Annotated in this window: 106 protein-coding genes, 1 tRNA gene and 3 pseudogenes (1 of these 110 running past the window's edge); 54 read left to right on the plus strand and 56 right to left on the minus strand. The window is 65.9% G+C overall.

All coding sequences use genetic code 11. The features are described from left to right. Nucleotides 1-2,060, minus strand: partial view of a CDC48 family AAA ATPase gene (locus HTUR_RS12705; RefSeq protein ID WP_012943723.1) — the 5' portion only. It extends 205 nt beyond the left edge of the window; 2,060 of the gene's 2,265 nt are visible here — the first part of the coding sequence; it begins with the start codon at nt 2,058-2,060; the stop codon falls past the left edge of the window. Continuing rightward, the gene (locus HTUR_RS12710) at nt 2,057-2,305 is read right to left on the minus strand and encodes a DUF7127 family protein (protein WP_012943724.1); all 249 of its coding nucleotides are present in this window, start codon (nt 2,303-2,305) and stop codon (nt 2,057-2,059) included. Before HTUR_RS12710 ends, HTUR_RS12705 begins: the two co-directional genes overlap by 4 nt. 165 nt (nt 2,306-2,470) lie before the next feature. Here HTUR_RS12710 and HTUR_RS12715 point away from each other — a divergent pair, with 165 nt between their 5' ends. Further along, complete coding sequence (locus HTUR_RS12715; RefSeq protein ID WP_012943725.1) at nt 2,471-3,262, plus strand: alpha/beta fold hydrolase; 792 nt, start codon at nt 2,471-2,473, stop codon at nt 3,260-3,262. Between the two features lie 81 nt (nt 3,263-3,343). Here the strand turns inward: HTUR_RS12715 and panB are convergent, their stop codons facing one another. Beyond that, complete coding sequence (panB, locus tag HTUR_RS12720) at nt 3,344-4,156, minus strand: 3-methyl-2-oxobutanoate hydroxymethyltransferase (protein ID WP_012943726.1); 813 nt, start codon at nt 4,154-4,156, stop codon at nt 3,344-3,346. A gap of 140 nt (nt 4,157-4,296) precedes the next feature. On the opposite strand from panB, the gene HTUR_RS12725 reads away from it, so the two are divergent. Continuing rightward, a complete protein-coding gene (locus HTUR_RS12725) occupies nt 4,297-4,530 on the plus strand; it encodes a DUF5822 domain-containing protein (protein ID WP_012943727.1) in 234 nt (77 codons plus the stop codon). 16 nt (nt 4,531-4,546) lie between these two features. Here the strand turns inward: HTUR_RS12725 and HTUR_RS12730 are convergent, their stop codons facing one another. After that, nucleotides 4,547-5,086 (minus strand): HAD family hydrolase, encoded by a 540-nt coding sequence (locus HTUR_RS12730; protein WP_049941727.1) that lies wholly within the window; start codon nt 5,084-5,086, stop codon nt 4,547-4,549. A gap of 258 nt (nt 5,087-5,344) precedes the next feature. After that, nucleotides 5,345-6,481 (minus strand): acyl-CoA dehydrogenase family protein, encoded by a 1,137-nt coding sequence (locus HTUR_RS12735; protein ID WP_012943729.1) that lies wholly within the window; start codon nt 6,479-6,481, stop codon nt 5,345-5,347. 150 nt (nt 6,482-6,631) lie between these two features. On the opposite strand from HTUR_RS12735, the gene HTUR_RS12740 reads away from it, so the two are divergent. Both HTUR_RS12740 and HTUR_RS12745 read left to right on the plus strand, forming a co-directional pair. Further along, the gene (locus HTUR_RS12740; protein ID WP_012943730.1) at nt 6,632-7,720 is read left to right on the plus strand and encodes a twin-arginine translocation signal domain-containing protein; all 1,089 of its coding nucleotides are present in this window, start codon (nt 6,632-6,634) and stop codon (nt 7,718-7,720) included. Nucleotides 7,721-8,309: 589 nt separating this feature from the next. Further along, nucleotides 8,310-9,461 carry a twin-arginine translocation signal domain-containing protein gene (locus HTUR_RS12745; RefSeq protein ID WP_012943731.1) on the plus strand — a complete coding sequence of 384 codons (1,152 nt, stop codon included), beginning with the start codon at nt 8,310-8,312 and terminating at the stop codon, nt 9,459-9,461. A 73-nt stretch (nt 9,462-9,534) separates the two neighbouring features. Here the strand turns inward: HTUR_RS12745 and HTUR_RS12750 are convergent, their stop codons facing one another. From HTUR_RS12750 to HTUR_RS12760, 3 genes are all read right to left on the minus strand, one after another. Then, complete coding sequence (locus HTUR_RS12750) at nt 9,535-10,446, minus strand: dihydrodipicolinate synthase family protein (RefSeq protein ID WP_012943732.1); 912 nt, start codon at nt 10,444-10,446, stop codon at nt 9,535-9,537. Between the two features lie 103 nt (nt 10,447-10,549). Continuing rightward, on the minus strand, nt 10,550-11,227 hold the full coding sequence (locus HTUR_RS12755) for a helix-turn-helix domain-containing protein (protein ID WP_012943733.1): 678 nt from the start codon (nt 11,225-11,227) through the stop codon (nt 10,550-10,552). A 356-nt stretch (nt 11,228-11,583) separates the two neighbouring features. Next, nucleotides 11,584-12,855 (minus strand): HAD family hydrolase, encoded by a 1,272-nt coding sequence (locus HTUR_RS12760; RefSeq protein WP_012943734.1) that lies wholly within the window; start codon nt 12,853-12,855, stop codon nt 11,584-11,586. A gap of 153 nt (nt 12,856-13,008) precedes the next feature. Here HTUR_RS12760 and HTUR_RS12765 point away from each other — a divergent pair, with 153 nt between their 5' ends. The 4 genes from HTUR_RS12765 (at nt 13,009) to HTUR_RS27405 (ending at nt 16,227) form a co-directional block, all read left to right on the plus strand. Then, nucleotides 13,009-14,106 (plus strand): glucose 1-dehydrogenase, encoded by a 1,098-nt coding sequence (locus tag HTUR_RS12765; protein WP_012943735.1) that lies wholly within the window; start codon nt 13,009-13,011, stop codon nt 14,104-14,106. Further along, the gene (gfcR, locus tag HTUR_RS12770; protein WP_012943736.1) at nt 14,103-14,753 is read left to right on the plus strand and encodes a transcriptional regulator GfcR; all 651 of its coding nucleotides are present in this window, start codon (nt 14,103-14,105) and stop codon (nt 14,751-14,753) included. Before HTUR_RS12765 ends, gfcR begins: the two co-directional genes overlap by 4 nt. 270 nt (nt 14,754-15,023) lie before the next feature. Then, nucleotides 15,024-15,323 (plus strand): hypothetical protein, encoded by a 300-nt coding sequence (locus HTUR_RS12775; RefSeq protein ID WP_012943737.1) that lies wholly within the window; start codon nt 15,024-15,026, stop codon nt 15,321-15,323. 292 nt (nt 15,324-15,615) lie between these two features. Continuing rightward, entirely contained in the window at nt 15,616-16,227 is a 612-nt protein-coding gene (locus tag HTUR_RS27405; RefSeq protein ID WP_187291455.1) for a DUF4399 domain-containing protein, read from the plus strand. Between the two features lie 86 nt (nt 16,228-16,313). Here HTUR_RS27405 and HTUR_RS12785 read toward each other — a convergent pair whose 3' ends face one another. Beyond that, nucleotides 16,314-17,276: a transcription initiation factor IIB gene (locus tag HTUR_RS12785; protein ID WP_006108914.1), complete on the minus strand. Its 963-nt coding sequence runs from the start codon at nt 17,274-17,276 to the stop codon at nt 16,314-16,316. Between the two features lie 162 nt (nt 17,277-17,438). On the opposite strand from HTUR_RS12785, the gene rnhA reads away from it, so the two are divergent. Both rnhA and HTUR_RS12795 read left to right on the plus strand, forming a co-directional pair. Then, nucleotides 17,439-18,032 (plus strand): ribonuclease HI, encoded by a 594-nt coding sequence (rnhA, locus tag HTUR_RS12790; protein WP_012943739.1) that lies wholly within the window; start codon nt 17,439-17,441, stop codon nt 18,030-18,032. A 66-nt stretch (nt 18,033-18,098) separates the two neighbouring features. Further along, on the plus strand, nt 18,099-18,737 hold the full coding sequence (locus tag HTUR_RS12795) for a DUF7108 family protein (protein ID WP_012943740.1): 639 nt from the start codon (nt 18,099-18,101) through the stop codon (nt 18,735-18,737). Nucleotides 18,738-18,776: 39 nt separating this feature from the next. On the opposite strand, the gene HTUR_RS12800 is transcribed toward HTUR_RS12795, so the two are convergent. Continuing rightward, nucleotides 18,777-19,136 carry a PadR family transcriptional regulator gene (locus tag HTUR_RS12800; protein ID WP_012943741.1) on the minus strand — a complete coding sequence of 120 codons (360 nt, stop codon included), beginning with the start codon at nt 19,134-19,136 and terminating at the stop codon, nt 18,777-18,779. Between the two features lie 204 nt (nt 19,137-19,340). Between HTUR_RS12800 and HTUR_RS12805 the strand changes: the two genes are divergently transcribed. From HTUR_RS12805 to HTUR_RS12815, 4 genes are all read left to right on the plus strand, one after another. Beyond that, complete coding sequence (locus HTUR_RS12805; RefSeq protein ID WP_008894506.1) at nt 19,341-19,871, plus strand: inorganic diphosphatase; 531 nt, start codon at nt 19,341-19,343, stop codon at nt 19,869-19,871. A gap of 172 nt (nt 19,872-20,043) precedes the next feature. Then, nucleotides 20,044-20,175 carry a hypothetical protein gene (locus tag HTUR_RS28465; protein WP_264183057.1) on the plus strand — a complete coding sequence of 44 codons (132 nt, stop codon included), beginning with the start codon at nt 20,044-20,046 and terminating at the stop codon, nt 20,173-20,175. Between the two features lie 199 nt (nt 20,176-20,374). Continuing rightward, nucleotides 20,375-21,718, plus strand: a complete 1,344-nt coding sequence (locus tag HTUR_RS12810; RefSeq protein WP_012943743.1) for an alkaline phosphatase family protein — start codon at nt 20,375-20,377, stop codon at nt 21,716-21,718. Nucleotides 21,719-21,799: 81 nt separating this feature from the next. Then, complete coding sequence (locus tag HTUR_RS12815) at nt 21,800-22,213, plus strand: DUF371 domain-containing protein (RefSeq protein ID WP_012943744.1); 414 nt, start codon at nt 21,800-21,802, stop codon at nt 22,211-22,213. Nucleotides 22,214-22,444: 231 nt separating this feature from the next. Here the strand turns inward: HTUR_RS12815 and HTUR_RS28560 are convergent, their stop codons facing one another. Further along, the gene (locus HTUR_RS28560) at nt 22,445-26,524 is read right to left on the minus strand and encodes an MEDS domain-containing protein (RefSeq protein ID WP_012943745.1); all 4,080 of its coding nucleotides are present in this window, start codon (nt 26,522-26,524) and stop codon (nt 22,445-22,447) included. A gap of 249 nt (nt 26,525-26,773) precedes the next feature. Between HTUR_RS28560 and HTUR_RS12825 the strand changes: the two genes are divergently transcribed. The 3 genes from HTUR_RS12825 (at nt 26,774) to HTUR_RS27995 (ending at nt 29,777) form a co-directional block, all read left to right on the plus strand. Beyond that, entirely contained in the window at nt 26,774-27,583 is an 810-nt protein-coding gene (locus tag HTUR_RS12825; protein WP_012943746.1) for an endonuclease III domain-containing protein, read from the plus strand. A 257-nt stretch (nt 27,584-27,840) separates the two neighbouring features. Then, the gene (locus HTUR_RS12830; RefSeq protein WP_012943747.1) at nt 27,841-29,193 is read left to right on the plus strand and encodes a DolP-mannose mannosyltransferase; all 1,353 of its coding nucleotides are present in this window, start codon (nt 27,841-27,843) and stop codon (nt 29,191-29,193) included. Nucleotides 29,194-29,438: 245 nt separating this feature from the next. Next, nucleotides 29,439-29,777 carry a hypothetical protein gene (locus tag HTUR_RS27995; protein ID WP_049941894.1) on the plus strand — a complete coding sequence of 113 codons (339 nt, stop codon included), beginning with the start codon at nt 29,439-29,441 and terminating at the stop codon, nt 29,775-29,777. A gap of 110 nt (nt 29,778-29,887) precedes the next feature. Here the strand turns inward: HTUR_RS27995 and HTUR_RS12840 are convergent, their stop codons facing one another. Beyond that, entirely contained in the window at nt 29,888-31,822 is a 1,935-nt protein-coding gene (locus HTUR_RS12840; protein WP_012943749.1) for a beta-CASP ribonuclease aCPSF1, read from the minus strand. 336 nt (nt 31,823-32,158) lie between these two features. Between HTUR_RS12840 and HTUR_RS12845 the strand changes: the two genes are divergently transcribed. Then, on the plus strand, nt 32,159-32,644 hold the full coding sequence (locus HTUR_RS12845; protein ID WP_012943750.1) for a hypothetical protein: 486 nt from the start codon (nt 32,159-32,161) through the stop codon (nt 32,642-32,644). A gap of 93 nt (nt 32,645-32,737) precedes the next feature. Here HTUR_RS12845 and HTUR_RS12850 read toward each other — a convergent pair whose 3' ends face one another. After that, on the minus strand, nt 32,738-33,364 hold the full coding sequence (locus HTUR_RS12850) for a hypothetical protein (RefSeq protein ID WP_012943751.1): 627 nt from the start codon (nt 33,362-33,364) through the stop codon (nt 32,738-32,740). A gap of 227 nt (nt 33,365-33,591) precedes the next feature. On the opposite strand from HTUR_RS12850, the gene nucS reads away from it, so the two are divergent. Next, entirely contained in the window at nt 33,592-34,347 is a 756-nt protein-coding gene (gene nucS, locus HTUR_RS12855) for an endonuclease NucS (RefSeq protein WP_012943752.1), read from the plus strand. Nucleotides 34,348-34,474: 127 nt separating this feature from the next. After that, nucleotides 34,475-34,963, plus strand: a complete 489-nt coding sequence (locus HTUR_RS12860; RefSeq protein WP_012943753.1) for a hypothetical protein — start codon at nt 34,475-34,477, stop codon at nt 34,961-34,963. Nucleotides 34,964-35,061: 98 nt separating this feature from the next. Here the strand turns inward: HTUR_RS12860 and HTUR_RS12865 are convergent, their stop codons facing one another. The 3 genes from HTUR_RS12865 to HTUR_RS12875 all read right to left on the minus strand — a co-directional run bounded on the left by HTUR_RS12865 (nt 35,062) and on the right by HTUR_RS12875 (nt 36,961). Further along, entirely contained in the window at nt 35,062-36,375 is a 1,314-nt protein-coding gene (locus tag HTUR_RS12865) for an MFS transporter (protein WP_012943754.1), read from the minus strand. Nucleotides 36,376-36,507: 132 nt separating this feature from the next. After that, nucleotides 36,508-36,774, minus strand: a complete 267-nt coding sequence (locus HTUR_RS12870; RefSeq protein WP_008894489.1) for an elongation factor 1-beta — start codon at nt 36,772-36,774, stop codon at nt 36,508-36,510. Nucleotides 36,775-36,781: 7 nt separating this feature from the next. Then, on the minus strand, nt 36,782-36,961 hold the full coding sequence (locus HTUR_RS12875; protein WP_008894488.1) for an HVO_2753 family zinc finger protein: 180 nt from the start codon (nt 36,959-36,961) through the stop codon (nt 36,782-36,784). Nucleotides 36,962-37,238: 277 nt separating this feature from the next. Here HTUR_RS12875 and nreA point away from each other — a divergent pair, with 277 nt between their 5' ends. From nreA to arcD, 3 genes are all read left to right on the plus strand, one after another. Continuing rightward, a complete protein-coding gene (nreA, locus tag HTUR_RS12880; RefSeq protein ID WP_012943755.1) occupies nt 37,239-38,540 on the plus strand; it encodes a DNA repair protein NreA in 1,302 nt (433 codons plus the stop codon). A 360-nt stretch (nt 38,541-38,900) separates the two neighbouring features. Further along, complete coding sequence (locus HTUR_RS12885; protein WP_012943756.1) at nt 38,901-39,098, plus strand: hypothetical protein; 198 nt, start codon at nt 38,901-38,903, stop codon at nt 39,096-39,098. Between the two features lie 324 nt (nt 39,099-39,422). Further along, complete coding sequence (gene arcD / locus HTUR_RS12890) at nt 39,423-40,859, plus strand: arginine/ornithine antiporter ArcD (RefSeq protein WP_012943758.1); 1,437 nt, start codon at nt 39,423-39,425, stop codon at nt 40,857-40,859. A gap of 51 nt (nt 40,860-40,910) precedes the next feature. On the opposite strand, the gene HTUR_RS12895 is transcribed toward arcD, so the two are convergent. The 4 genes from HTUR_RS12895 to HTUR_RS12910 form a co-directional block, all read right to left on the minus strand. Next, nucleotides 40,911-42,023 (minus strand): AI-2E family transporter, encoded by a 1,113-nt coding sequence (locus HTUR_RS12895; RefSeq protein WP_012943759.1) that lies wholly within the window; start codon nt 42,021-42,023, stop codon nt 40,911-40,913. A 162-nt stretch (nt 42,024-42,185) separates the two neighbouring features. Continuing rightward, the gene (locus tag HTUR_RS12900; protein ID WP_012943760.1) at nt 42,186-42,650 is read right to left on the minus strand and encodes a DUF302 domain-containing protein; all 465 of its coding nucleotides are present in this window, start codon (nt 42,648-42,650) and stop codon (nt 42,186-42,188) included. 67 nt (nt 42,651-42,717) lie between these two features. Beyond that, a complete protein-coding gene (locus tag HTUR_RS12905; protein WP_012943761.1) occupies nt 42,718-43,416 on the minus strand; it encodes a CPBP family glutamic-type intramembrane protease in 699 nt (232 codons plus the stop codon). A 6-nt stretch (nt 43,417-43,422) separates the two neighbouring features. Continuing rightward, nucleotides 43,423-43,707 (minus strand): DUF5789 family protein, encoded by a 285-nt coding sequence (locus HTUR_RS12910; RefSeq protein ID WP_012943762.1) that lies wholly within the window; start codon nt 43,705-43,707, stop codon nt 43,423-43,425. A 135-nt stretch (nt 43,708-43,842) separates the two neighbouring features. On the opposite strand from HTUR_RS12910, the gene HTUR_RS12915 reads away from it, so the two are divergent. Both HTUR_RS12915 and HTUR_RS12920 read left to right on the plus strand, forming a co-directional pair. Then, on the plus strand, nt 43,843-44,832 hold the full coding sequence (locus HTUR_RS12915; RefSeq protein WP_012943763.1) for a Yip1 family protein: 990 nt from the start codon (nt 43,843-43,845) through the stop codon (nt 44,830-44,832). Between the two features lie 78 nt (nt 44,833-44,910). Next, complete coding sequence (locus HTUR_RS12920; protein WP_012943764.1) at nt 44,911-45,759, plus strand: DUF7847 domain-containing protein; 849 nt, start codon at nt 44,911-44,913, stop codon at nt 45,757-45,759. Here HTUR_RS12920 and HTUR_RS12925 read toward each other — a convergent pair. The 3 genes from HTUR_RS12925 to HTUR_RS12935 form a co-directional block, all read right to left on the minus strand. Beyond that, entirely contained in the window at nt 45,756-46,241 is a 486-nt protein-coding gene (locus tag HTUR_RS12925) for a metal-dependent hydrolase (RefSeq protein WP_012943765.1), read from the minus strand. The two genes, HTUR_RS12920 and HTUR_RS12925, sit on opposite strands and share 4 nt — an antisense overlap. Nucleotides 46,242-46,382: 141 nt before the next feature. Beyond that, a complete protein-coding gene (locus HTUR_RS12930) occupies nt 46,383-46,901 on the minus strand; it encodes a CinA family protein (RefSeq protein ID WP_012943766.1) in 519 nt (172 codons plus the stop codon). A gap of 80 nt (nt 46,902-46,981) precedes the next feature. Continuing rightward, complete coding sequence (locus tag HTUR_RS12935) at nt 46,982-47,341, minus strand: nuclear transport factor 2 family protein (protein WP_049941730.1); 360 nt, start codon at nt 47,339-47,341, stop codon at nt 46,982-46,984. A 128-nt stretch (nt 47,342-47,469) separates the two neighbouring features. Here HTUR_RS12935 and HTUR_RS12940 point away from each other — a divergent pair, with 128 nt between their 5' ends. The 5 genes and pseudogenes from HTUR_RS12940 to HTUR_RS26720 all read left to right on the plus strand — a co-directional run. Further along, complete coding sequence (locus tag HTUR_RS12940; protein ID WP_012943768.1) at nt 47,470-48,570, plus strand: pyridoxal phosphate-dependent aminotransferase; 1,101 nt, start codon at nt 47,470-47,472, stop codon at nt 48,568-48,570. Between the two features lie 97 nt (nt 48,571-48,667). Next, complete coding sequence (locus HTUR_RS12945) at nt 48,668-50,083, plus strand: hypothetical protein (RefSeq protein WP_012943769.1); 1,416 nt, start codon at nt 48,668-48,670, stop codon at nt 50,081-50,083. A gap of 116 nt (nt 50,084-50,199) precedes the next feature. Continuing rightward, a complete protein-coding gene (locus HTUR_RS12950) occupies nt 50,200-51,447 on the plus strand; it encodes an ArsA family ATPase (RefSeq protein WP_012943770.1) in 1,248 nt (415 codons plus the stop codon). A 305-nt stretch (nt 51,448-51,752) separates the two neighbouring features. Then, nucleotides 51,753-53,033 carry an FAD-dependent oxidoreductase gene (locus HTUR_RS12955; protein ID WP_226377445.1) on the plus strand — a complete coding sequence of 427 codons (1,281 nt, stop codon included), beginning with the start codon at nt 51,753-51,755 and terminating at the stop codon, nt 53,031-53,033. Nucleotides 53,034-53,203: 170 nt separating this feature from the next. Next, nucleotides 53,204-53,302, plus strand: a pseudogene (locus HTUR_RS26720) (ribonuclease H); the annotation flags it as partial. Between the two features lie 134 nt (nt 53,303-53,436). Here the strand turns inward: HTUR_RS26720 and HTUR_RS12965 are convergent. From HTUR_RS12965 to HTUR_RS12975, 3 genes are all read right to left on the minus strand, one after another. After that, on the minus strand, nt 53,437-53,919 hold the full coding sequence (locus tag HTUR_RS12965) for a universal stress protein (RefSeq protein WP_012943772.1): 483 nt from the start codon (nt 53,917-53,919) through the stop codon (nt 53,437-53,439). A 63-nt stretch (nt 53,920-53,982) separates the two neighbouring features. After that, nucleotides 53,983-55,179, minus strand: coding sequence for an MFS transporter (locus HTUR_RS12970; RefSeq protein WP_012943773.1), 1,197 nt, complete (start codon nt 55,177-55,179; stop codon nt 53,983-53,985). A gap of 111 nt (nt 55,180-55,290) precedes the next feature. After that, entirely contained in the window at nt 55,291-55,677 is a 387-nt protein-coding gene (locus HTUR_RS12975) for a tautomerase family protein (RefSeq protein WP_012943774.1), read from the minus strand. A gap of 207 nt (nt 55,678-55,884) precedes the next feature. Here HTUR_RS12975 and HTUR_RS12980 point away from each other — a divergent pair, with 207 nt between their 5' ends. Together HTUR_RS12980 and HTUR_RS12985 are read left to right on the plus strand one after the other, a co-directional pair. Further along, on the plus strand, nt 55,885-57,708 hold the full coding sequence (locus HTUR_RS12980; RefSeq protein WP_012943775.1) for an SLC13 family permease: 1,824 nt from the start codon (nt 55,885-55,887) through the stop codon (nt 57,706-57,708). Between the two features lie 98 nt (nt 57,709-57,806). Then, nucleotides 57,807-58,082: a helix-turn-helix domain-containing protein gene (locus tag HTUR_RS12985; protein ID WP_012943776.1), complete on the plus strand. Its 276-nt coding sequence runs from the start codon at nt 57,807-57,809 to the stop codon at nt 58,080-58,082. Nucleotides 58,083-59,123: 1,041 nt separating this feature from the next. Here HTUR_RS12985 and HTUR_RS12990 read toward each other — a convergent pair. Next, the gene (locus HTUR_RS12990) at nt 59,124-60,077 is read right to left on the minus strand and encodes an SDR family oxidoreductase (RefSeq protein ID WP_012943777.1); all 954 of its coding nucleotides are present in this window, start codon (nt 60,075-60,077) and stop codon (nt 59,124-59,126) included. Nucleotides 60,078-60,281: 204 nt separating this feature from the next. Between HTUR_RS12990 and HTUR_RS12995 the strand changes: the two genes are divergently transcribed. Next, complete coding sequence (locus tag HTUR_RS12995; protein ID WP_012943778.1) at nt 60,282-61,178, plus strand: universal stress protein; 897 nt, start codon at nt 60,282-60,284, stop codon at nt 61,176-61,178. A gap of 39 nt (nt 61,179-61,217) precedes the next feature. On the opposite strand, the gene HTUR_RS13000 is transcribed toward HTUR_RS12995, so the two are convergent. Then, the gene (locus HTUR_RS13000; RefSeq protein WP_012943779.1) at nt 61,218-62,015 is read right to left on the minus strand and encodes an endonuclease V; all 798 of its coding nucleotides are present in this window, start codon (nt 62,013-62,015) and stop codon (nt 61,218-61,220) included. Between the two features lie 88 nt (nt 62,016-62,103). Continuing rightward, the gene (locus HTUR_RS13005) at nt 62,104-63,036 is read right to left on the minus strand and encodes a rhomboid family intramembrane serine protease (RefSeq protein WP_012943780.1); all 933 of its coding nucleotides are present in this window, start codon (nt 63,034-63,036) and stop codon (nt 62,104-62,106) included. A gap of 292 nt (nt 63,037-63,328) precedes the next feature. On the opposite strand from HTUR_RS13005, the gene HTUR_RS13010 reads away from it, so the two are divergent. From HTUR_RS13010 to HTUR_RS13020, 3 genes are read left to right on the plus strand one after another with little or no spacing between them, the layout of a single operon-like run. Continuing rightward, nucleotides 63,329-63,769: a DUF5788 family protein gene (locus HTUR_RS13010; RefSeq protein WP_012943781.1), complete on the plus strand. Its 441-nt coding sequence runs from the start codon at nt 63,329-63,331 to the stop codon at nt 63,767-63,769. Beyond that, nucleotides 63,770-65,521, plus strand: coding sequence for a DNA polymerase/3'-5' exonuclease PolX (gene polX / locus HTUR_RS13015; RefSeq protein ID WP_012943782.1), 1,752 nt, complete (start codon nt 63,770-63,772; stop codon nt 65,519-65,521). Nucleotides 65,522-65,557: 36 nt separating this feature from the next. Beyond that, nucleotides 65,558-66,034 carry a Mut7-C RNAse domain-containing protein gene (locus HTUR_RS13020; protein WP_012943783.1) on the plus strand — a complete coding sequence of 159 codons (477 nt, stop codon included), beginning with the start codon at nt 65,558-65,560 and terminating at the stop codon, nt 66,032-66,034. A gap of 79 nt (nt 66,035-66,113) precedes the next feature. Here HTUR_RS13020 and HTUR_RS13025 read toward each other — a convergent pair whose 3' ends face one another. The 3 genes from HTUR_RS13025 to HTUR_RS13035 form a co-directional block, all read right to left on the minus strand. Then, nucleotides 66,114-66,323, minus strand: a complete 210-nt coding sequence (locus HTUR_RS13025) for a dodecin family protein (protein ID WP_012943784.1) — start codon at nt 66,321-66,323, stop codon at nt 66,114-66,116. Nucleotides 66,324-66,419: 96 nt separating this feature from the next. Beyond that, a complete protein-coding gene (locus HTUR_RS13030; protein ID WP_012943785.1) occupies nt 66,420-67,190 on the minus strand; it encodes a PHP-associated domain-containing protein in 771 nt (256 codons plus the stop codon). Nucleotides 67,191-67,215: 25 nt separating this feature from the next. Continuing rightward, complete coding sequence (locus HTUR_RS13035; RefSeq protein WP_012943786.1) at nt 67,216-67,644, minus strand: hypothetical protein; 429 nt, start codon at nt 67,642-67,644, stop codon at nt 67,216-67,218. 121 nt (nt 67,645-67,765) lie between these two features. Here HTUR_RS13035 and HTUR_RS13040 point away from each other — a divergent pair, with 121 nt between their 5' ends. Continuing rightward, nucleotides 67,766-68,053, plus strand: coding sequence for a DUF7565 family protein (locus HTUR_RS13040; RefSeq protein ID WP_012943787.1), 288 nt, complete (start codon nt 67,766-67,768; stop codon nt 68,051-68,053). 144 nt (nt 68,054-68,197) lie between these two features. Here HTUR_RS13040 and HTUR_RS13045 read toward each other — a convergent pair whose 3' ends face one another. The 3 genes from HTUR_RS13045 to HTUR_RS13055 form a co-directional block, all read right to left on the minus strand. Then, nucleotides 68,198-69,010, minus strand: a complete 813-nt coding sequence (locus HTUR_RS13045; protein WP_012943788.1) for an alpha/beta hydrolase — start codon at nt 69,008-69,010, stop codon at nt 68,198-68,200. 451 nt (nt 69,011-69,461) lie between these two features. Beyond that, nucleotides 69,462-69,899 (minus strand): transcription elongation factor Spt5, encoded by a 438-nt coding sequence (locus HTUR_RS13050; RefSeq protein WP_012943789.1) that lies wholly within the window; start codon nt 69,897-69,899, stop codon nt 69,462-69,464. Next, entirely contained in the window at nt 69,899-70,078 is a 180-nt protein-coding gene (locus HTUR_RS13055; protein ID WP_012943790.1) for a protein translocase SEC61 complex subunit gamma, read from the minus strand. The genes HTUR_RS13050 and HTUR_RS13055 overlap by 1 nt, the downstream gene beginning before the upstream one ends. 131 nt (nt 70,079-70,209) lie before the next feature. On the opposite strand from HTUR_RS13055, the gene HTUR_RS13060 reads away from it, so the two are divergent. Further along, a complete protein-coding gene (locus tag HTUR_RS13060; protein ID WP_012943791.1) occupies nt 70,210-70,401 on the plus strand; it encodes a hypothetical protein in 192 nt (63 codons plus the stop codon). Nucleotides 70,402-70,722: 321 nt separating this feature from the next. Here the strand turns inward: HTUR_RS13060 and HTUR_RS13065 are convergent, their stop codons facing one another. The 3 genes from HTUR_RS13065 to HTUR_RS13075 all read right to left on the minus strand — a co-directional run bounded on the left by HTUR_RS13065 (nt 70,723) and on the right by HTUR_RS13075 (nt 73,840). After that, nucleotides 70,723-71,910 (minus strand): S1C family serine protease, encoded by a 1,188-nt coding sequence (locus HTUR_RS13065; RefSeq protein WP_012943792.1) that lies wholly within the window; start codon nt 71,908-71,910, stop codon nt 70,723-70,725. A 74-nt stretch (nt 71,911-71,984) separates the two neighbouring features. Then, on the minus strand, nt 71,985-72,638 hold the full coding sequence (locus HTUR_RS13070; protein ID WP_012943793.1) for a bifunctional 4-hydroxy-2-oxoglutarate aldolase/2-dehydro-3-deoxy-phosphogluconate aldolase: 654 nt from the start codon (nt 72,636-72,638) through the stop codon (nt 71,985-71,987). Between the two features lie 143 nt (nt 72,639-72,781). Then, nucleotides 72,782-73,840, minus strand: a complete 1,059-nt coding sequence (locus HTUR_RS13075; protein ID WP_012943794.1) for a TrmB family transcriptional regulator — start codon at nt 73,838-73,840, stop codon at nt 72,782-72,784. 195 nt (nt 73,841-74,035) lie between these two features. Here HTUR_RS13075 and HTUR_RS13080 point away from each other — a divergent pair, with 195 nt between their 5' ends. Continuing rightward, nucleotides 74,036-76,087: a glycoside hydrolase family 15 protein gene (locus HTUR_RS13080; RefSeq protein ID WP_012943795.1), complete on the plus strand. Its 2,052-nt coding sequence runs from the start codon at nt 74,036-74,038 to the stop codon at nt 76,085-76,087. Between the two features lie 130 nt (nt 76,088-76,217). Here HTUR_RS13080 and HTUR_RS13085 read toward each other — a convergent pair whose 3' ends face one another. Beyond that, nucleotides 76,218-77,354 (minus strand): ABC transporter ATP-binding protein, encoded by a 1,137-nt coding sequence (locus HTUR_RS13085; protein ID WP_012943796.1) that lies wholly within the window; start codon nt 77,352-77,354, stop codon nt 76,218-76,220. 300 nt (nt 77,355-77,654) lie between these two features. Here HTUR_RS13085 and HTUR_RS13090 point away from each other — a divergent pair, with 300 nt between their 5' ends. From HTUR_RS13090 to HTUR_RS13100, 3 genes are read left to right on the plus strand one after another with little or no spacing between them, the layout of a single operon-like run. Continuing rightward, nucleotides 77,655-78,851, plus strand: coding sequence for an extracellular solute-binding protein (locus HTUR_RS13090; RefSeq protein WP_049941733.1), 1,197 nt, complete (start codon nt 77,655-77,657; stop codon nt 78,849-78,851). A 22-nt stretch (nt 78,852-78,873) separates the two neighbouring features. Then, nucleotides 78,874-79,890 (plus strand): carbohydrate ABC transporter permease, encoded by a 1,017-nt coding sequence (locus HTUR_RS13095; protein WP_012943798.1) that lies wholly within the window; start codon nt 78,874-78,876, stop codon nt 79,888-79,890. Between the two features lie 4 nt (nt 79,891-79,894). Then, nucleotides 79,895-80,788: a sugar ABC transporter permease gene (locus HTUR_RS13100; protein ID WP_012943799.1), complete on the plus strand. Its 894-nt coding sequence runs from the start codon at nt 79,895-79,897 to the stop codon at nt 80,786-80,788. A 66-nt stretch (nt 80,789-80,854) separates the two neighbouring features. Here the strand turns inward: HTUR_RS13100 and HTUR_RS13105 are convergent, their stop codons facing one another. From HTUR_RS13105 to HTUR_RS13120, 4 genes are all read right to left on the minus strand, one after another. After that, entirely contained in the window at nt 80,855-82,903 is a 2,049-nt protein-coding gene (locus tag HTUR_RS13105; RefSeq protein ID WP_012943800.1) for an alpha-amylase family glycosyl hydrolase, read from the minus strand. Nucleotides 82,904-83,381: 478 nt separating this feature from the next. After that, nucleotides 83,382-84,620: a mandelate racemase/muconate lactonizing enzyme family protein gene (locus tag HTUR_RS13110; RefSeq protein ID WP_012943802.1), complete on the minus strand. Its 1,239-nt coding sequence runs from the start codon at nt 84,618-84,620 to the stop codon at nt 83,382-83,384. A gap of 150 nt (nt 84,621-84,770) precedes the next feature. Continuing rightward, nucleotides 84,771-85,628 carry an alanyl-tRNA editing protein gene (locus HTUR_RS13115; protein WP_012943803.1) on the minus strand — a complete coding sequence of 286 codons (858 nt, stop codon included), beginning with the start codon at nt 85,626-85,628 and terminating at the stop codon, nt 84,771-84,773. A gap of 82 nt (nt 85,629-85,710) precedes the next feature. After that, the gene (locus HTUR_RS13120) at nt 85,711-86,247 is read right to left on the minus strand and encodes a helix-turn-helix domain-containing protein (protein WP_049941734.1); all 537 of its coding nucleotides are present in this window, start codon (nt 86,245-86,247) and stop codon (nt 85,711-85,713) included. Between the two features lie 146 nt (nt 86,248-86,393). Here HTUR_RS13120 and HTUR_RS13125 point away from each other — a divergent pair. Continuing rightward, nucleotides 86,394-86,478: transfer RNA gene (locus HTUR_RS13125), tRNA-Leu, on the plus strand. A 255-nt stretch (nt 86,479-86,733) separates the two neighbouring features. Beyond that, nucleotides 86,734-87,297, plus strand: coding sequence for a DUF420 domain-containing protein (locus HTUR_RS13130; protein WP_012943805.1), 564 nt, complete (start codon nt 86,734-86,736; stop codon nt 87,295-87,297). Nucleotides 87,298-87,519: 222 nt separating this feature from the next. Here HTUR_RS13130 and purF read toward each other — a convergent pair whose 3' ends face one another. Continuing rightward, nucleotides 87,520-88,992: an amidophosphoribosyltransferase gene (gene purF / locus HTUR_RS13135; protein WP_012943806.1), complete on the minus strand. Its 1,473-nt coding sequence runs from the start codon at nt 88,990-88,992 to the stop codon at nt 87,520-87,522. Between the two features lie 385 nt (nt 88,993-89,377). Between purF and HTUR_RS13140 the strand changes: the two genes are divergently transcribed. Both HTUR_RS13140 and HTUR_RS13145 read left to right on the plus strand, forming a co-directional pair. Then, the gene (locus HTUR_RS13140; RefSeq protein ID WP_012943807.1) at nt 89,378-90,769 is read left to right on the plus strand and encodes an SLC13 family permease; all 1,392 of its coding nucleotides are present in this window, start codon (nt 89,378-89,380) and stop codon (nt 90,767-90,769) included. 105 nt (nt 90,770-90,874) lie between these two features. Further along, a complete protein-coding gene (locus HTUR_RS13145) occupies nt 90,875-92,662 on the plus strand; it encodes a MutS-related protein (protein WP_012943808.1) in 1,788 nt (595 codons plus the stop codon). Here the strand turns inward: HTUR_RS13145 and HTUR_RS13150 are convergent. Together HTUR_RS13150 and HTUR_RS27410 are read right to left on the minus strand one after the other, a co-directional pair. Then, entirely contained in the window at nt 92,659-93,270 is a 612-nt protein-coding gene (locus HTUR_RS13150) for a DUF6735 family protein (protein WP_012943809.1), read from the minus strand. The two genes, HTUR_RS13145 and HTUR_RS13150, sit on opposite strands and share 4 nt — an antisense overlap. Nucleotides 93,271-93,445: 175 nt before the next feature. Continuing rightward, nucleotides 93,446-93,613, minus strand: coding sequence for a hypothetical protein (locus HTUR_RS27410; protein ID WP_012943810.1), 168 nt, complete (start codon nt 93,611-93,613; stop codon nt 93,446-93,448). Between the two features lie 153 nt (nt 93,614-93,766). On the opposite strand from HTUR_RS27410, the gene HTUR_RS13155 reads away from it, so the two are divergent. After that, entirely contained in the window at nt 93,767-94,423 is a 657-nt protein-coding gene (locus HTUR_RS13155) for an HAD family hydrolase (RefSeq protein WP_012943811.1), read from the plus strand. 27 nt (nt 94,424-94,450) lie between these two features. Here the strand turns inward: HTUR_RS13155 and HTUR_RS13160 are convergent, their stop codons facing one another. The 3 genes and pseudogenes from HTUR_RS13160 to katG all read right to left on the minus strand — a co-directional run bounded on the left by HTUR_RS13160 (nt 94,451) and on the right by katG (nt 97,730). Continuing rightward, nucleotides 94,451-94,894: an SRPBCC domain-containing protein gene (locus HTUR_RS13160; protein WP_012943812.1), complete on the minus strand. Its 444-nt coding sequence runs from the start codon at nt 94,892-94,894 to the stop codon at nt 94,451-94,453. A 132-nt stretch (nt 94,895-95,026) separates the two neighbouring features. Continuing rightward, nucleotides 95,027-95,485 (minus strand): annotated as a pseudogene (locus tag HTUR_RS13165) (ferritin-like domain-containing protein); the annotation flags it as partial. A 76-nt stretch (nt 95,486-95,561) separates the two neighbouring features. Next, nucleotides 95,562-97,730, minus strand: a complete 2,169-nt coding sequence (gene katG / locus HTUR_RS13170) for a catalase/peroxidase HPI (protein ID WP_012943813.1) — start codon at nt 97,728-97,730, stop codon at nt 95,562-95,564. Nucleotides 97,731-97,968: 238 nt separating this feature from the next. Here katG and HTUR_RS13175 point away from each other — a divergent pair, with 238 nt between their 5' ends. Next, nucleotides 97,969-99,000, plus strand: a complete 1,032-nt coding sequence (locus HTUR_RS13175; protein WP_012943814.1) for an amidohydrolase family protein — start codon at nt 97,969-97,971, stop codon at nt 98,998-99,000. A gap of 132 nt (nt 99,001-99,132) precedes the next feature. Beyond that, nucleotides 99,133-99,612, plus strand: a complete 480-nt coding sequence (locus tag HTUR_RS13180; RefSeq protein WP_012943815.1) for a universal stress protein — start codon at nt 99,133-99,135, stop codon at nt 99,610-99,612. Between the two features lie 11 nt (nt 99,613-99,623). Here HTUR_RS13180 and HTUR_RS13185 read toward each other — a convergent pair whose 3' ends face one another. Then, nucleotides 99,624-100,562: a biotin--[acetyl-CoA-carboxylase] ligase gene (locus HTUR_RS13185; RefSeq protein ID WP_012943816.1), complete on the minus strand. Its 939-nt coding sequence runs from the start codon at nt 100,560-100,562 to the stop codon at nt 99,624-99,626. Nucleotides 100,563-100,704: 142 nt separating this feature from the next. Here HTUR_RS13185 and HTUR_RS27415 point away from each other — a divergent pair, with 142 nt between their 5' ends. Next, nucleotides 100,705-100,875: a hypothetical protein gene (locus HTUR_RS27415; RefSeq protein ID WP_012943817.1), complete on the plus strand. Its 171-nt coding sequence runs from the start codon at nt 100,705-100,707 to the stop codon at nt 100,873-100,875. 283 nt (nt 100,876-101,158) lie between these two features. After that, nucleotides 101,159-101,866, plus strand: coding sequence for a helix-turn-helix domain-containing protein (locus HTUR_RS13190; RefSeq protein ID WP_226377446.1), 708 nt, complete (start codon nt 101,159-101,161; stop codon nt 101,864-101,866). Between the two features lie 27 nt (nt 101,867-101,893). Here HTUR_RS13190 and HTUR_RS13195 read toward each other — a convergent pair whose 3' ends face one another. Together HTUR_RS13195 and HTUR_RS13200 are read right to left on the minus strand one after the other, a co-directional pair. Continuing rightward, nucleotides 101,894-102,889, minus strand: a complete 996-nt coding sequence (locus tag HTUR_RS13195) for a tyrosine--tRNA ligase (RefSeq protein ID WP_012943819.1) — start codon at nt 102,887-102,889, stop codon at nt 101,894-101,896. A 183-nt stretch (nt 102,890-103,072) separates the two neighbouring features. Continuing rightward, nucleotides 103,073-103,360: a HalOD1 output domain-containing protein gene (locus HTUR_RS13200; protein ID WP_012943820.1), complete on the minus strand. Its 288-nt coding sequence runs from the start codon at nt 103,358-103,360 to the stop codon at nt 103,073-103,075. 116 nt (nt 103,361-103,476) lie between these two features. Here HTUR_RS13200 and HTUR_RS13205 point away from each other — a divergent pair, with 116 nt between their 5' ends. Continuing rightward, nucleotides 103,477-104,133 carry a hypothetical protein gene (locus tag HTUR_RS13205; protein ID WP_012943821.1) on the plus strand — a complete coding sequence of 219 codons (657 nt, stop codon included), beginning with the start codon at nt 103,477-103,479 and terminating at the stop codon, nt 104,131-104,133. 7 nt (nt 104,134-104,140) lie between these two features. Here the strand turns inward: HTUR_RS13205 and HTUR_RS13210 are convergent, their stop codons facing one another. Beyond that, nucleotides 104,141-104,920 (minus strand): 4-phosphopantoate--beta-alanine ligase, encoded by a 780-nt coding sequence (locus HTUR_RS13210; protein WP_012943822.1) that lies wholly within the window; start codon nt 104,918-104,920, stop codon nt 104,141-104,143. A gap of 197 nt (nt 104,921-105,117) precedes the next feature. On the opposite strand from HTUR_RS13210, the gene HTUR_RS13215 reads away from it, so the two are divergent. After that, on the plus strand, nt 105,118-105,813 hold the full coding sequence (locus HTUR_RS13215) for a class I SAM-dependent methyltransferase (protein ID WP_012943823.1): 696 nt from the start codon (nt 105,118-105,120) through the stop codon (nt 105,811-105,813). A 716-nt stretch (nt 105,814-106,529) separates the two neighbouring features. Here the strand turns inward: HTUR_RS13215 and HTUR_RS13225 are convergent. The 3 genes and pseudogenes from HTUR_RS13225 to HTUR_RS13235 form a co-directional block, all read right to left on the minus strand. Continuing rightward, nucleotides 106,530-107,176: pseudogene (locus HTUR_RS13225) on the minus strand (helix-turn-helix domain-containing protein). A 126-nt stretch (nt 107,177-107,302) separates the two neighbouring features. After that, complete coding sequence (locus tag HTUR_RS13230; RefSeq protein ID WP_012943824.1) at nt 107,303-110,212, minus strand: DUF1508 domain-containing protein; 2,910 nt, start codon at nt 110,210-110,212, stop codon at nt 107,303-107,305. A 324-nt stretch (nt 110,213-110,536) separates the two neighbouring features. Further along, on the minus strand, nt 110,537-111,370 hold the full coding sequence (locus HTUR_RS13235) for a pantoate kinase (protein ID WP_012943825.1): 834 nt from the start codon (nt 111,368-111,370) through the stop codon (nt 110,537-110,539). A gap of 300 nt (nt 111,371-111,670) precedes the next feature. Between HTUR_RS13235 and HTUR_RS13240 the strand changes: the two genes are divergently transcribed. Beyond that, a complete protein-coding gene (locus tag HTUR_RS13240; protein ID WP_012943826.1) occupies nt 111,671-112,549 on the plus strand; it encodes an esterase/lipase family protein in 879 nt (292 codons plus the stop codon). The last annotated feature ends 342 nt before the right edge of the window (nt 112,550-112,891 follow it).

Raw genomic sequence — 112,891 nt, forward strand, 5'->3', positions numbered from 1 at the left:
TCGCGGCTGGCGGCCATCGAGGCCTCGCGCGTGACGGCTTCGATGTCGGCGCCGACGTAGCCCTCCGTCTCCGCGGCGAGCCAGTCGAGGTCGACCGAGTCGGCCAGGGGCTTGCCCCGGGTGTGGACCTCGAAGATCTTCCGACGACCCTCCTCGTCGGGGACGGGCACGTGGACGTGGCGATCCAGCCGTCCGGGACGGAGCAGGGCGTTGTCGATCAGGTCCGGCCGGTTGGTCGTGGCGATCACGACGACGTCCTCGAGTTCCTCGAGGCCGTCGAGTTCGGTCAGCAGCTGGCTGACGACGCGTTCGCCGACGCCGGAGTCGCTCTGCTGGCGGCCGCGCTGGCCCGCGATCGAGTCGATCTCGTCGAAGAAGATCACGGTCGGTGCGTTCGACCGCGCCTTCTCGAAGACCTCACGGACGCCCTTCTCGGACTCCCCGACGTACTTGTTCAGCAGTTCGGGGCCCTTGATCGAGATGAAGTTCGACTGGGCCTCGTTGGCGACGGCCTTCGCGAGCAGGGTCTTCCCCGTACCCGGCGGGCCGTACATGAGGACGCCCTTGGCGGCCTGCATGTCGAGTTCGTCGAACACCTCGGGGTAGTCCAGCGGCCACTGGACGTTCTCGCGGAGGCGCTCCTTGGTGTCTTCGAGGCCGCCGACGTCGTCCCAGGTGACGTCGGGGATCTCGACGAAGACCTCCCGCATCGCCGAGGGCTGGATGCCCTTGATCGCGTCCTTGAAGTCGTCCTCGGTGACCTCGAGGGTCTCGAGGATCTCGGCGTCGATCTCGTCCTCCTCGAGGTCGAGGTCGGGACGGATGCGACGCAGGGCGTTCATCGCGCCCTCGCGGACGAGGCTCTCTAAGTCGGCCCCGACGAAGCCGTGGGTGTTCTCGGCGTACTGGTCGAGGTCGATCGACTCCTGGAGCGGCATCCCGCGGGTGTGGACCTGCAGGATCTCCTTGCGGCCGTCCTTGTCCGGGACGCCGATCTCGATCTCGCGGTCGAAGCGACCGCCGCGGCGGAGCGCGGGATCGATGTCGTCGACGCGGTTGGTCGCCGCGATGACGGTGACGCGACCGCGTTCCTCGAGGCCGTCCATCAGGCTGAGGAGCTGGGCGACCACGCGTCGTTCGACGTCGCCGCCGGCGTCTTCGCGCTTGGCGGCGATCGAGTCGAGCTCGTCGATGAAGATGATCGCGGGGGCGTTCTCCTCGGCCTCTTCGAAGACCTCGCGGAGTTGCTCCTCGCTCTCACCGTAGTACTTCGACATGATCTCCGGACCGGAGATCGTCTCGAAGTGGGCGTCGATCTCGTTGGCGACGGCCTTGGCCATCAGGGTCTTCCCGGTGCCCGGCGGGCCGTGCAGCAAGACGCCCTTCGGCGGCTCGATGCCGAGCTGCTGGAACAGCTCGGGGTGGCGCATCGGCAGCTCGATCATCTCGCGGACCTGGTCGAGTTCGTCGTCTAAGCCGCCAATGTCCTCGTAGGTGACGTTCGGGACGCCCTCGGCGGAGGCGCCGCTACCCGAGCTGACCTGCTCGGCGGGCGTCTCGGAGATCTCGATGTTCGTCGAGTCCGTGATGACGACCGTGCCCGACGGCGAGGTGCTCGCGATCTTCAGCGGCACCGACTGGCCGGAGCTGGCCATCGGACCGAACGAGAGCGAGAACGGCACCGTCTGGCCCTCGGTGACGGCCTGTCCGCTCAGCTTATCGCGGACGAGCGGCCCGATGTCTCCGCGAATGCGGAGGTTCTGGGGCAGCGCGACCGTGACCGACTTGGCGGGGTTGACGTCGGCGGGCTCGACGCTGACGTTGTCGTCGATCCCGACGTCGGCCTCCTGGCGGAGGCGGCCGTCGATTCGGATGATCCCTCGCCCCTCGTCTTCGGGGTATCCGGGCCAGACGCGCGCGACGGCCTGGCTGTCGCCCGTGCCCTCGATTACGATGTAGTCGCCGTTCTCGAGATCGAGTTCGCGCATCGAGACGCGATCGATCGCGGCGAGTCCGCGGCCGGCGTCCTTCTGTTTCAGTGGTTTAACGGTGAGTTTCATAGATCGCCCTCCAGTTCGACAGTCAGGACCCCGTTTTTGATAAACGTGTGCGCGTCGTCTGCACCGTCCGGTAGCTCAAGGTCGTACTGCTCGTCGCCGAGGACGACGATGACCGTGTCATCGACGAGATCGACCGTCGCGTCGGCGTTCTCGGTACCGAAGTCGACGGCCAGCACCGTCTCGTCGTCGTACTCGTACCGGCGGGCTACCTGCCCCTCTTCGCGGGTGAATTGTTCGAGTGTCATCTTTCAACTAACCCAAAGTAAGCTCTAGAGGTATATATACCTTTCGCCGGTTAACCCGATGACGGCTCGGTGGTCATGTTAGAGATCACTGTTCGCGGTTCACAACGATACACTGTCGCCGACCCGCCTCGAGTCTTTATCCCTGTTCCGGTCGTTCGACTACGTATGGAGACGGTATCACACCACGGCCGAGAGACGGCCTACGAGGTCGCCGACCGCGGCGGGGACGGGCCGCCGATCTGCTTCGTTCACGGGAGCGGCGGCTCGCGCGACGTCTGGTCCGCCCAGCACCGCCTCGCCGATCGCAACCCGGTCGTCACGCTCGATCTGAGCGGCCACGGCGACTCCGACGATATCGACGCGCGCGCCGGCTACGCGGCGCTCTCGGCGTACGTCGACGACGTACTGGCCGTCCTCGAGGCGACCGACAGTCGCGTGCTGGTCGGCAACTCGCTGGGCGGCGCGGTCGCCTTGCAGCTCCTGATCGAACGCGACACCGATCTCGACGCGGCGGTGCTCGTCGGCACCGGTGCCCGACTCGGCGTCTTGGAAGACTTACTCGACTGGCTGGCGAACGACTTCGAGCGCGCCGTCGAGTTCCTCCACGGCTCGGATCGGCTCTTTCACGACCCCGAGCCGGAGGTAGACGAGGAGTCGAGAAAACAGCTCCGCGAGACCGGACAGGCCGTCACTCATCGGGACTTCCTGACCTGCCACGAGTTCGACGTGCGGGACAATCTCGGGGCGATCGACGTCCCCGCGCTGGCGGTCTACGGCGAGCACGATCAGCTGACGCCGCCGTGGTACCACGAGTACCTCGCCGAGGAGATCGACGACGCCTGGATCGCGGAACTCGAGGATGCGGCCCACCTGGCGATGGTCGAACAACCGACCGCGTTCAACGCCGCCCTCACCGAGTTTCTGGACATCGTCTACGAGCGCGACGACGCGGCGTGAGACGGCGATCGCTATCGCACGAAACGGGGGCAATGAACGCGAGCAGAGTCGAGTTCGCGATCGAAACCGAGCGACAGCCGGTCAGTAGAGGTCCTCGAGGTCGCTCTCCTCGTGGCTGTGTTCTGCGGCCGGGAACGCGCCGGACTCGACGGCGTCGACGTAGTCGTCGACGGCCGACTTCATCTCCGCGCGGACGTTTCCGAACTGCTCGGAGAAGGAGGGCGTCCACTCGCTGATGCCGACGGCGTCGTCGAACACGAGCACCTGCCCGTCGCAGTCCGGGCCGGCACCGATGCCGATGGTCGGGATCTCGAGCGCCTCGGTGATCTCGGCCGCGACGTTCGACGGCACGTGCTCGAGTACCAGCGAGAACGCGCCGGCTTCCTCGTGTTCGATCGCGAGCTCGAGCATCCGCTCGGCGGCCGCCTGATCGGTCCCCTGTCGGGGGTAGCCGCCGTACTGGTTGACGTGCTGGGGCGTCAGCCCGAGGTGAGCCATCACCGGAATCCCGAGTTGGACCATCTTCTCGGTGAGGTCGACGGTGTGGGGACCGCTCTCGAGTTTGACCGCCTGCGCGCCCTCCTCTTTGAGCATCCGACCGGCGTTCTCGATGCTCTCGCTCTCGTCGACGCCGAAGGAGAGGAAGGGCATGTCGGCGACGACCAGCGCGTCCTCGGTCGCCCGCGAGACCGCGCCGACGTGATGGGCGATTCCGTCGACGGTAACGGGAACCGTCGTCTCGTGGCCCAGCACCACGTTTCCGACGCTGTCGCCGACGAGAATGATATCGACGCCCGCGTCGTCGACGATCTCGGCCGTCGGCGCGTCGTAGGCCGTCAGCATCGTGATCGGTTCCTCGCCCGCCTGCTCCCTGACGTCCCGTACGGTTGGCATACGCACGGGTTCGTCGCCGACGATTAAATGGCTCCGTTTCCGACGCACTCGCGGCGGGTCTGGATAGCCGACGGCGGTCAGCGACCGCAACAGCGAGAAAATACGCGGTTATTAAGAGGGCCGGGCCGCCACTGTCTGCCGTGCCCGAACGTGTCGAAACGACGAATCCGGAGGGAGTCGACTACGGCTGGGTGATGCAGGTCACCTTCGTCGCCACGATCCTCATCGGCGCGCCGATCGTCGCCTTCCTCTCCGTCAACGCCGACCTGCCGTCCTGGGGCGCCCGCGCGGAGTTCGCGGTCCGCGTCGGCGCGCCGATCTGGTTCTGTACCGCTCTCGTCGTCTTCGCGTACGCGAAGCGCAACCAGGCCTAATTCCGTCGGACTCGCCTCAGAACCCTGAAGGCCCGTCACCGACGAATTCGAAGGCGACGCCCGCCCGCTCGGCGGTCAGTCGATCTCGGTCGGAATCGCCCACGAACAGCGCCCGCCCGGGCTCGACACCGAGTTCGCCGACCGCCTCGAGCAGCGGTTTCGGATCCGGTTTCCGGGTCGCGACCGTGTCCCGGCCGACCACCGCGTCGACCGCCTCGGCGAGGCCGTGTTCCTCGAGGGCGATCCGACAGGCCGCCTCGCAGTTCAGCGAACAGACCCCGACGGGGACCGTCCGTTCGAGGAGTTCGTCGGCGTGGGCCAGCCGCGGAGCCGTCTCGGCGCCCGCGCGCTCGTGAGCGGCGATCGTCGACTCAACCTCGGACTCGAGGCCGGCGTCGCTCGCGGCGTCGAGCAGGTCCCACAGCTCCCGGCTCGGCGGCTCGATATCCGCAGTCTCGTAGACCTCGAGGACGTCAGCGGCGACGGCGTCCCAGTCGACGTCGAGATCGGCGAGCGTTCCATCGAGATCGTAGACGACGGCGTCGTAGGCTGTCACGTCCGCGGATAGGTTCGGGAGGTGAATAGTGACTTCGGTCTCCGGAACCGACACGCGGTGCTGAGACGCGTCTTTCCGCTCGCACTTACTACAACTGAGAACGGCGAACTCGGAACCGCGCCACCGCAGACCAAATCTGGGGTTGGAACGTTCCAGAGACCGTCCCCAGTGTACAGTCGCCTCGAGCGAGTACGAGGGCCATAACGAGACGCCGCGAGACACCACAGAAGCGCGTACCAATGCCACGAGCCGTCGATTCTAGTCGAGTAGCTCTCGAGCGATCACGGTCTTCTGGATCTCCGTGGTCCCCTCGTAGATCTCGGTGATCTTGGCGTCGCGGTAGAGGCGCTCGACCTCGCCTTCGGTGACGTAGCCGTAGCCGCCGTGGATCTGGACGGCCTCGTTCGTGACGAACATCGCCGTCTCGCTGGCGAAGTACTTGGCCATGCTGGCCTCGAGCGCGCCCGTGCCGTCGGCGTCGGTTTCGTGGCGCGTTCGCGCGGCGTGGCGGGTCAGCGAGCGCGCGGCCTTGGTTCGGGTGGCCATCTCGGCAAGTTTGTGTCGGATCGACTGGATCTCCGCGATCGGGTCGCCGAACTGTTCGCGCTCCTGACTGTACGCCAGCGCCTCGTCGAGGGCGCACTGGGCGAGGCCGACCGATTGGGCGGCGATGGCGATCCGCCCGCCGGTGAGGATGTGGAAGGCGGCAGAGAGACCCTTCCCCTCCTCGGTGAGCCGGTTTTCGACCGGGATCCGGACGTCGTCGAAGGTCAGACTCGTGGTGTCGCTCGCGCGGAGACCGAGTTTGTCCTCCTTCTCGCCGACCGAGAGGCCGTCGACGTCGCCGGGGACGAGGAACTGCGTGACCGAGTTCGGATCGTCGCGGTCGGTCTTCGCGAAAAGGATGTAGACGCCAGCGCGTTGCCCGTTCGTGATCCACTGTTTCTCGCCGTTGATAACGTACTCGTCGCCCTCTCGAGAAGCTTCAGTGGCCATCTCGGCCGGATTCGACCCCGCGTGGGGTTCCGAGAGCGCGAACGCGCCGACCGGGCGCCCCGCGGCCATTTCGGGCAGCCAGCGCTCCCGCTGTGCGTCGTTGCCGAACTCCGCGATACAGGAGGTCGCCAGCGAGTGGACCGACAGCGCCGTCGCTACCGCCAGGGCGCCGTAGGCGACTTCCTCGTTAACGATCGCGGCGGTGATCGGATCGGCGTCGTAGCCGCCGTACGCCTCGGGGACCGTGAGTCCGGTCAGGTCCAGTTCGGCGAGGCCGTCCCAGATCTCCTCGGGAAACGACTGGCTCTCGTCGGCGGCCGCCGCGACGGGTCGGATCTCCTCGGTGGCGAACTCGCGGACGACGTCCCTGATCGCCGCTCGCTCGTCGGTCCGTTCCATACGCCCCGTACGACGGCGGGGCACAAAGGCGCTCACATCAATTGAAGACACATAGTTGACAATTCCCCCGAACGGTCCGGCAGAGTATGTGACACAACACATACATTTCAACCGAAGATATTATTTAGCGTTACTGTCACTGACTGGATAATGTCTGACGAACTTTCCCGGCGGAGCTTCATCCGCAATAGCAGTGCAACCGCCGTGACGGTCGGTCTCGCCGGCCTCGCCGGCTGTACGAGCAGCCTCCCGTTTATCGGCGGCGACGGTGCGGACCTCTCCGACTGGGTTTTCACTCCATCCTTCGACGACGTTCTCGACAACGACGACGCCGAGGTCGAAGATCTCGTAACGACGGACCGATCGTTTGTCTCCATCGTTCCGGAGGCGGTCTACGAGAACGAAGACGACCTCGAGACGCATAGGTTCGTCTCTATCGGATCGAATATTCGCGGGCGGAGCGGCGCGGCAGCGGTGGACACCGACTGGGCCCTCCACCAGAACGTCGAGTGGGAGTACGAACTGAGCACGTCGGGGCCCGGAACCGCGGACGTCTCCGCCGAGATCGTCGCCGGCGAGTTCGATACCGGAACCGTCGTGGACAACCTCGAGAAGTGGGCCGAGGACCAGTACGGAAACGACAAGGACGACGAGGAGGTCCTCGAGAGCGCCGGCTCCCAACCCGGCTTCGAACTCTACGAGGTCGAGGGCTCCGCGTTCGGCGTCAGCGAGGAGCACCTGATCCAGGTCGAGGCGAACCACCCCGTGGACCCGGTCGCCGTCGTCGAGGCGGCGATCGACGCCCACGAGAACGAAACGGGTCGCTGGACCGAAGACGACGACGGCGGGGAACTCCTGGCGGAGTTCGACTGGGGCGACTTCGGAGTCGGCGCGCTCCAGCGGCCGGAAACGGTCGAGACCGAACTGGAAGATCGGTACGACGATCCCGACGAGGCCACCGAGGAGGAGCGCGAAGCGATCGAAGACGACATCGACGACTGGGAGTACGGTCTCGTCGGAAACGGGAGTTCGTGGACGCTCGACGGCGACACCAGCGATCTACACCAACTCTTCCTGTACGAGAGCGAAAGCGACGTGGACAGCGACGCGCTCCTCGAACACGTCGAGGCCAACCGCGACTACGACGAAAGCTGGGATACCCTCGAGGACTACTCGATCAGCGAGGAGGGTCGCGCGCTGATCCTCACCGGCGAGGTTCAGACGCAGTCGATCCTGTGACCACGACCGGTACGTCGTTGTTTACCGTCCGCCCGTCCGGCGTTGCGTTCGGTCGCGCTCGAGGTCGCCGATAGCATCGGCGTCGCGGTCGACGCGTCCGATTGCACCGCTGATGCCGGTGGCGTCGCGAATTCGGATAGCGCCCCCGCTCGTCGTGTCACTTTCTCGAGGAGTAGAGGTACGTTGTCCTTTTTCGATATATCGTTCATCGGCGATCGCGATGGCGAAAACCCCAAAGCGGGGGTGCGTCTTCAGCGGCAACCGCGCCAACCGCCGTTACCGGCCGGGCTGACCGGTTCGACACCGTCTCAAAGCCATTGGCGGCCGTCCCGTGACGACCCGTAGCGGCCGTGCGAACGGGTGACTCTGAGAGGCGCTCACACTGAAAGGGCGGGAAACGAAACGGACGAACAGCGTCTGTTCGGTTCCGCCGCTACCGTGTTCAGGCGCTCACTCGGGTCACAACGGCCCAGTCCGCCGTCAACGGACTGATTACGGCCGACGCGGCGCTGAAGTTATCAGGAGTCATTCGAATGTAAATACAATCAAACCGAAGATATTATTTGACGTTACTGTCACTAACGGGATAATGTCTAATGAGCTTTCCCGACGGAACTTCATCCGCAATAGCAGTGCAACCGCCGTGACGGTCGGTCTCGCCGGCCTCGCTGGCTGTACGAGCAGTCTCCCGTTTATCGGCGGCGGCGGTGACGTGGGACTGGACAGCTACCTCTTCGAGCCGTCGTTCGACGCCCTCCTCGACGAGGACGAACTCGAGGACGACAACGAACTCGAGGAGGCGGAACGGGAGCACATGGCGTTCCGGCACGTGGTTCCCGAGGGGATCTACGACAACGTGGACGATCTCGGCACGGACTATCCGGTTCGCAGAGCATCCGACCTCCGGGGGCGAGCCGGTGTCGCCGCGCTGGACACCGACTGGGCCCTCGAGCAGGAGGCCGAGTGGTACTACGAACTGAGCACCTCCTACCGACGCCGAACCGCGACCGTAGACGTCCAGATGGTCGTCGGCGAGTTCGATACCGGAACCGTCGTGGACAACCTCGAGAAGTGGGCCGAAGACCAGTACGGGGACAACTACGACGACGAGGACAACGAGGAAGCCTTCGAGAGCGCCGGCTCCGAACCCGGTTTCGAACTCTACGAGGTCGAGGAGTTCGCGTTCGGCGTCAGCGAGGACCTCCTGATTCAGTCTCGAGGAGACTACCCCGTCGACCCGGTCGCCGTCGTCGAGGAAGCGATCGCCACCCACGAGAACGAAACGAATCTCTGGACGGACGACGACCACGGCGGGGAACTCCTCGCGGAGTACGACGAGGGCGACTACGTGTTCGGCGAACTCCACCGGCCCGAGACCGTCGAGGCAAAACTCGAGCGGGACTACGACGAGGGGCAACGCGACAACCTCGACGACGAGAACCGCGAGGAGATCGAAGAGAACTACGAGGAGCAGATCGAGGACTGGGAGTCCGGACTCGTCGGCACGACGCGCTCGCGGAGCCTCGACGGCGACACCATCGAACTCCACCAGGTCTTCCTGTACGAAACCGAAGGTGACACGGACAGCGACGCGCTCCTCAAGCACGTCGAGGCCAACCGCGACTACAACGAGAACTGGGACACCCTCGAGGACTACTCGATTAGCGAGGAGGGTCGCGCGCTGATCCTCACTGGCGATGTTCGTGCGCGGGCGGAATCCTTCTCCGACTCCGACCGATAGCGAACTCGATCGTTTAGAGTCGACCCCGTTCGAGGTCGGTTGCTGTCCCGTTCGGGATCGGACCGCTCCGGCGTTAGAGCACGTCGAGTTCCGTGAGCATCTCGCGCATCTCGTCCGTCGAGGACTCGTCTTTCAGCCGGAGGGGACTCCGGAGCGGACCCGCGTCGAACTCGCGAGCCCGGAGCGCCGTCTTGACGCCGGACATGTATCCGCCGCCGTGTTTGAACGCGTCACGAACGTCGAACACTCGACTCTGCAGCTCGCGGGCGCGCTCCTCGTCGCCGTCGTCGTAGGCCTCGTAGACGTCGACGACGAGTTCCGGGAAGACGTTCGCGACGGCGCTGACGAGGCCGGAACAGCCGATCTCCAGCCCCGTAAACAGCAGCGAGTCCGACCCCGCGAGGAAGGTCAGGTCGGGGTGGGCGTCGATCGCCTGAGCCAGCCAGGGGACGTTCTTGCTCGAGTCCTTCACCCCGACGATGTTGTCGATCTCGGCGAGTTCCGCGAGCGTCTCGAGGGAGAGTTCGTTGCCGGTCTTGCTGGGGATGTGATAGACGTAGACCGGCAGGGAGACGGCCTCGGCCACGCGTCGGTAGTGGGTGAGGGCGGCCTCGTGGTCGACCGGGTAGTAGTAGGGCGTGACGACGACGACGCCGTCGGCGCCGACGGATTCGGCGTGTTCGGCGTGGGTGATGGTCTCGTAAGTGCTCGGCGCGCCGACGCCGGTGATGACGGGGACCTCGCCGCCCACTTCGTCGACGACGGCCTCGACGACGCCCTGCCGTTCCTCGCCGGTCAGCAGCGGGAACTCGCCGTTGGTGCCCAGCGGGAAGACGCCGTGGACGCCCCGATCGACGACGAAGCGGGCGTGTTCGGCCGTCGTCTCGTAATCGACCGATTCGTCTTCGTGGAACGCGGTGATCGTCGGCGGAACGACGCCGTGGAGGCCCAGCGGATCGTCGGCGCCGGGATCGTGGAAGGACATGACTGGTCTTCCGAGACGAACGGCTATAAAAGACAGCCGTCGGCTGCGCGGTACGCCGTCTGGAGAACCGCTACGCCGTAGTCACTGGACCACGGGAATTCGGTCACTCGGTCGCCAGTTCGCCCGTCGGCTCGTCGAGTTGCTCGCTGGCGAGCACGCGGTTGGCCCGGCGGAGTCGCTCGGAGAGCGCCTGATGGGAGATATCGAGTTCGTTGGCCAGTTCCTCGAGCGAGATCTCCCGCGGGACGTCGTAGTAGCCCTGGCGGTAGGCCTCGGCGATCGCTTCCTGCTGCGGTTCGGTCAGCGCCGCCGTCGTCTCGAGGTCCTCGTCCTGGCCGGCTTCGACCATCCGGCGGACGTCGACGCGAGCGCCCTGTTCCTCGATGGCCGAGACGGCGTCGGAGAGCTCCTCGCGCTCGGGAAAGAGCAGGCGAAGCGTCCACTGGCCCTCGGTGACCTGGGCGTCGAGCAGCGTGCCGCCGTTGGTGTAGACCGCGCTACAGACGGAGCCGACGTCCTCGCCGTACTGGAGGCGGTAGAACCACTCGTCGTCGTCGGTGTTCTCGAGGAGTTGCTGGGAGTCGGCGACGGTGGGATCGGCCTCGAGGGCCTCGTCGATCGCGTCGGGGTCGACGTTCGAGAACCAGACGAGAGGCATCGTCCGAGCCGGGCCCTCGGCGACGACGCTTTCGACGCGAACCTCCATCTCCGGCAGTTGCTGGAACGTCTCCGCGAGCGCGAATTCGTCGGTCGAAAGCGTGAGTTCTGCGATCGTCGTCATCGGTCGATCACCCCGTCGGTAGGGCTCGAGTCCGGTCGCTGAACGATGCCGCTGGCGTACGTCTGTGGGGACCCGAATCGTCTCATAATTGTCTCGCCGATCCACGTCAGGGGTGGCGAGAGCGCCTGTCGGCACTCGTCGGTGCCGGCGCGATCGTCGGCGCCACACCCGCTCGGATCGTGCTATCACTCGATAGCGCTCCCGATCGGTTGATGAGCAGGCTTTTCTCTTCCAGCCGTTTAAGACAGTCCCTCACTGCCGGTAACGGTCAGGACGCGATGATAGTCAGCTCGATCCGAGCGGATCGACGCTCGAGCGCGCGGACGACTCGCGGACGACCCGACGACGGATCTTGCTCAGTCGAGTCGCGCCAGTCTGTTCATCGCGTACACCGTCCGCAGAACGTCCACGCTCTTCCCGCGGTCGAAGACGAGTTCGTCGGTCTCGAGGACGTGCTCTAAGGTGTCCTGGGAGGCATGTTCGGGCGCGGCGGCGATCCCCGCGTCGTGCTCGTCGGCCCACCTCATCACGCGCAGGTCGCTCTTCGAGTCGCCCATCACGAGCGAGAACGGGTCGTCGACGCCCAACACGTCCAGCGCGCGCTCGACGCCGACGACCTTGTTCAGTTCGAGGCTGCCAATCTCGGCCGCGTCGGCCTCGTAGTAGGCGACGTCGATCCGGTCGAGGATGTCCGTCAGCGGCTCGGGGACGGCGTCGGCCTCGAGGTCGGGATAGCCGCCCTCGCTCTCGAGGACGGCCCTGATCTCGGGGTCCTGATCGGCGTAGAAGGCGCGGGTCCAGTCGGTGACCGTCTCGCCCTCGAGTTCGATCGCTCCGTCGTCCCGCGACGCCTCGAGAGCGGTGCCGACGGCGTCGGCCAGCAGGTCGATCAGGTAGACCAGCGCCGTGTCGATGGTCTCCCGGGCCTTCGCGGAGCCGGTCTCGTAGTTTGGCTTCATCGTGACGTTGAACTCGTTGCCCTGCAGGTGACAACCCCGCCGGAGCTCCTCGGGGGCCTCGGGAAGGACCCGCGCCCGAACGTCGTCGAAGACGTCTCGGATCTCGGCGTCCAACTCCTCGTAGAGCAGTTGCTTCGTGTCGGCGCCGTGGCCCGGGGTGAACACGCCCGTCCCGGCCTCGTAGACGATCGAGAGGTTCCCCGAGTGGACGATTTCGCTGCCCAGCCCTTGAATGGCGAACCCCTTGACGTTTTCCAGGGTCTGGCCCGTACAGATGACGATGGGAACGCCCGCCTCGTGGAACTCCGTCAGGACGTGGAGCGTGTCGCGGGGGATCTCGTTGTCCGTTCCCCCCGCAGAGCGCAACGTCTCGTCAACGTCTAACACGAGGACGTTCACCGCGCGGCCGTACTTGGCCTCGAGGTCCAGCGCGGTGAAGGCCTGATCGCGGTCGGCGCGGGCGGCGACCTCCGCGAACGTCTCGCCGGCCGCAAAGTCGCCGCGGATCTCGTCCTTCCGCCGCTCGAGTTCCTCGTTGGCGCTCTGCCAGTGCTCGAGTGCGACCCGGGAGTCGATCGCCGGGAAGACGTCGACGAACGCCTGGTACTCCCGCAGCCGGTCCGTGTCGTACTCGTCGTAGAGTCGATAGACGAGATCGTATCGCTCCATGGGAGTTACTGGCAGGAGCAGTCAGATAATCGTTTTCAGTGAGGTGCGACTAGAGAATCGTTTTCAGCGCCAGCGACGACGCCCGGAACAGCACACTGTGTTTTTACTCGAATAGGAATAAATACTTAGTCCTGCGGTGCGTAGGCAGTTCACATGAAGGCTATCGCAGTCGAGCCCGGGGCGGGGACGCCGACGTTGATTGACCTTCCCGTCCCCGAACCAGCCCCCGGCGAAGCGCTCGTTCGGACGCTCCGTGTCGGCGTCGACGGCACCGACGACGAGGTCATCGCCGGCGCCCACGGCGGCGTCCCCGACGGCGACGATCGACTTGTTCTCGGTCACGAGGCCGTCGGCGTCGTCGAAGATGCCAACGGAACCGACCTCGAGGAGGGCCAGTACGTCGTCCCGACGGTGCGACGACCGCCGCCAGGTGTCGAGACGAACGTCTACTTCGAGCGCGGCGAGCCCGACATGGCTCCCGAGGGGGAGTACGTCGAGCGCGGGATCGTCGGCGCTCACGGCTTCATGGCCGAATACTTCACGAGCCCCGCGGACTGTCTCGTGCCAATCTCCGCCGACCTCGCACCGGTCGGCTTCCTCGTCGAACCGATCAGCATCACCGAGAAGGCCATCGAACACGCCGCCGCGACGCGGTCGGCGTTCGATTGGCGCCCCGAGTCCGTCTTCGTGCTCGGGAACGGCTCGCTGGGCCTGTTGACGGCGGCGATGTTCCGGACGACGATGGGCTACGATCGCGTCTACTGTCTGGGCCGGCGCGACCGACCGCACCCGTCGATCGACATCTTAGACGAGCTCGGCGTGACCTACATCGACTCCCGCGAGACGCCGGTTCCGGAGGTTCCCGAGGTCTACGAGCCGATGGACCTCGTCTACGAGGCCACCGGATACGCGAAACACGCCTTCGAATCGATCGAAGCGCTCGCACCCAACGGCGTCGCGGCCTTGCTGGGCGTCCCCAACGACTGGTCCTTCGAGGTCGACGGCGGCCGCCTCCACCGCGAGATGGTCCTGCACAACAAGGCCATCGTCGGCAGCGTCAACTCGAACCGCGACCAATTCGCGTCGGCCGTCGACACGCTCGCCGGCCTGCCGTCGTGGGTCATCGAAGACGTCGTGAGCGGCGTCTACGGCCTCGAGGAGTACGAACGGGCGTTTTCGGACCCGACCGACGACGCGACTGCCGACGACGACACGACTATAAAAACGGCCGTCGAATTCAGTAATATATGAAAAACGTCGACGACCTCATCGAGAGCGCGGCCGAGCTCGCAGCCCGGGGTCTCTCGAAGGGAGAGATCGCGGACGAACTGAACGTCTCCCGAGAGACGGCGAGTTGGCTCGTCGAGCGCAGCGACGCAACGACCCAACCCAGCGACCGACCGCAGAACGGTCCCGCGAGCCCCGGTGGCCCCCAGGACATCCACGTCGATTGGTCGGCGATCGGCCGGGACAGCAAACGCATGAGCGCGATCGCGGAGGCGATGGCCGACATGCTCGCCAAACACGGCGAGGACGTCGACCTGACGATCGGCATCGAGAAGGCCGGCGGCCCCATCGCGACGCTGGTCGCCCGGGAACTCGAGACCGATCTGGGAACGTACACCCCCGCGAAACACCAGTGGGAGGAAGGCGATATCGAGGACCTCGGCGGCACGTTCAGCCGGAACTTCGCGGGCATCCGCGACCGCGAGTGCTACATCGTTGACGACACGATCACCAGCGGTACGACGATGCGCGAGACCATCGAGGCCATCCGCGCGGAGGGCGGCGACCCGCTGGCCTGCATCGTCCTCGCGGACAAGCAGGGGCTCGAGGAGATCGAGGGCGTCCCCGTCTACTCGCTGTTGCAGGTCATCAGCGTTGGCAAGGAGGAGTGACGGGCCGCCGGATACCCGTCACGTCCGCGGCCGGAACCGGCCGCCGGGCCGGTAACTGATTATTTTCCGACCCGACGGCGCGAGGGGCGTCGCCGATTCCGCTCGAACTGATTCCGTCGCTCGCAGACGTTCGGAATCGGCAGATCGAACGCGCTCGAGATAATTCCTCGTCGCGGATGTCTTCGTAACCGATCGTTGCCGCCCTCGCGCTGTGGCTAGGTGCTGCATTCTCTTGGCGGTCAGTCCTCCGCACTTGAGTGAGGACTCACGATGACACGACTCACTCGCAGACGGTTGATCGCACTGAGCGGTACGGTCGGCCTCGCGACGTTGGCGGGGTGTGGCGACGACAGCGTCGACGAGGGACCGGGACCGCAGGCGCCGGAAAACGAGGAGTCGGAAACGCCTAACGACGACGCCAACGATTCCGAAGGCGCGTTTCAGGACGTCGAGAACGAGACCGACAGAAACGAGACTGATGGCGGGAACGAGACCGACAGAAACGAGACTGATAGCGGGAACGAGACCGACAGAAACGAGACTGATAGCGGGAACGAGACCGACGGATAACGCCTTCCCGTAGCTGTCCCGTCCCGTCACAGGGAGGCGGAAACGACGCTTCGCCGCCCTCGGAAGCGGGCGTGACGACCGCAGTGCGAGCGACCGTTCTCGAATCGGACGCACACGACTCCGTAGCGAACGCAGGGCGTGGACTTTTCGCCGCGAGGGCGTCAACTGGTATACAGATCACCGTCTCCGTGTGGCCCATCGCCGTCCCCGTCTGACGGTCGGCCCCGAGCGGATGTCGAGGACGTCGATGATCGCACGGATCCGAACACTCCACCCGTATTACCGACCGAACATGACACGAACACCGACGCGACGACAGTATCTGACCGCGAGCGCCGTGACCGGCATCGCCGCCTTCGCCGGCTGTATCGATAACTCCGACGGGGCCGACGAGCCCGACGAGAACGAAACCGACGACGAACGGGTCGAAAACATCGATTACACGAGCCCGAACGGTGAACTCGCGTTCGTCAGACCGGAAGACGGGGCCGAGGTATCGAACCCCGTCGCGGTCGAAATGGAAGTCGAGAACTTCGAACTGCGTCCGCCGGGCGAGGATACGGTCCCCGAGAGCGGAACCGGACACCTCCACGTCCTCGTCGACGAGGGCTGCGTCGAGCCGGGATACGTGATCCCCCTGGAGGACGGCTATTACCACCTCTCAGACGGCGGACGCGAGATCGAAATCGAACTCGAGCCGGGACAGCACGACCTCTGTGCGCAGGCGGGCGACGACATACACAACGCCTACGACATGACCGACGAGATCACGATCACGGTCACCGGGGGCGAGGGCGGGGGGAACGCGACCGAGAGCGGGAGCGAAAGCGGGGACGGGAACGAAACGGACTCCGAGAACGGAACCGGGAACGAATCCGAGGGCGGCAATTCGAGCGACGACTGATCGCGTGTTAGCCCCGATCTTCTGGCCACAGTACAGTCGCTGACGGCTGCTAGCGCTGATAAAAAGACGGATCGGTAGCGGACGAGTTAGCCGTGGATTCCCATCGCTTCGATCTGTTCCTGGTACCGGTTCCGGATGGTCACTTCCGTGACCTGCGCGACGTCGGCGACCTCTCGCTGGGTCTTCTTCTCGTTGCAGAGCAGCGAGGCGGCGTAGATCGCGGCGGCGGCGTAGCCGGTGGGCGACTTGCCCGAGAGGAGTCCTTCCTCGGCCGTCTTCTCGATGATTTCGTTGGCCTTGGTCTGGACTTCCTCGGAGAGTTCGAGTTCGGAACAGAAGCGGGGGACGTACTTTTTCGGGTCGACGGGGCGCATCTCGAGACCGAGTTCCTGCGAGATGTACCGATACGTGCGACCGATCTCTTTGCGTTCGACGCGAGAGACTTCCGAGATTTCCTCAAGGGAGCGCGGGATGCCTTCCTTCCGACAGGCGGCGTACAGTGCGGAGGTGGCCACGCCTTCAATCGAGCGGCCACGGATGAGGTCTTCTTTCAGTGCACGGCGATAGATGACTGAGGCGACCTCGCGGACGGACCGAGGGACCCCGAGCGCGGAGGCCATTCGGTCAATCTCGCTCAACGCGAACTGCAGATTCCGCTCCCCGGCGTCTTTGGTACGGATGCGTTCCTGCCACTTGCGCAGTCGGTGCATCTGACTGCGTTTCTTCGAGGAGATGGAGCGACCGTAGGCGTCTTTGTCCTTCCAGTCGATGGTCGTCGTCAGCCCCTTGTCGTGCATCGTCTGGGTCGTCGGCGCGCCGACGCGGGACTTCTCCTGTCGCTCCTGATGATTGAACGCCCGCCACTCCGGGCCGGGATCAATTTTTTCTTCCTCCACGACGAGCCCACAGTCTTCACAGATGAGCTCACCCCGGTCGGAGTCCTTTACGAGATTGTCCGATTCACACTCGGGGCAAGCGCGTACCCCTTCCTGATCCTCGGTCTCGTCCGTCTCACGCGTTCGCTCCCGCTGGCGGGTGGACCGTGTCATCGCACTTTTATAGTAGTATCACCATCGCATATAAATCCTTGGTCGGCGTTTTTCGCCACTGAGGAATATCGGCCGATATCGAGGTTTACAGCGCTTCAGGAGCAGGGTTTACGATTTGATACCGGAAAGACTTTATCCGATTCCGGCGGACATCGGCAACGAATGCCGGTCATCGAGTGCGACGTCGAGACGGCTCGAGCACGACTCGAGGAAGCAGGGGTGTCGGTCGAGTCCGGAAACACGGATCACGAGCGTTGGCGGGTGAGCCGCGGCTCTGCGACGGCCGTCGCCTACGACGACAAGGTCGTCATCCAGGGATCGAACCCGCAGGACCTCGAGGCGCTGTTGCGCGAGAGCGGCGGTCGCGCGCACGTCTACTTCGACGGCGGCTCGCGCGGGAACCCCGGCCCGGCCGCGATCGGTTGGGTGATCGTCACCGGCGACGGGATCGTCGCCGAAGACGGCGAGACGATCGGCACGGCGACCAACAATCAGGCCGAGTACGAGGCGCTGATCGCGGGCCTCAAGGCCGCCCGCGACTACGGCTACGACGAGGTCCACATCCGCGGCGACTCCGAACTGATCGTCAAACAGGTCCGCGGCGAGTACGACACCAACAATCCCGAACTCCGGGAGAAGCGCGTCACCGTCCACGAACTGCTCGGGGCGTTCGACGAGTGGACCCTCGAGTACGTCCCCCGCGAGGTCAACGAGCGCGCGGACGGCCTCGTGAACGAGGCCCTCGACGCCGCCTGATCCGGATCGCCCGTCGGCCGACGCGGACCGGCAAGGGAAAAAGTCCTCGAGTCCGTACGGATCGGTATGACTGACTCGAACGAATCGCTCGCCGAAACCGGCCCCGACTCCGACGACGGAAACGACGACCTCGAGACCACGGAACTCCCCGCGGACGTCGTCGACGAGGTCGAGCGGCTCACGCGGATCGCGCGCGAGACGCCCGACGAGAACGAGGCCGAAGCGCGCAGAGAGCGGCGCGCGACGCTCCTCTCCGAGTACGACTTCACCGCGCGGGTTCGCGACGACGACGGCACCGACGTGCTTGTCCTCCATCCCGCGGAATGGCACGACACCGAGCAGGGCGTCATCCGGACCGATCGGATCGCCGACCTCTCGCGCGCGATCGAGATTCCCCTCGAGGGGACGGGCGATCCGGACGACTGGAACGACGTCGCGGCGCACAACCGAGCGCTCGTCGAGCGCGTCCGTGAGGACCACGGCGACGTCCACGGCGACAACGCCGCGGCGCTCGCCGATTTCGCGAGCAATCACTACGCGAAGCGGATCGAGGAGCTCACGGACGCGGAGCTCCGGGAGTTCCGTACCGAGTACTTCGTGAGAAACGCGTGGCCGTCCGCCGAACAGCGGGAGGCGATCGCGGAATCGATCGAGCTGATCTCCGAGACGGCCGATCGCTCGGTCCCCGATCGTCGGGGCCGATAACCGCAATGAGCGGTTCTGGTGGAATCGCAGCCGTGGTCGTTAGTAGCTGTTCTCGACGATGTCGCGGATCTCGTCGGCGCGCTCGTCGTCGGTGACGATCTTCGAGAGCGACCACTGGATGCCGTCGAGGACGGCGTCGTAGCCGTCGTCGGTCAGCGAGTACTGGTTGGTTCGCTTGTCGAGTTCGCTCTTCTCGACCAGCCCGAGGTCGACGAGTTCGTCGAGGTTCGGGTAGAGACGCCCGTGGTTGACCTCCGTCCCGTAGTAGTCCTCAAGTTCGCGCTTGATCGCCAGGCCGTACATCGGCTCTTTGGCCAGGATCGTGAGGATGTTGGTCTGGAACGCGGTGAGTTCGCGTGCAATACTCTGTTCGCCGGTGATTGATTGTGCCTCTGACATACTTGTGCAAATGTCACCAGACTATTTAAGACTTGTCAACTAATCCCTCGTATACGCGATCGGCGACGAGCCGATCGGCTCTGCGACCGCCGGACACTGGTGGGTCTTGTCCGGATCTCATGTCGTGTATCTGGCAACCGTCGTCTATAATGTGACACTCGATTACGAAAGTACTTTTTGATCCACCGATGGAGTCTCCGGTACATGGTCAACCTCTGGGAAGACCTCGAGACCGGACCGAATCCGCCAGAAGAGATCTACGCCGTCGTGGAGTGTCTCAAGGGCGAGCGAAACAAGTACGAGTACGAGAAGGACATCCCGGGCGTCGTCTTAGACCGCGTGCTCCACAGCAACGTCCACTATCCGAGCGACTACGGCTTCATCCCGCAGTCGTACTACGACGACGAGGACCCCTTCGACGTGCTCGTCCTCGTCGAGGACCAGACGTTCCCCGGCTGTGTCATCGAAGCCCGTCCCGTCGCGCTGATGAAGATGGACGACGACGGCGAGCAGGACGACAAGGTCATCGCGGTTCCGAGCGAAGACCCGCGCTACGACCACATCGAAGATCTCGACGACATCCCCCAGCAGCAACTCGACGAGATCGACGAGTTCTTCGCGACCTACAAGAACTTAGAGGAGGGCAAGGAAGTCGAGACGCAGGGCTGGGAGGACAAGCAGGCCGCCTACGACGCGATCGAACACGCACAGGAGCTCTACGAGGAGAACTTCTAGACCTCCGTTCCCGCGGCTCGCCACACCGCTACGCCGTTTTTTTCGCCACGTCCGTCGATGCGTTCGCTCCGTCAGTCGTCACTGAATACGCGCGAGTTATGTTCGTCCGCGCGACTCATGCATTATGAGCATGGGTAATTTTATCCCCCTCGCAGTGGTACGTCTATTCGTCATGGCAGCCACCAACCCGTCCGCACGAACGCCCGACGACGACGCCGACGTCCCCGAGTCCGGCGTCGGTATGGCCCATCTGACGGTCGTTCCCGAAAACTTCGATCCGACCGAGGGCGACGAGGACGAGTAAGTTCACTGCGCCCGTCGCGGTCCTCGAGTCAGTCGTTCGAGCGGTCATCGCATCGCTGTCCGGGCTCGGCCGCCGTTTCCGGTTTCGGTTGCCACCCCACGCCGGCACCGTTCGAGCCTCCACGTGAATCAATGTCAGATCTTCTCAATACAGTGTCTCGAAACGAAGGTTCTTGTATGCGGTCGAACTACGCACGTCCATGGGTCTGTTCGATCGACTGCGGGGCGACGACACCCCCCGTGTCGCATTTATTGGGGTCGATGGCGTGCCGTATAGTCTCCTCTCGGAGAACGAAGAACTGTTCCCGAACTTCGCCGCGATCGCCGAAGAGGGTACGGCCGGCGAGATCTCGAGCATCGTTCCGCCCGAGTCCAGCGCCTGCTGGCCGTCGCTGACGACCGGGGTCAACCCCGGCGAGACCGGCGTCTACGGCTTTCAGGACCGCGAGGTCGGAACCTACGACACGTACGTTCCGATGGGCCGGGAGGTCCAGGCCGACCGCGTCTGGGACCGCGTCCAGGAGGACGGCCGCAAGGCGACGGTGCTGAACGTTCCCGTCACTTTCCCGCCCCAGCGCAACGTCCAGCGGATGGTCTCCGGGTTCCTCTCGCCGGGGCTGGAGAAGGCGGCCTACCCCGACGACGTTCGCGACTACCTCGAGACGCTGGACTACCGGATCGACGTCAATCCGAAACTCGGCCATCAGGAGGACAAATCGGAGTTCATCGAGGACGCCCACGCCACCGTCGACGCGCGCTTTGAGGCGTTCAAACACTACATCGAGGAGGACGACTGGGACCTCTTCTTCGGCGTCTTCATGACGACCGACCGGGTCAACCACTTCCTCTTTAAGGACTACGAGCGCGACGGCGAGTACAAGGACGAGTTCATCGAGTTCTACCAGAAGGTCGATCAGTACATCGGCCGCCTGCGGGACGCGCTCCCGGAGGACGTCACCATGATCGTCGCCTCCGACCACGGCTTTACGAGTCTCGACTACGAGGTTCACTTCAACGAGTGGCTCCGAGAGGAGGGCTGGCTCTCCTTCGGGACCGACGACCCCGAGGAACTCGGCGACATCGCCGACGACACTAAGGCCTACTCGTTCATCCCGGGTCGGTTCTACATCAACCTCGAGGGCCGGGAACCGCGCGGCTCCGTCCCCGAGGACGAGTACGACGAGGTTCGCGACCAGCTCAAGGCCGATCTCGAGGCCCTCGAAGGGCCCGACGGCAACAAGGTCGTCGAGCGCGTCGTCGAGAAGGAAGAAGCCTTCCGCGGCGACCACGACGACATCGCGCCCGATCTGGTCGCGATCCCGAACAAGGGCTTCGACCTCAAGTCCGGCTTCAAGGCCGATTCGGACATCTTCACGACCGGGCCACGAAACGGCATGCACAGCTTCGACAACACGTCGCTGTACATCGACACTCCCGAAGCCACGATCGGTGACGCCGACCTCTTCGACATCACGCCGACCATCCTCGACCTGCTCGAGGTCGAGTACAGCCGCGGCGAGTTCGACGGCGCGAGCCTGCTCTAGGCCCGCGGCGTCGCTCTCGAGTCCGTCCGCGTCCCGAACCCAATTCGAGCCCGTTTTCCGCCCGGCAACGAACCGGCGGGTATGGAAGAGATCATCCGCGCTCGAGGCCACGAGAACGTCTCCGCCGAGCACGCGAGCACGTTCGAGGTAACGACTGACGACTATCTCACTCCCGCCGGGGACTGCATCCTCGCCGTCGAGGCCGACCGTGCGCCCGCCGACTTCGATCCCGAGTTCGTCGAGGCCTGTCGGGACCGCGAGGCGACGATCGCGTTCACGATCGAAGCAGGCGGTTATACGGAGACCGTCGAGGGACGGGGGGATCCCGACCTCGAGTTCACTAACGAGCGCAGCGCGGTCGGTCGGACGAGCGACTACGTCGACGACCGGACGATCATGAACGGCGCCGAGTTCGCGGCCGAGGGATTCGACCGCGACCTCGTCGACGCGCTGGCCGACGGCGCCGAGGCGACGGTGACGATCAGCGTCGAGTGACCGGACCGGGAGGTGACCCCCGGCGGAGCCGGAACGCTCTCTCGTCAGAACTACCAGTCGCGTACGACGAGTGGTCGGAGCGATCGCGTTTTCGACTCTCCTCGTGCTGTCGTATCTGTCGCTCGTCCAGCCGCTCGTTCTCGCCCACGAATCGGCATACACACGTATCGACGGGACTGACAGAAAGCGTCGGAAAGATGGGTATCTCCGCGGGGGAGAGTCTTCCTTCGATCACGCAGCGGGGAGCGTGAACGAGAAGGTCGACCCCTCGCTGGGTTCGGAGTCGACCCAGATGTCGCCGCCGTGGCGCTCGACGATCCGCTGGCAGAGCGCCAGTCCGAGTCCCGTGCCGTCGTACTCGTCGCGACTGTGAAGCCGATCGAAGACGGTGAATATCCGGTCTTGATCGCCCGGTTCGATGCCGATCCCGTCATCGCGGACCGAAATCACGTACTTCTGCCGCCGTGGTTCCGCATCTATGTGGATCCGCGGCGGCTCGTCGCCGCTGTACGTGAGCGCGTTGTCCAGCAGGTTCTGGAGGAGTTGGCGGAGTTGGCTCTCGTCGCCCTCCACGCGAGGGAGTTCGGCCGTCGTGATCTCGGCGTCGGTCTCCTCGATTTCGATCTGGAGATCCGTGAGCACCTCGTCCAGAACCGTGTCCAATTCGACCGGTTCGAACGGATCGCCCCGCGTTTCGACCCGCGAGTACGCGAGCAGGCCGTCGATCATCTCGCGCATGCGGTCGGCCCCGTCGACGGCGAACTCGAGGAACTCTTCGCCGTCCTCGTCGAAGGCGTCGCCGTACCGACTTTCGAGCAGCTGGAGGTAGCTCGTCACCATCCGAAGCGGTTCCTGTAAGTCGTGGGAGGCGGCGTACGCGAAGTGTTCGAGGCGCTCGTTCGACTGCTGGAGCCGGTCGACCGTCTCCTCTAGCTCCCGCTCGTACTGCTGGCGCTCGAGTTCGTAGCCGATGCACTGCCCCAGGAGATCGAGGAACGACCGCTCGGTCTCGGTGAACTCCTCTCGCGGCACGGTATCAGTGAAGCAGACGGTGCCGTAGACGTCGTCGTCGACGATCACCTGCGTCCCGGCGTAACACCGGAGGTCGAACTCGTGGTAGAGCGCGTCGCCGTCCCAGCCGGCCGCTCCGGCGTCGGCGACGCTGATCGAGTCACCGGTGTCGACGACCCGACGGGAGTAGTTGTCCGTCAGCGGCGGCGTGAGCGTTCCCTCGTCGAGATCGGGGTGAGAACCGTGCATGTGTTCGATCTCGAACGCGTTCGTGCGTTCGCGGGTCAGCATTCCCACGGGGAGGTTGAGTCGGTCACAGCCCACCTTGAGCAGGCGGTCGATCTTCTCGTCGGCGGCGAGATCCACATTGGCGGTGATGTCGTACAGTTCCCGCTGCGATTCGTTGTGCTCGCGGCGCTCGATCTCGTAGCTCACCCACTGCCCCATCAACTCGATGAACGAACGCTCGGCCGCCGAGAACGGGTTATCACGCGGATCGGTGCTCCCGAACCACAGCGTGCCGTACGGCGTCGAGCCGCTCGTGACCTTCGTCCCGAGATAACTCGTCATCCCGAACTCTCGGTAGATCGTATCCTCGGTCCAGTGGGTACCCCGTACGTCGGCCATTTCGACGGGGTCCTCCTCGGAGATGGTTCGACGGCAGAAACAATTGCTATCGGGATCGGTCCACAACTCCTCGTCGGGGTCGAGGCCGAGACCGACGCCCTTCTCGAGTCGGAACGCGCCGTCCCACGACGGCAGGTGGTTCAGGCCGCCCATCTCGAGGCCGAATCGGTCGCGACCCAACTCGAGCAGCCGTTCGAGTTTCTCGTCGAACGAGAGGTCGGGATCGGCGGTGATCTCGTAGAGGTCTCGCTGGTATCGCTCGTGTTTCTTGCGCTGTTCGATATTCCGTACGCTCGCGAGAACGAGTTCACGTCCGTCCAGTGTGATTGACGAGGCTGCGATTTCTGCCGAAATATCGTGACCGTTTTTGCGACGACAGTGGAGATCCTCGGTCCATGCAGATCCGGTCTCGCGGACCTCATCGAGGAACGCGCGGAACTGCTCCAGTTCGTCGGGATGCAGGTCTGATGGGGCGATCGACGACAGTTCATCGCGCGTATACCCGGTCATCTCGCAGGCGGCCGAGTTCGCGTCAACGTATGCGTCCGTTTCGGGGTCGATGACGAAGATGCCGTCGTCGCTCTGCTCGAACACCGTCTCGAAGCGATCCTTCGTCTGTCGGAGTTCCGCCTCGCGCTCCTTGCGCTCGGTGATGTCGACGAGAGTGACGACTGCACGACGCACCTCGCCGGCCTCGTCTCGGACCGGCATCCCGTGATTGAGGACCGTCCGCCGCTCCCCGTCAAATCCTTCGATCTCGATCTCGTCCGGATCGACCACCTCCTCGCCTCGGAGCGCTCGGGCGAGCGCCCACTCATCGGGATCGACTGGTTCACCCGTGTCCGCCCACCACCCGTCGTACGCCTCGTACTCGGCGACCGAGTCGGATTCGGCGACTTCACCGCCCCAGATCTCTTCGGCGGCCTCATTCCACTCGACGATCTGCCCGTCGCCTTCGGCGACGAATACGGCGACCGGGAGCACATCGATGAGCGCCTGGAGTTGGTTTTTGCTCTCTTGAAGCGCCTGCTGGCGTTCCTTTTGCTCGGTGATATCGCGCGTCAGCGCCACGTGAACGGTCGTCCCGTCGGGGCGCTGGAGCGACTCCGCGTGCGATTCCATCTGTCGACGCGTACCCTCCAGTCCGATGATATCGAACTCTAGCGTCCCGCGTTCGCCCCGACAGATCCGCTCGTTGAACTCGCGGAACCGCTCGCGGTCCTCGGGGGCGATCAGGTCGTAGACGCACTCGCCGACGACATCCGACGCGGCGTCTGCTTCCACCATGTCGAGTCCGGCGGGGTTCATCTGAAGCAGGGTCCCGTCGGGAGCGACGGTCTTGATGCATTCGGGCGTGGTTTCGATGAGCGCGTTCAGATGCTCCGTTCGCTCGCGCAGCTCCCGCTCGCGCTGTTGGCGCTCGAGTTCGTATTTCACCCACTGCCCCATCAGTCGATGGAACGTGCGCTCCTCCTCGGAGATCGAGGCGTCGCGGGATTCCTCGGTGACGAAAAAGAACGTTCGATCGTGGTCACCATCGACGGGGATACGGGTACCGAGATAGGTGCGTACGTCGAACTCGGCGAAACAGGCCGCGTTCTCGAAGCCGCTATCGACGGGATCGGTGATCTCGACCGGGTCCGGAATGTCGTCGTCCGATCCCGCGTCACTGTCGGCGACGACTCGGCAATAGGTCTCCGAGAGGTCGAGTCGCGCCCCGGGAACGAGGTGGTCGTGTTCGCCGCTAACTGCCTCGACCTCGAACAGATCGCTCTCCGGATCGACCCGGGCCAGCCCGCCGAGGTCGAGATCGAACCGTTCGCACCCGACCTCGAATAGCGCGTCGAGTTTCTCGTCGAACGAGCGGTTGGCGTCCGACATAATTTCGTACACCTCGCGCTGGTAATGCTCGCTGGTCTCGATCGTCAACCGCGCGTCGGTCCGATCGACCAATGTCTCTAACTTCCGGTCGATCTCGCGCGATACTCGGTCGGGGCCGAAGTATTCCTCAGGTGGTGTGTAGTAGAGGTTCTGACATATAGTGCCATCGTAGACGAGATAGGGATGGGTCTTGAGGACGTCGTGGACGACGTCTGCCGGAAACCGGTCGCGATTGTACTGGCAGAGGACCGTGTAGTCCTCGCCCTCGTAGTGCGGGTTGAGCAACGCTTCGTACTCGCAGAGTCCGTCGAAGTCGGCGTCGGTTTCGAGCGCCCACGTCATTTCCGCGGCGGCTCTGAGCCCCGTGAACTCGTCCGCCGTCGCGTCCGCGAGCGTCTCCTCCCAGAACGACAGCATCGCTTCGCGGTCGAACTCGCCGGTCCGTCGATAGGTCTCCGCCTCCGTGTGCACCGACAGCGCCCCTGACTCGAGCGCGGCGTCGACGTCGACGTCGCGGGCTCGCATCGCATCGAGCACCTCGTCCGTGGTGTTGTCGTCGGCGACGTAAACACACCGTTCGCCGCGCTCGAGACCGTCTCGGATGAACGGGACGACCGCCTCGAACTGTTCGGCCCGATCCTCGTAGAGGAGAGCGAGGTGGTCGGTGTCCTCGTGTCCATCGAGCGGTTCAACGGGGCCCCGGAGCGCGGAACGCGATTTCGAGGGGGTGAACCTGCCCCCGAGATCGGGCGCGGTGCGCTGATCGGTCTGATCTGATAGCTGGTTACTCATAGGGAGTCTCGTGGTCGCCCGGAACGCGTTAGCTCGTCCGTGAAATCGATATACTCGCGGACGTCTGTTACTATCCGGGGTCTGTTCATTACTCGAGTCGAAGAGGACGACGATGAAAAGAGTACCGTCGGTCGTGTACTCGCGGTATGGCGTCCCGAAAATCGGCAGACGCTTCTCCGATAGCGGTACGAGCGTTTCGATGGGTGCAAATCCGGTATACACACGTATCGCCGAGACGTAGCCGCGCGTATGAGCGACGACGAACCCGCGGTCAACATCAGCGGCGGCGTCGATGGCGGCGGCGCCGCGGCCGAGTTCGATCCCGCGACGGCCGACACCCGCGCCGAGGAGGTCGTCGACCGACTCGGGGAACTGTACTGGCAGAAAACGTACGGCGGACAGGACGCCTTCACCTGCCTCGTCCGCACGGTCCTGAGCCAGAACACCAGTGACAAGGCGAGCCAGCCGGCCCACGACGCGCTGATCGACAGGTACGGTGGCCCGGATGTCGACCTCGCGGCATCGCTCGCAGACGCCGAGCAGTCGCGCCTCGCGGAGACGATCAGTTCCGCGGGCCTCTACAACCAGAAGTCGGAGGTGCTGATCCGAACCGCCGAGTGGGTCCTCGAGGAGTTCGGCTCCGCCGCGGCGTTCGACGCGTTCGTCAAGGACGAGGATCCCGCCGCGGTCCGCGAGACGCTCCTCTCGATCCGCGGCATCGGCCCGAAGACCGCCGACTGTGTCCTGCTGTTCGCGGGCGGTCGCGGCGGCGTCTTCCCCGTCGATACCCACGTCCACCGGATCTACCGCCGTATGGGCATCGCGCCGGCCGCCGCCGACCACGAGGGCGTTCGCGCGGTGCTCGAGCGCGAGGTGCCCGCCGCCAAGTGCGGATTCGGTCACACCGCGACGATCCAGTTCGGTCGCGAGTACTGCACGGCGCGCAAGCCGGCCTGCCTCGAGGATCCCGACGCCTGCCCGATGGCCGACGTGTGCGAGCAGGTCGGCGTCTACCCCGCGACGGGCGAGGTCGTCGATCCCGCGGCGACGCTCGAGTAACGATCTGACCGACGAAACCCGCTTCGACCACTGCGTCGCGTGGGATCGAGGCACCCTCGCCGTCGCGAAGGAGATCACACGGCGGACCGAAAGGAAGAGCGCTCTCGGCGAACGGATTCACATCGACGTTCTCCCCCCGGAGAATCGGAACCGACGGAACCCCAGCGGCGACGTACGACCGGACGTCGGCGAATCGACCGATAGAACGAGGTGGCTCTTGGTCGTCCGTACTCGTACGGTCGGTGAGTTCCTCTATCATGTCCACCCGATCACTCACTGAGAGTCGATCCGATTGGATCGCCGTCCTCGGTTCGATCGTCGCCGTCCTGTTCGCTATCGAATTCGCCGCGTATCTCCTGACCGAGTGGCCGACGATCGCGATCGATCCCGCGTTCTTCCAGCATACGGGCTGGTACGTCCTCGAGGGCGGTGTTCCGTACGTCGACGTCTGGGACGTGAACCCGCCCGTTCCGTTCGCAATTACGGCCGCGCTCGCCGTCCTCTCGGGCGGAAACATGTACGTCCTACACGGCCTCAGTGTGATACTCACCCTTCTCGTCGCCGCCGCGAACATCCTGCTCGTCGGGTGGGTCGCCTTCCTCGTGACCGGAGAAGACGCCGCAGCGGTCGCCGCCGGCCTCACGATGCTCGTCGTTCCGGAGCTCTTTCTCCTCCCTCTGGCCGGAGTCTGGGCGCAGTTCTACGCGCTGTTCTTCGGTGTCCTTTCACTCGCGCTGGCCCTCCGCGACCGGCCGTTTCTGGCCGGGGTCGCCGCGGCACTGAGCGCTGGCTCCTGGCAGTCCGGGATCGCCTTCGCTCCATTGGTCGTCGGGATGACGTACCAGCGAACCGGCGGGAAGGACGTGCTCCGGGCCATCGCGGGCGGTGGCGTCGTGACCGGCGTCGTCGTCCTCGTGTTCGCGGCCGCAGGTGCGCTCGTTCCGATGTTCGTACAGACTGTGATCGTGCCGCTGGTCGCCGGCTCACCGTACACGCTGGCCGAACGCGGCTTCTCGATACTGCTGGTGTTCGGCTACGGATCGGTGCTCCTCCCGGTGGCGCTCTACGGATGGGCCTCCACCGCCGTCCGCGACCTCCGGACGCGATGGTGGGTTCCGGCTGGCGGGGTGATACTCGGCCTCCAGGTGCTGGTCGTCGATCTGGACGGCTCGACGGACACGTTCCTCTGGCTCGCCTTCGTCGCGCTCGGCGTGGCCGTCACTGTCGAACGCGCGACCGCGTGGCGGTCCGTCACGACGGACCGACTCAGTGGCGATGCGACCCGGACGAACCGCTACCGGTGGCCGGTCGTCGTCGCTGTCGTCGCCGGGCTGATCGTCCTCTCGGGGCTGGCCTGGAACGTCAACTCGCCGCCTCCGAAGCCGACGCTCGAGACGATGGAACGGGAGGCCGAGCCGGACGAGCACCTCCCGATTTCGCCGGACGATGCGGACAGCCCGTCGATGCGGACCATTTACTGGGAGCAGCTGAAGCCGGAGACGTGTCACTACCGGTTAAGCTGGACCGAAGTGCGGTGGATCGCGATGACCGACGACCGGCTGGACGCAGAGCGATGTGGCGGATGGCCGAATCGTATCGATCGCGGCTAGGGACTCGGTACCTCGAGCGGGTCGACTCACAACTGAGGCGGTTCGACGACGGAGTGTTCACTGATTCCCGCCACGGACTCGATCCGGTCACCGACGGATACCCGTTCACGTGGTGTGAATCGCCCCTCACACGTGGCCGAGGCCGCATTCTTCACCCCTACTTGCAGACGGGTAACTGATCGCCGTAATAGACGCACAATTGCAGGTCAAATCGTACAATGGTCCTCGAACAGGGTACTGTAGTCATGGCTACCGTCGAAACTATTCTTTCGTCGATTTTCAGCACCGTCCCTGAACTCCATTCCGGACAACTCGGATTGCTATCGGGTGTTCTCGTCGGCCTCCTCTATTGGCACGGGCTCCGTCGGCCTTCGCTCGCTCTCCTCACTGCGTTCTATCTGCTGGCGCTCGGTATCGTGCCTGCGTCCGCGAGAGGGCTTTTCGTGGTTCAATCCCAACCGTGGTACTTCTGTTCGCTCTTGATCATCACCTCGCTCGGTGCGATTAGCGTCCGTATCGTTTGGACTCGAATATCGTACTCGAATCAGCCTCAGCTGTCGGAAGTCGGACAACGGGATTTCTAATCGGCTTTATCCCCGTCCGTACGGATGTGGCGTTTGCCTCGAAAGGTACGTCAGAATTCGACTCTCCGGATTCATAGTCCCAGGCGGACTAAAAGGGCTCGTTGAGGGATTTACAAGAACCTGAAGGTCTCGAGGTTCTTCGGCGCGAAGGTACGCATGTCGTAGTTGTGGTACAGCGCCGAGGAGAGGTCCTGCGTCGACCGCTCGTCGCCGTGGACACAGAGGACTTTCTCGGGGCGCGGGTTCATCGTCTTGACGAAGTTCTCGAGGCCGGCGCGGTCGGCGTGGCCGGAGAAGCCGTCGACGGTTTCGACGTCGACGTTCAGATCGAGAGTGCCGCGACCGTTGTTCCCGCCCATGGCGCCGACCTCGCTGGTCGGAATCTCGTCCCAGCCGTTCTGGATACGCCGTCCAAGGGTTCCCTGTGCCTGGTAGCCGACGAAGACCAGCGTCGAGTCCGGATCGGGGCCGATGTGGGACAGCCACGACATGATCGGACCGCCGGTGACCATCCCGGACGTCGAGAGGATGATACAGGGCTCGCCGTCGGCGACGTCCTGGCGCTCCTCCTCGCCGCCGTCGATGTGGTTGAACTCGTCGGCGAGGAAGGGGTTCTCGTCGTCGTGGAAGATGCGATCCCGGAGGTCGTCCCGGAGGTACTCGGGGTAGGTGGTGTGGATGGCTGTCGCCTCCCAGATCATCCCGTCTAGGTGGACTGGCATCGAGGGAATGTCCCCGTTGCGCATCGCCTCCTCCAGAACGAGCATGATCTCTTGGGATCGCCCGACGGCGAACGCCGGAATGAGCACCTTGCCGCCCTCGTCGTAGGTGTCGTTGATGATCTCCTTGAGGTTTCGCTCGGAGTCCTCCTGGTCGGTCTGGTAGTCGTTGCGACCGCCGTAGGTCGACTCCATCACCAGCGTCTCGACGCGCGGGAAGTCGTTGACCGCGCCGTTGAACAGCCGGGTGTCCTCGTAGTGAATGTCGCCGGAGAACGCGACGTTGTAGAGGCCGTCGCCGATGTGGAAGTGCGAGACGGCCGAGCCGAGGATGTGACCGGCGTTGTGGAAGGTGAGTTTGACGTCCGGCGCGATGTCCGTGACGTCGCCGTACTCGAGCGGGATGCAGTGTTTGATCGCCTCGCGGACCTGTTCGCTCTCATACGGTGGTGCGCGTCCCTCCTTGGCGGCGACGTCGAGGTAGTCCAGCGTCAGCAGGCCCATCAGATCACGAGTGGGCTCGGTGCAGTAGATCGGTCCGTCGTAGCCGTACTTAAACAGCAGCGGGATCAGCGCGGAGTGGTCGAGGTGGGCGTGGGTGAGGACGACGGCGTCGATCGTCTGCGGACCGGCGCCGAGCGCCTCGGGCGCGTGGAGGTAGGGCACTTCGCCCTCGGCGCCGGGTTTGTCGCCGCAGTCGATGAGGATCCGGGTCTCGGGCGTCGAGAGGATGAAGGACGCTCGACCGACCTCACGACAGCATCCCAGCGTCGTGATGCGGACGTACTCGTCGTCGGACATCTCCTCGCGGTGGATCTGTCGACCGACCTTCTCGAGAATGTCCCGTCGCTCGTCGCGTTCCTGCTTGAGGAAGCTACGGACGTTCGAAACCGTCGAGGACTCGATCGGCGGCGTGCGGACGACTTCGGGCGTCCAGCCGACGTTTTTGGTGATTTCGCGGAGCGTCGAGCCGTGGCGGCCGATGACCATGCCCGGCTTTTCGGCCTCGATGACGACCTCGCCGGTGTCAGCGTGGAAGTCCAGGTCCGTGACGCCGGCCTCTTCGGGGATGACGCTCATGATCTCCTCGCGGGCCTCTTCGGGTCGCGAGAGAACGCTCGGGTCGGGGCGGACGGTGATTCGCTTGCGAAGTTTGCTCGCGAGTTGCCGAATGAGGTCGCCCTGTTGGGCGAACTTCTTCGGATCGCGCGTATAGACCACCACTTCGGGGCCTTCGTATTTCACCGAGGAGACCGAGATATCGCTCGGTAACTCGCTCGTGATCTCTGCTTTCAGATCGTCGAGTTGCTGCTCTACAGTACTCATAGGTCGCCGATTGTGGCTTGCGTGAACTCGCCGCCGGGGAGCGAACCGCTCAGGTCGATGCTGTCGGATTTCGGGATGAGACGACGGTCTACCGACCGTCCACACCGTATCGTATCGTACCGGCGATACCGTTGTGCCACACCGTCCACGTCGGACGATGCAGTACGTCTCGTATCCCGGATCATCCGTTTGACACCTGCCGTGACGAACACGCTCCCAGGTCGGTCGTCCTGGGCTGCGGGAAGATTCCAGGGAGAACCCGCTTATCCGACGCTATTCTTTGCGTAGTATAAAAGCCTTCGCAAAAACCAGGGCCATCCGTCACGTATCGGGGGTATGTACCTGACAGCCGACCGCGTCGTAACGGAGCGAAACTGGGTCGCAGACCGGGCCGAAACCGTCGTTCCGCTCATCAACGACGTCCGTGACGACCTCGGGGACGTCTTCGACACCGACGTCGATCACGTCACCGAGGCGCAGTATCTCGAGGCCGTCGACGACGTCTTCGCTGACGGCGATCTGGGGGTCAACGTCGCCGCCATGGTGGCGATCCTCCGCGAACTCGACGTCGAGGGCGACTATCCCGGCTTCGTCGTCGACGAGATCCTCGGCCGGGAACTGGCCGCGACCGTCGCCGGCCGCCAGCCGCTGCGGACCCTCGGCGAGGCGACGTTCCACTACGCCGACCTGCAGGTCCACGGCGAGGCCGACGAGAACGCGGGCGTCGACGACTGCGAGGCGGCGCTGGCCGCCGGGTTCCAGGAGCGGCTGCCGGGCTGGAACTGGACCGAGCGCTCGAGTCCGTTCAGTGTCGAGCGGTGACCGGCGGCCCGCCCGCCGTGGACCGGTAAGCAGCCGCCGAACCGTTGTGAACCGTGATCGGCGGCCAAACCGTCATCAGAACGAGGCCTCGAGTTACTCGTCGGTTTCGTTTCCGGCGTCCGACTCGTTTTCGGCGGTCTGGTTCCCGTCGTCGGACCCGTCCGTGTCGGTTCCGGCGTCCGTTTCGTTGCCAGCGTCGGACTCGTTTCCGGCGCCGTCGCCCTGTTGCTCTTCTTGCTGTCGCCGGAGCATCTCCCGTTGTTGGGCCTGTTGCTGCTGTTGCTGGACGAACGCGTCGTACTGGTCGCCGGGATAGATACCGTTGATCTCGCCGTTCCGAAGCGCGCTCATGATCGCTTCGTCGGATCCGGTGACCCGGAGGAGTCCGTATTCGGGTGCAGACTCCTCGACCGAGATATTGCTGTCGTCGGCCGAGTCTTCGAACTCGGTCGCGGCCTCCTCGGTCAGGTTCCGCTGTTCCTCCAGCGCTCGCTGTTGGGCCTCCTGCTGGGTCATATTGCCGCTCTGAACGGCCGTCTGGATCTCCTCGTTGAGGCGCTCGAGCTCCTCCCGGTCCGGCGACACCGCGACCGTGACCGCGTCGCTCGAGTCGTCGTCGGATTGGGTCAACGCTTCGAGTTGGGAACAACCGGCGAGCGATGCGGCGACGCCGGTGCCGGCGATTCCGAGAAATGCGCGGCGGGGATGGCCGTCTGTCATTCAATTCGAGACCATCGACGGGCGGAGATAAGGGTTTTTGAAAGCGCGGCGAACTCTCGTCGGCGATGGCCGGCTTCGAACGGCAGCGATCGGGCGCAACATGATCGGTCACGACCGTCACGGAACGACGCGAGCCGTCCGTACGCGGTCCGGGCTCCTTTTATTCGCCCGACGGCTATGACGTTCCAGTGACGTCAGAGCCATCGACTGCGCGGTCGTCGCGAGCAGTGACCCTCGAGCAGCCGTCGCTGTCGGCCGCCCGCGAGGCCGTCGCCGACGGCATCGAGCGCGAGGCGCTCGTCACCGTCTTCGGCCGCTGTACCGTCGACTACGAGGGCCGCGCCTCGAGCACGCTCGAGGCGGGCGACCGACACGTCATGCTCAAACCGGACGGCGCGGCGCTGGTCCACACCGACGAGGGCCAGCAGCCGGTCAACTGGCAGCCGCCGGGCTGTGAGCACGACGTCTACTGCGACGGCGGGGACTCGGACGGGAGCGGCGTCGAGGCGGACGCCGAACCCGACGCGCTCGTCCTCGAGAGCCTGCGGTCGAACCCCGACGAGCGGCTGCTGGTGCGATTCCAGCGAGTCCTGCAGGTCTCGGCCTTTTCGGGAACCGACGAGAACGACCTCGCCCTCTCCGGGACCGAGGAGGACCTCCGCCAGCGCATTCTCGAGGAGCCCGACCTGCTCGAGGCCGGGTTCACGCCGCTGGCGACCGAGCGCGCGACGCCGGCCGGCGCCGTCGACATCTATGGCGAGGATTCGGCGGGCCGGACGGTCGTCGTCGAACTCAAGCGCCGCCGCGTCGGGCCGGACGCGGTCGGCCAGCTCCGCCGGTACGTCGACGCCCTCGAGCGTGATCTCCACGCCGACGCCGACGTCCGCGGGGTTCTGGTCGCCCCGTCAGTGACCGACCGAGCCGATCGGTTGCTCGGGGACCACGGCCTCGAGTTCGTCTCGCTGAAACCGACCGGCGACTGATATCTGTCCGCGGCTCTCGCCGTGGCAGTCCCCCGCCGGAGGGTGACTCGAGCGGCTCGAACGGACTCGGCTCGGTGTCGGAAGCCGAAACGGAATTCTCATCGGGCTCCAGCGATAAGAGCCGCCAATGCGACTCGAACTTCGCGTCTGTCAGCACTGTCTCAACCGCGACGACGGCCACGGGGGGAAACAGAAGGCCGAACTGCTGCAGGACATGGTCGCCTGCGCCGAAGTGATCCAGGAGTACAAGGACGTCATCGACCTCGAGGACGTCCACATCCGGCGGGTCCGCGACGACGAGCAGGGGAAACCCGAGGCACTGCCGGTCGTCGCGGCGACGATCCAGAACGACCAGATCGTCCTCAACGACACGCAACTCGTCGCGGAGGGCCAGGACGGCACCATGCTGCTGTACGCGAACCCCGACGACATTCTGACGGTGCTCGCGGGCAACGTCGACGAGATCAGCAAGGCCGTTCCCGGCGACGTGACGGTCGACCTCTCCGAGACGGGCGCGCGGATCGTCTCCGAGGCCGGTCTCGGTGCCGACCCGGACGATCAGCCCGGTCCCGACGCCGGCCCCGGTCCGGGCCCCGGCCCTGGCCCCGGCCAGTAACGAGACGTCCCACTGACCGTCCCGTCGGGTAGCCCAACGAATCGCCACCGAACCGGTCCGTCTCCCGACCGACGACCCCACTTTGTTCCTCGTGTCGCTTATCGTTCGCTCGAGCCCTCGCGCGCCGACGGCGAGGAAGCGTCGCGGTCGCGGACGAGCAGCCAGCACGAACAGCAGAAGGCGACGGCGACGGTCACCGCGAGGATGCCGAAGGCGAGCCGATACCCGTACTGGGTGTAGGCGACGGTGCCGCCGACGGTCTCGCCGGTCCGGTAGGCATCCAACACCAGCCCCATCAGCGTCGGGAGAATCGTCGCGCCGACGAACCCCGCCGTGTTTACGGTAGCCGTCGCGACGCCGCTGGCCGCGGGCGGATACCGGTCCTTGACGGTCGACAGCGACAGCATCGCGGCGCCGAAGAGGACGCCACAGGCCAGATACGAGACGGCGATGATCGCCAGCGGGGGGCGCCCGAAGACGGGAATCACGCTGAACGCGATCGTCAACAGGCCGACGCCCGCCGTCATCGGCAGCACGCGCCGCTCGAGTCGATCGGAGATCCAGCCGATCGCCGGCGGACCGACCAGGAGGCCGATCGATCCGAGGAGGGTAAACGAGGACGCGGTCGTCACGTCGAGGCCGTAGACGATCGCGAGGTAGGGGACTCCCCATAGTCCGATCAGTGTCAGTATCGCGCCGTTGCCGGCGAAGAAGACAACCGACAGCAGCCACTGGTCGGGGTCGCGAGCGAGCGTCCGCAGGTGGCCGGCGGTCTCCGCGAGCGTGACCGACGGCTGCTCCGGGACGCCCGCGATGGGCTCGAGGCCGGCCGCGGCCGGCGACTGTCGCGCGACGACGAAGACGGCACCGGCGGCGACGACGCCGACGGTGGCCAGACCGATCAGCGTGGCTCGCCAGCCCAGCGCGTCGACGGTGACCGCCAACGGTGTGGTCGCGAGGATCGCGCCGAGTCCGGCGACGCTGCCGGTCAGCCCGGTCATCGTCGCGAACTCGTCGGCGCGGTACCAGTTAGCGCAAAATCGGAGGATCGAAACGAAGATGACGCCGCTGCCCAGGCCGATCAGCGCCCGCGAGGCGAAGGCCGCGAGATAGCTCCCGCTGACCGCGAAGCCGACGGCGCCGAGGCTCAGGACGAGGCCGCCGATCGAGCCGACGTACCGGGGTCCGAACCGGTCGGCGACCACGCCGGTCGGAATCTGGACGACCGCGTAGATGAGGAAAAACGAGGCGTGGAGCGTGCCGAGCTGGGCCGCCGTCGTGCCGAACGCGTCGGTCAGCCGGTCCGACAGGACGGCCGTCGACAACCGGTGGAGATTGACGAGCAGGAAGACGGTCGCCAGCGCGGCCCACGCGAGCCACCGCCGTTTAGCGGGATCCGACAGCGCACTCACGCCTGCACGTTTCACGGACGGTGTGGTAAGAATTGTGTCCCGCCAGACGTGGACCGTCAAACCGACGGACCAGCGGCTCGAGGGACGTTCCGCTCCGAGAAACCGAACTCGATCGAGCGTCGATTCAGTGGTTCAGATACGGCCGACGTTCTCGACGCCGACGCTCTCGACGCCTTCGACGTCCGAGAAGCCTTCCTCGACGGCTTCCGTGCCGCCCGCGCCGTCGGGGACGATCACGGTCGGGTAGAGCGCGACGAGACCGAACGCGACTTCCTCGCGTTCGACGCCGTTGATCTTCGCGCCCTCGGGGAGGGTGCTCTCGAGGCGCTCCTGGAGCGCGTCCAGGTCGATTTCGGGGCTGTTCGGCATGACCTTGATTTTCGCAGCTACCTTTCCCATGGCTGTATTACGGACCGGTGAACCCGCAGTCGGGACACTCGTAGAGGTTGCTCTGCTTGCGGCACTTGGCACAGCGGTAGATCTGGGTGCCACAGTCGGGACACTTGAACGCGGCGGCGTTGGTGCCGGCGATGTTGAGCCCACAGGAGACGCACGAGCGCCTCTGGCTTTCGTCGGTCGTACTCATACCCCTTCCTTTCCGCCCGGCGTTTTTAACGGTTGTCTTTCGAGGGCTCTCGCGGAACGCACTGGAACGGGGGAGGAATACGGGCGGCGCCGCCGCGGTGTGACCGGGTGTTTTCACAGTCAGAAAATCCACTGCTAGATACTTTACCGTCCCCGCAAAAGAAGCGGATGAGGTTCGGTGGGTGCCAAGCCAGGCCGGACCTCTGCCTCTGACATTCTGCCGCCAATTCGCCCTCGAGATGCAACATTCAAGCGGACTCGGCCCCTACGGCCAGTGAATGCGCCTCGACGACTACATCGAGGAGTTAGAGCCCGACGAGGAGGCGAAGCGACGGCGCCTCGCCAAGGAGAAGTCCTACGAGATCACGGACCACCTCGAGGAGTTCGAACAGAACTTCGAGCAGGCGCTGTCCGGCGACACCCTCGTGGGCTCGACGGCCCCCTCGATCTTCGTCGGGCGATCGAACTATCCGGACATCCCCGTGGGGGTGCTCTCGCCGGTCGGCGACGAGAACGCCGCCGAGGACTATGTCACCGACGGGAACTGGTACCAGCAGGGGTACGACATTCCGGACGTCCTCCAGCGTCGAACGGGCCTGCTGAACTCCAACAAGCGCGCGAACGTCGACTCGCCGTCGATCGCGAGTCGACTGACGCCGAACGTCCACGACGCCTGGGACGGCTTCGTCGGCGTCCAGCGCGAGGTCGCCATCGCGGATCGCCCGGTCGACCTCGAGATCGGCCTCGACGACACGCCCGACCTCGGCCTCGACACCGGGACGGACGTCGCGACACCCCGCGGCCCCCGCGCCAACGCCCGCAACGCCGAGTTGCGGGAGAACCCCTACGTCCCGAAGCCGATCAAGAAGACCTTAGAGGACGACGACTGGCAGGCCCAGGGCGCGATGACCTACCTCTATCGTCGGGGGTTCGACGTCTACGACATCAACTCGATCCTCTCGGCGGGCGCGCTCGGCGAGACCGACCAGCGACGGCTCGTCCCGACGCGGTGGTCGATCACCGCCGTCGACGACACCGTCGGCCAGTTCCTCCGGGGCCGCATCCGCAACGCGCCCAGCGTCGACGAGGTCCAGGTCTGGGCCAACGAGTACATGGGTAACCGCTACTGGATCGTCCTCGCGCCGGGCAACTGGGAGTTCGAACTCGTCGAGATGAAGGCGCCCGGCAGCATCTGGAACCCCGACCCCGAAGGCGACACCTGGATGGCCAGCGCCAGCGAGGGATTCGACGGGCGCTCGAGCTACGTCGAGGAGACCGCTGGGGCCTACTACGCCGCCCGACTGGCCGCCTTAGAGCACCTCGAGTCGATCGGCCGGCAGGCGAAGTGTCTCGTCCTCCGTGAGGTCAGCGACGACTACTGGGCGCCCGTCGGCGTCTGGCAGGTCCGTGAGAGCGTGCGCAACGCCTTCGACGGCGACTACGGCGAGGCCGAGACCTTCCACGACGCCGTCGCCGAGGTCGCGACGCAGCTGCCGGTCTCCCACGCTCGCCTCCGGCGGAAATCCGAACTCGCGGCGGGGCTGCAGTCGAATCTCAGCGCCTTTTCCGCTCGAGACTAGTCGACTACGGAGCGCATGTTCTACCGGATGGGTCGTTGTCGTTCCTCGCTCGACTGCTCGCCATGTGGTGGCGCGCGCTGGACTGCGGTGAGAAGGGCGAGACCGGAACGGAGTGACGGTCTCGGAAAAGCGAACGGGGAGCGAAGCGACCCGTGAGCCACTGACGAACCGCAGTCTGAACCCGTGCGAGGGATGAGTGACCGGAGGGAACGAATCGGCTGGGGAGGAAGTGGCAGCTCCCCGTTGCCACGATAGCAGAACGCTTCGTGTCAGTACGCTCTCCCTCGCGCACACCACTCGCCGAACCGTGACTAGTAAGCGAACCCGAGTCCCTAAATCGCTCGAGCGCCTCCGATCGGTATGGCTCTGGCGCTCGTCAGCACCGAATTCCTCACCGCGATGGGACTGATGGTCGTCCTCGTCGGCGTCCCGCTGTTCGTTCTCGGGGTCATCGCCCTCGTCACGGGGTACATCCAGTACGACGCCGAACGGTATCTTGAGGAACTCGAGTCGGCCGAGGTCGCCGAAGACGGTGAGTTAGCTGACGACCACCGCTAACGGGGACGATTCGCCGATCGGTATCGACTCGCTCGAGTCGTATCGCATCGTCTCGAGTCCCATCGAACGACCCATTCGCTTTCTGCCGAAACTCGAGTTTCGTTCATCCCCGAGCGGTACCGGCCACCGACCGGCCCCCGTTCCCACTGACTGACATTGGACGTTTTTGCTCATCTGCAGCCACTGATATTCACCGGTGTTCGAAGCTGTACCCTCCGTAAACGTCATTCGCCAAACCTGTAAAATCCCCGTCGACATTCTCCGATGAATTATCATTGATAATAAGACACGCATCTTTTATTCCCAAGGCGCATACGACGGCTGATGTCACTGGACTTCACTCCGACGACGGTCGAGGACCTCGAGCCGGAGCGTCGGCCCTCCGTCGCGCTCGCGCTCGTCCCAGTGCTGGCCGTCGTCCTCTTCCTCGGCGTGGGATCCGCCGTACTCGGACTGGATCCCCACGTCCCCCTGCTGTGGAGTATCGTCTTCACGGGCGCCTTCGGTTACTATCTGGGCTACTCGTGGGAGGACCTCTACGAGGGCGTCGCCAACAGCCTCCTGATGGGACTGCAGGCGCTGTTGATCATCTTCACGATCTACGCGCTGATCGCGACCTGGGTCGACGCCGGGACGATTCCGGCGATGATGTACTACGGCCTCGAGTTGCTCTCGCCGTCGGTGTTCCTGCCCGTCGCCGCGGTGCTGGCGGCGGTCGTCGCCTTCTCGATCGGCTCCTCGTGGACGACGGTCGGGACGCTGGGCGTCGCCTTCGTCGGCATCGGCGAGGGGCTGGGCGTCCCCGCAGCGATGACCGTCGGTGCGGTCCTCTCGGGGGCCTACGCCGGCGACAAGCAGTCGCCGCTGTCGGACACGACGAACCTCGCGGCCGGCGTGACGAACACGCCGCTGTACGACCACATTCGCCGGATGCGAACCGGGACGGTCATCGCCTTCGGGATCGCCGTCGCGATCTTTGCCGTCCTCGGCCTGCAGGCCAGCGGGAACGTCCCGACCGGCCGCGTCGCCGAGATACAGACCGCACTGGCCGGGGCCTACTCCGTCACGCCGCTGGCGTTCGTCCCGCTCGTGGTCACCTTCGGACTCGCGCTGCGGGGGTATCCGGCCCTGCCGACGCTCGTCGGCGGGACCATCGCCGGCGTCCTCACGTCGATCCTCGTCCAGGGGACCGGCTTCGTCCCCGCGTGGGAGATCTTCATGGGCGGCACCGCCCCCGAAACGGGGTCGGAACTGGTCGACGGCCTGCTCGCGACCGGCGGGCTCACCGGCTCGGCCTGGACGATCACGGTCGTCGTCGCGGCGCTCTCGCTCGGGGGCCTGCTCGAGAAGACCGGCGTGCTCGCGGTGCTGGCCCATCGCCTCTCGCAGGGCCTCCGGAGTTCGGGCGCCCTGATCGCCGGGACCGGTTTCTCCGCGATCGCCATCAACGTCCTGACCGCCCAGCAGTACATGAGCATCGTCCTCCCCGGAATGACGCTGCGGAACCTCTACGAGGAGTTCGGACTGGACAGCGACGAACTCTCGCGGGCCGTCGAGGCCGCCGGGACGCCGACCGGCGCGCTCCTCCCGTGGCACGCCGGCGGCGTCTTTATGGCCTCCGCGACCGGCGTCGCGACCCTCGAGTACGCGCCGTTCTACCTGTTCGGGTTCCTGTCGCCGCTCGTGTTGTTCGGGATGGCCCTGACCGGGTTCGGCATTCCGACGACCCGCCGATCCGAACACGTCCAGACCGCCGACTGAAGACTGTTTTCGCTCGTTTTCTGCGATCGACGGCCGATCGATCCCGTGAGATCAGTCCGCGCCATCGGACTCCGGAAGCGGTTTCTCGGCCCCGGACGGGGCGGGTCCGGGGCTCGCGTCGGGTTCGGGATCCGTCCACTGGTTGCCGTCCTCGACGGAGACTCTGGTGAAGACGTTCACGCCGGCTTTGAACACCGCGAGCAGGACGGGGCCGAGGAACAGTCCCATGACACCGAGCAGGTAGATCCCGCCGATGACGCCGACGATGACGGCGGCCGGGTGGAGCCCGGAGCCCCGATCGACGAAGATCGCCCGCAGATAGTTGTCGACCAGCCCGAGGATCGTGAGGCCGTAGGCGAGGAGAGCGACGGCGGCGAGCGGGTCGCCGGCCGTCGCGAGATACCCCGCGGCGGGCCCCCAGACCAGCCAGACGCCGATCGCCGGCAGGAACGAGAGCAGTATCATGATCACCGTCCAGAAGGCCGCGTTCGGGATGCCGACCACGGCGAGCCCGATCCCGCCGAGGAGTCCCTGGACGACGGCGACGAGGACGTGACTGTGGATTACGGCCCAGGTGACGACGCGAACCTCACCGAATAGTTCGTCGCGGACGTGGGGTTCGAGCGGGGCGACGTCGCCGAGCCAGGCGACGAGGTCGTCCCCGTCGACGAGCAGGTAGTAGAGCAGGAAGACGCAGACGGCCAGTCCGATCGCCAGCTCGAGACCGGCGTTGACCAGCCGGATCAGTTCACCCAGCGCGAGTTCGACCGCGCTCGAGAGCGAGGATTCGATCTCGGTGTGAATCGCCGCCTCGATCGCGTCGATCTGCTGGGCCTCGAGGCCGAGATCGTTTTCCGCGACTCCACGGGCGCTTTCGACGACGCTCGCTTCGTCGAACTCGTTGAGAAAAGAGACGGCAGTGCCCAAAACGACGGCCGAGATGAGCAACAGCGGGATGACAGCGGCCACGACGGCGACCCCGGTCAACAGGATCGCCGACGGTCGCGGACCGAGCTTCGGCTCGAGGCGCTCGTGGGCGGGACGGAGGACGAACGCGAGGAGCCCGGCGGCCAGCACGTACTGCAACAGCGGGGCGATGACCAGGGCCGAGAGCACCCCGAGAACCACGAGCAGGAGGGCGAAAAACGCGGTGCGGAGGTCCATACGCAAACATCAATCGTCACGTACGTAAATGTTGTTGACACCTATTACGGACAATTATATAGTCGTATAGAGGGGACAATGGCGAGAGAACGATCGCCGAAGCAGTTGCCGACGGTACCGGACGACGTCGACGCGGAAGGAGCAGCGACGCGAGACGACGCGTCAGTCGGTGACGTCGGTCTCGACCGAGTCGAACCGCTCGAACGCCTCCGCGGTGAGGTCGCCGGTGGTGTCGACGATATCGGCCCACTCGTCGTTGTCCGGGGCCATCCCGAGCAGTCGGGCGATCTTCATGATCGAGGCGTGATAGACCCGCTGGCGACCAGGTTCCTCCTCCCAGATGATCATGTTACAGGGAAAGAGGCCGCCGATCCGCGGGGTCTCGTCGAGCGCTCGATCCGCGATCTCGGGGTTGCAGGCCCCGAGAACGTAGTAGGGGTCGCGATCCGCATCGACCTTCTCGTTGAGCAGTTCCGAGGGAGAGAACTCGACGGGGATGCCGAAGCCGACGTCCGTACAGACCTCGCGGACGTGTTCGATCGCCTCCTCGTGGTCCATCTCGAGGACGGCCTGCTTCTCGCCGAATTCGTCGGGATCGATCGTCTCGGGGTCGATCGGGAGACTCATACGCGAGCTATCGATCGGCCGCCACAAAAGGATCCCGTCGCGGGAGTCGCCGACGCTCCCGCGGCGTTCAGATCGGCACTGGGAGCCACTCGAGGACCGCTATCACCGGCGCCGGATCGAACAGCGGGTCGTGCAGGACGAGCCAGTCGAGCAGGACGAGACCCGCGCCGTGGGCGATCACGGACGGCAAGATCGAGTTCGACTCGTAGTCGACGGCGCCGAAGAGGACGTCCGTCGGCCCCGACAGCAGGAACTCGAGCGGCGGTTTGCCGGCGTGGTGGAGCATGTAGACGATGGGGCTGATGAACACCGCCTTGCGGCCGATCTCTCTGACGCCGACACAGAGGAGGCCGCGGTAGTAGGTCTCGGCGGCCAGCGCGAGGCCGAACAGTTGGATTGCGTGCGGGACGAACTCGCCGAGCGCCGCGGACGTCTCCCACATCGGGTAGAAGTCGCGGATCGTCGGCAGCGTCGAGCCGACCAGATAAAAGGGAAGCACGAACAGCGAGAGCAGGACGGCGTTCCGGACCGCGACGCGATCGACGTGCCAGCCGAGGTGTCTTCCGTGGGTCAGCCCCAGCGCCAGCGGGCCGCCGACGAGCACGACGGTGTCGACGACGAACCGCCGGGAGAGGTCGGACGGCACGAGGTGCATCCACACCAGCGTCAGCAGCGCACCGGCCAGCAGCGACTTCTGGACCCACGAGAGGCGATCGAACTGATCGCGAAGCCAGCGACCGCCGCTTCGAGCCCGTTCCGTCGCCACAGGTCGTTACTCGTCCGCCGTCGGGACCGGGCCGGTGCCGACGACCGCCCGAACGTGGGTTTCGAACTCCTGATGGCGCTGGAAGTACGTCTCGTCGATCGCCTCGAGGACGGTCGACAGCTCCTGGGGACCCTCAGGTGTTCGAATGACGCTATCGCCCTCGAGACGGTCGATCTCGCTCTTTTCCTTCGGCCAGGTCAGCCGGGAGGTAACGCGGGCGAGCGGGGCGCCCTCGACGGGCGTTCGGTCGCCGAGTTCGACTGCCGGCTCCTCCTCGTCCTCGTCGCTCATGGGCGGCCGTTTGCGCGCCCGTCGATTCAAGCTTTCGTTTCCGGGGGTCGACGACCGCTCGCGCGAGTCGACCTCTCCGTCTTGCGAGATGTGTCTGACGTAGCGTTTTGTGGTGGGAGGCCGAACCCATCGGTTATGACAAGCCTGACGGAGGTCTACGACGGGACCGCGCGGGAGGTGGCCAGTCCCCACCGGTTGTACGCGGGGACGGCGCTCGTCCTGATCGGCGCGCTCCTGGCCGTCGTGGCCGTGATTATGGCGACGACCGACCTCTTGGGCGGATACGCAGCCGTGCTGTCGCCGGGGATGGAGACGCACTACGCGTCCATCCGCCTCGCGGGCGTGCTCGCCGGCCTCGGCATCCCGACCGCGCTGGTCGGCGTCTTCCTCGTGTTGCCCGCCGGCCGGCGTGTCTACGCCGCCGCAGCGATCAGCGTCAGCCTCTGCCTGCTCGGGGTCGTCCTCTTCTGGGGCGCCTATCCCTACGACTGGCGGAACTACGGCAACGACTACACGCTGCGCGTCTCCGCCGTCTACCTGTTCGGACTCCTCTTGGCCGTCTGGAGCCTGTTCACCGCCGTCGTCAACTTCAAGACGCGCAACGACCCCGGCGGCGCCCTCGAGATGAACGTCACCCGCCAGAACAAGACGGTCGTCGAGGTCACTGAGTCCGACGAGTCGGGCGGACTCGGCGGCATCGGCTTCCTCGGGGGGACCCCCGACGGCGAGGTCGAAACGCAGACGAACGCGAGCGAGGGCGAGGACGGAGACACGCTCTCGTTCGATGAGACCGCAGCCACGACCGGATCGACTCGACAGTCGTCGAGCACCGGATCAGGGTCGGGTGGGACCGCTCGAGCGCGGGCAGCCGGCACCGCGACCAGCGACGGCGGCACGGCCGCCTCGGACATCACCTCGCCGATGGACGGCGACGGCTACGATGCGGAGATCGTCGAGTCGTCGATGCCACAGAGCCAGCCCGAGGCGCCGACGGACCGTTACTGCGGGAACTGCGAGCACTTCGAGTACGTCCGCTCCTCGGAGGGGATGACGCCCTACTGCGCGCGCCACGAGACCGCGATGGACGACATGGACGCCTGCGAGGAGTGGGAACCGAACCGCTGACGACCGCTCGCCGTCGGGCCGTGGCGATTCCTCGGACGGACCACATATTTTATTGCTGCCTACGGCTATATTTAATCGATGACGTTCAACGTAAGTGACACGGTAACCGAGGCAGTCGAGCGGGTGACGACGAGCGCGGCTGCGGTACTGATCGCCGCGCTGACGGTCGTCGGCGTCGCACAGACGGCCGCACTGCAGGATATCCTTCGCGGGTTTCTCGAGTGGACGCTGGAGATGCTGAACGACCCCGAAGTCAGCGCGGAACTGACCGCGTCGGAGATCGAAACGGCTGAAGAACAGATCAACGCGTATATCAGCGAACTGCCGCTCGCGCTGGGCGTGAGCCCCGGCGCCGCGGCGGTTCTCTGGCTGGCCGCGTTCGTGGTCTCACTGGTGATCGTCGCAATCGCGATCGACGCCTTCGGGAACGAGCGGGACAGCCTCGACGGCATCTCGACCGAGGGTCTCGGACGGAAGACCCTCCACCTGTTGCTCGGCTGGATCGCGTACAGTATTTTGGTCGCGATCGGGTTCCTCCTGCTTGTGGTCCCGGGGCCGCTGGTGGCGTTTCTCCTCGTGTTCTTCACGGCCGCGATCGTGATCGACGACGAGTCGTTCATCAGCGCGTTCGGGTCGTCGTACAGCGTCGTCCGCAGCAATCTCCTCGGCACGCTCGCGATCGTCGTGCTCAGTATCGTCGCGTTCGTCGTCTTCCGGTTCGTCGGGACGATTTTCGCCGGCGTCCTCCCGGGCGTTCCGGGTGCGATCGCTGCCGACCTCATCACTGCTGTCAGTCAGGTGTTCGTTCTGGCCCTCCTTACCCGCGCGTACGTCAACGCGACCACCGACGACGCCGCCGACCCGGTCGGCAGCGACTCCGAGTGGGCGGCAGACTCGGAGTCAGAAACCCGACGCGGGACGCGCTAGAGTCCGAACAGCTGCTGGCCCATCTCGAGGCCCCACTGCGGGAACTGGAAGACGAGAACCGCGACCAGCGCCAGTTCGAGGACGGTGACAGCGACGGTCATTCCGTCCGCGTGCTTGCTGCTGACCGCGACGCCGACGGGCAGGCCGAACTCCTCCTTCCAGAGCGGGTAGAACAACGCGATGCCGCGCTTGCTGCCCGCGACGTCGAGCACGTAGTGGGTCAGGACGCCGAGCCAGACGTACTCGAGGTTCCCGAAGACGTACGGGAAGGCGAGGAACCCGATCAGCACCGGCAGGTTGTGCAGCGTCTTCCGGTGTTTGCCGAACGCGGTGTCGACGTCCGGAAACAGCGCTCCCAGCGTCACCGGCACGCCGATCTCGATCATCGTTCGGAACGTCTCGAGGTCCCCCACCGGCTCGAGGATGTACCCCAGCCCCAGACTCAGAAGTATCGCGTTGAGAACGTGTCCCTTCTTGTTCATCTACCGGCCACTGGGGAAGCGACCGCCGAATAGTTTACTCTCGACGACTGTCTTTCGCCCGTAGCTATCGGATTCGGACGCAGGCTCGACGGTCGTGACTGGTCGGATTCTCGACAGCACGACGGGTGAACCGCACAGCCGTCAGGCGTCGCGAGTCTCGAGCGCCTCGAGCAGGTCCTCGAGCGCTCGATCGACCGTTTTGGCCCGCACGTCCGCGCGGTCGCCGTCGAAGACGTACCGCGAGACCGAGGCGAACGAGGACTCGCTGCCCCACGGGCCGGCGTAGGAAATCCCGATATAGACGGTGCCGACGGGGTTCTCCTCGGTACCGCCGGTCGGGCCGGCGATACCGGTCGTCGCGATTCCCCACGTGACATCGGCGACATCGCGGACCCCCTGGGCCATCTGTCGGGCGACGGGTTCCGAGACGGCGCCGTGCTCGTCTAACGCCTCGCGGCTGACGCCCAGATGGCGGCGCTTGGCGTCGTAGGCGTAGGTCGTCAGCCCCGAATCGAAGTAGTCGCTGGCGCCCGGCACGGCGGTGATCGCGGCGCCGATCAGTCCGCCGGTACAGGACTCGGCGACGGCCATCGTCTCCTCGCGGTCCCGGAGCGCGTCGGCGACCGCCATCGGCAACTCGCGGTCGATGTCGTCGTTCATACTGTGATCCTACGCGCGGCGCCTTGTCAAACCGCCCGCTGCACGGGCGATCGGAAGCGACGGAGACCGGCCGATCGAACTCAGACCGTGTCGCGGTCGGTGTACGTCCACCGATTGACGATCAGCCCGTCGTCGAACTCGTGATGATCCGCGAATCCGAACGTAACGTCGTCGCCGCTCTGGACACCGGAGAACCGGCCGCGGACGGCTACGTGGCCGTCGTCGACGACCATCAGGTCGACCTCGTGGGTCCCGTCGTCGAGCGGACGGTCGCGCTCGTAGAACTCGCGCAGTTCCTCGATTCCCTCGATATCGCTCTGTCCCGGCCGTTCGTACCGGATGTCGTCGGCGAACAGTTCGAGGAGGGCCTCGGTGTCGCCGGCGTCGACGTGTTCGTAGTACGATTCCAGCACGGCCCGCGGATCCCGATCGACTGACACACGCGGACCGAGACGCCGCGAGCGTATGCGATTTGCGTGTCGGATGCGGACCCGCGCCACGGTGCGGGCCGCCGTCGGTCTCGAGCCCCAACGAAAGAATCACGACCCGGGCCTGCCCGTTCCCTACCATGGAGTACGAGACGCCGCTGTTCTTCCACGTCATGGAGTACGCGAATCGGGCGGAGGGCGACGTCATCGATATGGTCAGCGGCAACCCCGACTGGGAGCCCCCCGAGGCGCTCCGCGAGGGGCTGCGGGAGTACGCCGACCTCGAGCCCGACCGGTTCCAGTACGCCCCCAGCGAGGGCCTGCTCGAGCTCCGCGAGGAGATCGCGGCCCGGCGGGGCGTCGACGCCGACCAGGTCGTCGTCACGAACGGCGCGGGCGAGGCCAACTACCTCGCGATGGCCCGCGCGCTCGAGCGCGACCGCGGTGACGAGATCGTGTTAACGGACCCCGTTTACCCCTACTACCCGGGAAAAACGACGATGCTCGACGGAACGCAGCGGTTCGTCGCGACGGACGACAAGGGACGGCTCGACCCGGCCGACGTCCGCGAGGCGGCGAGCGAGGAGACGGCCGCAATCGTGGTCGCCACGCCGAACAACCCGACCGGCGCGGTCTACCCCGAGTCGACGATGGCGGCCCTCGTCGACGTCGCCGAGGAGTACGACGCGATCTTGATCAGCGACGAGGTGTACGACCACTACGACCTCTCGGGCGAGTTCGCGTCCGCGCTGGGGGTCGACTCGAGCCACCGGATCGTCACTAACGCCTTCTCGAAGTCGATGGCGATCACGGGCGTTCGGGTCGGTTACGCGATCTTCCCGCCGGAACTCGTCGAGAACGCCAAGAGCCGCCACATGCTGGTCAACGTCGCGACGACTCGGCCCGGGCAGTACGCGGTCCTGCGGGCGCTGCGCGAAACGGGGCCCGACTACTACGAGGCCAACCGCGAGTTGCTCCGCGAGCGCGTCGACACGTTCACCGACGCCCTGGACACCGCGGGCGCCGAGTACACCACTCCGCGGGGGTCGTTCTACGTCATGGCCCGCTTCGACGGCTATCCGGGAACGCTCGAGAACGTCGAGCGGCTGATCGACGAGGCCGGCGTCGCGGGGATGCCCGGCGAGGCCTTCGGCGACTCGCGGTCCGACTGGCTCCGCTTCGCGCTCGTCACGCCCCGTGTCGAGGAAGCGGCCCGGCGACTGGCGGCGTACTTCGAGTGAGGGGCGCGTCGACTGCCGACGGTCGCCGTCGCCGGCGACCGCCGACCGCTGCCGGCCGCAATACAGATACGGGGCGACGCGAGTTGTGTAGTGAGTAATGGCCCTCGAGGTCCTCGTCGTCGCGTTCGTCCTGACGCAACTCGGGTACGCCGCCGTCAACTGCGGCCTGCTGGCGCTGTTCCTGCGCCGACCCGCGAACGTCGTCGACGAGCGGACGCTCGGAGGAGTTCTCGAGGCTACCGGTGGCCGGATCGACCGCGACCGCCGACAGTCCAGCCGAGTTACCGCCCGGACCGACGGTGGTTCACCAGAGCGCGAACGCGGCTCCCCCGATCGCGAACGGGATCTCGGCCCCGACTGTCGACTGCCGTCCGCCCTCCGCCGGCGGATCCACGTCTTCGTGCCGCTGGTTCACGGCCACTGGCGCGGCCTCGAGTCGACGCTCGCGAGTATCGCCGCCCAGAGCTATCCGACGTCGCTGATTTCGGTTACCGTCGTCTACGAGCGCCGCGAGACGGATGCGATCGAACTCGAGGGCGCGATCGACGCCGAGCGGCCGCCGGGCCTCGAGGTCGAGACCCTCGCACTCGACGCTGCGGCCCGTGCGACCGACCAATCGAACGATACCGGCGTGTGGTGGGCCACCGGGACGGGGACCTCACCGACGGCGGCGACCATGCTAACCGCCGCGTTCGAGTCCCGCTCGGTCGCGGCCGACGACCTCGTCGCCGTCTTCGAGGCCGGTAGCTGGCTGCCGGTCGATACGTTCGAACTCGCCGTCGCCGGCCTCGAGGAGTACGATGTCGTCCAGACCAAGCACACGGTGCGCGACGTCGACGCCGGGATCCTCCCGCTGCTCGATTCGATGGCGACGGCGGCGTGGTCGGATCTGGGCCACCGCTCGAGTGCGGGCCCCTATCACTTGCTCGGATCGGGCTACCTCACGGAGGGGCGCGTGCTCGCGGAGGTCACGGCGTGGCGACGGAGGACGGGCGACGACGTCCCGCTCGGGCTGGCCGCCTCCCATCGGGGCAACAGGCTCGGCGTCGTCGATCGATACGTCCGACTGGACTGTCCCCCGGGGCTCGAGGCGTGGCTCGCTCGAAAGCGAGCGTGGACACGCGACCTGTATCACCGGCTCTTCGCGCGCGGCTGGAACGGCGTCGACGATCTCCGGTGTTGGTCCGGAACGCTGCTGTTGCAGTCGCTGGCGCTGCTCTCCGTCATCGGGGTGCCCGCCGCGGCGCTCGTCACGGTACTGTCCGCGAGCGGGGCGTCGTCGGTCCCGTTTCCACCGCTGGTGCGACTGCTCGTCGGCTTCAACGTCCTCGTCTGGACGTACTACTGTCTGCGGGCCTATCGGGCGGCCTGGGACGCGGTCCCGTTCCGGTCGCGGCCCCACAAGATCGCGTACTCGGTCCTCGCCAATCCGCTCTCGCAGGCGCTGTACGCGACGCTGTGGGCGGTTCCGATCTGTCTGGGGCTCGTCGACCTCGCTCGCGGCGACGCGTGACCCTCGAGTCGTCGGATAGGGCTCCCAGGCTCCGCTGGCGACCGATCTCGATCTCGACCGGAACCGGATCGCTCGAGACCGACGAATACTCGTGACGGGGTGACGAATCGATCGCTATGAGCGGAATCGACGTCGAGCGGGTCGACGAGGAGGCCGAGACGGCGGACGAGACCGACGACGCCCATACCATCGAGGTGACGCCGACGGACTCTCTCGAGGACGACGAACGGGAAACCATTGACGTGGAGCCGTCCGACGAGCCCGTCGATGGCCCGGACTACGTGCTCTACGGCGGGAAGGGCGGCGTCGGCAAGACGACGATGGCCGCCGCGACCGCGTTAGACAGCGCCCGCGGCGGCACGTCGACGCTGGTCGTCTCGACGGACCCGGCTCACTCGCTGTCGGACACCTTCGAGACCGACGTGCCGGCCGAACCGGGCCGGATCCGCGACGATATCCCCCTCTACGCGGCCGAGATCGACCCCGAGTCCGCGATGGAGGCGGGCGAGGTCGCCTTCCCCGGCGCCGGTGGTCCCGACGATGCGGCGAACGCGGACGACGGAACCGCGGGGCCGTTCGGCGGCGGAGCAGACAGCGGCGCGGGCCCCTTCGGCGGGAGCGACGGCGGCGCGGGCGAGATGGGCGGCATGGGCGGGCTCGGCGACCTTCTCGGCGGTGGGGACGGATCGCCGATGGAGGCGCTGTTCGGCGGCGCGATGCCCGGCGCCGACGAGGCCGCCGCGATGCAACTGCTGCTCGAGTACATGGACGACCCCCGGTTCGAGCGCGTCGTCATCGACACCGCCCCGACGGGCCACACCCTCCGGCTGCTGAAGCTCCCGGAACTGATGGACACCATGATGGGTCGGATGATGAAGGTCCGCCAGCGCATTAGCGGCATGCTCGAGGGGATGAAGGGGATGTTCCCCGGTCAGGAGGCGCCCGAGGAGGACGACCTCGAGGACCTGGACGAACTCCGGGAGCGCATCGAGCGCCTGCGGGCGGCCCTGCAGGACCCCGCGCGGACTGACTTCCGAATCGTCATGGTCCCCGAGGAGATGAGCGTCTTCGAATCCAAACGCTTGCGCCAGCAACTCGAGGAGTTCCAGATTCCGGTCGGCACGGTCGTCGTCAACCGCGTCATGGAGCCCCTCTCGGACGTCACCGACGACGTTCGGGGCGAGTTCCTCCAGCCGAATCTGGACGACTGCGAATTCTGCCAACGGCGGTGGGACGTCCAGCAGGGCGCCCTCGCCGAGGCCCAGGAACTGTTCCGCGGGACCGAGGTGCGACGCGTCCCGCTGTTCGCCGACGAAGTCCGCGGCGAGGGGATGCTCGAGGTCGTCGCGGCCTGTCTGCGGTGATCGTTCCACGAGGCTCGCTCAAATCGACGTCTCGAGCCGTCGCACCTCGTTAAGTGTCTGTACGAAGGTAGCGCGAAACGTGTATTATCTTCCGAGAATATTGACACCACCTCGTGCTGAATACGAGGGGCGTCTCTTCCGAGTTCTAGCTCTAGTTATGATATTAATACATCTGGTTGAGAGGTTGTTTGATTGCGCCAAAAAATTAGCAATCACGTACCGTAGTCCCATCTGTCGCGATCATGGTACTAGCCAGCACAGAACGGTATGATCCATCGAACGTTCCACGAATAACTGGACGAGCCGTGATACTCGGTGGGAGTATCGCCGGGCTCGCTGCTGCTAGAGTCGTTTCCGACGTATTCGATGAGGTCACCGTCCTCGAACAAGATCCGCTACCTGATACCCCTGCGATGCGGGATGGTGCGCCACAGACCAGCCATCCTCACGTGTTGCTGGAGGCGGGACGAACGACGCTGGAGGACTACTTCCCCGGATTCAGCGAAGACGTCATCCGGAGCGGCGGGCTCATGATCGATGCTGCAACGGAAATGAAGTACTACGAGAACGGCGGCTTCTTTGCGGACGGACCGAACCAACTCCCGATGCTCTGTGCCAGCAGAGCGCTCTTTGAGCACGTCGTCCGCGAACGCGTTCGCGGACTCCCGAACGTCGCCCTTTCCGACGGCTGCCGGTTCATCAACTACACGTTTACGCCGGGAGACGGTGTGACGGGTGTCAGGTACCGCGACGAGAACGGAACGGAAAGAACGCTTTCAGCAACTCTCGTCGTCGATGCGACCGGCCGGACCAGCCGCACGCCCGATTGGCTCGAAAAGAATGGATTCGAAGCGCCGGACGTAGACGAGGTACGCGTTGATGTGACGTACAGCACAATCCGGCTTGATCGCCCACCGGACGAACGAACGGTCTTGTTCGTTCCGCCGTCCCCACCACGAACTCGAGGGGCGGCGGCGATCCCAATCGAAGACGAGCAAGCAGAGTTCATCATACAGGGAATCCACGGCGACGACGCCCCGGTTGAGCGCGATGCGTTCCTCGAGGTCGCAAACAGCTTTCCGGTGCCCGAAGTAGGGAGACTCCCGACGGAACGCGAGTGGGCCTCCGAGGGGATCCATCACTATCCGTTCCCGTCGAGCATTCGACGCCACTATGACGGCCTCGCGGAATTCCCTGATGGACTCGTCGTGACCGGCGACGCGATCGCCAGCTTCAACCCGGTGTACGGACAGGGAATGTCGGTCGGCGCTCTGGATGCCCTCCTGTTACACCACACGCTTGCAGAGACCGAACGCAACGGTCTCGCGCGTGAGTTCTTCTCGAGCGTCGCTGATCTGATAGACGAGGCGTGGCAGTTAGCCGTGGGTGCCGATTTCGAGTTTCCGCAGACGACCGGACCCAAACCCCGGGGAACGGATCTCTTCAACCGGTATGTGAACCGACTGATCCGGAGCGCCCACACGGACGGTGAACTCACGGATGCGTTCTACCGCGTATTCAGGCTGGAGCGGTCCGTCACTACGCTGTTGCGCCCCGGTGTCGTACGGCGAGTGCTACGACCGTAGCGTTTCTTTTCATAGGCAACGGTCTGCCACCAGCGCCACCTAATAGATTATCCCGCTCGACCACCGAGAACCGATATACAGTGGTGCGACCAACCCACGAGACCGTCTGGAAGCGATGGTGTAAGTGTCAGAACCCGAACCCCGAAGATGAAAGCGACGTGACCGACGACCCCTTCCGGCCGAACACGCATCTGGCCGACAGCGATCCGAACCCCGCCAACGCGCTGGTGACGGTGGATGCCGATATCGCGGCCTTCGGACCAGGATAAGAGTGGTACGCCGCTTCAAATCCGACACCTCAGCGCTGTCGCGATTTCGTCTGTACTGAACGCGAGTTTCAGCGTTCGCCCCGAACACCGAACCTATACCGTTCTCAATTGATATTGAAGCAGATTCACCGGCGTTATCCTGCCTCACCGTCGCCCTCGTCTCCGGCGGAGACGACCGTCACCGGCCGGTCGCTCTCGAGGATCACCGCCTGGACGACGCTGCCGAACAGCACCTTCCCAACGGGCGAGCGCTCGCCGACGCCGAGCACGATCGCGTCGCTGTCGAGTTCCGCGGCGGCCTCGAGGATCATCTCGGGCGCTTCGCCCGTCGTCTCGTGGATCGCGTACTCGACGCCGACCGCCTCGAGGACGTCGGCCGCAGTTTCGACGGACGCCGGGAGCCGCTGGACGTTCCTGACGTTTTCGGCCATCTCCTCGGCGTACTCGTCGGAGAAGCCACCGGCCGCCCACTCGGCGTCGGGTGCCGTCACCTCCTCGTGGACGTGGAGGACGTCGACGCGGATCTCCGCGGCGGCCGCCGGCAGGTCGCCGACCGCCTCGGCCTGGGCGCGGGCTCGCGATTCGTGTTCGTCGACCGGGAGCAGGACGCGATACATGTGCTACCGTACGTCGTGCGGGTTCTAAAGTCGTCCTCCGGTTCGCAGCCGAGCGCCGACCCGTCACTCCCGCATCGCCGGTTCGTCGACCGGGGGCTCGAGGCGCACGGCGTAGACTAACAGGCCGGCGGCGAGGGCGGTGCCGGCGGCGAGCAGCCACCACGAGGCGCGGTAGCCGACGGAATCGGCGAGGTAGCCGAACGCGGGCGGCGCGACGACGGAGCCGGCGACCAGGGAGAGCTGGCCGCCGGCGGTCGCACCCCCCATCTCGTCGGCGGTGACCAGCGTCGCCATGTAGGAGTAGTAGACGCCCGTGTTCCCGAGAACGAAGAACCCCAGCGCCGAGAAGGCGACGGCGGCCGCCACGGGCGTCGCGGTCGCGGCGACGACGACGAACAGGAGGGCGCCCGCGAGCGCCTGGACGATCAGGATCGCGCCGATCCGAACGTGGGGTTCACCCGGTAGATTATCGCTCAGCCAGCCGCCGGCGAGGCGGCCGACGCTGCCGAACAGTTGGACCAGCGCGAGGACGACGCCGCCGCCGGCGATCGAGGCGCCGATCGATTCCTCGAGGTACAACACCGTGTAGCCCGTCGTGGTGAACAGCGCCGCGCCGAGGAAGAAGCCGGCCGCGACGAGCACGCGGTAGGGGCGATTGTGCGACAGTGCCCGGAAGTCCGGATACTCCGCTCGCCCGCCTTCGCCCGCGCTGCGGTAGCAGACGGCGAAGATGATGGCGACGACGAGAGCGGACCCGGCGGCGATCAGGAAGCCCGCCTGCCAGAAGAGCGCGCCCGCCAACCCGGTCACGAGGAGGGCGCTGATACCGCTGCCGGCGGTGACGCCGACCTGTTTGATCCCTAGCGCGAGGTTCTGGCGGCCCGCCGCGATGGCGTCGTAGATCGCCTTGTTCGTCCCCGGAATCGCCGTCGCGTACGTCGACCCGAGGCCGAACGCCGCCGCGAGTAGGAGGGGGTACGTTGGCGCGCCGGCGACCAGCGCGGCGCCGACTCCGAGACCGACGAGGCCGACGACCAGCGTTCGTCCCTCGCCGAAGCGGTCGATGACAGCTCCGACCGGCAGGAGCCAGACCGCGTAGCCCAGGGTGAGCGCCGTCACGACGAGACCGACGCCGAACCGCGAGAGGCCGAACTCGTCGCGGAAGAACGGCGTCGCCGCGAAGACCGTGTAATAACAGATGCTCGCCGACACCTGCCACAGCGTCACGAGCGAGACCGTCCGCCAGTACGACCGGTCCATCGGACGTTGCGGCCTTCCTCGAGGACGCGCTTGACTGTCCCGGTAGCGGAGACGGGTTCCGGGTCACACCAACCGCGCGCTCGTCGCCGGCACTACTCGCGTTACGTGTCGTTACTCGCCTTCCTCGTCGCCGTCCCACTCGCCGCCCACGCGGTCGACGCCCATCATGTGCTCTCCGGGGTGTTCGGTGAAGACGACCTTCGCGTTTTCCTCCGGGACGCCAAACGTCTCGCAGACGTACGCCATCGTCTCGAGCGCGAAGGCGCGCTTGCGCTCGAACGGTCGGCCGCGCCGGATCTCGGCGTCGAGGAAAACGATCGGCCCGTCGACCGCGCGCCCGAGGTGGAGGTCGGCCGGGTCGCGCTCGCGGATCGTCACCGCGACGTGGCCCGCCGTCGTCTCCATCTCCGTCGTGTAGAGGTCCGTCACCCGGTCGGCCAGCGCCGTCTTTTCCTCGGACGACGGCGACAGCGTCGTATCGAACTGTAAGAGCGGCATACCTCGAGTAGAGCGCCCGGACAGTTGGCGATTTCGCCGCTCCCTCGGAAGCGACGAGCGATAGCCGAGCGGTGGCGCGGCGACTACAGGAATACAACTCAATTCGTGTTGTATGCCTCTAATCCATAGTGTATGGCATTCGTGATTGTCTCTGGAATGTGGTGAAATCGGTACCGTTTACACCCTCAATCTGGAAGCGCTAGAAAAATGGTGCGCAACTCTCGGAAAACGCTTCAAAAGTTCACCCGAGCCCTCTGGGCGTCGCTGTGGAAACTCAACGCCCAGACGAAAGCATACCTCACGCTCGACGCACCGATGATCCTCGAGGACATGGACGGCGTCTCCGAGGAGGAGAAACGCCTCGCGCGACGGGTCTTCCCGGACGGCGGCCGCGATTCGGGCGACGACACTGCAGCCGACGCCCGGACCGCCGCGGATGGGTCCGGGGGCGGTGATGGTCCCGGCGACCGCGGCGACCGAGGCGACGACGGGTCACCCTTCGACGTCGGCGGGACGTACGATCTGCGCCAGCGGATCGGCTTCGTCCTCGGGCCGCTCCTGTTCGCGCTGATCTTCCTCTCGCCGACGCCCGACGGTCTCTCGGCGGCGGGGAAGGCCGTCGCCGCCGTCACCGCGTGGGTCGCCGTCTGGTGGATGTCCGAGGCGATTCCGATCCCCGCCACGTCGCTGTTGCCGATCGTCCTCTTTCCGCTGACCGGCGCGCTCCCGGTCGCGGACACGACGCCGTCGTACGGCCACCCGCTGATCTTCCTCTTCATGGGCGGGTTCTTCCTCGCGATGGCGATGCAGCGGTGGGGGCTCCACCGCCGGATCGCCCTGCGGACGATCAAGGCCGTCGGCACCGAGCCCTCGCGGCTCATCCTCGGGTTCATGCTCGCGACCGCGTTCCTCTCGATGTGGGTCTCGAACAGCGCGACCGTCATGATGATGGTCCCCATCGCGCTGGCAGTCATCTACCAGACCGCCGATCTGGTCGACGAGACCGGCCTCGAGGTCGACACGAGCGAGGGGAACTTCTCCTTCGGCATCGCCCTGATGCTCTGTATCGCCTACGGCGCCTCGGTCGGCGGCGTCTCGACGCTGATCGGCACGCCGCCGAACGTCCTCTTCGCGGGACAGGCCGACGCGCTCTTCGATCAGTCGGTCTCCTTCGCCGAGTGGATGCTCTACGGCGTCCCCATCTCGGCGGTCGGCCTCGTCGCCGTCTACACCTACGTCACCCGCGCGGTGTCGCCGCAGTTCGACGAACTCCCCGCCGGCGCGGACACGATCGATCGCGAACTCGAGCGACTCGGGCCGATGGACAGACAGGAGAAGCTGGTCGCCGTCGTCTTCGCCGGCATGGCCGTCAGCTGGATCGGCGGCAGCCTGATCGATCCGCTCCTCGGGATCGCGCCGCCGGAGGACGCCGACACTATCGTCGCGATCGGCGGCGCGATGGTCCTCTTTACGCTGCCGACGTCGACGCCGGACGGCGATCACACCTTCCTGCTCGACTGGACGAACGCCGTCGACATCCCGTGGGGGGTCATCCTCCTGTTCGGTGGCGGCCTCGCCATCGCCTCCGGTTTCGGCGACACCGGTCTCGCGGCTTGGATCGGCGAACAGCTCCAAGCCCTCGAGGGGGTCTCGATGATCCTCGTCCTGTTCGCCGTCGTCTTCATGACGATCTTCCTGACGGAGGTCACCTCGAACACGGCGACGACGGCGATGCTGATGCCTATCTTGGCCGGCGTCGCGGTCGGTATCGGCGTCCATCCGTTCGGACTGATGATCGCGGGGGCGACCGCGGCGTCGTTCGCGTTCATGCTACCCGTCGCGACCCCGCCGAACGCGATCGTCTTCGGTAGCGGCTACATCTCGCTGCCCCAGATGGCTCGCATCGGGTTTGGACTCAACGTCATCGGCATCGCGTTGATCACGCTCATCGCCTTCGCGTGGCTCCCCCTCGCCTGGGGGATCGACATCACGACGCTGCCGACCGAGTTCGTCGAGGCCTGGGAGGCCTAACCGACACGCATTATTTCCATTGGTAATCGGATTCCGAGCGGCTGGGAACCGGGTGTGAGGTTCATACGGTCTGCGGCAGTTCGTTCGTGTGAGACGGTATGCCAGACGGCGAGTTCACACAGCAGGAGCGGGCCCGAGTGATCCTCGAGGCGCTCGCAGAGACGAGTCAAGCGACGACCACCGAACTAGCGACGGCCCTCGAGGCACACCCGATAACCGTCGAGCGCCACTGCCGGGCGCTCCAGCGGGCCGGACACGTCCGCCGCTGTCCGGGCGGCGCATACGCGCTCGTCGAGACCGATCTCGGCTCGAGCGCGCCGACGCCCGACGACGCGGCCGTCGGCCAACAGCGTTCGACGAACCCCGCCGACTGATCGACGCCCTCGAGCGGCGAGCGACATCCCATAGCTCATCGAACCACCCCGTGGCATCCAGTCGCTCACCGACCGTACTCGATCCCGTCTCGCCGCTCGAACGGGCGTCTGTCGCGCGGTCGAGGTCCCGCTCGTCCTCACTGGCTGCCGGCTCATTCGATACTCCGATTCTTCCCGACTCGCACGCACGGATTTAGTACGACTGATCGTTTTCATCACGATCGTTCGAATGTCAACACCGTTGTCGGCAAATTGAAGGCCTCAGTTTCGGGAATTATTGATAGTAATTACATTTAACACTTATGACGTGATGGGGCCGCATGAGGGAGCACTGGAGTGGGGCACTCAGATACGACCGACGCGACCAGAGCTATCGATCTGGTCTTCGAGTGGCGGCGACTCTGTCACGCCTGCGGGGAGCGAAAGCGGTTCAACAGACTGATCTGTGACGACTGTCGCGAACGCTATCTTTGAACGAGAGCGTCCCGCCGTTTACGTCGAGGAGAATATCACAACGTGTGACTACTGCGGACACGGTGGCCCGCGGCACGCTGCCTGCTAGCGTCGTCGGTTCGATTTCCCTATAGACTCCCGTCCCCCATACTCCGGAGTTGTTCACAGTTAGGGCACCGAGCGGAGCCATCTATTTGAGCGAATTTCCGCTCCCCACATACAGAACAGCTACCATCAGGATACCGAACCATACTGCCTTGTGATCAGAAGGACTGTATAAGTCTTCTGTTGACATCCTTGTCGCGCTGAAGCGCAAGGCTACCCACGTTGAGTGGGGTAGAGTTGTCGCTACCCGTCGGATAGCCACTGACTGTGCCTCGGATAGTTATTCACGTAATGTGATATTGCGTGAATCCGTTTCCCACTCTGAATGAGGTTGTATCGCCATCTGGCAGATTCATCCCTGTCCGCAAAACGCACGGCTGTCCAGTTGCAACGGGAGAGCAACGCTCTCGCCGTTCCCGAAGGGGAGGGAGTCTCCGGCAATCGCACGGACACCGTCACAGCTGAACTCGAGTACCGGATTTTTCAAACCAGTTTTCGGAGGAGTTTGTAGCCCGCGTCGCGAAGCGGATCCGGCAGGAATCGCGCGTAGACGCCGTACTGGGCCAGCGGCCCGACCGGATACCGCGCGGGCGGTTCGGGCGTCGTGGCGGACTCCAGGATCGCCGCGGCGACGTCTTCGGCGCTGGAGGCGAAGGGGCCCCCGTTGCCGCCGCCGATCAGTTGCATCTCGCTATAGATCTCGTACAGCGACTCGTAGGCGGGCGTCCGCTCCGATTCGGGCAGTTCCTCGTCGACGCGGTCGCTGAAGTTCGTGTCGACCGGGCCGGGCTCGATCACGGTGACGTCGATGCCGAACTCCTCGACTTCCGCGCGCAGGGAGTCGCTCATCGCCTCGAGGGCGTGTTTCGACCCCGAGTAGGCGCCCGAGCCGGGGAACGAGACCCGGCCGACAACGCTCGAGACGTTGATGATTCGGCCGGCGCCCTGGGCGCGCATGTGAGGGAGAGCGGCGCGAGTGAGCCGGTGAGGGCCGTAGACGTTGACGTCGAACTGGCGGTGGAGATCCGACGTCGCGACGTCCTCCATCGGTCCCATCTGGGCGTAGCCGGCGTTGTTGACGACGCAGTCGATCGCGCCGGCGACGTCGACGACCCGCTCGACTGCCCGCGCGACCTGATCGGGGTCGGTGACGTCCAGTGCGAACGTTGTACAGCCCGCATCCTCGAGGGCCGTGATGTCCTCGGGATCGCGCGCGGTCGCGAACACCTGCCAGTCTTCGCGCAAGAACGCGGCTGCAGTGGCGCGCCCGATGCCGGACGAACAGCCGGTGATCAGGACGGACTTCTTGCGGGTGTAACGGTCGTCCTCGTCGCCGACGGGTTCGCCGCCGTCCCGTGCCGTCTCTCGATCCTCCTCAACAACGGTGCCCTCCGGCCCGTCGTCGTCGGTTCCCTCGACGTCCTCAGCGGTGGCCATACGTGACCGGTTCGAGAGACGATACCTAAGTATCGACGGTTTGTCGCGCTGAACGGACTGTCCGGGCGCACCGAGAACTGACCGCCGCTGCGAGCGGCGGACGACGCCGTCCGGCCGCCGCTGAACGCCCGCACCGATCACCGATCCGGACGTTCACGGGAACTGTCCGAGAGCTATTCGTTACCTTGTCACTATGTAACACATATGGCGAACACACCGACAGAGCGACCGATACTGGTCGCGGTCGCAAACCCCGACCACACACCCCAACTCGTCCGGACGGCCGGTGACCTCGCTCGAGCGAGCGACAGTGCGGTTCGGATCGTCTCGGTCGTCGTCAAGTCCCGCGACTCGCCCTTCGCCGTCTACTCGGACGAAGCGATCATCGAACGGTACTCGGGGAACAGTCAGGAGATCGTCGACCGCGCGGTCGACGTCGCGCCCGACGACGTCGCGGTCTCCGGGACGCTGGTCGTCAGTCGATCCGTCTCCGACGGCATCCTCTCGGCGGTCGAGCAGACCGAGCCGCGCGCGCTCGTCGTCGGCTGGGAGGATCGAACGCACCGCGCGGACACCGTCATCGGGACGACGATCGATCGCCTCATAGAGCGAGCCCCGTGTGACCTCTACGTCGAGCGCATCGGTCACGAGGCGGGCGCTGTCGACTCGATCTTAGTGCCGGTCGCGGGTGGTCCACACGTCGGTCCAGCGGTCGGCGTGGCGAAAGCGATCGCCGCGCGCAACGACGCGACCGTGGTTCTCCGGTCGGTCGTCGATCCCGACACCGACGAGGCCGCGGCGCGAGAGTTCCTCGAGGACGCGGCGGCGTCCCTCGAGGCGGCGCCAGGCCCGAGCGTCCGAACGGAGTCGCTGCTCGACGAGGGCGACGACGTCGCCGAACGACTGCTCGAGGTCGCGCCGGATCACGACGTCCTCGTGTTCGGGGCGACGCGGGAAGGGGCGATTCACCGCCGACTCGTCGGCTCGATCCCACAGACGGTAACGCGTCGAACCGATCGAACGGTGATCCTCGCTCGCGACGGCGAGACCATCGGCGGTCCGGTTCGCCGACGGATTCGGCGGTTCCTACCGACGGCGTAGTGACGCGGACCGGCGCCCGTGTGCGCTCTCGCCGGTCCGTCAGGCGTCTCCGTCGAGTCCTCGCTTCGCCTCGTCGGCGTAGCTGTCGGCTAGACGGACGGGTTCGGGGAGCTTGTACGACGAGGCGAGCGCAAGCGCCACATCGGCTGCGGTCTCGGGGCCGACGCGGTGACCGGGGCTGACGTACAGCGGGTTGATGTACCGGTTCGGCGAGTCGTACTGGCGCGTCTGGACCGCATAGCCCAGCAGCGTACCGTCGGGCGCGTCGACCCGCGAGTTCGACTCGATCGGAACGCGAACTCCTTCGGGGAGGTTCTCGGTGTCTTCCGTCGGGGTGCCACAGAGCAGGCTCTTCGCGACGCCGATGCTGGGCACGTCGCGGACGACGCCCATGTGGGTCGCGATACCCGCCTGCCGGAAGTGGATGCGGCCGCTGCCGTCGAAGAGGATCAGATCGGGGTCGACGGAGAGCTCCTCGAGCGCTGCGAGGATCGGCCGCCCCTCGCGGAAGGAGAGCAGGCCCGGAATGTAGGGGATCTCGAGGGGCGTCACCGCATGGACGCGTTCGATCACCTCGCCGCCGCGCATGGCGACGACGGCGGAAAGCGCCCGGTCCTGATCGCCCGCCTCGTTCGTGAGAAACGACTGGTCGACGCCGACGACGGTCGGCGGGTCCGCGCCGCTCGAGGCCGCCGCGAGCGGATCGCCGAGCGTCGCGGGATCGAAGTCGAAGTCGTCTTCGAACACCGCCGCGTCGGCGATTTCGCGCTGCATGGCTTCCATGTCGTCGCGCTCGAGCGAGGCGTCGGGAACGAGGTCTGGCCGGGCCGTGGGCATCGATACGCGGACGTTGGCAGCGGGCGAAAATCAGTGTCCGGGTTGCACGACGCGAGATGGATCGGCGAGCGAAGCGAGCGGTCTGTGGTCAGAACCGACGGCGACCGCCGGGACCGCCCGGACCGCCGGGGCCACCGCCGCCGCCGCCGAGTTGAAACTGACTCGGCGTGCGGACGTTCTGCGTCCGCTTGACGTACTCGCCGTATCCCAGCCCGATCAAGAGGCCGACGAGGTGTGCCATGTGGGCGATATCACCGCCGCCACCGGTACCGATGAAGAACACGCTAGCGAGCGCTGTCAATCCCGTCAGCGCCCAGATCGGGGCGGGGATAATGAAGTACACGTACACGGTGAGGTTCGGATTCAGAACCGTCAGAACGCCCATGATCGCGAGCGCGGCGCCGCTGGCGCCGAGAACGCCGGGCGTGAGCGGTGTGATGGGTCCTTGTACGTATTGAATGGCGATCTGCCCGAGACCGGCGAGCGCCCCGCTCACGAGGAAGAGGATCGCGAAGTTCCTCGAGCCAACGTAGCGCTCGACGAGCGGCCCGAAGAAGAATATCACGATGCTGTTGAAGACGATGTGCATGAAGCCGCCGTGAGCGAAAATCGACGTGAACCACGTCCAGATGTACTCCGGGTTCTGTGGCGTCAAGACGAACAACGCGCGGTACACGTTGGCCGTGAGCGTCAGTTGAACGATCAACTGTGCGAGGAACGTGAGCCACATCAGCGCGAGGAACGTGTAGGTCGCGTTCCCGCGGAAGTAGGCTAACGGCCCGCCAGCGCCCGTGTTTATCGGGAGCTTGTCGACGAGACTCGAGGCCCGTGACGTACTCCCACCGCCGTTGACGCTATTGTCGAACCCGCTGTCGAAGACTCCCTGAGGATCGTTCCAGTCCTGGAGTCCGGTACAGTCGTGGTTTTCCGGCAGCCGGTGGTCGGCACAGAAGGTCCCCCCGCAGTGCCGACAGTTGTAGGGCATGCTTTCGTCTTTCCCACACACGTCGCACTTGGCCATTGACCGGGGGTATGTGTGGCACCGCTAAGGGATTTGGGGTTCGTTCCTCGCACCGGACGCCGCTAGCCGTCTCGTGATTTCACCTCCCCGCGCTGGGACTTCGATCAGTTGACGAGTCGTTGTGGCGTGGTAGTCACACCGTACACACCGTTTCGATCGATGATATTCCACCGAGTGCGTGCGTCGACCACCTATCGAGGACTGCTGATCGCTCCCGCCGACCGCTCATCCACGCCGATCGCGTCCGGCGTCGGACTGTACATTTTTGCTCCCGGAACCCCCATATCGAGGCGTGCAAGAGTACGAGCGCAAGCAGCTGCTCGAGCGGGTCGAGCGCGAGGGGGCGACCGTCGGCGCGGACATCCCGGAGACGATCACGATCCAGGGCGAGGAGATCGACCTCCGAACATTCGTCTTCGAGATCAAGCGCCGCGAGACGGTCCCGCAAGGCGAGCGCGACCGCGTCGAGCAGGCCAAACGGAACCTGCGGCGCGAGCGCATCGAGCGCCTCGAGGCCATCGAAGAAGGCGACATCACCCGCGAGGAGGGCGAGGAACTCGCGGGGAGCATCATCGGCATCGATCGCGCGTTGAACGCCCTCGAGAGTCTCGGCCCGACGAACTTAGAGCGCGAACAGCAGGCCCAGAAGGCCCAGGACCGAAAGCGCTGGATGTCGTTCCTGAAGAAGGCGCTGGGGAAAGACGACGACGGCGCCTCGCGGAGGGGTCGGTAGATGGCGACCAACGCCGAGATCGCCGGCCGGTTCGAGGAGTTCGCCGACCTGCTCGAGGCCAACGACGTCGAGTACAAGCCCCGCGCCTACCGGCGCGCGGCCGAGAACATCGGCGCTCATCCCGTCCCGATCGCCGACCGCGTCGAGGCCGGCGACGAGGAGATACTGGAGGAGATCGACGGCGTCGGCGACGCCATCTCCTCGAAGGTCATCGAATACGTCGAAACCGGCGAAATCGAGGAACTCGAGGAGCTTCGCGCGGAACTTCCGATCGACATCGCTGACATCACGCGCATCGAGGGTGTCGGCCCCAAGACCGCGGGGAAACTCTACCGCGAACTGGGGATCGAAACGCTGGACGACCTCGAGGAAGCCGCTGAAAACAACGAAATTCAGGAAGTCAAGGGCTTCGGCCCGAAGACCGAACAGAACATCCGCGAGAACATCGACTTCGCGCGGGAGGTCGGCCAGCGGCAGTTGCTGGGCGAGGCCCGGCCCCTCGCCGACGACGTGCTCGCGTTCCTCGATGGCCTCAAGGCGGTCGAGCGCTGCGAGGTCGCCGGCTCGATCCGGCGCTGGCGCGAGACGATCGGCGACGTGGACGCCCTCGTCGCGACCGAGGACGGCGAGGCCGTGGTCGAGGCGTTCGTCGACTGGGACTCGGTCGACAGCGAGATCGAGTCCGGCCCGGAGAAGGCGAGTATCCGCGTCGGCGAGATCCGGGTCGATCTGCGCGTGGTCGTCCCGGAAGAGTTCGGCTCCGCGCTGCAGTACTTCACGGGCAGCAAGGATCACAACGTCGCGCTTCGCAACTACGCGATCGACCGCGGGATGAAGCTAAACGAGTACGGCGCCTTCGACGTCAGCGATGTCGAGGACCACGAGGCAGGGCAGCGCGTCGGGGAACGCGTCGCCGGCGAGACCGAAGACGGGATGTACGAGGCGCTGGGCCTCCCGTGGATCCCGCCGGAACTCCGCGAGGATCGCGGGGAGATCGCCGCCGCCGAGAACGGCGAGTTGCCAGACTTACTCGAGCGCGACGATATCCGCGGCGACCTCCACACCCACACCGAGTGGTCCGACGGGAACACTACCATCGAGGCGATGGTCGACGCCGCCGCCGAGATGGGGTACGACTACTACGCCGTCGCCGACCACGCCGAGGGGCCCGGCATCGTCGGCGGCATGGGGCTCTCGGACACCGAAATCCTCGAACAGGTCGAGGCGATCCGCGAGGTCGCCGCCGCCAGAGATATCGCCGTCTTCGCGGGCATCGAGGCTAACGTCGACGCCGACGGAGAAATCGACCTCTCGGAGGAAGTGATCGACGCGCTGGACGTGATCGTCGCCTCGACCCACAGCGCACTCGGACAGGACGCGGAGACGGCCACCGAGCGGCTCGTCCGCGCCGCCGAGAACCCGGCGATCGACGTGCTCGGCCACCCCAGCGGCCGCCTGCTCAACGAGCGCTCGGGGCTGGACTTCGACGCGACCGCGCTCGGAGCGGCGGCGGCCGAACACGGCACCGCACTCGAGGTCAACGCGAACCCGCGCCGGCTCGATCTCTGGGGGAGCGCCGTGCAGGCCGCCCTCGAGGAGGGCGCCCCGATCGCCATTAACACCGACGCCCACCAGCCGTCGACGCTCGAGTACATGCGCTGGGGCGTCCACACCGCCCGGCGCGGCTGGGCCGAGCCCGCGGACGTGATCAACACCTGGGAGCTCGAGGAACTGCGCGAGTTTCTGCACTGACCGCCCGCCGCTCACTGCGCTCTCTACGGATACCAGATGCAACTGCTCCTCGACGTCATGTGCGGCGGTCTCGATTCCTATCTCCGGATGTGCGACCACGACACCGTCTACGCCGGCGACCGCGGACTCGAGGGCGACGACGCGCTGCTCGCGCTCGCTCGAGCCGAAGACCGAACGCTGGTCACGCGGGACGTCACCCTCTCGAATCGCGCCGAAAACGCGATCCTGCTCGAGTCCCGCGACGTCGAGGAGCAGTTGTCGGAGCTCGCCGCCGCGGGGGTCGACTTGACGCTCGCCGCCGAACCACGATTCTGCGGGCGCTGTAACGGCCGCCTCGAGCGCGTCGACTCGGCGGCGACGACGCCCGAGTACGCGCCTGATCCCGCCGAGACCGACGTCTGGCGCTGTCGGGACTGTGGCCAGCACTTCTGGCGGGGCAGTCACTGGGACCGCGTCGCGCGAACGCTCTCGAAAGTCGGGGGGAACGGCGACAACCCGGACGAAGACGGGTAGTCCGACCGCGCCGGGTCTCGAGTCCGCCTCGGATTTCGATCCGGTTCCGCTCTCCTAGCTGGGTCCAGCTGATTTGCTCCTATCGTCCCTCGAGGACGAAGGCCACGTCGAGGGTCGTCCGGTACCGCTCGATCGTACCGTCCTCGACCTCCGCCGTCTGCGATTCGATCTCGATCCCGCTGATGTTCTCGAGGGTCTCGTCGGCGTCGTCGAGGGCGTTCTGTGCGGCGTCTTCCCACGATTCGGTCGAGTTTCCGGTCAGCTGGATAACCTTGACTGTCTCTCCCATGGTCGTCGGAGAAAACCTCGTCCAACGGCGTAGTGGTTCGGCGTGAGAATGCTACCACGTCACAGTACTCGCAGTCAGCGGTCCGCGCTCGGCCGCTCAGTAGACGGAGACGTCGTCGAATCGCCCGTCGTAGGCGATGTGATGAGGGTGGGTCGGCTCCGTCCCCGAGAGGAAGAGTCGGTCGACCTTCTCCCAGGTGTTCTCGTACCCGAGATGGGCGAGTTCGGCGGCCATCGTTTTCCACCGCCGACCGCCGTTCCGGTAGACGACCCGCCTCGAGACGTCGCCCTCGAGCGCGTCGACGAGATCGGCCTCGGAGTCGATCGCCGCGTCGAACGTAGTGTAGGCGACGCCGACCGATCCCGTGAGGTGTGCGTACGACGACGCAAACGGCGCAATATCGAGCGTCTCGGCGAGTTCTCGGGCGCGTCGATTGTGCGACGGGAAGTGTTTCGGATTGAAGATTTCGACGGCGTCGACGATATCCCGGTACCGTCGCAGGTCCTCCTCGGTCAGGCCCACGGTCGCGAACTCGGGGTGGGGCGCCAGCACGGCGGCGTCTTGGCGCTCGAACTCGTCCATCGCCGTCTCGAGCGGGATGAAGTCCGGCACCGGCTCCTCGAGACCGATCGCCAGCACGTGTTTACGCTCGTGCCACGACCCGGTGAACACCTCACGGCCGGGGATGACGCGCAGCTCCTCGGTGGAGTAGGTGGCCGCCTCGCGACGGATCTCGGGAACTCGCGTGAAGTGGGGCGCGTACACGATCGCGTCGAGTCCGGCGTCGATGGCTCGCTCGACGACCCGGTCGTCGAGCACCTTCACGTGGCAGTCGATTCGCGTCTCCGCTGGCGCTCGCTCGCTCACGTCACCCTCTTTCGAGACGGGAGAGTTATGAATTCTGATTTTCCGGCCACGTGACGGTCTCCTTGATCGCATCGACGATCGGCTCGACCGGCTCGTCGGGTTCGAGCGAGACGAACAACCCGTCGTCGCCGACGTAGACGCGGAGGATCTTCAGGAAGTCCATCGCCGTCGCGATGTACTCGACGCGGTCGGCGTCCGGAAACAGCGTGTTGCGAAAGAGTTCGATCTGCATGAAGTCCATGTGGACGTTCGTGTGGATCCGCTCGAAGTGCTCGAGCATCGCGTCCTTGCTCTCGTACATCGCGATCGTCTCGTCGGCGATGTACAGCGGGCGAAACGACTCCGTATCGTACTCGCAAAACGCGTAGAGGGGCCCGGAAACCGTGTTCTGGACGACCTGCCGAACGCGGTCGGCGTCGAACGAGCACAGCTGCGAGCGGTTCGTCGCGGGCATAGCCGATCCTCGGCGCCCAGCGGTGAATCCCTGTCGGACGGCACACGCCTCGAGTCGCGACTCGAAGCGGTAGCTGCGAAAGGATCATTAGGCCCCCCACTCGATACATCAGTGATAGTGAATGGCCTGGGAATGCGGAATCGACGGCTGCGGTGCGGTGTTCGAGGACGTCGAGTCGACCGTCGTCCATCAGGCGACGGAACACGAGCGACGGGAGTGTAAGGTCTGTGGCACCGTCGTCCCCGACGGCTATCTCGCGATCCGACACGCCTTCACCGAACACAGCCGGGCCGAGTACGTCCGCGCCTACGGCGCGAGTTCCGAAGACGTCCGCAAACGCGAGGAACTCTTAGCGGAGATCGAAGACGTTGCGGACATGCAGGCGATCGCCACGGAGCTGAAACGGTAGGCGGCCGTATCGCCGGGGATTTTCGCCTCCTCTCCTCCGAGCACCGTCTCGTCGCTTCCGAAATTCGTCTCCTCCGGGCGGTTCGGAAATCTCGGAATAGTGGTATCCGGGACGAATCGCCGTTAGCGACCGGGCAGCGCGCAGTCAGTAGTTGTCGACGATCGCCGCCACGCAGCCGGTCGCCTCCCTGTAGGCGGAGTGGTCCGAGACCGAATCACTCACGTCGACGTCGGCGTAGTTGTCCGGCGTGGTGCCGTCGCTGAACCAGCCGCCGCAGTCTGCCGGGCCGCTCCCCAGCCTGGCGACGGCGTCGTTCGTCGAGTAGTAGTTGTGGACCGCTTCGGCCGAGGTCCGGATGGCGTCGAAGAAGTCGCCGTCCTCGCAGGGCGCGTCGGACGCCTCGTACGAACCGATGCTGTCGGCCGTCGCGACCGTGAACTCGCCGTTGATGGCCGCGAGCGTTTCCATCTGGACGATCCCGCCCATGGAGTGGCCGAGGATCCGGATCGTCGTCGACGGGTTCGCGTCGACGTAGTCGGCCAGCCAGGCGGCGAACAGGTCGCCGGTATCCCTCGCGCTCTGGATCGCCGTCGTCGGCAGGCCGCCGTCGTCCCAGGTGACCGCCGCGACGGGCTCGTCGTAGCCGACGGCCCTAGCCGTGTCCCGGAACGTCGCGGCCCGCTCGACGCTGGCCGACGAGCTCGTGTAGCCGTGGATCTTGAACACGATCTCGGCTTCGTCTTGAGGCGCATCGGTGACGTCCGGAACGCCGTCTCGAAAGTCAAGCTCCGCGATTCCGCCGGTGTCGGCCGCGACCGATCCCGACGCGGCGCTCACTCCGGCACCTGCGACAATAGCCGTCGCCGCGGTCCCGAGGAGCCGCCGCCGCGAGACCGAACCGTCGCTCGTCGGGACGCTGTGCCTCGCCGTCGAATTCGAGTGTCCCTTCGATGGCATCGTTGATCGTTCGCACTGCGATGCGAACGGAAGATGGTTTTACGGATTCATATATAATATTTATTTTTATATAGCTATTATGCAATAAATAGCCGGGCCGTCAGGGACAGTGGGCGCTCGAGCGACGACGCGGCCGCATCCAGTGTCCGCGACGCCAACGGTCAGACGCACCGGTGGCCGAGAGCGTGAAACCGCGGAGAAACGCGTTCGTCGCGAGCGTGAACCGCAGCGAGCGACGCGACGATCGGTCGCGGTCGTCGACGACCTACCGTTCGTCGCTCTATTCAGCGCGGCTTCGCCGCGCTAACTGCTTGGCGAGCGCCTTAGCGCTCGTCTCTGTCTGCTCACGGCCACTTCGTGGCCGTTCACGGGTCACTTCGTTCCCCGTTCACATCGCGGTTCTCGCCCCGTCGGGGCTCCGAACCGCGCACCGTTCGCATGGTCTGACGAACTACCGTTCGTCGCTGTCGAGCACGCGAATCTGGTCGCCCCGAACCGTGACCGGAATCGGAACCGTCGCCTCGTACAGTTCGACCGTAACCTGATCCTTGCCCTCGTCGATGCGCTGGACTTGGGCCTTTTCGCCCTTGAACGGGCCGGCAATGAGTTCGACGATGTCGCCCTCGGCGATCCCCTCGACGTCCGGCTTCGGTGAGAGGAAGTGTTCGACTTCCGATATGTCCGATTTGCCGGGGACGATACTGCGCGCGTGCGGGATGTCCTCGAGGACGCGGTTGAGCACCGCGTCGCCCTCGGACTCGACCATCACGTAGGAGGTCAGCGAGTCGGGCGCGAGTGCGGCGTGGATCTCGGGCTCCTCGCGGTTGATGATCATGTCCGCGACGGTTCGCTCCTGACTGGCCGTGGTCTTGACGGCGTAGATGCCCATCAGAGACCACCGCCGCCGGTCAGGAACAGCATGATCCCACCGATGATGAAGCCCATCAGTCCGATGAGTAGGACACCTGCGCCAGCGATCTTCGATACCTGGAGGAATTCCTCAGTCGTGGGTGTCGTCGCCATCTTCAACACCCGAACGTACGAGGTCAGGTCGTACGGAACGTCCATATCTATTCGTTCACAGCGCGGCGCCTTTTATCTGTCTTTCGTGTCTCCCGACGGTTCGATCCGATGACATCTACTCGGGTTGCATTCGACGGCCCGGCGTCCAAACCGCTCGAGTGCGAACTCCAACTGTCATGGCCGAAGACGATTCCGACCGCGAAAACGAGTACGAGGCGGAACGAGAGGCCGAAATCGAGGACGAACTGGAACGCGTCGATCAGGATCCAGATCAGGTCGACGAGGGCGACGACGACCTCGGCAAGCAGAACGCTCCCCGCGAGGACGCGGAGGACCTCGAGGACCTGGAAGAAGCCGAAGAGTCCTGAGCACGCCGTCGGTCCGACTCGATTCGGCGATCGGACCGGCTTCGATCGACTCGAGTTCTGCGGGTCACTTCGAGACGCCTCGAGTCGGGACTGCGCTCAGCCCGTGCTCGAGGCAGCAATCGGTCTACCGCCGATAGCACCACATCTTTGTGAACCGCCTCGGGGTCAAGCCCCGAGGCACTCGCCTTGAACCGCCTCGGGGTCAAGCCCCGAGGCACTCGCCTTGAACCGCCTGTAGAAATCGATGACCGCTGCCCGATTTGCGTCGAGGTGGTGGCGATCTCTCGGTCCGCGGCGATCGGGATCGCCTAAAGTGGTCGATTACGGCCCCGCCGCCGGCGGTCGCTCGCCCGGGCCGCCCGGAACCCTGGTCCCGGGTCGTTCGATACCCGGCCGCTCCTCGAGGGTCAACTCGACGGTTTGCTGCTCGCCGTCCCGGACGATTTCGAGTTCGATCGTGTCGCCGGGCGAGGTCTCGAGCGCGAGGTACGCTGAGAGCTGATCCTGATTCGGGATCTCCGTTCCGTTGATGGCGACGATAACGTCGCCGCTGCCTGGCCGGACGCGGTTGGCCGACTGGAGAACGCCGTCCGCCGGCGAGTTCGGAACGACCTCGGCGACCAGCACGCCGTTGGCTTCCTCGAGGCCGATCTCGTCGGCGATCTCCGGTCCGACCGGGAGGACCCCGACGCCCATGTAGGGGTGTTCGTACGTTCCGTCTTCGATGAGCGCGGGGACGACCCGGTTCGCGAGGCGCGCGGAGATCGCGAAGCCGATGGTCTGGCCGGCCCCGGCGAAGACCACGCCGAGCACCTCTCCCTCGAGGCTCACCAGCGGGCCGCCGCTGTTGCCGGGGTTGATCGGCGCGTCGGTCTGGATCGCGGCCGGAATCGAGAAGCCAGTAGGGCTGGGGAGCGAGCGGTCGATTCCGCTGACGATTCCCTGCGAGACCGACGCGTCGAACCCGAGGGGATTGCCGATCGCGAGCACCTCCTGCCCGATCACGGGCTCGGACTCCGAGAGCGAGAGCCCGGCGGCGATGTCGGGCATGTCGTCGACGCGCAGGACGGCGAGATCGCTGTAGCCGTCGGTCCCGACGACCGACGCGGTCCGCCACTCCTGATTGTTGAACTGGATTTCGATCCCGCCCTCGCTCGCGTTCTGGACGACGTGGTTGTTGGTCACGACGTGCTGGTCGTCGACGACGAACCCGGTGCCGAGTCCGCCGCCACCGCCCTCGAGACCACCCGTGCCGGAGACGGTGACCAGAACCACGGAATCGATGGTGTTGCGATACGTCTCCGTGTACGGACTGTCGACGGCGGGACCGTCGTCCTGTCCGACCGTGGCGTTCGACCCGTTGGTTTCGTTCTGTGCACTGCCGCCACCGGTACCGCCGAGACCGATCGCCGCTGCGGCCCCGGCTGCGCCGACGGCGCCGAGTATCCGTCTGCGAGTACACTGATCTGGATCTGGCGTCACGCCCATTGTCACCCCGACGAGCGGCATAAAACGGCAACCAGCAGCAGCAGCCGTCGTTCGCGCTCTCGAGACGGGTCGCCTTCGAGAACGCCGGCAGTCGACTACTCGCTTCGCGCCGCCTCGACCGCCTCGACGAACGAGGCGGCCGTCTCGCGGACCCGATCCATGTCGCCGTCGGCGATCGCGTCGTCGTCGACGATGGCGCCGCCGGCGCCGACGGCCACCGCGCCGGCGTCGAAGAAGTCCGCGACGTTGTCCCGGGAGACGCCGCCCGTCGGAATGATGTCGACGTCGCCCAGCGGCCCCGCGAGCGCGCCGATGTGGCCCGGCCCGACCGTCGACGCGGGGAACATCTTGAGGAGGTCCGCACCGGCCTCCATCGCCGTCACGGCCTCCGTCGGCGTCATGACGCCGGGGGCGACGAGGACGCCGCGCCGGTTGCAGGTCCGCACCACGTCCGGGTTGGTGTGCGGCGAGACGACGAACGACGCGCCCGCGTCAATCGCGGACTGGGCGGTCGGCGCGTCGAGGACGGTCCCCGCGCCGACGACCGCATCGGTGTCCGCGAGCTCCCGGTCGACGGCCGCGATCTTCTCGGCCGCGCGCGTCCCGTCCGCCGTGATCTCGAGCGCCTCGACGCCGGCGTCATGCATCGCCCGCGCGACCGGGACGATCTGCTCCTCGTCGACGCCGCGGAGGACCGCGACGACGCCGCTCTCGACGAGCCGGTCCCTGACGGTTCGCTGGTCAGTCATCCGCGCAGCCCTCCGGTCGCGTTCGTCGTTCGATACGTGCTCGAAAGCCGTCCGCTAGTGAGACGTTCCATCACGGCGAACGCTTCGTGCCGCGGGTGCAAGAAATTTACTCACGGTCGAAATAAGGGTGGTTCGAGCGGCGGTCACTCCTCGAGCGCGCGAATGGTGACCGACTCCGCCTCGTAGTCCTCGAGGAACGCGCCGGTGCCGCCGACGGTGTAGCGGTCACCGTCCACCTCGAGTTCGAAGGCGTTCTCGATGGGGAGCGTCGAACTGACGGGCCGGACGAGGCTCTGTCGGACCTCGACGACCTCGCCGGAGAGCGACGAGGGGAGGTCCCGGTCGCCGACCGGGGAGCCGGTGACCGACGCCTCGATGCGCGTGTCCGTCGCGCGGTGGAGCGCGATCTGGAAGACGGCGCTCCGGAACCCCTCGTACGTACAGGGGAGTTCGTTCGGCGTCGTGACGTACCGCTCCTCCGCGGTCGGCCAGTAGTTCGCCAGGAACGAGCCGGCGAGGACGGGAGCGAGCTGTTCCTGCGAGATGGCGATCGCCCGCGTGTCGCTCGCGGACGTCGTCAGTATCTGGCTCGGCGCGAGCAGCCCGTGACGGCCGTCGACCGTCAGCATCGTCGGCACGAGCGCGTCCCATGTGCGGACCGTACTGGCCGTCCCGGCCAGCGACGCGATGTCTTGGTCGCCCTCGGTCGCGCCCAGCAGGAGGAGGACGAGCACCCCTCGATCGACCGTCGCCTCGAGCGTCGAGCGGATTCGCGGGAGCACCTCCGCGGGCAGGGAGAGCGTCACCTCCGTCTCCGCGTTGGCCAGCAGGCTCTCGATCCGCTTGATCACCGTCTGTCGGGACTTGATCACCTCGAACTGTTCGCCGGAGCGCTCCGTCGCCGTGAACCGCGACTCCAGCTCCGGTTCGATCTCCTCGACGCTGCGCGTCAGTCGCTCGACGACCGTCTCGGGCTGGACGGGCCGGATCACCGTCGGCACCGCGTGGTCGTCGACCTCGACGAACCCGCGCTCCTCGAGTTCTTCGCTGATGCTGTAGACGTAGCGCTTGGAGACGTCGGCGGCGTCGGCGATGGTGCTCGCTTTCGACTCCCCGTGTTCGAGGATCGCGAGGTAGGTGTCGGTCTCCTTCTCCGAGAGGCCGAATCGCTCGAGCAGGTCGGCGAGCTCGTCGTCATCCATGTGTATTCAGTACCTCACAGATTGCGCGGTCAGTGTAAAATATGCTCGGTCCGGTCATCCCGACCGTTTCGACCGGTCCGACCGGTGTCGCGGGATCCGACTGTTCGGGCGCAACGCGCTTGCGCGCCGACTCGTGAAAAGTAGGAATACATTTTTCAACAAAGTTTATTGCTCCGGCTGCGAACTGAGAGAACGATGGAACTACACGGCGCGCTCAACGATTTCAAGCGATCGCAGGGGGAACCGCGGCGGTTCCCCGGCGAGCGCAGGTCGACGAGGGGACTCTTCTCCGGGCTCGACGAACGGCTCGTTCACGTCGCCCCCGACGGATCGATCAGGGACTACTCCTACCCGCTCTCGGGGCTGGCCGGCATCGAACGCTCCCGGTTCGGCCTCGAGACGGACGGCGACGTGCGGTGGTTCGACGCCGACGACGCCGACCAGCGCTACGTCGACGACACCGCAGTCGTCGAGACGACCCACGCCGTCGGCGACGCGACCTGCGTGCAGTACGACGTCACGATCGATCGACTCCACCTGACACACTTCGAACTCGAGCGAGGAAGCGACGTCGCCGGGGACGTCAGTCTCCACGCCTGTGTCGGCTTCGCTCCGGAAGGACGGGCGGGACGGGTCGGACAGCTCTGGCACGGCGACGCCGTCGAGGTCCACCACGACGCCGAACGCGACTTCCTCGCGGCCTCGACCGAGCTGTCGGTGACCGGGCAGGTCCCGGCACGGTTCGCCGAACTACTCGCGTCAGAGCCCGCCGACTTTCCCCGATCGCCGACGGACGACCGCTACGAGGAGGCACGCCTCAGTCCGATCGCGATGTGCGAACTCGAACTCACCGGGTCGACTCCGAGCGCGACCGTCGCGACGCTGCTCTCGGACGGCGGCGACCGCGCCGCCACGCTCGAGCACGTCCGGACCGCCGTCGCCGAACACGCCGACCGCGAGACGGTACTCGAGGCGGGACGCGGCCAGGCCTGCGACCGGTTGCCCGACCCCGACCGCCTCGGCGACGGCGGGCTCTCGGATCTCCGGGCGCTCGCGCTATTGCGCGCGCCGACGGGAGCCCGGATTGCCGGCCCCGAGTTCGACCCGTTCTACCGGTACTCCGGCGGCTACGGCTACACCTGGTTCCGGGACGACGCCGAGATCGCCCGCTTCCTGCTCGCGGCCGATCGGCGGCTGGCGCTCGGACTCGAGGCGTGGCACGAGAAGAGCGCCCGGTTCTACGCCGAGACGCAGCTCTCCGACGGCACCTGGCCCCACCGGGTGTGGCCGCACAACGGCGCGCTCGCTCCCGGCTGGGCCCACGGCCGCCTTGAGGGGGGCGAGTCCGAGGAGTACCAGGCGGATCAGACCGCGAGCGTGGCGGCGTTTCTCGCGACGTACCTCCGGCACGTCGACCCCGATGACGAACGGATCCGGGAGACGCTCGCGTCCGCGCTCGACGGACTGGACGACTCGCTCGCGGCCGACGGCCTCCCCGAACGAGTCCAGAACGCCTGGGAGAACATGACCGGACGCTTTGCCCACACCGCGGCGACGTTCCTCGAGGCCTACGCGGCGGTCGCCAGAGCGCCCGTCGACGACGCGCTCGCGGCGCGGGCGCGGGAACGAGCGCGAACCGTGTACGACGCGCTCGACGACCTCTGGGTGCCCGACCGCGGGATCTACGCGATGCGGACCGACGGCGACGACGTCGACGACCGACTCGACAGCAGCACGCTCGCCCTCGCCTCGGCCCACCGGGAGTACGCCGCGCTCGAGGACGTCGATATCGATGGCGAGCGACTCGACCGGCTCGCTTCCCACGTCGAAACCACGATCGACGGGCTCTACCGGGATCCCGAGGGCCCCGTCGAGGGGCTCGCCCGCTTCGAGGGCGATCCCTGGCGAGTCCGCGACCAGGACGCCGCGAAGATCTGGACGGTGACGACGGCGTGGGGCGCACACGCCGCCGTCGAACTCCGCGAGTTACTGGCGGCGAGCGACCGCGAGGAGGCCGAAGCGTTCGACGAGCGCGCCCGCAACCTGCTCGCGCTGGTCGAGCCCGGCGGGTCGCTGCGACGACCCGGCGGCTACCTCCCCGAGCAGGTGTTCGACGACGGCACGCCCGACAGCGCCACGCCGCTGGGCTGGCCCCACGCCATTCGACTCGCGACGGCCAGCGCCCTCGAGGAGTCCGCGTCGCCCGCGCGCGCTGACGCCGAGTATCGCGCGCCGTTGCAGGACTAAATCGCTGACACCGGGACACGATTTTCGCGACATCGATCGCCCACAGCGACGGCGCTGCGAGTCGAAAAACGGAGTGTGGTGACGGCGAGCCGAAAACGGAACGTGACCGCGGTACGCACGATCTCGAAAATCAGGTCGTGACGGTCGGCGCGTCGCGTTCGCGGGTGAGGACGTTTCGACCCGTTTCGGCGTCGAACAGGTGGACGTCCGACTCGTCGAACGCGATCGTCACCTGATCGCCCGGCTCGAGGCGCACGTCCGAGTCGACGCGGGCGATGAACTCGTCGCTCACACCGAGGTGCAGGAAGTTGTCGGAGCCGACGGGTTCGACGACGTCGATGGTGGTCGCGATCGCGTTGGCCGCGCTTTCGTCGGCGACGGTGACGTTCTCCGGCCGGACGCCGAGCGTGTACCGACTCGACTCGAGCTCGTCCGCGTGACGGTCGACGTACGCCGCCGAGAGGTCGTACGCGAACTCGCCGTCGGGATCGGTCAGGTGCAGTCGATCGCCGTCGGGTTCGACGGCGACGTCGACGAAGTTCATTGACGGCGAGCCGATGAAGCCGCCGACGAACCTGTTGACCGGCCGCTCGTAGACGTCGGTCGGCTTCCCCTGTTGCTGGAGGTCGCCGCCGTCGAGGATGACGATCCGATCGCCCATCGTCATCGCCTCGTGCTGGTCGTGCGTGACGTAGACGGCCGTGATCCCGAGTTCGTTCTGGAGCCGCTGGATCTCCGCGCGCATGCTCGTCCGGAGCTTGGCGTCGAGGTTGCTGAGCGGTTCGTCGAACAGGAACAGGTCGGGCTCCCTGACGATCGCGCGTCCGAGGGCGACGCGCTGTTTCTGGCCGCCGGAGAGCTCGTCGGGCTTGTCCTCGAGGAGGTCCGCGATGTCCATCATCTCTGCCGTCTCGACGACCCGCGCTTCGCGCTCGGACTCGCTCAGATCGGTGCTCATCCGGAGCCCGAATTCCATGTTCTCGAAGACGGTCTTGTGAGGATACAGCGCGTAGTTTTGGAACACCATCGCGACGTCCCGGTTTTTCGCGTGGACGTCCGTGACGTCCTCACCGCCGATCAGAATGCGTCCGGCGGTGGGCTCCTCGAGGCCCGCCAGCATCCGCAGCGTCGTCGTCTTGCCACAGCCCGACGGCCCGACGACGGTCACGAATTCGCCATCCTCGATCTCGAGGGAGAGGTCGTTGACGGCGACGACTGATCCGGTGTCGTATTCCTTCCGCAGTGCGTCGACTGTGACCCGTGCCATGCCCCCACATTCTCGGGGCGCGATAAAACCCTTTCCAAAATACGCTATCTGTGAAGTAATATCTCAGCGTAAATTCTACAATGATGGAGCTCGTCGGTCGATGAGCGTCGTCCTCTATCCGTGTTCCGACTGACTGAGTCGAGTTCAGATCGGTCCTCGGCCGAGTAGCGGCCGGGTATAGCCGTGGTAGCTCAGATCTTCGGGCACCCTGTGACGAGACGAGTTCACGCAGCCGCCTCTCTCCCATCCCAAATCATTAAATACGTGAATACATAATTCATCATCGATTGCAGCATGCCAATGAAACGCAGACCAGTACTCAAGGGGATCGGCGGTACCGTCGCGGGACTCTCGCTCGCGGGTTGCATGGGCTACTTCACCGGGGACGACACGTCGCCGCTGTGGCACGAGTTCACCGATTCTGAGGAGCGCACCTTCGAGAGTCACCTCGAGACGTTCACCGAGGAGACCGACCACGACCTCGAGGCCTCCGGCGTCTCGAACATGCAAGATCAGTTAGAGACCGCCCTCCCGGCGGGCGACGGGCCGATGAGTTTCACCTGGGCACACGACTGGATCGGCGCCCAGCATGAAGACGAGACCCTCTATGACGCATCTGACTCGATCGACGTCGACCTCGAGGGAACGTACTCGGAGGCGGCGGCCAACGCGGTTCAGTGGAAGGACAACGTGTACGGACTCCCCTACGCCGCGGAAACGGTGACGCTGATGTACAACAAGGATATGGTCGAGGAACCGCCGGAGACGATCCCCGAGATGATCGAGATCATGGAGTCGTACGACGGCGACGACCAGTACGGCATCGGCTATCCGGGGGACGCGTACCACTTCAGCGCCTACCTGCAAGGGTTCGGCGGCGTGCTCTACGACGAGGACGCCGACGAACTGGGAATCGACGACGATGCGGTCGTCGAGGGGCTCGAACTCGTCCGGGACAGCATCTACGAGTACAGTCCGAACGACCTGAACAAGGACCCGAACCTCTCGGTCTTCCAGAACGGAAACGCGCCGTTCGTCGTGACCGGCCCGTGGAACCTCGGCGGGCTCCGCGATGCGGGCATCGACGTCGGGGTCGCGCCGCTGCCTGCGCCCGAGGGCGGAGAACCGACGCCGTTTACGGGCGTTCAGATGTGGTACTTCACGTCTCGCCTCGAGGACGCGGAGGACGACGTCCACGACGCGGTGCTCGACTGGGCGGAGTGGTACACCACGACCGAGGACGTCGCCACGACCAACGCACAGGACCACGCGATGATTCCCGTCCTCGACTCGGTCGTCGGGAGCGACGACCTCGGTTCGGACGTCGACGCGTTCAGCCAGAGCGTGGGCATGGGGATGTCGATGCCCGCGAGCGAGAAGATGGACGCCGTCTGGGACCCGCTCGAGTCCGCGATCGACGTCGTGCTCGGCTCGGGCGGCGACGCCCGAGAGGAACTGGAGTCGGCCGCCGAGCAGATCCGAGGCTCCTGGGAGTAAGCCCGTCGTCACTATTAGCAACATGTCCCTAGGAACATCCGAAGGCGTCGTGGATCGCGTCCGTCGCAGCCTCCCGTCCGGCGCGAAAGACATCGGGGTGGCGCTCGTCGTACCGGGGCTGCTCCTGTTCTCGCTGTTTATGATCTACCCGATCGCGTTTCTCGCCTATCTCTCGCTGACCGACGTGCGATCGGCGGGAGACGTTCTCAGCGGCGACTCGTCGCTCGTCTGGTTCGAAAACTACCTCCAGCTCGTCTCCGATCCGGCGTTCTGGAACTCGCTGGGGGTGACCTGGCTCTACGTCGGCGTCAGTCTCGTGCTCAAGCTGGCGCTGACGATCGGTATCGCCACGCTGCTCACTCACGGACGAGTGGCCGGGAAACGGTATATGCGGGCGCTCGTCATCGTCCCAATGGGGTTTCCGCCGATCTTCGCGATTTCGGTCTGGCGAGCCATGTTCAGCCCCGCCAGGTTCGGGCCGGTCAACAGGTTCCTCTCGATGTATAACGACATCGTCACCGGACTTACCGGAGTCGTCAACGACGTCGTATTCTTCGTCACAATCAACGCTCCGGAGTTCCTGCTCGTTACCGTTCCGGTAAACTGGACGGGCAGTCGGTGGGCCGCGTTCTCCGGCTACGTCGCCACCGAGACCTGGCTCGCGTACCCGTTCATGGTGATCATCACCGTCAGCGCGCTCCAAGACGTGCCGATGGAACTCCACGACGCGGCGAAGGTCGACGGCGCAGGCTACCTGACCCGATTCCGTCACGTGACGCTGCCCGCGATCAGAGGGCCGCTGGTGTTCGCCTCGATCCTCACCGCGGCCACGTCGTTCCAGAACTTCCTGATCCCGTGGGTGTTCAACGAGGGCGGCCCGGGACGGAGCAACGAACTGCTCTTAGTCTACGGCTATCGAGAGGCGCTCACGTTCGACAATTACGCGCTGTCGTCGGCGATCATGATCGTCGCGATCGGCTTCATCGGGCTGTTCATGTGGCTCGCCGTCAGGAAAACCAATCTCGCGGAGGGGGTGTGATCGGATGGGAGCCATCACCGATGCGATAGCGGACGTCCGAGCGGGTCGGCGAAGCCCCAGAGACGTCGCCAAGTCGGTTCTCACGACTGGGGTCGCCCTCGGACTCCTCCTGGTCCTGATGTTTCCGGTCTACTGGATCGTCAGCGTCTCACTGTCCGTCGGAACGACGCTGTCGTCCCCCGGCAGCCTGTTCGGCGACCCCGCCACGTACAACCTGAACTCGTTTAGGTGGGTCCTCGAGAACGAGGCCTTCCGACGGGGGTTGCTGAATAGCCTAATCGTCGTCAGCGTGACCGTCACGGTCACGCTCGCGTTCTCGATCCCCGGCGCCTACGCGCTCTCGCGGCGGGAGTTCCTCGGTCGGCGGAAGATCCTCTACGGCTATATCCTGTTCACGCAGATGGGCGCGGGGCTCTCGATCGCCGTCCTCATCGCGCTCTACGCGCTGTTCTCGGACTTCGGGTTGACGAACAACCTCCTCGTTCTCGGTCTCTTCTATGCGGCCGGCGCGATCCCATTCAACACGTGGCTGTTGAAGACCTTCATGGACAACATCCCCGTCTCCTACGAGGAGGCGGCCATCGTCGACGGGGCCAGTCAGTGGCAGGTCATCCGGGAGGTCATCCTGCCGCTGTCGAAGCCGGGGATCGCCGCCGTACTGGTGTTCGCCTGGACCGCCGGCTGGAACGAGTTCATCGTCGCGCAGACGCTGATCCACGATCCCGATCTCTACCCGCTGTCGGTGGAACTGTACGGGATCATCGACGACCGGCGCGGGACGCCGTGGCCCCACTTCGCTGCGTTCGCGCTCCTGTTCGCCCTGCCGGTCGCGATCATCTACTTCCTCGCCCAGAAACACGTCGAGAGCGGCCTCTCGTTCGGCGGAATGGAAGGCTAACCGGCCGACCGCCGTCCCCTCGTTTCCTCTTTCGCTGCTCGCTCGAGTCCCCTCGAGCCGTCGCGCTCACGACTCGTCTCCCTCGAGAACCACGACCGAATCGACTGCGAGGGTTCCGCCGGACTCGAGCGCGTCGGCACCGAGCAGGGGCTCGGCGTCGGTGACGGACTCGCCGAGTTCGACCCTCGCCGTCCCCGCGCCGAAGTGAAACGCCACGACGACGCGGCGACCGCTCGCCGGGTCCGCGCGGGCGAACGCGACCGCGGCGTCGGTGTCCGTCTCGTACTCGATGCACTCGAGATCGGCCGCGGACCGCAGCGCCGGATGCGAGTTACGAAGGTCGATCAGCCGCCGGTAGTACTCGAGCAGGTCCTCGTCGAACGCGCCCCAGTTCATCGGATCGCGCCGTCCGGTCACGCCCGTCTCCTGACCGTAGTAGAGCATCGGCGACCCCGGGAGGGTGAACGTCGCCGCGCCCGCTGCCCGCTGCGCGTCGCGGCCGTATTCGTCGAGATACCGGTCAGTGTCGTGGTTCTCGACGTACAGCAGCCACTCCGAGTCCGGATGCGCGCCGCGGCGCTGCCGGTCCTCGACCGCCTCGAGGATCGCGTCGGCGCTCGTCGTGTCGATCCCGGCAGCGGAATCCGTGAACTCGTCGGCGACCGCGTCCTCTTCCGCTTCTGCCTCGTCGGCTTCGGCGGCAGTCTCGTTGTCGGCCTCGCCCGCGACCGACGCCCCCAACGCCTCGAGCGTGTCGTGGAGGACGTCGTCGTGGTGCGTGTGAAACCGCCCGCCGCCCATCTCGACGTCGGAGGGCAGCGTCTCGTCTAACAGGAAGAAGTCGCTGTCCGCGCCGCTCACTCGGTCGGACACCTCGGTCCAGAAGCTCAGGGGGACGCCCCAGGCGACGTCCGCGCGAAAGCCGTCGACGCGCTCGGTCCAGAAGTCGACGACCGAGAGCAGGTACTCGCGGACCTCGGGGTTGGCGTAGTTCAGATTCGGGATGTCGTCCCAGCCGAAGTAGGTGTCCGGAGCGCGCTCGTCGAAGTCCGCCCACCGGTACCAGTCGCGATAGCGCTCGTGGTCGGGATGCGTCTCGTCGACGGCGGCCTCGTAGAAGGGGTGCGTGTCCGCGGTGTGGTTGATCACGAGGTCGAAGACGACTCGGATGTCCCGCTCGTGACAGGCGTCGACCAGCGCCTCGAGGCCGGCCATCGTCCCGAGGTCCGGGTCGACGCCGAAGTAGTTCGTCGTGTTGTAGCCGTGTGGCCCGCCGTTCTCCATGGGTGTCCCGAATCCGCTCTTCGCATCGAGAAACGGCGTCAACCAGAGGACGTCGATTCCGAGGGTCTCGAGGTGATCGAGGCGCTCCGCGATCGTCTCGAACGTGGGCTCGTCCCGATCAGGGAACCGACGCGTGAAGACCTCGTAGACGACCGCGTCGACGGCCCACTCGGGCGACTCGAACGGACGCTCGACGCGGACGGACGGCTCGTCCGCCGCATCGTCGGCGGGGACCAGTTCGATCGCGTCCGGAACCGAGTGGCGTTCGTCGACAGCGACGGCGTAGACGCGGACGGGTTCGTCGATCGCACCGATCGGTATCGTGCCGTCCGACTCGAGCACGTCTCCGTTCCGGTCGTCGACGTAGTACTCGACGCTCGAGTCGCCGTCGCTGACGACGCTCGCGGTCGCCGAGAGACGGACCCGATCGCCCTCGACCGTCGCGTCGAGTTCGACCTGCGGGCGCGGCGCGTCCTCGTCCGCCTCGGGAAACACGCGGACGGTCAACTCGTGGGGTCCGTCGGACGCCTCGAGTGCGAGCGTGTACTCGCCCGGTACGTCCGGTTCGAACTCGGCGATCGGGCCGTCAGTCGGGATCGCGTTCGAGCCCTCGGGCGACTCGAGCACCCGCCAGGCGTACGTCGCGTCGCCGTCCGGATTCCGCGGCGCGAGATCGTCCCGCGTCTCCATTTCGTTTCCGTTCGGGTCGACGATCCCCTCGTCGACGGCGACGAACCGCGGCGACCCGGGATGGTGCGAGCCGTCGTCACTCTCGAGCGCGCGATCGGACCCAGGTTCGCCTCCGTCCGTGCACAGTCGTCGCTGATCCATGGGTTTCCTTTCGGCCCGGGGAATAAATTTGTGGTGTGATAGTACACCATAGTTAGAACGTAGCGGAATTGCGGTCGCTGTTGACGATGCGGTTCCTCAATCCGGTCACATCACATGCGTATCGAACACTGCTGCATCCGCGAGCGAAGCGAGCGGTTCACCGACGGTGAGGTCGAAGGCCGAACCGTCGGCCTTTTTCATCGACGTTTTTGCGTCGAGTGGTTCGCTGAGGCGAACCCGAGGCGGAAAAAGTTCGTTCCCTATACTGAACGCGATTTTCGTGGCCAATCTGGACAAAGAAATCGTAGCACCAACTACTGGTATACCGCGTCGAACAACGCAAATCAGAGAGTTGCCGGCTCGATTCGGCTTACGCCTCGTCGAACAACGCCGAGCCCCGCTCGGCGAACCCGACGAAGCGTGAGCTTCGTCGAACAACGGAAGACTCGTGATACTCGTTTTCCGAGCTTGACGCGGCTTACGCCGCGTCAAACAGCTCCTCGCCCTCGATCATGTGTTCCTCGACGGCGTCCATATCGAGCGTCACGCCGAGCCCCGGTTCCTCGGGGATCTCGATGTAGCCGTCCTCGATGACGTCCTCCTCGACGAGGTCCTCCCACCAGCCGAGTTCGTAGGAGTGGTACTCAACGGCGAGCGAGTTCGGAATCGCCGCACCGACGTGGGCGCTGGCGACCGTCGCCACGGGCGAGGAGACGTTGTGCATCGCGACCGGAACGTAGTACATGTCCGCGAGGTCGGCGATCTTTCGGGTCTCGCGCATCCCGCCGACTTTGGGCATGTCCGGCGCGATGATATCGACGGCCTGCTCCTCGAGCAGGCGGCGCTGGCCGTGTTTCCGGTAGACGTTCTCGCCGACGGTGATCGGCGTCTCGGTCGACTGGGTGACCTCCTGCTGGACGTCGTGGTTCTCCGGCGGGACGGGGTCCTCGAGCCACCAGACGTCGTACTCCTCGAGACGCTTCGCGAGGCGCTTCGCGCTGCCGCCGGAGAACGTCCAGTGGCAGTCGAAGGCGACGTCGGCGCGGTCGCCGACGCGCTCGGTGACCTTCTCCACGATTTCGGCCTTGTGTTCGATCTCGGGCTCGCGGAGGTGGCGGTTCGCCCGATCCTTCTCGTGACCCGACGGGACGTCGAGGTCGAACTTCAGCGCGTCGTATCCCAGCTCCTCGACGACGCGTTCGGCCTCGTCGGCGCAGGCGTCGGGGTCGGCCTCGTCCTCGGTGTGACAGTCACAGTAGACCCGGACCTCGTCGCGGTACTTCCCACCCAGCAGCTGGTAGGCCGGCACCTCGAGGATCTTGCCCGCCAGATCGTGCAGCGCGACCTCGATGCCCGCGATGGCGGTGACGGTGACGCCGGCGATCGACCCCTCGCCGGACATCTTCTGGACGAGGTGCTCGGTCAGACGATCGATGTCGAGCGGGTTCTCGCCCTGCAGGAAGGGCGTCATCCGCTGGATCAGTTCCGGGACGCCGGCGCCCCAGTAGGCTTCGCCGGTGCCGACGATGCCGGCGTCGGTGTAGATCCGGACCAGCGTCCACGGGAAGTTCCCGTCGATCATCGTCGTCTGGATGTCCGTGATCTCGACGTCGCGGCCGCCCCCGCGTTCGCGGGTGACCTGCATCGTCTCCGCCGAGAGGTCGCGCATCGTATACTCGGCGTTCGGGTCGTGCAGCTGTGAGTAATCGACTCCCATGGTTGTAAATTCACTTCGAAGATAGTAATAGTTTCTACCTTCCGCGAGCAAAGCCGCCGAGTTACGACTGAATGACAATCTAGAACTCGGAGTCATGAATCCGGTGCTTGCAACGATCAACGATCGTTCTCGAGCGAGCGTCGTCGGCTCTCAGGCGCGTTCGAGTTCGTCACCGACGTCCTCGAGATCGACGTCAAGCGCCGCTGACGCGGCGAAGGCGGCCCGCTTCTCGGCGGTCCGACGGTCGATCGCCTGCGGACCGACGGCGAACTCGATCCGGCGAACTCCTTCAGCAGGACTCGAGCAGCCGAGCACCGTGACGGGGCCGACCTCACGGGTGTTCCGGACATGGGTTCCGCCGCAGGCTGCCACGTTCCAGGGCTCCCTCGCGTCCGCAGTCGCCATCCCATGGCCGGTGTCGTTCTCGTCACCGATCGTCACGACGCGGACTCGACCCTTTTCGACGGCCGTCTCGGATCGCTCCTCGTCGAAGACGACGTCGTCGCGTTCGCGCACCGTCGCGACGGGAACGCTCTCCCAGGAGACCGGCCTCGACTCCCAGACGGTCCGGTTGATCAGTTCGTCGAGTTCGATCAGCGCCTCGTCGTCGAGCGGTGCTGTCTCGAGGTCGATCGCGACCGTCTCCTCGCCGATCTCGAGACCGGCGTACTCCGGGGACTCGAGGCAGCGTCTGGCGGCGCCGTAGCAGATGTGGGCGGCCGTGTGCGCGCGCATGCAGTACATGCGAAACGACCAGTCGATCGAACAGAGCACGCGATGGCCCGCCCTGAACGACGGCTCCGCGGCCAGCACGTGGGCCTGTTCGCCGTCGACCAGTCGCACGTCGGTGACCGCCGCGTCGCCGACGGTTCCGCGGTCGGCCGGCTGGCCGTCGCTCGTCCCGTAGAAGTAGCTCGTCTCCAGCCAGACCGTGCGCCCGTCGATGGACGTCACCTCGGTTTCGAATCGCGTGGTGTAGGGCTCCCCGGCTGCCCGTTGTCCGGTCATTGGGTCCACTCTCTCGTCAGCTATGAAAAGTCTGCTTGCCGAGACCGTTCGTCGGGTCGCGGGTCCGCACGCCGACGGAGACCTACTCGGACAGCGTCACATCCAGTCGCTCCTCGAGGGCCTCGATCAGCCCGCCGCCGACGCCGTCCTGGGCCGCTCGGCCCTGTTCGACCGCGAGGAGATCCTTCTCGCGCGCGCCGAGTTCCTCGGCGAGCTCCTCGCGCTGCAGGCCGGCGTCCTGACGCGCCGCCTCGAGTTTCTCGCCGTAGCCGGAGACGAGATACGGTAACGGATCGTCGTCGTAGTTCGTCCCCTCCTGCTCCCAGTGTTTGGAGTCGCCGTCCCAGACCGGGTTCGCCTTGGCGACGTTCTGGGCGGCCTTCTGCTTGCGGCTCGGTTCGTCGTTCGAATCGCTCCGTCCCTGTCCCTGCCCCTGCTCTCGAGAGCCGCGACCGGACCCCGAGCGCTGCTGGGTGTCGTCGTGGGGCGCACAGTCCGGACAGACCTCGAGTTCGGCGCCGGCGACCGTGGCGAGTCGAAGCGAGTCGCTTTCGGCACCGCAGAGCTCGCAGCTCGTCCCGCCGCCGCCGGAGGACGAACCGGTCGAATACTTAGCCATGGTACCTTTTGGCAACTCGAGCATTTCAAATCACCGCCTCGAATTCCCTCAGTCCCGTGTGACCTCGGCGCAGGCCGGGAGAAAAAGAAAGGGCTTTTGTAATACCGATGGATACGGTTGAGTGCAGTAAGACAAAGACACCGCGAGCGTGGGTAGCCAAGCCAGGCCAACGGCGCAGCGTTGAGGGCGCTGTCCCGTAGGGGTCCGCCGGTTCGAATCCGGTCCCACGCATCGCATGGGTGGACGATGTCCACCAAACGTGAGGCGGCGTAGCCGCCGAGCGAAACGATGCAGGTGATTTCCCTTCGCGGACATCACCCACGCATAACTTCTGACGGACACTACACCAGACAGCGAGAGCGATGTCCGTCGGTTCTGCGGGTGTACGGGCAACTCTTTGCGAGGAGCTACGGCGTCGCCCACTCGAGAACCACTGCCCCGACGAGAGTCAGTAACCACTTTCCCCGCACAGTCGAATCTCGAGACATGGAGTACGTCCCTCGAGAGCGCGTCAATATCCTGACGGCCGTCCTGAGTATCGTCTCGCTCGCGATCGTCTTCGCGGCCGCGGGCGGCCGGATCCCGTCCTCGACGGTACCGATCGCGCCCGACTGGGTCCTCGAGTCGATCCCCCATCTCAACGTGATCATCAGCGCCGCGGCGATCGGGACGATCTCGATCGGCTGGCGGGCGATCCGTCGGGGGAACGTCGGCCGTCACCGGCTGGCGATGGTCACCTCGTTCGTCCTGTTCGCGGCCTTCCTGACCTTCTACCTCTACCGGCTGGTCGCGACCGGGGGACCGCAGCCGTTCCCCGGCCCCCAGACGATCAAACAGTTCGTTTACTATCCGATCCTCGCGATTCACATCTTCCTCGCGATCGTCTGCGTGCCGCTGGTCTACTACGCGCTGTTGCTCGCCGGCGCGTATCCGATCGACGAACTCTACCGGACGAACCACGCCCGCGTCGGTCGGATCGCCGCGAGCCTGTGGCTGATCTCCTTCTCGCTGGGGATCGTCGTCTACGTGCTGTTGCACGTGGTCTACTGAGGTCGCTCGAGGACAAACTCGGTTTTCGTGTTGGGGTTAGGTTCAGCGCGACCGATAGCAACCGCGAGCGAACGGAGTGAGCGAGCGGGCCGACGACTGACCCGAAGCGAGTGAAACGAGCGAAGGGGAAGGAGGAGTGCTTTTGATCGACCTTTTCCGCTGCAGTCTATCGCGATCGAGGCGCGTTGCGCCTCGCTCGCGATGTCCCTCGGTAAAAGGTCGTTAGTCGTCCGCCGGAAGCTGCTGCCCGCCGACATCCGGGCGAGAGACGTCGCGGTCGGTTTCCTCGCCCTCGATGTCGTAGGGGTATTCGCCGGTGACACAACCCAGACAGAGGTCGAGTCGCTCTTTCCCGAGCACCTCGGCGACGGCGTCGGTCGAGAGGTAGGCGAGGCTGTCGGCCTGAATCTCGTCGCGGATCTCGTCGGTCGACCTGTCGGAGGCGATTAATTCCTCACGTGTGGCCATGTCGATCCCCATGTAGCAGGGCGCGACGATCGCCGGGGCGCCGATGCGGACGTGGACCTCCTCGGCGCCGCAGTCCTTGAGCAGCTGGACCAGTTGCGTGGAGGTCGTCCCGCGGACGATCGAGTCGTCGATGACCGTGACGGTCTTCCCCTCGATCGTCGATTTGATCGGGTTGAGCTTCAGCCGCACCGCGCGTTCGCGCTCGTCCTGGGTCGGCATGATGAACGTCCGGCCGACGTAGCGGTTCTTCATCAGCCCCTCGGCGAACTCGACGCCAATATCCTCGGAATCTCGAGGCTCGCCGTCGGCGGTCGTCTCGCTCGCGGCGTCCGCGTAGCCCGAGGCGAAGGCGCGCCCGGAGTCCGGAACGGGCATGACGACGTCGGTCTCGACACCGCTTTCCTCCCAGAGCTTGCGGCCGAGGTTTCGGCGGGCCTCGTAGACCAGCGTCTCGTCGATGACGCTGTCGGGGCGGGCGAAGTAGACGTGTTCGAAGAAGCAATGCGCAGTGTTCTCCTTCTCGACGAGCTGGTAGGAGTCGAATCCCTGACCGTCGTCCTGCAGGACGACGAGTTCGCCCGGCCGCACGTCGCGGACGAGTTCACCGTCGAGCGTGTCGATCGCCGCCGACTCTGAAGCGAGGATGTAGCCGTCCTCGAGTTTCCCGATACAGAGCGGCCGGTTCCCCTGCGGGTCGCGCACGCCGAGAATGGTGTCGTCGTGGCTGATCGTTAGCGAGTACGAGCCGTGAATGCGCTGCATCGTGTGCTTGACCGCGCGAACGAGGTCTTCCTCGAGTAAGTTGCGCGCGAGGTCGTGGGCGATGACCTCGGTGTCGCCGTCGCTGGTGAAGGCGTGGCCCGCGGCGGCGAGTTCGTCGCGGATCTCGTCGGCGTTGACGAGGTTGCCGTTGTGCGAGAGGCCGAGCGACCCGCTCTTGAAGGAGACGGAGAACGGCTGGGCACAGCAGGAGTCGACCGATCCGGCCGTCGGATACCGGACGTGGCCGATCCCTGCCGCGCCGTTTAGCATGTCGAGGTCGTCCTCGTCGAAGACGTCCCCCACGAGCCCCATTTCGACGTGGCTGTGCTGCTGGAAGCCGTCGTGCGTGACGATTCCGGCAGACTCCTGGCCGCGGTGCTGGAGTGCGTAGAGCGCATAGTACAACGGCCGTGCCGCGTCTCGACCGTCGAGTGAGACGCCGACGACGCCGCACTTTTCGGTCATTCCTGTTCGCCGGGGAGTCTCGCCCCGCCCATCAGTCATGGAAGTCAGTAGGGAGCCGAGTCGATAAAAATCCCCGTGTTTGTGCCTCATCAGCTCCCGAAGGGACAAAATATGAGCACGATCATGCATACTTCTATCGGAACGACGCGACGGCGGCGTCTCATCGCGAGCCCGACCCGCGGCGGTGGCCGAAAACCGACCGTCAGCGACGGCGTTTTCGACCGATCGATACGGTCGGTCGATCCGCGATCACGGCGGCCACCACGAACATGGGGACGTTTTGCGGTCGTCGGACGACGCGGCGCCTCTTCAGGGCTTTCGAGCCGTTTGAGGGACGACCGGTAAATCACGGCAATTTTGCTATTGCATCGGAGAACACTGTTCAATGAACCGATCGAACGCGATCGACGTGGCTCGATCGCCGACAATCGCGTTCCCGTTCGCTGCCGCCGTCGCCGTCGCGACGTGGATGCTCGCCGCGGGATCGGCGGCGACGATGCTCTCGATCACGCTCTTCTGTATCGTGCTCTGGGTCCTGACGCCGGTACCGCCCTCGTACACGGGGCTGATCGCGCTCGGACTGATCGCCGTCGCCGTCTCGACGGAACTTGCGCTCGCCGGATTCCAGAAGCCGGCGACGTGGCTCATCGGCTTCGGATTACTGATGGGGGAGGCGACGCGCCAGAGCGGCCTCGCGAACGGCGTCGGACGGTGGATCGCGACCAGAGGCATCGGCGACGCGGTCGACGGCGACTCGCTCCGAGCGTACCGTCGTCTGCTGCTCGCGCTCTCGATCGGCGCTCACGCCCTGGCCTTCCTCGTTCCGTCGGCGCTCGTCCGCATCCTCGCGCTCGCGCCCATCCTTCGGGAACTCGGCTCTCTGTTCGACTCTCGGCAGGCGCGGGTCGGCCTCTATCTCGGCCCGCTGTTCGCCACGTTTTACGGCTCCGCAGGGATTCTGACTGCGGACCTGCCGAATATCATCATCTCCGGCTTCGCGGAGTCGATCGGCGGCTACACCATCTCGTGGTCCGAGTGGTCGCTCCACATGTACCCCGTCATGGGGTTCCTCCGCGTCCTCCTGGTCGTCGGCATCGTCTACGCCCTCTTCCGGCCCGCGGCCGACTCGAGTTTCGAACTACCCGGAGACGGACGGTCGTCCGACGCCGGGGCCCAGCGACGGATGCTCGCGTTCCTGCTCGTCGGGACGCTGATCTGGGCGACGGACTTCGTCCACGGCTTCCACCCCGTGGTCGGTGCGGTCGTCGTCGTCATTCTGGCGTTCCTGCCCTCTCTCGGCGTCGCCGACTTCGAGACCGTCGGGAGCGACGTCGACTTCACGATCCTCTTTTTCATCGCCGCGGTGTTCGCGATCGGCGACGGGTTGACCCGAACCGGGTTCACCGACCGCGCGGCGACCCGACTGCTCGCGTTCGTGCCGTCTGACGGGCCGCTCGTAGTCATTCTCGCCGCTGTTTTCCTCATCACGTTCGCGCTGACCTTTCTGATGGAGGGGTTGGCCGTCGCGAGCGTGCTGACGCCGATCCTCATTCCCTACATCGACGCGGCGGGGCTCCCGTTCACGCCCGTCTTGCTCGCGGAAACGATGGCGCTGAGTTCGTACTTCTTCCCCTACCAGTCGGCGGTCCTCATCGTCATTCTGAACGAGGGCGACGTCCGGACGCGGGAGTTGATCGTCGCCACGATCGCCTGTTCGGCCGCGACGATCCTGCTCTTGCTCCCCGTCCAGTTCGGGCTCTTCAGCCTCTTCTACTAGGATTGTCGACGAGGGTCGGCGAATCGCGTCGAAGGTCCGCCGGTTCGGGCCGGCGAGAGGACTCGAGGCACAGTGTTCAAGACGGTTGCCTCGAATCCGACGAGTATGCGACTCGAGGAGTACTGGGGCGTCGGGCCGAAGACGCGGGCGACGCTGGTCGAGGAACTGGGACGGGACCGCGCGATCGAGGCGATCGAGAGCGGCGACGTGCGGGCGCTCGCGGACGCCGGCCTCGCTCGCGGCCGGGCGACGCGAATCCTGCGCCGAGCGACGGGCGGCGACGGGATGGACGTGCTGGCGACGAGTGACGCCCGATCGGCGTACAAGGAACTGCTCGATCTGGCGGTCGAACACGCCGTCACGCAGCGCGCGGCCGACCGTATTCGCGTGCTGACGCCGCTGACCGACCGCGAGGCAATGGAGGACCGGTTGGACGACGTCCTCGCGGCCCGGGACGCCTGGGCCGCACTCGAGACCGACGACCGCGAGGCCGTTCTCGCGGCCTACGACCGCTACGACGAGCGCGCGGGGAGCGAGCGCGCCGCCGTCGAGGCCGCGCTCGCCCTGCTCGAGGCCGGCGTCGACTCGGGACCGTTCGCCGCCATCGCGGATCTCGAGCGGGACCGACTCGCGGAGGCCGCCGAGGCGCTCGCGGCGCTGGACGGCGACCGCGGGCGAGTGCGGGAGGGCGCCGACGAGGACCTCGACCGCTTGCGCGAGGCGCTCGGCGCGGTCGAGGACATGGACGCCAACGCCCTCGAGTTGATCGAGGAGTTGCGGTCGGACGGGGTTCGCGACGTCGGCCAGTTCCGCGAGGCCTTCGAGGACCACCTGCTGACCGAGACGGCGGTGACCGCCGACCGGGTTCGCGACGCGATGCCGACGGACGCGACCGACGCGACGGACTTCGTCGGTGCCACGCTGCGAACCCTCCGGAGCGACCTCACCGACGCGATCGACGAGCACGAGGAAACCGTCGCGAGCGACCTCGAGGCGACCCTCGAGGAGACGAGCGATGCCGTCGAGCGGGCCGTGTCCGCCGTCGACGACATCGCCTTGCACCTCTCGCTGGCGCGGTTCGCCCTCGAGTACGACTGTACCCGGCCGACGTTCATCGAGGCCCCCGAGGCCGCCGTTTCCGTCGTCAACGCCCGAAACCTCACCCTCGCCGCCGTGGACGACGAGTCCGTTCAGCCGGTCACCTACGCGCTCGGCGACCACGGGGTGACTGAGGTACCAACAGATGTGAACGCGGTTCCCGGCGAGGAGCGCGTCTCCGTGCTCACCGGAGCCAACAGCGGCGGGAAGACGACGCTGCTCGAGACCCTCTGCCAAGTGGTCCTGCTGGCGATGATGGGGCTGCCCGTCCCCGCCGATCGGGCCGAGGTGACGCCCGTCGACGCGCTGGTCTTCCACCGTCGCCACGCGAGTTTCAACGCGGGCGTCCTCGAGTCGACGCTGCGCTCGATCGTACCGCCGCTGTCGGCCGGCGGGCGCACCCTGATGCTGGTCGACGAGTTCGAGGCGATCACCGAACCCGGCAGCGCGGCCGACCTCCTACACGGGCTGGTGACGCTGTCCGTCGACCGCGACGCGCTGGGCGTGTTCGTCACCCACCTCGCGGACGACTTAGAGCCGTTGCCGCCGGAAGCGCGGGTCGACGGCATCTTCGCGGAGGGGCTGAACCCCGACCTCGAGTTGCTGGTCGACTACCAGCCCCGCTTCGATACGGTCGGGCGGTCGACGCCGGAGTTCATCGTCTCGCGACTCGTCGCGAACGCCGACGACCGCGGCGAGCGCGCGGGCTTCGAGACGCTCGCGGAGGCGGTCGGCAACGACGTCGTCCAGCGAACGCTGGCCGACGCCCGCTGGACGGAGACGAAGAGCGACTAGCGGCTCCGCTCCTCGCCGTCCTCGTTCGGGTCCCAGCGCTCGGTTCGTTCTCGTCCGTCCCGCCCGTCCTCGTCGAACCACTCGTCGGACGACGGCGTGTAGTCGACGGTGTCGGTATCCGATGCGCCGTACGTGTAGACCGCGCCGTCCTCGTCCTCGCAGATCCGGGCCTCGAGATAGGTCCGGGCCGCGCGCCACGAGAGGACGCCCATCTCGACGACGTCGGCGAGCGTCGTCTTCGTCGCGCGAAACCACGTCCGTACCCGACGGTCCGCGGCGTCGTTCTCGACGGCGACGATCGCGCCGCGACCCCCGTCGCGTCCGTCGGGCCACTCGAGCCAGCAGACGCGGTAGGCCGTGACGTGATAGTCGCCGCCGGGCTCGACGACGTACAGCGCCTCGTAGCAGCAGGGGTCGAGGTACTCGATCAGGAGTCGGTCCCGGTCGATCGCTTCCGCGAGCAGGTCGCCGTCGACGTCGCCGTCGCCCAGCGGGGTCTCGGCGCTGATCCGGTCGCCGAGGGCGACGTCCTCGCCGCCCCAGTGGCTGTATCGGAGGTCGTACCGCTGGTCCGGTCGCCGGTAGGCGACGAGCGCTCTATGCCCCATCGGCCTCCGGGAGCCCGCGCGGCGAGTGGTTGTCCGTGCGTCTCGAGTGACGGGCGACGCTGAGCGGGGAGTCCATCGCCGGTGCTGGTCGCCCCTCCGTACTTGAACCTGCGGTCCGGGTTCGAGCCGACTCGAAAACGAAGAGAACTAGCGGACGGCTTCGACCCCCGCGTCGTCACTCCGGCCGAAACTCGAAGCTCCCCCGCTCGCGGATGTCCAACTCCGCACACTCCGGACACCGTTCGCGTGCCGTGTCGAAGACGGCCCCGCACGACGGGCACTGGTACTCGACGCCGGCGTCGTCGGTGGGTAGCGTCCGCTTGAGTCGCTCGAGAAATTCCATCGGAGACGGGTGTAGGAGCCTGGCGGGGGTTAGCGCCGTGCATGCACACGCTACGTCGTGCGTTGAACCCGTTCGCGACCGCGGCGGATCGCGCCGCGGCGAGCCCGCGGACGCAACACCGAAATCCTTCCGGCCCGTAGCGAACGGTCCCGAATGGACGCAGCCTACGACGCAATCCTCTTCGACAACGACGGCGTGCTGACGACGCCGACCGATCGCGAGGTGCTCATCGACGCGATGCACGACGCCTTCGCGGCCGTCGGCGTCGTCGACCCGCCGTCCGAGCACGTCCGGACCGTGATGGGGCCGAGCGTCGACTCGCTGCGCGAGGTCGCCGACGCCCACGACGTCGACCCCCACGAGCTCTGGACGGCCCGCGAACACGCCGCCGTCGCGGCCCAACTGGAGGAGATCGAGGGCGGGCGGAAGCGGCTCTACGACGACGTCGGCGCGGTCGCCAACCTAGACGGCGTCGCGACGGCGATCGTCAGCAACAACCAGCACGAGACGATCGGCAACATCGTCTCTCACTTCGATCTCGACTGGCTCGACACCTGGTACGGCCGCGAGCCGACGGTGAAGGGGATCGATCGCAAGAAACCGACACCGTACTACCTCGAGCTCGCGCTCGAGGAACTCGACGTCGAGGACGCGCTGTTCGTCGGCGACAGCTGGGTCGACGTCGAGGCGGCCGACGCCGCCGGGGTCGACGCCGCCTTCCTCCGCCGCGATCACGTCGAAGGCGTCGGCCTCCCGCGGGAACCGACGACCGAGATCGAGAGCCTCGAGGAGATCCCCCGCCTGCTGTAGGCGGTTTCCGTAGACGGTCACTGGTCGTTACGCGACAGCAGCGATCCGACGCTCCGCGCGGTCCCTGACAGCGGCGTTCGTCGCGGCGAATCTCCGCTCGAGCGCGTCCCGGTCGAACAGCAGCGGGACGAGCGCGCCGCGGTCCGTCTCGCGGTGGAGCAGCAGGGTCTGACCGTCCTCGGTCGGCTCGAGGCGTACCTCGCGGTAGCCGTCGAAGGCGAAGGGAACGGCGAGTCGGTCGCGCCAGACGAGTCGCCGCTCGGGTTCGGCGCGGACGATCGTGGGTCCGAACGCCGTCTCGTGACGGTCCGACGGTTCGGTTCGCAGCCGCCGACTGCCGTCTCCCCGGAGCGTCCCCCCGACGGCGCGGGCGAACGGGTTCAACGCCGGGTAGCCGTCGAACTCGAGCAGGACGTCCCAGACGACGTCGGGCGGGGCGTCGATCTCCTCGAACGCCTCGATCTGGTTCATGCCACCGAGCACCACTCGAGAGGAGATGTCCGTACCGCCGTCGCTGGCCGGGTCGTCGACGCGCTCGGACGGCTCCGAACGGCGGAAAGTGCGACCGCACAGACCGCTCGCGACGGGTTCGAATCGCTCCGTCTAGGCGCTGACGTTGAACCGCCGGTTCGTCGAGTACGACGCGCCGCCGGGTTCGCCCCGGACGAAGTGGCCGGCCGGGTTGATCTCGTTGCTCCGTTCCTTCGAGAGGAGTTCGACGAACCGGGCCTCGTGTTCGATCTCCTCCTGGAGGATGCGCTGGGCCATGTCGTAGGTGCGCGGATCGACGCCGCGGGTCACGTCGCAGATCTCCGACCACGTGCGAATCGCCCACCGCTCGGCCTCGAGCAGCACCTCGAGGACGTTCTCGGCGGTCACCTCGTCCAGTTGCGGGCCCTCGGTCTCGTAGGGTACCGGCAGTTCGGCGTCCGGATAGGACGCGCGGTCGGCGAACTCTCGGCTGTCGTTCGGCAGCGAGCCACTGAGTTCGTAGATCCGCGGCGCGACCAGTTCGAAGTGGGCGCGGTCCTCGAGGCGGGCGTCCTCGGTAATTTCTGGATGGACTATTTCCTGAAATCGACGAATCTGGGATCGTTAGCACCGGTCACTTGGGATGACGAGTCCGAATCACCCGGAATTACTCGAGGTCGAAGCGATCGAGCGTCATCACCTTGCTCCAGGCGTCCGCGAAGTCACGGACGAATTCTTCCTCGCCGTCGTCGGCACCGTAGGCGTCCGCGAGCGCTCGAAGCCGAGCGTTCGAGCCGAAGATGAGGTCGAAGCGGGTGGCTTCCCACTCGACGTCGCCGGTGTCGCGGTCGCGGACTTCGAAGCGTTCTCTGTCCTCCGAGACCGGCTCCCAATCGTAGCCCATATCGAGCAGGTTCGCGAAGAAATCGTTCGTCAGGACGCCGGGTTCGTCGGTAAAGGCGCCGCGACCGGAATCCCCGTAGGTCGCACCCAGCGCGCGCATGCCTCCGGCCAGCACCGTCATCTCGGGTACCGACAGGGTCAGGAGGTGCGCGTGGTCTATCAGCCGCTCCTCGGGCGAGTCGTACAGGTCGTCGTACTCGCCACCGAGGTAGTTCCGGAAGCCCTCGGCCTTCGGCTCGAGCGCCTCGAAGGACTCGACGTCGGTTTGCTCCTGTGAGGCGTCCGTGCGGCCCGGTTCGAAGGGAATGTCCACGTCGTAGCCGGCCTCGGCCGCTGCCTGCTCGACGGCCGCGTTGCCCCCCAGCACGATGAGGTCGGCCAGCGAGACCGTCACGTCGTCGGAGCGGGTGCGGTTGAACTCGCCCCGAATCTCCTCGTAGGTCGAAAGGACCGTCTCCAGTTCCTCGGGCTCGTTTACCTCCCAGTTTCGCTGTGGTTCGAGGCGGATCCGTGCGCCGTTCGCGCCGCCGCGTTTGTCACTATCGCGGTACGTCGACGCCGACGCCCACGCGGTCTTGACCAGTTGCGGGACGGAGAGGTCCGAATCGAGAATCTCCGCCTCGAGTTCGTCGATTTCCGCTTCGCCGACCAGTTCGTAGTCGGCGTCGGGGACGGGATCCTGCCAGATCAACGTCTCGTCGGGGACCTCCGGGCCGAGGTACCGCTCGGGCGGTCCCATGTCGCGGTGGAGGAGCTTGAACCACGCCTTCGCGAACGCCTCCCGGAACTGGTTGGGGTTCTCCCGGAAGCGCTCGAGGACCTCTCGGTAGTCGGGGTCGTGCTTCAGGGCGACGTCCGTCGTCAGCATCATCGGCAGTTGGGTCTCCGACGAGTCCTGGGCGTCCGGCGCGGACTCGAGGTCCGCTTCGTCTTTCGCCCGCCACTGCCACGCGTCGCCGGGCCCCTTGTGGGGTTCCCACTCGTGATCGAGCAGGTTGTCGACGTAGCCCGTGTCCCACTGGATCGGCGAGGCGTTCCACGGTCCTTCGATACCGCTCGTGATGACGTCAAGTCCGCCGGTCTTGTCTTCGCTGCCTTCGTGCTGCCAGCCGAGGCCCTGCTGGTCGATGGGGGCCGCCTCGGGCTCGGGGCCGAGATTCGTGTCGGGGTTGTCGGCGCCGTGGACCTTCCCGAAGGTGTGGCCGCCGGCGATGAGCGCCACGGTCTCCTCGTCGGTCATCGCCATGCGAGAGAACTCCTCGCGGATGTTCTTCGCGGAGCCCTCGAGGTCCGGTTCGCCGTACGGCCCCTCGGGGTTGACGTAGATGAGCCCCATCACGGTGTTCGCGAGCGGGTCCTTGAGGTCGCCGACCTCCCCGTCGCGGTAGCGCTCGGGCGAGGTCGTCTCCCACTCCGTCTCGGGCCCCCACTCGACGGCCTCGTTGGACTTGAACGCGTCCTCGCGCCCGCCGGCGAAGCCGAACGTCTCGAAGCCCATCGACTCGAGGGCGACGTTCCCAGCGAGGACCATCAGGTCGGCCCACGAGAGCTTGCGGCCGTACTTCCGCTTGACCGGCTGGAGCAGGCGGCGGGCCTTGTCGAGGTTCACGTTGTCCGGCCAACTGCTCTCCGGCGGGAGGCGCTGGAGGCCGCCGGACGCGCCAGCGCGGCCGTCGAGCGTGCGATACGTCCCCGCGCTGTGCCACGCCATCCGGATGAAAAGCGGCCCGTAGTGGCCGTAGTCGGCCGGCCACCACTCCTGAGAGGTCGTCATCACGTCCTCGATGTCCGCTTTCACCGCCTCGTAATCGAGTTGCTGGAACGCCTCCGCGTAGTCGAAGTCCTCGCCGTACGGACTGGCGTCCACGGTGTTATCGTCGAGGATGTCTACTCTCAGCAGATCCGGCCACCAGTCTTGGTTGGACCAGGTCATAGCATAACAGGACCGAGTCTATCCTCATAATACTGTTTCCCATGTGATGTTTTGAGTTTCTTATTTACATTTTAATTCGGGACAGGGTAACGGTTGCTTTAGAGGGAAAATACTCCCCGGGCCGTACTAACGGCGGAGATGGGACGTTCCCGGAACCGGACAGTCGGGTTCAGTGGCCGTTCGCGGTCGAGTCGACCGACCCCGAATCGTTGAAGGCACGCGGTACGAACACGTGTCTATGGAACGAACGGGGACGATCCTCCGGGGTCACGAGTTCGAACCGGTCGAGGGACGCGTCGTGATCGGCGACGACGGCCGGATCGAGGCGATCGAAGAGGCCGCCGTCGAGAGCGGGGACATCATCCTGCCGGCGTTCGTCAACGCCCACACGCACATCGGCGACTCGATCGCGAAGGAAGCGGGCGGCGGGCTCTCCCTCGAGGAACTCGTCGCGCCGCCGGACGGGCTGAAACACCGCTTGTTGCGACAGGCCTCTCAGGCGGAACTCGCCGCCGCAATGCGCCGCTCGCTGCAGTTCATGCAGGAATCGGGCACCGCGGCCTGCCTCGAGTTCCGCGAGGGCGGTGTCGAGGGCGTCGAGACGCTCGAGCGCGCGGTAGCGGGGCTCGAGATCGATCCGATCGCCTTCGCGCGCGGCTCGATCGACGCGATGCACGCGGGCGACGGCTTCGGCGCCAGCGGCGCCAACGACGCCAATTTCGACGCCGAGCGCGAGGCGACCCGCGAGGCGGGCAAACCCTTCGGAATCCACGCCGGCGAGGTCGACGAGAGCGACATCGATCCCGCGCTGGACCTCGAGCCGGAGTTTCTGGTTCACATGGTTCACCCCGAACCGCACCACCTCGAGCGCGTCGCCGAGCAGGAGGTCCCGATTGTCGTCTGTCCGCGATCGAACCTCGTGACCGACGTCGGGCTGTCGCCGTACGCGGAACTCAGCGAGCGGACGACGCTCGCGCTCGGCACGGACAACGTGATGCTCAACTCGCCGTCGATGTTCCGGGAGATGGAGTTCCTCGCCAAGCTGTCGGAACTGCCGGCCACCGAAATCCTTCGGATGGCCACGATCAACGGCGCCGAGATCGCCGACCTCGAGTACGGCCTCGTCGAACCGGGACGGGAGGCCCGACTGCTCGTCCTCGACGGCGACTCGCACAACCTCGCCGGCGCTCGCGACCCCGTCCGGGCCGTGGTCCGACGGGCCGGCGTCGACGACGTCCGTGAGGTCGTCCTCGGTTCCATGACCGTCTAATCGCCGCTTCACGCGTCTCTCGTAGTTGCCTCCAGTTTTCGGGCATCGCTCCCGGCTATCAACTCGATCGACCGTCCGGCTGAACCACGACAACGCTATTATAGTAGTGTGTTGTATGTTACCATAATCCGTATGTACGATTGCATCCTCGTTCCGACCGACGGCTCGCCGGAGGTGGAACACGCTCTCGAGTACGCGTTCGATCTGGCTCGGAGTCACGACGCCACGGTGCGAGCGATTTACGTCGTCGACGTCGCGGGCTACGGAAACCTCCCGATGGAAGCCGCACTGGAAGGGGTCGGCAGCGCCCTCCGCGAGGACGGAGAGCGAGCGGTCGGTCGAGTCGAGGAACTCGCGCCGGAGGATATCGACGTCGAGACGACGGTGCTCGAGGGCTCTCCGAGCCGCGTCATCGTCAATCAGGCTCAGCCGGAGGAGTGCGACCTCGTCGTCATGGGAACGCACGGCCGGGCCGGCATCGACCGACTCCTGCTCGGCAGCGTCACCGAACGCGTCGTTCGCCGCGCGCCGGTACCGGTGCTGGCGGTCCACGTCGACCCGACCGACGACGAGGGGACTCGTCGGGATCGAAAACGCGTCGCCGTCGAGTAAATCGACCGTTCTCAGACCGGCCGCAAGTGTTCGCAGTCGCCCGCCGAGACTGTCTCCTGCCCGTCGTCCGTCTCGATCACGAGCGCTCCCGAGTCGGTGATATCGACCGCCTCGCCGACGACCTCGCCCGCGGGCCGGTCGACCCTGACGCGCTGGCCCAGCGTCAGCGCCAGATCCCGCCACGCCGGTATGACGGTCTCGAGATCGTTCCGGTAGTCGTCGAACTCCTCGAGCAACCGCTGGACGAACAGGCGTCGGTCGACGTCGCCCGCCTCGTCGCGGATACTCGTCGCCCCCTCCGGCAGCGCGTCGACGTCTATGTTGGCGTTGACACCGATACCGGGGATGATCCAGTCGACCCGATCCGTCTCGCCTTCCATCTCGGTGAGGATACCCGCGAGCTTCCGGTAGTCGCCGTCGTCACCCACCGGGACGACCACGTCGTTCGGCCACTTGATCCGGGCGTCGACGCCGGCCTCGCGGGCCGCTCGAGCGATCGCGACCGCGGCCGCGAGCGTGTACAGCGGCGCTTGCGCGGGCGTGATCGTTGGCCGCGAGACGATGCTCACCCAGACGCCGCCCGAGGGTGACGACCACTCGCGATCGAGTCGGCCGCGGCTACCAGTCTGTTCGTCGGCTAACACGGCCACATCCGCCGCTCCGTTGGCGGCGAGTTCGCGCGCGCGATTGTTGGTGCTCCCGATCGTCTCGTGGTAGTCGACCGAAAACGGCGCCTCGAGGCCGAACTCGACGGCCGGCCCGGTGTACGCCTCGACGGCGACCAGTTCGTAGCCGGTCGGTCCGCTCTCGATCTCGAAGCCGGCGTCGCGGAGGCCGTCGATCTGTTTCCAGACGGCCGCCCGCGAGACGTCCAGCGACTCGGCCAGCTCTGGCCCCGAGACCGGCCCGTCGGACAGCGCCTCGAGGATCGCCCGTCGCGTCTCGTTCATGGACGCGAGAGGGGCGCGCTCGCACTTCAATCGGCGGGGTCGTCGCCGAACGCCGCGACTGTTCGATCTACTGGTCCATCCGTAGGCTTTTATCGGCGGTTCACGAAGCTCCGAACGAGCGTGTAATACGCTACCATAACCCATGAAACTCGGACGTCGCTGCACCACCTGTGAACGCCGAATCGAGGAGCACGAACTCGTGCGCTGCGAGACGTGCGGTCAGGAGGTCCACGAGCCGTGCGAGGACTACCGAACGAGTTTCGAGTGCAGTCGCTGCGCGGACGAGCCGGCGATCGGCGCGATGGAGTTCTGACCGCTATTTTTCGGTCCCCGACGGCTACTGCAACCCTGACGGGCACCGAGACCTCTACGTATTCCGCGGCGACCGGCCGGATCGTTTCGGTTCCGGCCTCGCGAACGGCGTCCCGATCCGAAGTGGAGTGAAACGACGTTCCACGGATCTCGAGGCCGACGGTCGTCAGGTCGCCGGTGAGCGAGACGGCGCGCACTCTCGAATACGGCGCCGACGGACGAAAGAAGCCCCTGCTATGGACTGCGAAAGCGAACAGTGCCGAGCCCGCGAACGTCGACAGGAGATGAGCGGAAGCCGGAGCGAGAAATCCGTCGTCGAAGTCGAGTTCCGCGTCGACGATCCGTCGTATCCGTTCGTCGACGCCTCGGAGACGGCAGGCTGCCTGCTCGACCTCGAAGTGCTCTTTCCCCATTCGGACGGCGGGTTCGTCGAGTACTTTACCGTCGAAGGCGTCCCGCCGGAGCGGATTCCCGAATCGATCGATGACGCCGCGGACGTCGACGCGGACCCCGTCGCCCGCCACGCCGACGGCGGGCGACTGCGGTTCCACGTCCGCGGCGACTGCGTCGCGAAGACGGTCGTCGATTTCGGGGCGATTCCCCGGACCGTCGAGGCCGCCGGCGGAGAGGGGCGGCTCGTCGCGGAGGTCTCGTCGCGAGCCGACGCCGTCAAACTCGTCGACCGAGTCCAGCGGGAGCATCCGACGGTGACCGCCACCGACTGTCGCGACCGGCGTCGATCGACGCCGCTCTTCACGCGCTACGACCTCTCGCAGACTCTCATCGACGCGCTGACGGACAGACAGCGGGAAGTGTTCCTGACGGCCTATATGAACGGGTTCTACGACTGGCCGCGAAAGCACGAGGCCAGCGAACTCGCCGCCAAACTGGGAATCGCGCCGGCCACCTTCTCACAGCACCTCCGAACCGCAGAAGGGAAGATCTTCAGCTCGCTCCTCGATACCGACGACGAGCGCGTGTTCGTCGAGTGAGTCGAAGTGCGGACGACCCGACCCTGTTTACTCTCGAAGCTCGTGGAGCTTCTCGCGACCCGGCGCGATCAGTTCGTCGAGGTAGCTCGCCAGCGTCCCCTTCGCGTCGGCGGGGTGGAGTTCCCCGGACTCGAGGTCCGCGGCCAGCGACTTGTAGGCCTCGTAGGTCAGATCCCCGCCGTACTTCTCGGGGCGTTCGACGACGATCTCGTCGAACCGCGGGAAGACGTGGTACTCGAACAGTTCGAGGACGGGGTTCTCGCGCTCGTTGCCGTCGTCGTCCGGCTCCGGATCGCGGGTCGGCGGGCAGTACGCCGAGTTGACCTTCTCCTCGAGGTCCTCCGTGGAGTCCTCCATCGAGATGGTGATCCCCTCGCTCGAGGACATCTTCCCCTCGCCGCTGGTGAGATCGGCGACGATGGGGGTGTGGAGGGCGGGCCGAACCTCGTAGTCGACCTCGGGCAGCTTCTCGCGGGCGAGCATGTGGACCTTGCGCTGGTCGAGCCCGCCGACGGCCAGATCGAGATCGAGGTACTCGATGTCGAGCGTCTGCATCAGCGGGTAGACGAGGTGGCTCACCTTCGCCGTCTCGTCGCCCTGAATCTCTGCCATCGCACGCTGGGCCCGGTTCATCGTCGTCGAGAGCTCGAGTTCGTGGAGGTCGAGCGTGTACTCCTCGTCGAGCTGGAACTCGGAGCCGTAGACGAACTCGGTCGACTCCTCGTCGAGTCCGTACGCGATGAACTGGGCTTTCATTCGCTCGGCGGTCTCGCGGATCTCCTCGAAGGTCCCCTTCCCGTTGAGGTAGGCGTGGACGTCGGCCAGCAGAACGACGACCTCCATACCGGCCTCCTGGAGATCGATGAGCTTGTTCGCCGTCAGCAGGTGGCCGAGATGGAGCACGCCGGAGGGCTCGTAGCCGACGTAGGCGCGCTTGCCGTCGGGATCGTCGGCGAGTTCGCGCACCTCCTCGTCGGTGACGACCTCCTCGGCGTTCCGGGTGATCAGGTCGTAGGTATCCATTGCTGTCTGAGTGGAATCAGCGGACGGATTTATGCTTTCTTGAACGGTGGTAGTATACCGGACGATCTCAAGGCGGTGTCAGGACCGTCTCGATCCGATTCGACCGTTCCGCGAGCGTCGACTCTCCGCTCACTCGAACTCGTCGCTCCGAGGACGACCGCGGTCGCCGGCAGGAGACGGCGACTACTCCGACGGGTCCCGAATCACGACGGTGCCGTCCTGTCGAACGGTGATTCGGTATCCCTGGTAGGAAAACTCGAGTTCCGCGTCGGCGTCGGCTTCGGGCGGCGACTCGAAGAGGTCGGCGACCAGATCGTCGGCCCGATCGTAGATCGGTGCGAGCTCCATCGCGTCGGTTCCCTCGACGTCGGCGACGATCTCGACGAGCCCGATCGCCGGGGCGTCTCGCGAGGTGTCGAGGGTTCGGCGCGTAACGACGTCGTCGTCGAACGGATCGGTCGGCCCGGGCATCGGTCCTACCGTTGACGAGAACCCCCCTAATCGTTTTACCGGCTGTGGCAGGCCCGACCGCGAACGCTGCCGTCCCGAATACACTTCCCGCTGGCTCGCGTACTCCGCCCGATCACATGACGTACAGAGAGGACGCCGTCAACGCTGTGCGCCGGAGTCTCTTGCCGCAGCTCCACTACCTGTTCGCGGGGACGTTCGGCGGTTACGCCATCAGCCACACCACGGCCGACGAGTACGTACTGACGGCCCACTGTTCGGAGGCTCGCCTCGAGTCGATCCTCGACGAACTGGGCTTCTCGCGAAACCCTATCGCGTCGCTGAAGGTCCGATTCGACGGCAACACCTCCGAAGGATCGTGGGTCTGGCGACCGTCACCGCTGGCCGACGAGCAACTCCACGTCGTGCTCCACGCGCTCGAGGACGCCGAGAAGGTCGACGTCTACGCCCACTGGGAGTGTTCGTGGATCCGCCACCCCTACAAACACTACGTCGCGCGGGGCTACGACGCCGAGATGGGCGTCGCGATGGCGCGGAAGTGGCTCGTCGACTACGAACAGCGGTGTCTCAACGGCTCCGACGGGATCGAGTACGAGATCGACGACTCGCTGTCGCGGGCGGCCAGCGAGTACCTCTCGCTGTCGTACTATCGCGTCGAGGAACGCATCGCCGAACTGAAATCGCGACTTCCCGGCATCGACGCCGAACGGAGTTACGTTATCGACCGCGAAGACGCGCGCGATGCCGTCTCACCGGCGATCACGGACAAATTCTGAGCTACCCTCACAGCTCGCCCGACCGAATCCGTTCCTCGGCCTCCTCGAGGGCCGCCTCGCGGTCGAATTCCTCGACGATCGCCTCGAGTTCCGACTCGTCGGCGTCGGCCAGCTCCCGGGCGTGTGCGGTCACGTTCGGCACGGCGCGGATGATGTTGTCGACGATCGGCACGTCGGCGACCTGAGGCGACCGCGAGAGCGGGTTGAGGTCGATCACGATCTCGGTCTTGGCCATCTCGTCTAACGCCTCGGCGCGGTCGCCGTCCTCTAAGGGGACGAGCACGACGTCGGCCGCGTAGATGCCGTCCTCGTCGACCTTCGCGCGCTGGTGGTCCAGATTGGGAATGCGCGCGTCGGCCTCGAGGCCCTTGACGTCCGCGGCGCCGTGCTCGCGGAGGTGGTCGGCGATCGCCTCGATTCGCTCGGGGGTGCGGTTGAAGAGGTTGACCTCGAGGTCGGCGCCGGTGGCCTCGGCCAACTCGACCATCTCGCCGGGGACGAGCGCGGCGACGTTGCCGTTGATCGAGAGCACGGGCCGCTCGGCGAGCAGCAAGTGCGCGGCGGCCGCCCGCTCGGCCTCGTCGGCGCTGGGGATCGTCTCCTCGCCGAGCAGGTAGTCGAAGGCGCTCCCCCGGCCCTCGGCGTGCATCCCCTGCAGGTGCGTGATTCCCTTCTCGACGCCCTTCTCGATCCGGTGGCGGGTGAGCAGGTCCTGGTATCTCGGGTGGTCCTCCGGAATCTCCTTCTCGTGCTCGACGTCGGCGGAGACGGTGTCGTAATCGGTCACGATCGATCACTGGATTCGATCGATAAAAAACGGCCCGATCCGGCGACTGCCCGCGGCCCCGTCGAACGGTGCCGGTCCGATCGCACTCGCGAGGATCCCGTCCAGACCGGGCGAATCGATCCTGCTACGATCCCAACTCAGAAAGCCCCGATAGGTTTCGCGTAAAGCTACTCACTCGAGGCGAGGCATCTCCACGTATGGCTACGGACCGACGAGACCGAACCCCGACAGCCGATCCCCCCGCCACGGACGACGAGCACGCCGCCCACCTCGAGCGCAGCCGGCGGGTCTGGGACCGCTGGAGCGACTGGTACGGGACGAGCGAGTCGGACTTCGAACCGATTCGCGAGGCGGCCATCGATCGACTCGACCTGCAACGGGGCGACCGCGTGCTCGAGATCGGTTGCGGCCCCGGCGTCAACTTCGAGCGGGTGCGACGCGACATCGGCGCGGAGGGCGAACTCGTCGCCGTCGACTACAGCCCCGGCATGCTCGAGAACGCGCGGGCGCGAATCGAGGCGCACGGCTGGGAGAACGTCCGGGTGCTCCGGGCCGACGCGACGACCGTCGAGTTCGACGACCCCTTCGACGTGGCGCTCGCGACGCTCTCCCTCTCCGTCATGCCCGATATCCGCCGCGCCGCGGAGACCGTTTACCGATCCCTCGTCCCGGGCGGACGCATCGCGGTCGTCGACATCCGGTCGTTTCCGAGCGGCCCCGCTCGAGTCCTGAATCCCCTCGTCCGACGGTTCCTCCGCTGGTACGCGAACTGGAATCCGGACGGCGGCGTCGTGGACGCGCTCGCGACGGTCTTCGACGAGTGCGAGGTCGTCGACACCCACATGGCCGGCACTTCATACACCGTCGTCTGCGAGAAGCGCGACGCCGGATGATAAGACGCTGAACGGCGGATTACACGGAAAATTTCCAAACGCTTCTGCGCCGTACGGAGTGTCAAGTCATCGATAATAGGTTTTGGATACGGGAACGTCAGTAGGTGAGCGTGGCACCGCAGTACAGGGAGAAAGAGTGTCTACTTGGGAGAATTTCAACGGCCAGCACTGGAAGGCATTCTGCTATTCCCAGTTCGCAGATAAGAATCACCCATGCGATTCAGACGATCGGCTGAAGAAACCGAGGACGAATCGAACGGTTGGATGGCTAAAACGAGAGGGAGGTCGAAGGAATCCACGACGGACGACTCCGGAAGCCTGGTAGAGCGAGTACGAGGGAGGTCGAAGGAATCCACGACGGACGACTCCGGAAGCCTGGTAGAGCGAGTACGAGGGAGGTCGAAGGAATCCACGACGGACGATTCCGGGAGTCTGGTAGAGCGAGTACGAGGGAGCTCGAAGGAATCCACGACGGACGATTCCGGGAGTCTGGTGGATCGAGTACGAGGGAGTTCAGCGGAACCGACGGCGGACGACTCGGGGAGCTGGTTCGATCGGGCGAGAGCGAAGTACGGACTCGGTACGCTACTCGTTGCCGCCGGAGTCGTCCTCTTTCTCTTCCCGGAACCGGTTACCTCGACCGCAGGTCTCGTACTGATCGGGGCGGGAGTCCTAATCTGGCTCGCCGGTCGGTTCCAGTAGACGAGCCAGCCGACCTACGAGAGGTCCGTCTCGAGCAGCCGCTCGACCGCGTTCGCCTCGCCGCGGCGGACGAGTTCCGACGCCGTCGAGACGGCACACTCGAGTTCGTCGGCGACCGCCTCGATGCCGGCCGCGCGCGGAATCTCGTAGTAGCCGACCTCACGGGCCGCCCGGAGCGCCGCCAGTTGACGGTCGGTAACGGGTGAATTGGAGACCGTCACGTCGTCGCTCACCCAGCGGACGTCCATGGTCATCCCGTCGGGCACCTCGTCCATCACGGCCGTGAGGGCGGACGGGTGACCGACGACCGTCAGCCGAAGCGATCGGAACGGACCTCGATTGGCGGCACGACAACGACGGTCTCCTGTGCGAGCGCGTTCAGTAGCGACAGTCCGTCCGCACCGAGCCCCCGCCGAAGGTAGAGGAAAAATCCGTCCTCGGCCGGCGTGATATCGTACTCGCGGACGTTCTCGAGGTCCACCAGCAGCGCCTCGTAGGCCTCGGGATCGCCGTAGACGAACGATGTGATCGTCTCGACGCCGTCGACCGCCTGCCCGCCGACGATGACCTCCCGGTCGATGTCGGGCGACTCGCAGATCCCCGCGTGGAGCGGTGGCACCGCCTCCGGGGCGTACTGTAGCCGAATGCCCATCGACTTCATGGCTCGAGCGTGGCGCTCGGCCCACATAAACGTCCGATCGGTATCGGATCCGAGCGAAATCGACAAAAACGAGCGTGGATCAGCGAGCGATTCGAACGGCCGCGGCCGGCGTAACCGCCGTCGCGGTTACTCCGTGAAGGTGATCCAGCCGTTGGGCGCGTGGGCCTTCACGTCGTTCATCGCCTCGCGGGCCTCGGTGCGGTTCTCGTAGGTCTGAGTGCTCTCGGCCATCGTCGTCCCGTACTCGTCGATCAGCTGCCAGACCCAGCCGTCGCCGCCTTCGGCGGTGTGGAGTTCGAAGGAGACGCTGTCGATCTCGAGGATGCTCGCGTCGGCGATCAGTTCGCGGACGTCCTCTAGGGCCGCGCGGACGGCCTCGGTCGAGTCGTGCGCTTCGGTGCCGCTCGCGATGGTGCGCCCGTCCTCGTCGATGAGCCGCCACTGCCAGCGGCCCTCGTCGTCGGCGACCAGTTCGAACGAGGCGACGTCGAAGTCGACGCGGCCGGCCATCGGTGCCAGCTGGCGCACGGCCTCGATATCGTCGAGCACGGCGGCCTTGGATGCCCCCGCACCGACCGCGCTCGCGATCACCTCGCGCTCGCGGTCGACGAGCTCCCACGACCAGCCGTCGTCGCGGTTCAGCCGGATCGCGGCGTCCTCGATGGCGAAGATCGGCGCGTCGGCGACGTGGGTCTGCAGCGCTTCGACGCCGCCGACGGCGCCGTCGCAGTCGGCGTAGGTGACCGTCGAGTCGGCGACCTCCTCGCGGTCGCGGTCGAGCAGCCGCCAGTGCCAGCCGCCGCTGTCGTAGAGCTGGACGGCGACCTCGCCGATCGCGTGCGTGCGGGCCGACGCGGCCGACTCGCGGACGTCGTCTAAGTCCGCGACGAGCTCGTCGCGGGTGGCGTGGGTGTCCCCGGCCTCCGCGACGGTCTCGCCCGAGGGCAGGACGAAGCGCCACTGCCAGTCCTCGTCCGCGTAGGGCTGGAAGATCGCGTCGTCCATCGTCCGGACGTCCGAATCGAGATGCTCGAGCAGGCGGTTCATCGCCTGGCGGGCGGCGCCGCGGGTGGGGTGGGTCGCGGGGTCCTCGGCGACGAGTTTGCCGGCCTCGTCGATGAGCCGCCAGCCCCACTCGTCGTCCTCGTTGACGAACAGCTCGAAGGCGGCGGTCTCGATCTCGAGCAGTTCGGCCTCGGGGGCCTGTTCCTTGAGCGTCATCATCGCCTCGGCGGCCTCGCCGCGGGAGGTGTGCTCCTCACCGCTGTCGGCCAGCACGTTGCCGTCCTCGTCGATGAGCCGCCAGCGCCACTCGCTGTCGTCGGCCTCGTAGACCTGGAACGCGGCGTGTTCGAACTCGATGAGATCGGCCTCGCTGGCCTGTTGGCGAACGCGCTCGATGGCGTCGGTCGCCGACTCGGCGTCGGGATGAGGCTCAGTGCTCGCGGCGACGACGTCGCGGTCCTCCGTGACGAGCCGCCAGTTCCAGTCGGGACCGGTCGGCGTCTGGCCCGCCCCGTCCTCGAACTCGAGTTCGGTGCCGCCGTCGGTCATCGCCTCGTCGACCGCCGCCGGGAGGTTGTCCCCATCGTCCGCGGCGGCCGAGGGCCCGTTCTCCGCGGGGTAGACCTCGTACTCCGCGTCGTCGATCTCGACGACGTCGGCGACGCGAGCGTGATCGCCGAACCGATCGGCGGTCTCCTCGACGGCCCCGCGGGCCGTCGCGTCGGTCGGACTTCGGGCGACGACGTGTTCGGACTCGTCGACGAGCCGCCAGCGCCACTGCGAACCCGACTCGTAGCATTCGTAGGTCGGCTCCCCGGCGACCGTGACGGCGGCCGACTCGAGCGCGGGGAGCAGCGCTTCGGCGGCCGCCTCGGCGTCGCGGCGGGAGTTGTAGTCGTCGGAGGCGGTGGCGACGACCTCGTCGCGGTCGTCGACGAACCGCCACGTCCAGTCGCCGGCGCGCTCGACGAGTTCGACGCCGACGTGCTCGATGTCGAGCAGCCGCGCCCGATCGAACCGCTCGGCGAACGTCCGGGCCGCCCCCTCGGCGGCCTCCAGCGTTCGGTGGCCGGTATCGGTCGAGGCCAGCGGCGTTCGCTCGTCGTCGACCAACTGCCAGTACCACTGGTCGCGCCGTTCCTCGTAGGTGAACGCCGCGCCCTCGATCTCGATAACGTCCGCCTCGGGGCCGCGGTCCTTGAGGAAGCTGACCGAGTTCTCGGCGCCGTCGCGCTCTTCGAACTCACCGGTGCTGGCGCCGACGACGCTGCCGTCGTCGCGGGCCAGCGTCCACTGCCAGGTCCCGTCGCGATCCTCGTAGAGCCGGAACGCGGAGGTGGTCAACTCCATCAGCCCCGCGGAACTGATCTGGGATTGGACGCGCTCGATGCTCTCGGTCGCCTCGGGTCGTGTGACCGCGCTGTCGTTGCTCGTCGCGAGCGCCTCGAGGTGGAGAACGTTCCACTTCCAGTCGCCGTCCTCGTCGCGGAAGACGGCGAACTGGGCGCCCTCCATCGCGTCGCCGGTCATGATCTCCGGATCGTCGGTCGCACCCTCTTCCTCGACGAACATCCCCTTCTGGCCCGTCAGAATGGGAACGAGAGCGGTGACGCCCGCGATCAGTCCGATCCCGAGCGTGTAAACAGAGATGACCTGAACGCTGTAGTCGGTTCCCAGATCCCGCCAGTTGTTGGGATAGGCCCAGCCGAAAAAGACGACGCCGCCGAGTGCAACCAGCAGTCCGAGCGCGCTCGCGTAGATCCCGATCCTGCGCACCGGGAGCATCAAGACGATGCCGAACAGACAGAGCGCCAGCCCCGTTGCCGCGGTGACGCCGGAGATCCTGATCAGGGTATAGGATCCCGCGCTGCCGGCGTAGCCGACGACGTAGGTGAAAATGCCGGCCGCCCCGAGCAGGTAGCCCACGATAAACACCCAGTAGCCGTAGACGTCCTTGCTCGAGTCGGGTTCACCGACGTAGTGTTCGTATAGCCGAAACAAGTTTTGGTGAATTTCACTTGATGAAGACATTCGTAAACTTGAGCAGATAACTGGAACCCATCATAATAAAGCTCCGGCCACTCGACTGATGACTGATAGGTTGTCTACCCAACAGCTACTATTCGCTCAGCAATTCCGTCGAACGCTCTCGCTAGGCGCTAATTCGGCGGTTTACCATACGAAGCGGACGAGGGGGCGATCTTATTTTCACCCCCTGATTAGCGGATGCAATTGAAGAATGTACGCGTAAATCGACGAAAGAATCCAGATTTGAGTTGCTATCGCCGCGGGCCGGCGATCGTCGAACAATCATACGCCTTCTGATAGAACGGTTCGATAGTTAACGGACAGCGATCATTTCAGCATCGCACCCGCGGGATGTGTCGCGCAGACGGTTGGCTCGTAGCCGGCGTCGGAGAGCCCCGTCCCGAGCGCGAAGACGGTTTCGCCGAGCATAGCCATCGAGGCCTGGCCGTCGACCTCCGTGACGTCGCCGATCGTTCGCGCGACCCGCTCGGTCAACAGCTCCGCTTCGCGGGCGAACAGCCGCGAGGCGTACATAAAGGAGAGAAGCGTCGGCTCTTCGACCACCCGAGAGAGCGCCTGCTTGCCGGCCGCCGAGAGCCGGTCGGTCTCGCCTGAGAGGACGTCGGCCGTCGAGAGCTCCCCGAACGTCACGTACTCGACGCGCGCCCGTGCGGGAATCGCGTCCAGCTTGTTCACCTGCGGTCCGCCCGGCTCGAGTCGGATCGGCACGCCGCCGCGGGCCTGGGCGACCACGTCGCCCAGTCCCGTCCCGGCCTGTACTTCCGCCCCGTGGGCGATCGTCACGAGTTCGTTCCAGGAGAGTTCGCGTTCGAACACGCGGTTGGCCGCCAGCGCCGTCCCCAGCGCCATCGCCCCCGAGACGCCGAAGCCCGCTCCCAGCGGAAGGTCTGACTCGGCCTCGACGCGGGCCGTGACCGCGAGCGTCTCGAGGACGGTCTCGACGGCGTCGATCTCGAGTGTCCTCCCGTCGAGGACGATCGTCGATGCCGGCTCGTCGGTCGGTTCGACCGTCACCTCGACGCCGTCCGTAAGCGTCACTCCCGCGCCGCGAGAGCCCGCCTCGGTCGGATCGTCGTCTGGGTGAGCGCTGAAAAAGCCCGTGATGTGCCCCGGTACGAACGCCGTCGCCTCCTCGCGCATTGCCCCCCGATTACGACTCGGGCGATATAACGTTGTAGATTCGATCGTTTCCACGGCCCCGCTCGGATCCGGACCCTCGATCACTCGACGGCGGACCCTCGTCGCACCGCTCGCGGGTTCGCCGTCGAACTGCCCCTCGACACGGTGGTCGCCCGTTCTCGAGAGCGAACCGTCCCGCTATCGCGTGGCGTCTCGAACGCGTCGAGTAGCGGGGCACTCTAATACACTAACTCCACCATTTTATGTTTCATCCTAGAAGTTAGAATTAAATATGTAATCTAAAAATATACTGAATGGATTATGTCGGATACCACTACTCTGGAACGATCGCGATCGACCGATGAACGGACCGCTACGAGTCGCCGGACGCTACTGAAGGCGGCCGGAACGACGGTCGTCGGTGGCGCCGGACTGGCCGCCGCGTCCGGTTCGGCGTCGGCACAGGTCCTCGGCCCCGACGTCATCGAAATCGACGACGGCCTGCTCGGGTGGAGCGCCGACGGCAGCCTCCCGGTCACGGACGAACTGCTCGTGTTCATCCACGGCTGGTTCGGCGACACCACCGTCTCGAGTCAGGCCTCGGACGTCGAGCGCTCCCTCGAGTCGGGCGGCTATTCGCCCGACGAGACGGTCGCCATCGAGTGGCCCGCGACCAACTTCAACTTCATCGGCGCGGAAGCCGACACCGAGAACGTCGGCGAGGTTACGGCCGGTCTCATCGAGGAGTTTTACGATAGCGGCGGCGGTAACGTCCGACTGGTCGGCCACTCGCTGGGCGGCCGCTGTGTCCTCTGGGCCGCGACCAAACTCAGCAGCGGCTACCAGATCGAGACCGTCGCCCCGCTGGGCGCGGCCGCCGACGGGTCGGAGGTCTGTGGCAGTCCGTGGAACGCCGGTCTGGACAACGCCTGCGAGGTTCGCAACTACCACTCGAACAACGACTCGACGGTCGGCAGCGCCTACGGCGGCTTCGGTGACACGGCCCTCGGGACCGAGGGGGCCGGCTGCGATCCCGCCCCGAACTACACGGACGTCGACGTCACCGCCAGCGTCGGCAGCCATCTCTCGTATCTGGGCGACTCGATGGTCGGGAGCGACCTCGCCGGTGCGATCAACAGCGGATCCTGTGACGACAACAACGACGGCGACGACGGAGACGACAGCTGGGGCTGGTTCTGACGTCCGATAGCACCCGCTGTGAACTACGATTCCAAGTCCTCGTCCCGTTTTTTCGCAGTGTACCGTCGTTCCCGTCTCGGCAGCCCTCTCACTCGTTTACGATTTACTAGCGACGCGACTACCGGGGTATGCGATCGTCTACGGCAACAAACGCTGGCGATCCCGCGGGGACACCGTTGGACTTCCGCTGCTCGTCCAACGTGCTCCCCCCCTCGCCGGTCAGCGGCAAGCCAATGATGGGCTCAGCCGCCGCCGGTCCGGCGAGACTTCGCTTCGCTCACGGGTCATCGCTCCCCGTTCGCTACTCGAGGCCTCCCTTCGGTCAGCCTCGCACCGCTCGTC

This window comes from Haloterrigena turkmenica DSM 5511 (genome assembly GCF_000025325.1).
In the GTDB taxonomy this organism is placed as follows: domain Archaea; phylum Halobacteriota; class Halobacteria; order Halobacteriales; family Natrialbaceae; genus Haloterrigena; species Haloterrigena turkmenica.

Bases quoted from the DNA above. Each gene is read 5' to 3' on its own strand.
- HTUR_RS12895 (WP_012943759.1), bottom strand. From the start codon at position 42,023: ATGGACCTCCGCACCGCGTTTTTCGCCCTCCTGCTCGTGGTTCTCGGG.
- HTUR_RS13160 (WP_012943812.1), bottom strand. From the start codon at position 94,894: ATGAACCAGATCGAGGCGTTCGAGGAGATCGACGCCCCGCCCGACGTC.
- purF (WP_012943806.1), bottom strand. From the start codon at position 88,992: ATGACCGAAAAGTGCGGCGTCGTCGGCGTCTCACTCGACGGTCGAGAC.
- HTUR_RS13085 (WP_012943796.1), bottom strand. From the start codon at position 77,354: ATGGCACGGGTCACAGTCGACGCACTGCGGAAGGAATACGACACCGGA.
- HTUR_RS13075 (WP_012943794.1), bottom strand. From the start codon at position 73,840: ATGGATGACGACGAGCTCGCCGACCTGCTCGAGCGATTCGGCCTCTCG.
- HTUR_RS12715 (WP_012943725.1), top strand. From the start codon at position 2,471: ATGGAGACGGTATCACACCACGGCCGAGAGACGGCCTACGAGGTCGCC.
- HTUR_RS13035 (WP_012943786.1), bottom strand. From the start codon at position 67,644: ATGCCCGCGACGAACCGCTCGCAGCTGTGCTCGTTCGACGCCGACCGC.
- HTUR_RS12775 (WP_012943737.1), top strand. From the start codon at position 15,024: ATGACACGACTCACTCGCAGACGGTTGATCGCACTGAGCGGTACGGTC.
- HTUR_RS28560 (WP_012943745.1), bottom strand. From the start codon at position 26,524: ATGAGTAACCAGCTATCAGATCAGACCGATCAGCGCACCGCGCCCGAT.
- HTUR_RS13130 (WP_012943805.1), top strand. From the start codon at position 86,734: ATGGAGTACGTCCCTCGAGAGCGCGTCAATATCCTGACGGCCGTCCTG.
- HTUR_RS13200 (WP_012943820.1), bottom strand. From the start codon at position 103,360: ATGCCCGGGCCGACCGATCCGTTCGACGACGACGTCGTTACGCGCCGA.
- HTUR_RS12940 (WP_012943768.1), top strand. From the start codon at position 47,470: ATGGAGTACGAGACGCCGCTGTTCTTCCACGTCATGGAGTACGCGAAT.
- HTUR_RS13215 (WP_012943823.1), top strand. From the start codon at position 105,118: ATGGCTACGGACCGACGAGACCGAACCCCGACAGCCGATCCCCCCGCC.
- polX (WP_012943782.1), top strand. From the start codon at position 63,770: ATGGCGACCAACGCCGAGATCGCCGGCCGGTTCGAGGAGTTCGCCGAC.
- panB (WP_012943726.1), bottom strand. From the start codon at position 4,156: ATGCCAACCGTACGGGACGTCAGGGAGCAGGCGGGCGAGGAACCGATC.
- gfcR (WP_012943736.1), top strand. From the start codon at position 14,103: ATGAAAAACGTCGACGACCTCATCGAGAGCGCGGCCGAGCTCGCAGCC.
- HTUR_RS12860 (WP_012943753.1), top strand. From the start codon at position 34,475: ATGCGACTCGAACTTCGCGTCTGTCAGCACTGTCTCAACCGCGACGAC.
- HTUR_RS12975 (WP_012943774.1), bottom strand. From the start codon at position 55,677: ATGCCGCTCTTACAGTTCGATACGACGCTGTCGCCGTCGTCCGAGGAA.
- HTUR_RS12925 (WP_012943765.1), bottom strand. From the start codon at position 46,241: ATGAACAAGAAGGGACACGTTCTCAACGCGATACTTCTGAGTCTGGGG.
- HTUR_RS12785 (WP_006108914.1), bottom strand. From the start codon at position 17,276: ATGACACGGTCCACCCGCCAGCGGGAGCGAACGCGTGAGACGGACGAG.
- HTUR_RS13145 (WP_012943808.1), top strand. From the start codon at position 90,875: ATGCGACTCGAGGAGTACTGGGGCGTCGGGCCGAAGACGCGGGCGACG.
- HTUR_RS13175 (WP_012943814.1), top strand. From the start codon at position 97,969: ATGGAACGAACGGGGACGATCCTCCGGGGTCACGAGTTCGAACCGGTC.
- HTUR_RS27405 (WP_187291455.1), top strand. From the start codon at position 15,616: ATGACACGAACACCGACGCGACGACAGTATCTGACCGCGAGCGCCGTG.
- HTUR_RS13020 (WP_012943783.1), top strand. From the start codon at position 65,558: ATGCAACTGCTCCTCGACGTCATGTGCGGCGGTCTCGATTCCTATCTC.
- HTUR_RS13240 (WP_012943826.1), top strand. From the start codon at position 111,671: ATGTCGGATACCACTACTCTGGAACGATCGCGATCGACCGATGAACGG.
- HTUR_RS28465 (WP_264183057.1), top strand. From the start codon at position 20,044: ATGGCAGCCACCAACCCGTCCGCACGAACGCCCGACGACGACGCCGAC.
- HTUR_RS13230 (WP_012943824.1), bottom strand. From the start codon at position 110,212: ATGTCTTCATCAAGTGAAATTCACCAAAACTTGTTTCGGCTATACGAA.
- HTUR_RS12750 (WP_012943732.1), bottom strand. From the start codon at position 10,446: ATGTCCTTCCACGATCCCGGCGCCGACGATCCGCTGGGCCTCCACGGC.
- HTUR_RS27410 (WP_012943810.1), bottom strand. From the start codon at position 93,613: ATGGAATTTCTCGAGCGACTCAAGCGGACGCTACCCACCGACGACGCC.
- katG (WP_012943813.1), bottom strand. From the start codon at position 97,730: ATGACCTGGTCCAACCAAGACTGGTGGCCGGATCTGCTGAGAGTAGAC.
- HTUR_RS27995 (WP_049941894.1), top strand. From the start codon at position 29,439: ATGGCTACCGTCGAAACTATTCTTTCGTCGATTTTCAGCACCGTCCCT.
- HTUR_RS12970 (WP_012943773.1), bottom strand. From the start codon at position 55,179: ATGGACCGGTCGTACTGGCGGACGGTCTCGCTCGTGACGCTGTGGCAG.
- HTUR_RS13040 (WP_012943787.1), top strand. From the start codon at position 67,766: ATGGCCTGGGAATGCGGAATCGACGGCTGCGGTGCGGTGTTCGAGGAC.
- HTUR_RS13095 (WP_012943798.1), top strand. From the start codon at position 78,874: ATGTCCCTAGGAACATCCGAAGGCGTCGTGGATCGCGTCCGTCGCAGC.
- HTUR_RS12745 (WP_012943731.1), top strand. From the start codon at position 8,310: ATGTCTAATGAGCTTTCCCGACGGAACTTCATCCGCAATAGCAGTGCA.
- HTUR_RS12985 (WP_012943776.1), top strand. From the start codon at position 57,807: ATGCCAGACGGCGAGTTCACACAGCAGGAGCGGGCCCGAGTGATCCTC.
- HTUR_RS13055 (WP_012943790.1), bottom strand. From the start codon at position 70,078: ATGGACGTTCCGTACGACCTGACCTCGTACGTTCGGGTGTTGAAGATG.
- HTUR_RS12840 (WP_012943749.1), bottom strand. From the start codon at position 31,822: ATGAGTACTGTAGAGCAGCAACTCGACGATCTGAAAGCAGAGATCACG.
- HTUR_RS13000 (WP_012943779.1), bottom strand. From the start codon at position 62,015: ATGCCCACGGCCCGGCCAGACCTCGTTCCCGACGCCTCGCTCGAGCGC.
- HTUR_RS12950 (WP_012943770.1), top strand. From the start codon at position 50,200: ATGAGCGGAATCGACGTCGAGCGGGTCGACGAGGAGGCCGAGACGGCG.
- HTUR_RS12755 (WP_012943733.1), bottom strand. From the start codon at position 11,227: ATGACGACGATCGCAGAACTCACGCTTTCGACCGACGAATTCGCGCTC.
- HTUR_RS13115 (WP_012943803.1), bottom strand. From the start codon at position 85,628: ATGACCGGACAACGGGCAGCCGGGGAGCCCTACACCACGCGATTCGAA.
- HTUR_RS12740 (WP_012943730.1), top strand. From the start codon at position 6,632: ATGTCTGACGAACTTTCCCGGCGGAGCTTCATCCGCAATAGCAGTGCA.
- HTUR_RS12795 (WP_012943740.1), top strand. From the start codon at position 18,099: ATGACTGACTCGAACGAATCGCTCGCCGAAACCGGCCCCGACTCCGAC.
- HTUR_RS12870 (WP_008894489.1), bottom strand. From the start codon at position 36,774: ATGGGAAAGGTAGCTGCGAAAATCAAGGTCATGCCGAACAGCCCCGAA.
- HTUR_RS13185 (WP_012943816.1), bottom strand. From the start codon at position 100,562: ATGAACGAGACGCGACGGGCGATCCTCGAGGCGCTGTCCGACGGGCCG.
- HTUR_RS13235 (WP_012943825.1), bottom strand. From the start codon at position 111,370: ATGCGCGAGGAGGCGACGGCGTTCGTACCGGGGCACATCACGGGCTTT.
- HTUR_RS13180 (WP_012943815.1), top strand. From the start codon at position 99,133: ATGTACGATTGCATCCTCGTTCCGACCGACGGCTCGCCGGAGGTGGAA.
- HTUR_RS12735 (WP_012943729.1), bottom strand. From the start codon at position 6,481: ATGGAACGGACCGACGAGCGAGCGGCGATCAGGGACGTCGTCCGCGAG.
- HTUR_RS12805 (WP_008894506.1), top strand. From the start codon at position 19,341: ATGGTCAACCTCTGGGAAGACCTCGAGACCGGACCGAATCCGCCAGAA.
- rnhA (WP_012943739.1), top strand. From the start codon at position 17,439: ATGCCGGTCATCGAGTGCGACGTCGAGACGGCTCGAGCACGACTCGAG.
- HTUR_RS13120 (WP_049941734.1), bottom strand. From the start codon at position 86,247: ATGGCTAAGTATTCGACCGGTTCGTCCTCCGGCGGCGGCGGGACGAGC.
- HTUR_RS13005 (WP_012943780.1), bottom strand. From the start codon at position 63,036: ATGGCCAAGTGCGACGTGTGTGGGAAAGACGAAAGCATGCCCTACAAC.
- HTUR_RS13205 (WP_012943821.1), top strand. From the start codon at position 103,477: ATGACGTACAGAGAGGACGCCGTCAACGCTGTGCGCCGGAGTCTCTTG.
- HTUR_RS13105 (WP_012943800.1), bottom strand. From the start codon at position 82,903: ATGGATCAGCGACGACTGTGCACGGACGGAGGCGAACCTGGGTCCGAT.
- HTUR_RS13060 (WP_012943791.1), top strand. From the start codon at position 70,210: ATGGCCGAAGACGATTCCGACCGCGAAAACGAGTACGAGGCGGAACGA.
- HTUR_RS13195 (WP_012943819.1), bottom strand. From the start codon at position 102,889: ATGGATACCTACGACCTGATCACCCGGAACGCCGAGGAGGTCGTCACC.
- HTUR_RS12945 (WP_012943769.1), top strand. From the start codon at position 48,668: ATGGCCCTCGAGGTCCTCGTCGTCGCGTTCGTCCTGACGCAACTCGGG.
- HTUR_RS12815 (WP_012943744.1), top strand. From the start codon at position 21,800: ATGGAAGAGATCATCCGCGCTCGAGGCCACGAGAACGTCTCCGCCGAG.
- HTUR_RS12900 (WP_012943760.1), bottom strand. From the start codon at position 42,650: ATGAGTCTCCCGATCGACCCCGAGACGATCGATCCCGACGAATTCGGC.
- HTUR_RS13045 (WP_012943788.1), bottom strand. From the start codon at position 69,010: ATGCCATCGAAGGGACACTCGAATTCGACGGCGAGGCACAGCGTCCCG.
- arcD (WP_012943758.1), top strand. From the start codon at position 39,423: ATGTCACTGGACTTCACTCCGACGACGGTCGAGGACCTCGAGCCGGAG.
- HTUR_RS13065 (WP_012943792.1), bottom strand. From the start codon at position 71,910: ATGCCGCTCGTCGGGGTGACAATGGGCGTGACGCCAGATCCAGATCAG.
- HTUR_RS12800 (WP_012943741.1), bottom strand. From the start codon at position 19,136: ATGTCAGAGGCACAATCAATCACCGGCGAACAGAGTATTGCACGCGAA.
- HTUR_RS13190 (WP_226377446.1), top strand. From the start codon at position 101,159: ATGAGCGGAAGCCGGAGCGAGAAATCCGTCGTCGAAGTCGAGTTCCGC.
- HTUR_RS12965 (WP_012943772.1), bottom strand. From the start codon at position 53,919: ATGTATCGCGTCCTGCTCCCGGTCGACGAACACGAATCGCGAGCCCGC.
- HTUR_RS12915 (WP_012943763.1), top strand. From the start codon at position 43,843: ATGACAAGCCTGACGGAGGTCTACGACGGGACCGCGCGGGAGGTGGCC.
- HTUR_RS12980 (WP_012943775.1), top strand. From the start codon at position 55,885: ATGGTGCGCAACTCTCGGAAAACGCTTCAAAAGTTCACCCGAGCCCTC.
- HTUR_RS13100 (WP_012943799.1), top strand. From the start codon at position 79,895: ATGGGAGCCATCACCGATGCGATAGCGGACGTCCGAGCGGGTCGGCGA.
- HTUR_RS13080 (WP_012943795.1), top strand. From the start codon at position 74,036: ATGGAACTACACGGCGCGCTCAACGATTTCAAGCGATCGCAGGGGGAA.
- HTUR_RS12810 (WP_012943743.1), top strand. From the start codon at position 20,375: ATGGGTCTGTTCGATCGACTGCGGGGCGACGACACCCCCCGTGTCGCA.
- HTUR_RS12930 (WP_012943766.1), bottom strand. From the start codon at position 46,901: ATGAACGACGACATCGACCGCGAGTTGCCGATGGCGGTCGCCGACGCG.
- HTUR_RS12845 (WP_012943750.1), top strand. From the start codon at position 32,159: ATGTACCTGACAGCCGACCGCGTCGTAACGGAGCGAAACTGGGTCGCA.
- HTUR_RS12910 (WP_012943762.1), bottom strand. From the start codon at position 43,707: ATGAGCGACGAGGACGAGGAGGAGCCGGCAGTCGAACTCGGCGACCGA.
- HTUR_RS12850 (WP_012943751.1), bottom strand. From the start codon at position 33,364: ATGACAGACGGCCATCCCCGCCGCGCATTTCTCGGAATCGCCGGCACC.
- HTUR_RS12885 (WP_012943756.1), top strand. From the start codon at position 38,901: ATGGCTCTGGCGCTCGTCAGCACCGAATTCCTCACCGCGATGGGACTG.
- HTUR_RS12710 (WP_012943724.1), bottom strand. From the start codon at position 2,305: ATGACACTCGAACAATTCACCCGCGAAGAGGGGCAGGTAGCCCGCCGG.
- HTUR_RS12875 (WP_008894488.1), bottom strand. From the start codon at position 36,961: ATGAGTACGACCGACGAAAGCCAGAGGCGCTCGTGCGTCTCCTGTGGG.
- HTUR_RS13025 (WP_012943784.1), bottom strand. From the start codon at position 66,323: ATGGGAGAGACAGTCAAGGTTATCCAGCTGACCGGAAACTCGACCGAA.
- HTUR_RS12760 (WP_012943734.1), bottom strand. From the start codon at position 12,855: ATGGAGCGATACGATCTCGTCTATCGACTCTACGACGAGTACGACACG.
- HTUR_RS13110 (WP_012943802.1), bottom strand. From the start codon at position 84,620: ATGGGAGTCGATTACTCACAGCTGCACGACCCGAACGCCGAGTATACG.
- HTUR_RS12825 (WP_012943746.1), top strand. From the start codon at position 26,774: ATGAGCGACGACGAACCCGCGGTCAACATCAGCGGCGGCGTCGATGGC.
- HTUR_RS27415 (WP_012943817.1), top strand. From the start codon at position 100,705: ATGAAACTCGGACGTCGCTGCACCACCTGTGAACGCCGAATCGAGGAG.
- HTUR_RS13140 (WP_012943807.1), top strand. From the start codon at position 89,378: ATGAACCGATCGAACGCGATCGACGTGGCTCGATCGCCGACAATCGCG.
- HTUR_RS12765 (WP_012943735.1), top strand. From the start codon at position 13,009: ATGAAGGCTATCGCAGTCGAGCCCGGGGCGGGGACGCCGACGTTGATT.
- HTUR_RS13070 (WP_012943793.1), bottom strand. From the start codon at position 72,638: ATGACTGACCAGCGAACCGTCAGGGACCGGCTCGTCGAGAGCGGCGTC.
- HTUR_RS13090 (WP_049941733.1), top strand. From the start codon at position 77,655: ATGAAACGCAGACCAGTACTCAAGGGGATCGGCGGTACCGTCGCGGGA.
- nreA (WP_012943755.1), top strand. From the start codon at position 37,239: ATGCGCCTCGACGACTACATCGAGGAGTTAGAGCCCGACGAGGAGGCG.
- HTUR_RS12995 (WP_012943778.1), top strand. From the start codon at position 60,282: ATGGCGAACACACCGACAGAGCGACCGATACTGGTCGCGGTCGCAAAC.
- HTUR_RS13155 (WP_012943811.1), top strand. From the start codon at position 93,767: ATGGACGCAGCCTACGACGCAATCCTCTTCGACAACGACGGCGTGCTG.
- HTUR_RS12830 (WP_012943747.1), top strand. From the start codon at position 27,841: ATGTCCACCCGATCACTCACTGAGAGTCGATCCGATTGGATCGCCGTC.
- HTUR_RS12920 (WP_012943764.1), top strand. From the start codon at position 44,911: ATGACGTTCAACGTAAGTGACACGGTAACCGAGGCAGTCGAGCGGGTG.
- HTUR_RS13050 (WP_012943789.1), bottom strand. From the start codon at position 69,899: ATGGGCATCTACGCCGTCAAGACCACGGCCAGTCAGGAGCGAACCGTC.
- HTUR_RS12990 (WP_012943777.1), bottom strand. From the start codon at position 60,077: ATGGCCACCGCTGAGGACGTCGAGGGAACCGACGACGACGGGCCGGAG.
- HTUR_RS13150 (WP_012943809.1), bottom strand. From the start codon at position 93,270: ATGGGGCATAGAGCGCTCGTCGCCTACCGGCGACCGGACCAGCGGTAC.